Origin of the sequence: Janthinobacterium saanense (genome assembly GCF_014200675.1) — a bacterium.
Lineage (GTDB): Bacteria > Pseudomonadota > Gammaproteobacteria > Burkholderiales > Burkholderiaceae_D > Janthinobacterium.
The window spans coordinates 57,672-172,092 of record NZ_JACHCI010000013.1 but is presented as its reverse complement, the minus strand read 5'-3'; the positions used below and the strand labels follow the sequence as shown (position 1 = coordinate 172,092).

The window sequence follows — 114,421 nt, the reverse complement described above, 5'->3', positions numbered from 1 at the left end:
TGGCGCTGGACCTGCGCCTGGCGCGCGCCATGTTCGTACTGGAAGTACAGGATTTCGGCGAGCGCCTGGAGCAAGTGCTGGGCGAGCTGCAGCAAGTGCAGGCGGCGCTGGCGCAGCGCTGGCCCGAGCTGCTGACGGCCGTCGTCTCGCCCGGCGAACTGGTGATACTGGAAGCCTTTCCTGTTGCCGGCCCGCAGCAGGGGCGCGCGGCGCTGGCGCAAAAGCGCTTGTTGGAATTGCAGCAGGTGGCGCAATTGTCGCTGCAATCGCCGTGCACCCTGGCCATGGGCGTGGCCTTGCCGGGCCTCGATGGCGCCACCGCTTCGTATCAATCGGCCAAGCAAACGGGACGTGTGGGCCGCGCAAGAAACATCACCGGCGAACCGCGCGTGTTTTCTTATCTGGACCTGAGCTTGCCGGTGCTGCTGTCCGGCCTGCAAGACGGTTGGCAAGCCGAACAGTTGCGCCAGACGCTGTCCCGTTTGCTGCAGCACGACCGCAAATCCGGCGCCCTGATGCGCACCCTGGCGGCCTGGTTCCGCCACCACAGCCATGCTACGGCCACCGCCAAGGCCTTGCACATCCACAGGAATACGCTTGATTACCGGCTGCAAAAGATCGCCGAACTGACCGGGCTGGACCTGGACGAGACGGATGACCGCTTGCTCTTATATGTTGCCCTCCAGCTCAACTAAGCCAACTACAATAACGGTTTTATTTTTAACAACAGGAACACGATGTTAGCAAGCATAGAATGGACCAGTCTGGCCCGCACCTTCGGTCTCTTCACCGTCACGGCCGTGGCCGAACTGCTGGGCTGCTACCTGCCCATGCTGTGGCTCAGCAACAAGGGCAGCGCCTGGCTGCTGTTGCCAGCCGCCCTCAGCCTGCTGGTCTTCGTCTGGCTGCTGACCCTGCATCCAGCCGCCAGCGGCAGAGTCTACGCCACCTATGGCGCCATCTACATCGCCACCGCGCTGGGCTGGCTGTGGCTGGTCGACGGCATCACGCCAGCCTGGACCGATATCGCCGGCGTGGGCCTGGCCCTGGCTGGCTCGGCTGTGATTGCCATGGGCAGCAAGAGCGCCTGAGTATGCAATCTCATCGACTTTTAGCAATCACACCACCCATGTATTGATGCAAATCGCGAAAATCCTGCACCTTCCAGGCGTACGGCGCCAGCTTGACGCCATTCTCCCGCAAGGTGTTGGGTATCAAGTCTCCATTGGGTCGCAGTATGACCGATGACACAATCACGCCGGGATAATCATGCAGCCGTTTTTTGAAAGCGGAGGTCGTCAGGTCAGGGGTAGGAGGATTGCTTTTATTCGCCAATGGTCCTGTGCCCTTGATATCCACCCCGTGACAGATGGCGCATCTCTGCACATAGAGTTTTTTCCCATTGGCATTATCCGCAAAGGATGAGGATGCTTGAATCAGCGATAAGATTCCTAATGTGGCGATGAATACTATTTTCATTTTTATGTGGGCTGCTTGTATCAATCAGAGTTAAATCCAGAACAAACCCCTGGCACCCGCGAGAGGCTAGCTGGCTGGCATTGTCCCATTAATCGCGGTTTAACCTGGCTGCCGCACTTTCATGTGCGTGCGGCGCTGGCCGATGGCAGCCTGCGCGAAGTGCTGGCGCCATACGCCGTGTACGGCCATCCGGCCCACAGTTGCTGGCTGCTATGGCCCTCGGGACCGCATCTGGCGCCGAAAGTGCGGGCCTTGATCGACTTTTTCGCTGAAGCTGGAATCTTGTTGCGGGACACTGAAAATTAACGCCAGCAAAATACATTTGCCCAAATATAGGTTTATAATCGCAAGTCTCCCCGACGCCCAGCGCGCCTCCTTCAGGAATTGCCGCAATGAAACACCTGCACGATATCCCTTCTGCTTTCAAGCAAGAGTTTGCCAACCCGCGCCTGTGGTGGACGCGCGCCGTCGTGATCGGCATGGCGGCCATCGCCGGCCTGGTGGTGGTCGGCTTTACCTGGCTGGCGGAAAGTGCGCTGGACCTGTTTCTCCATTTCAATGCCAAAGCCTGGTGGCTGGTCCTGCTGTGGACGCCTGCCCTCGCCGCGCTGATCGTCTGGCTGACGCGCCGCTACGCGGTGGGCGCGGCCGGTTCCGGCATCCCGCAAGTGATGGCCACGCTGGACCCGGCCGTCAACCCGGCCGACCGCTCCCTGTTCGTCTCGCTGAAATTGAGCGCGGCCAAGATCGTGCTGACGGCGGGCGGCATGCTGGGCGGGCTGTCGCTGGGACGCGAAGGCCCGTCCGTGCAAATCGCTGCCGGCGTAATGCTGGCCGCGCGCCGCTTCTTGCCCCGTCACACGCAAATCAGCGCCCATTCGCTGCTGGTGGCGGGCGGCGCGGCCGGTATCGCGGCCGCCTTCAACACGCCGCTGGCTGGCGTCATGTTTGCCATCGAAGAACTGTCGCGCACGCCGGAACAGCGCAATAGCGGCCTGATCGTGGCCGGCATCGTGCTGGCGGGCTTGATGGCGGTGTCCATCTCCGGCAACGCCACGCATTTCGGCGTGATACACCCCGGCCCCATCGCCATGGCGCTGGCCCTGCCAGGCTTGCTGGTAACCCTGGTGGCAGGCGTGGCGGGTGGCTTGTTTTCACGTTTGCTGCTGGCCTCGGCACGCGGCAATCCGCTGGGACGCTTGTCCGGCTGGCGCAGCCGCTACCCCGTCTTGTTTGCCGCCGTCTGCGGTTTGCTGGTGGCCGCTATCGGCATCGCCAGCCACGGCGCCACGTTTGGCAGCGGCACGGGCGCCACGCGCGCCATGCTCGCTGGCGACAGCAGCATGCCAGCCGCTTTTGTCGGTTTTAAATATGTGGCCACCTGGCTGACCGTCTGGTCGGGCGTGCCGGCCGGCATCTTTGCGCCCTCGCTGGCCATCGGCGCCGGCATCGGCCATGACATCGCGCAACTGTTGCAGTACCCGTATGCGCCAGCCCTGATCGCGCTGGGCATGGTGGGTTTCCTGGCGGCCGCCACGCAGGCGCCGCTGACGGCCTTCATCATTGTGATGGAAATGGTCGATGGCCACAGCATGGTGCTCAGCCTGATGGCTTGCGCAGTGGTTGCCAGCACCGTTTCGCGCGTGCTCAGCCCACCGCTGTATGGTGCGCTGGCGCAACTGCAATTGCAGCGATTGCCTCAAGCACCTACATCGCAAACTACATCGTAAAAGTGAACGGCTGCATGCCGGCCTGGCGGTCATCAGGCGTGACCACGGCCAGCAAGGCCGTCAAGCCCTGATTCAGCTGCGCCAGGCTGGCGGCATCAAGCTGGGCCAGCGCACTGGGCAGTAAGCCACGGGCCGGCTGCGGCGCATCGGCAATCACGGCCTGGCCCTGCTCCGTCAAGGTCAAGGTCACCACGCGCTGGTCAGGCTGGTCGCGCGCCTTGCGCACATAGGTTTTTTTCACCAGCGCATCGACCAGATTGCTGGCCGTGGTCTGGTGCAGCGACATCTTCGTCGCCAGTTCCCCCATGCGCAGGCCGGGCTGGTCGTGCAGCTCCTGCATCACCCATAATTGCGCACCGGACACGCCACACTGCTTCTCGATCTGCGCCGAGTGCCGCTGCGCCGCGCGCATGACAACGCGCATGTTTTGCAAGGCCAGGCTGCGCGCCCGTTCCAGCTCACCTGGCGCTACATTGACCGTTGCCGACGCTTCGCGTTCCATCACCACTGTCTCCCGAGATTATGCCGGCCCTTGAGTCATCCTCGACCAAGCCGCAAACCCGCATGATACCTGCAATCGCCCATCAAAAGATCATGGATAGACTGGCACCGGCTGCCCATCCCGCCACAGCTGCTCCAGGGTCTGCCTGCCGTTCTTGTCCCAACGCCGCTCCAGACCCTGTTTCTGATCATGCTCATACGGCACGATCTGCTGCAAGCTGCCATCGCGGTACCAGACTTGCATCAAGCCCTGGCGCTGCCCATCGACAAAGGGAATCACGCTGGCGCGCACGCCGTTTTCATACCATTCCGTCACATCGCCCTGCTCGCGCCCCTGCACATCGCGCTGCCAGGCAATCACGGGCTTGCCGTCGGGCGCCCACTTCTGCATGCTGAGGATGTCGCCCCGGTGATACCGCACTTTTTGCGACACTTGCCCATTGTCATGGCTTTCAAACGACCAGCCTTCAGGCTGTCCATGCACGAACACGGTGCGGGCACGCAAGCTGCCGTCCGGTGCGTAATCGACAAACTCGCCTTCGCGCTTGTCATGCACGAAGCGCACGCGCTGATACAGTTGTCCATCCGTATGAAACACTTCCCACCAGCCATGCAGCTGGCCATCTTTCAAGTGGGTACGGCTGCTGACCTTGCCATTCGCCCCGTAAGACACAAGCTCGCCATCGACCATCTGCGTGCCGTGGTACACGATGCGGTTCATCAACTGGCCATTCTCGTGGAAACTCTCGACCAGGCGCCCACTCGGCAATGGTGTTTCGCGCTGTTTGAGCTGGCCACTCTCGTAAAACAGCTCGCCGCCGGCCAGTTCCTTGCCCTGGGCATCGAGCCTGGCTGTTTTAAACAACTGCCCATTCTCGTAATACCATTTGCGCAGGTGCACGAACTTCGCCTGGCTCAATTTCAGATCGGTGGTGTAAGTCTCCATGGCAATTTTGCCTGGCGTTTCGGGAAACTCCAGCAGCACATGCCAGGCGCCCAGCGCCTCGTCGCGCACAGGCGGCGTGCGCAGCGCATACGTGGCGTGCAAGGCGTCGCTGGGCTCAAAATCTTGCGTCAGGTACATGGATTGCGTCCCTTCTGGCACGGCTTCCTGCTGCGCATGCGCGGCCAACGGCAAAGCCAGCGCCAGGCACAAGGCCATGCGCATGGCTGCTGGATTTTTCATAGGTATACATACGGCTGTCGACGAAGGCGACATCATACCGGCAGGTGGCGTTTTGCAGCGTTACGCAAGACCAGGGAGGGGGCCGGATGCACCAACAAGCACATCCGGTACAGCAGAAACAGCGGAAGGTCAGGACTTTTGCGGCTGATAACGGCTCAGCAAATCCTGGAAGCGCTTATCTTTACGCAAGGTATCAAGATCGCGATCCTGGCCCATCTGATCGAAATACTGGAAGCCATCCTTGAAACTCGTTTCAAATTCTGCCAGGGCGTCATCCGTGCGGCTCTGCTTCAGGCGCAAGATGGCTACGTTGTAAGACACCAGCACATTGTGCGGATCGCGCAAGCGCGCTTCGCCCAATTCTTTCTCTGCCTCTTCAAGCTTGCCTTGCGCCATCTTGGAAATGGCTGCCTTCAGCATCTCATTCGCGGCAGCCTTGCTGCTGGCCGTTTCAGCACCGGCAGCGTCGCCACTGGCCAGCTTCTGATCACCTTCGATGCGCAAGGCTTTGGTCGCCTCGTCGCTAGGCGCCAAGGCGGCATCCTTGCTGTAGTCTGCAACCTTTTGCACGGCCTCGACCACGGCAGGAGCCGCTTCGATCATTGCCAACGCCGCCGTCACTGGCCGTTTCACATACCAGTAGCCGCCAGCGCCCGCCGCCAGCACCAGCGCGCCGGCCACGGCCACTATCACTGCGTTCTTTTTCGAGCCACCAGGACGCGCCTGACCACCTGCTTGCAATTCCATCGGCGTATCGCACTTTGGACACTTCACATCCTCGCCAGGCGAACGCTCGAACGCTACGCCGGAATTGGCATTATCGCAATCACCCAGGGTGGGACACTTATATTTCGCCATCGTATTACCTTTTATCGTGAAAACCGGCGCAGCCGTCTTGCACCGCCGCGCCGGAGTAAAACATCGTTAGCTCGCCTGCGGCATGCGGATCAGGGCACGCACGGGATCGCGCAAGGAGCGCAAGGCCAGGAATTCAGGGTCCTGGTCATCTTCGCCAGCGGCCTCGAAACGCTGTATCGCCAGGTCCGTGTACTGCTTGAACAGCGAGTTCTTTTGATCGATATGCTGGAATTCCGCCTCGATCTTGCGCGCCACCTCTTTTTCGATGGCTTTCTGCAGATCGATCGGATGCTCGGTCTCCATCACATCATGCAGACTCGCGCCAGCCAGCACCTTGGAGGATGGCAAGCCATCTTCCATGGCGATAAACACCCATTCCGGCATGCCCGACACACGGTTGGGGCGCTGCTTGATCATCTGCAGCAAATTAGCCACCAGCAAGGTTGGCTTGCGCATGCCGCGCGCCTGGGTTTCCGTTGCCGTACGGGCAAACAGCGGCGGCAATTTCTTGCCATTGCCTTCGCCGTGCAAGAGATACGATTCCTTATGGTCCGTCAACAAGCCGTCATAGTGGCGTTTCAGGTAGGTCAACGATTCCGTATAGCGCAGCGGCATCAATGCCGTCACCTTCATGATCACGATCTGATTCGGCATCTGGCCCACGCTGATGGTGGTGCTTGATGCCGAGTCGCGCTGCGACTTGAACTCGTTTTCCAGGTCGGCACGGAACACTTTCTGATGCTCGCAAGCAGGCAGGAATACACCCACCGTCTCGTACACGCCCGGCGAGGCATTGCCCACCTTGCGGTCGACCTCGGTCTTATTGAAGACCAGGGTACTGCCCGCCTCGTCATACAGGCTTTGTACGAATTGCTTCAAACCACTCTTGTTCGCATCGTATTGTTTTTGCAAGCGCTCGACGATATTGACATGCAGCACGGGCGGCAAGTTCTTGGCGATCTCGCCGTGCGCCAGTTCCACGATACGCGCCGATTCCTGCGACAGCGTGCCGATGATGCTGCCCAGGGAAATGCTGCGATTGAGCTTTTCAAACGAATCGACTTCGACGCCGCCCAGGTTGATCAGCGATTGACGCACACGCTGGGTGCGCGCGGCCTGGCTGACCTCATCGCTGATCATCGCCTTGAGGATGGTCGTGATGGCGCCCATGTCGAAGATGCGCTTCTGGTAAGCCGCATCGGCATCGCCCAGGCGGGCCGCTTTTTCGCGGTTGAATTGCTCGGTAGCGACCACCAGGTTTTGATGCAGCTCATCGATCTTGCCGCGCAAGGTCAACAGTTGCTCCTTGACGAAGGGCAACAAGGTGCTGGCAAAGCGCAAGCCTTCCAGCGTGGTGCGCGCCACATACAAGTCCTGATGCTGGGTAGCGATATCGGCAAACAGGCCGCCGCGCTTATCCGTCAGGTGCTTGCCAAGGAAGCCCACCTTGTTGAATTGTGCCGACAGTTCCGTATTGCGCTGCTGGACGCCCTGCAGCACGGCCGGCATCTTGGCGATGCGTTCCAGGATGACGTCCTGCTTTTCATCGAGCGCCAACACCAGCGCATCGGTGTAGTGGCGCAACTGCAGCAGCGATGCGGTGCCCGATTTCCAGCGGCCAAACAGTTCTTTTTCGATATGGCGACCGATATGGCGCGCCATGTCCAGCCGCGCATTACCCTTGATTTCATAGAATTTTCGCACACCGCCCATGGTACGGTAGGTATCGTCAAATACTTTGGCCAGGCGCGTATTGAGTACATCGATCCAGCTGGTTTCTTCGATCAGCTTGTCCGCCTTGATTTCCGGCGCCAGGCGATTGACGATCTGCTTCCAGTATTCCTGTGGCGGCTTCCAGTTACTGTTCTTGATATCATCGTCGAGTATGCCCGTCTCGAGCATCAGATGCGCGTCCGTCAGCAGCAGGCTTTGCAGCACCTCTGCCTTGCGCACTTCCGAACCCCAGTCTTTTTCCAGCGCCTCGTCAGCATAGCCTTCGCCCTGACGGAAGTTGTTGAACATCAATTGGCGGCTGGCTTGCTCAGCAAAGCCATAGGCGAGGAATTCCTTGATTTCCTGCTCCGGCACGACCACCCGCTTGATACCGAACGAGAGGAACAGCTTGGCGCGCGCCTTTTCAGGATCTTTGCCAGTGTCATCTTCGGTTTCGAAGTTGATGATGTCGTTCTCGCCTTTTTCGGCCCGGTGCAAACCTTCCCAGGCCTTGTTCAGGGTCTTCTGGTAAATGAACTCGGCAACGATGGTCGGCAGCTCCGATTCGACTTCAAACTGGATGCCATGTTCATTGATGTTGTTGATCAGGTAGCAGCCGTTGAAATACACATCGTGCGCCATCGGCGAGCCATCAAGCAAATTGATCGGATGGTATTTACCCACTGCCATCGCGTTCAGCTCGGCCAGGGCGGCATAGCCGTTGGCGTAATAGTTCGAGAAACCGGCCACGTCCTTGACGCGCTTGGAGTTTTTCTCTGGCAAGAAAGCATAAATCAGGATGCGGTATTTATCCTGCTCCGGCAATTGCTGACGAATTTGCGCCACGGCATCGACCACCGAACCACTGCCGGTGCCGCCGGCCAGGCCGCAAACCACATGGATGGTCACGCCCGTCTTGCCCTGCGACTGCAGATCATGCACGCGCTCTTCCACGGCCTTGACGAACTTCGGCGCATTTTGCGCGAACACCATGCGGCCCAATTTGCGCCGCTGCGCAGCGCCGGCGATACCGGGCTTGACGAAGTCAAAAATGGCGCGCGGCTCGATCCAGCCCTGCATGCCGGGGAAGGAACCGGGATCGTCCAGCACGGGACGGATATTGCTGGCGGTATTAATCGCGACCTGGCCACGGTCGAGCTCGATATCCTTGCCCAGCACTTTCCACTCATCGCGCTTGTCCAGCTCGTCGGTGGAGGTATCGATATAGAGGAAATCGAAGCGCGCGTCAGACATGCTGACACCGTCGGCATCCTTGTTGCGTTCGATGGTTTTCTTGATTTGGCGAATGATCTTGCCACCGGTGCCACCGAGGCCGACGATCAGATGATTATTTGACATAGCGTTTTATCGTTGAGGTGATCGGGAATCGGATTTATTGATGCGACAGCTGCAATTTCAGGTACAGGCCGTCGTCCTTGGAGGTCAGGGTCTTGACGATGTAGGCCGCCACGTGGCCGCCCGTATCGGGCTTGACGTCTTCACTGAAAACAATCGCTTTCGAGGCATAGCCCTGGCCAGCCTCCGGCGCGCCAGCACAGTCGCTGTCGGGTGTGAAGACCACGCTCTTGGCGCTGTAGCCGGCATCGGCCAGCAGCGTCGGCGCGGGACCGACGGTTTTCCATTCGGTAGCGCCGGTCACCACCGGAGCGGCCGTCTGGGCAATCGCCGCGGCCGGTTTGGCGCAGATCAGGGCCGATGCATTGCTGACGCCGCCATTGCTGGCCACCAGGTCAGGCTGCAAACTGTCGATCTTTGCCGTCACCGGCACGTCCAGCGGTTTCGGCGACAGGTACACCAGCAACTGCTCGGTGCCCGGCGGGCCTTCGAACTCAAAAGCGCCGCGGCCAGGCAGGAATACCGTGCCCATGGCGTCGATGAAATTATCCTTGCCCGGTTGCGGGTAGATCTGCGTGACCTTGCCATCCGGCGCCTGGTTCAGCACATACACATACGATGGACGGTTGACCTTCACGCCCAGCTGGAACTTTTCGCCGGTGGCAAATTTTTGGCTGGCCAATACATCGCGCGTGGAGCCGTCGCTATTCTTGATACGGATAAAGTAGCTCGTGCCGATCTGTGTATCCGGCCTGGCTTTCTTGGCAGCAGTCACCACCGCTTTGCGCGGCGCCGCCTTTTTGACAACCGCCTTGATCGGTTCCACCGGTGCCGGCGTGCCCGTGTTGGCCGTCGAAACGGCGCCGTCCTCGGCAAAAAACAGCGACTTGGCGCTGTAACCTTCTTGGGCGGCAGCGCCGTTCATCAACAGCGCGAGGGAGAGTGCAATGATTGTTTTTTGCATGATTCGCTTTCCAGAAGTCATGCGGGCAGCCGCCAGGCGGCTATCCGCTTGGTGGGTTTTACAGGTATAGATTGTCTTGCTTGGCAGGGAAAGTGGTGTACTTGCGCGGCGTTTGCTGTTCCTTGCCGCCGCTGACGCGCTGCGCAGTGGCCGAGGTAAAGTCGCGGGCATGTTCAAAGGCAGGCTCGATCTCGCCCTTGCTTTGTTCCAGATAAGCAAAGAATGCCTGCGTAAAGAAGGAACCGCGCAGTTTTTTCGTCGGCGCCAGCGGGCTCACGAATTCGCCCACCTCACGTACGGGGCCGAGCGCAATCTGTCCGGCGCTGGTGGCGGTAATGACCGTGTAGCCGCTACGGCTGCGGTCGATTTTCTGCGGCACACCCTGGCGCCGCGCCTTGTCACTGGCAGCCGTTTCCTCAGGGCTGTAGACGATCGCCTTGGCCGTATATTTCTCGCCCGTCCAGGCGCCCAGTGACACGCCTTCCCGTTCCGGCTGGCCATTATTGGCTTTCAGGATGAAGGCTGTCGACTCATCCTGCACATCATTGAGCATTTCACCGCTATAGCAGGTATCGATGAAAACGCGCGTCTCGCGGCTGGGCTTTTGCGCCAGTTGCTGCACCAGCGTGTCCGATACCGAGCTTTCCTGTATCTGCAGCGCGAAATCCTGGCGGTCGCCACCACGCGCATCGGCACTGCCGGAATCGTAGGCAACGATGGACATGCGGCGCTGGTCGAGACCATTGGGCGACGGTACCGGCGTAGTACCGTGGCTGGAAACATAGATGAACAAGCTGTCATTGGCTTGCAGGCTATTACCGACTTCGACAATCTTGGCCTCGATATTGGCCTTGGTCGCCTGCTCGCCAAACAGCGAGGTGACCTGATAGCCAGCACGGCCCAGCTGCCTGGCGACCTCACGCGCGTCGTCCTCCCCCTGGATTGCCGAGATCCTGGCGCCGTTACGGAATTCATTGATGCCCACCACCAGCGCACGTTTCTGCGGCGCGCCCAGCACCGCCGACTTGAGCGCCCTGCGCTGCTCAAAGAAAGCGGCACTGGCTTGCTGTGCATCCCGTTCCCAATGCCGTTCCTTGATATTGTCCGGATAAATCGGCGACGTGGTTTTCAGGCCCACGACGGATTGGGCGATCACAAAAGCGCGCTCGACTTCCAGTTCGTTCTGATAACTTCCCGCCAGACGCACACGCCCCACCTGATCGCGTACCACCGCAGCGTTGCTTAATCCATGCTGCTTGAATTTCACCGCAATTTTCTGCATGAGTTCCGGCGGCACTTCGTAGGAGTAATACACGGGCTGATAACCGGGCAATTGATTGGCGGCACAACCGCCAAGCAACAGCATGGCAAAGATGGCAAAGCTACGCCATAGCGATTTCATCATGGAATGCACTTATGAAGGAAGGGGAGAAGGGGAGAAATTCCGGCAAGCCGCCTTATCATTACGGCGGCCTGCGCACTACCAGGAATCCCGATAGGGAATTAAATAATGGTTACTGTCTTCGATTTGCTGACGACAGGGGTTTTTTCAGTTTTCATCTGAATTTCATAACGCAGTTTCATGCCAGGCTTAAAATCCGAAGATAATGGGAAATTAACCGTATCGGTATGCTGCGCCGGCTCGAAAGTCTTCACTTCCGTGCTCTTTCCTGCAGTAAATGGCATCGGATCTTCTTTGCCATTTTCGATAATGTAGATTTTGCGCGAAATTTCCACCGGGGTTTCGGCATCATCCGGCGTCAGCACCGTGAATTTGGTATTCATGGGAATACTGGCAGTACCGCTTTGCACGGATTCCGGCATGTCGATATCCATGATGCTTGTCTTGATACCCTCGCTAGGCTTGTACTTGGCAGCCTTCTTGGCTTGCGCCAAGGTCGCCGAACGCGTTATGTTCGATGCCGGCACCCAGCCTGGATTCTTGCTGTAGCAGGTATTGGTCGCTTCATAATACGCTTTCACGAAACCAATGCCGCCACCCGCCAAGGCGCCCAATGCGGTTGCCTTTATCGCATCATTTTTCTTCATGCCGCCGAACAATGACGCTCCCAGCCCTGTCAATGCCCCCACTGCGGCGCCCTTCGCCGTTGCCGTCACCTGTTCCGATTTCACACAAGAATCCAAATCGGCATAGGCCGATTCCTGGGCCGCCACGTTCGACGCGAGCAGCGTCAGTGCACACAGCACGGCAGTGGTCATTTTTGATGGAAAAAAACTCGGATTTATCATTGTAATGTTCGTTTCAGAATAAAGAGAACAGATTGAAGGCCGCATCAGACATGCCACTGCCAATGCCATGCCGCAGGAATATTCGCCGAACCAGGAATTCATCGACAATATCGCCAGAAATCATTCCAGCAATCTGCAAAAAATAGTCGCCTCTCCCGATCAATAAAATTATCAGGTCCTATCGTATTTTCCACATGAAGTACGCCTGAAAGCAAAAAAATAATTTCCGTACGGAATTTATTGTAACTGAAATTAAAAATAATGAAAAATAAAAATTACGATAGCGCCAACAACTATTGCAAATATTGAATTTACCAAACCTGATTGCCTGGATAAACATACTGAAAATCAAAATAAAATCAAATTGTTACTTTTCGATAGATTTTGAAATTTAATTTCATGTATAAGCAATTCGGGATACAAAGATAATGTGGTAAATAACAAGCCATATTGCGGCCGATTCCTTATGCGCTTTATCCCTTATGCACCACCCATTTTTCACTCCAGAAACAACAAGGGCGCCACATGGGCGCCCTTGTTATTTCTTGTTGCAGCGGCAACGCTTGCTTAGCGCACGCCCTCCTTGACCGGCGACAACTGGCTGGCATGCAGGCGTGCATAGGCGCCGTTGCGCTCCAGCAAGGCGGCATGGCTGCCCGATTCCACCAGCTGGCCGCCCTGCATCACGACGATGCGGTCGGCGCTTTCTATGGTCGACAAACGGTGGGCGATGACGATGGTGGTGCGGTCGCGCATCAGCACTTCCAGCGCTGCCTGCACTTGCCGTTCGGATTCGGTATCGAGCGCGCTGGTCGCTTCATCGAGCAGCAAGATAGGCGCATCCTTGTACAGCGCGCGGGCGATCGCCAGGCGCTGGCGTTGCCCACCGGACAGGCGCGAACCATTCTGGCCAGCTTGCGTCGCATAACCCTGCGGCAATTGCGCGATGAAATCATGGGCATAGGCGGCGCGCGCACACGACTCGATGCGGGCCTGGTCCGGCGCCGGATCGCCATAGGCGATATTGGCCGCCATCGTATCGTTGAACAGGATCACGTCCTGGCTGACCAGCGCGAACTGGCGCCGCAAGGCCAGCAATTCGTAATCGCGCACATCGAGGCCATCGAGCAGGATGCGACCGCTGCTGACGTCATAGAAGCGCGGTAGCAGACCCAGCAAGGTGGTCTTGCCGCCGCCGGAACCGCCCACCAGGGCCACCGTCTCGCCGGCCGCGATGTCGAGCACAATATTGTTGAGTGCAGTTGGCGCATCGGGATCGTCGCTGTAGCGGAAGTTCACGTTCTGCAGCGACAGATTACCCTGCACCGCCGCTGGCGCCAGTGTGCCAGGGTCCGGTTCGACCGGTGTATCGATCAGGGTGAACACGGATTCGGCCGCCGCCAGGCCACGCTGCAGCGGTTCGTTGATCTTGGTCAGGTTCTTGATCGGCGACTGCATGGCCATCAGCGCGCCCATGAAGGCGACGAAAGCGCCGGGCGTGATGGCGCCGCTTTGTGCGCGCAGCATGGCGAAATAAATCACCGACGACAAGGTAATGCCGACCAGCATCATGATGAAGCCGGAATTGACGGCCGAGGTGGCTGCATGCTTGACGGCCAGCTGGCGGTTCAGCTTGACGACGCGCAGGAAACGTTTCTTTTCATATTGCTGGCCGCCAAAGATTTTCACCACGCGCTGGCCGCCTATGCTTTCATCGAGCACGGACGTGAGCTCACCTACGGCTTGCTGGGCGCTCTTGCTCAAATGGCGCATGCGCCGCCCCGCCAAGGTGACTACCAGCGCGACGATAGGCAAGGACGCCATGCAAAAGATGGCCAGCTTGACGTCTATGCTGAACAGCAAGACCAGATAGCCGATGGTAGCCACCGAGTCGCGCACCATCACGTTGAGCACGTTCAAGCCCGCCTGCGATACCTGGCTGGCGTCGAAGGCCACGCGCGATTGCGTCACGCTGGTGGTGCTGGTGTCAAAAAAGCGGCTGGGAAGGCGCATGATGGTGGCAAACATCTGCTCGCGCAAATCGGCCTGCACCCGGCTCGACAGCCACACGGAACCGTAATCGCCGGCAAAACTCGACACCATGCGCATGACGGCCAGGCCCAGGATGGTGGCCGGGATCACCCACAGTTCCGCTTGCCCCGCATGTGCGGGCAGGACACGGTCTACCCAGCCTTGCAGCGTGGCCATCATGCCCGTCACCGGCGCAGCGTGCTCGGTGGCGGTGCTGCGCATGGCGTCCACCACGTTTTGCAACTGGCGTATCAGCAGCACATCGGTGGCAGAGGCCACGCCCACGGCCAGCAAGGTGGCGGCGACAATCGCGCCGTAACGGCGGAACTGGCTGACCAGGCGGAAAAATAATCGGCGGCTTTGCTGCATGTAGGTGACGAGAGTAAGAGGGAAAGCGTGATTTTAACGCGTGCCGGGGTTTCCCTAGAATAAACTCTCTAGCGTAGCCGGGGGAATCCGCCTTCCTCACAACACCATGCCTGCGGGAAAGATCAGGATTTCGCCACTTTCCAGTTTTCGCTACCTGATTTGCACAGTTTCAATTTCAGCGTCTGGTCCTGCCCCTTGGCCTGCAAAGCCACATGCAGGGTACGGCAGACCTGGGCCTCGGTCTTTACCGTCTCGCTGGCCGTGATATCGGCGTGGATGCGCACGGAATTGCGCAAGCCTTCGTTGCTCCACTGCGCCGTTTCGCCATCTTTCTGTTCATTGAGCGCATGGGTCGCCGCCTTGGTCAAAGCCGGGCTATCGTATTTATTCAGATAAGCCATGGGCGTTTCTGCCAGAAAACCCAGGCCCACGGCGGCGGCCGTGCCACTGCTGACAGCCAGCACCAGTGCAGCAGTAATTTTTTGAAAATTTTTCATGGACATGCGTGACCTCCTCGATTAAGCATCATCAGGCATTGAACTGCAAACGGCACGGGCCCAGCGTAGCGGACCACCTGTCAATTCTATATTTGTTTTCGTAAAGCAAGTGCACGCTTGACTCCGCTTACCGTGCGGCTTTCAATGAGCGCTCCAACACCTCGGCATAAGGGATGATCGCCATGGCACTCGCTCGCACTGCATTGACGACAGCGGAACAGACACTGGCCAGCGCCTGGCAGACGGGCGGACTCAAACCGCGCGCCTGCGATTGCGGCGGCACCGTCTTCAATATCCTGTACCAACGGGTCATGGCGGACATGCGGCGGCGCCAGTTTCTGGGCGGCACGGCCGCCATGCTGGCGCCCTTCCTGGGACTGTCTGCTAGCAATGCCATCGCCCAGCAGCCGCAGGCGCCCGTACGGCCATTGCTGCTGACCAATATGCGCCTGTTCGACGGCACGGGCAAGCCGCCACGCACGGGTGTCAATCTGCTGGTGACGGGGACCACCATCACCGCGCTGCCATCAGCCGGCGAGAAAGTCGAAGGCGCACAAATCATCGATTGCCAGGGCAAGCTGGTGATGCCAGGCCTGATCGACGCCCATTGGCATACCATGCTGGCCGGCATCAACCAGGCCACGGCCATGACGTCCGATGTCGGCTATTTATACCTGGTGGCGGCGCAGGAAGCGCAGCGCACCCTGCTGCGCGGTTTTACTTCCGTGCGCGACGCGGGCGGCCCGGCGTTTGCCCTCAAGCGCGCCATCGATGAAGGCATCGTGATGGGTCCGCGCATCTTTCCATCGGGCGCCATGATTTCGCAAACCTCGGGCCATGGCGACTTCCGCCTGCGCTCGGAAGTGCCGCGCGCGGCCAATGCGCCGTTGAGCGCGGTGGAATCGGTGGGCGTGGCCATGATCGCCGATGGCGAAACGGAAGTGCTGCGCCGGGTGCGCGAACAATTGATGCTGGGCGCTACGCAAGTCAAGATGCTGGCCGGCGGCGGCGTGGCCTCGCTATACGACCCGCTCGACAGCACGCAATACTCGGAACGCGAACTGCGCGCCGGCGTGGAGGCGGCCGCCGACTGGGGCACGTATGTGATGGCCCACGTCTACACGCCGAAAGGCATACAGCGCGCCATCCGCGCGGGCGTGCGCAGCATCGAGCATGGCCAGCTGGCCGACGAGGAGAGCGCGCGCAGGATGCGCGACGGCGGCGTGTGGTGGAGCTTGCAGCCGTTTCTGCAAGACGAAGACAGCAATGTGTATCCCGACGCGGCGCGCAGGGCCAGCCAGCGCATCGTTTCCGATGGCACGGTGCACGCCTACGCGCTGGCGCAAAAATACGGCATCAAGACGGGCTGGGGCACCGATATCCTGTTCAATGCCAAGATGACGTCCACGCAAGGACGGCAACTGGCCAAGCTGACGCGCTTTTACGACCCGCTGACCTTGCTGGCCCAGGCGACGGGCCAGAATGGCGAACTGCTGGCCCTGTCCGGCTTGCGCGCGCCCTATGCCGGCCCCTTGGGCAAACTGGCCGTGGGCGCGCTGGCCGACTTGCTGGTGGCCGATGGCGATCCGACGAAAAACCTCGATTTCCTGGCGCAACCGGAACAAAACCTGCTCTTGATCATGAAAAACGGCAGCATCTACAAGAACAGGCTGGCCGCGCAACCAGTTAGCGGATAGCCAAGTACCGCCGCCTGCTCCATAATATGCGGCATGTTCAAACTGACTTTTTTTGGCACATCCTCGGGCGTGCCCACCCGCTACCGCAACGTCACCTCGCTGGCCGTCCAGCCCTCCACCAGCCGCGACTGGTGGATGGTCGATTGCGGCGAAGCGACCCAGCACCGCTTGCAGCGCATGCCGCTGTCCGTGCATGACCTGGCCGGCATCTGCATCACCCACGTGCATGGCGACCATAGCTACGGCTTGCCGGGCTTGCTCGCCAGCGCTTCCATGACAGGCCGCAAGCGGCCCTTGATCCTGATCGCGCCGCCGGCCATCAAGGCCTGGATCGATGCCACCTTGCTGCACACGGAACTGTTTTTGACGTATCCGCTGATCCATATCGACGTCAACCGCAGCGACATCGTGCATCAGGAAACAGGCTTGACCATTACCCGCCACGCCCTGTCGCACCGCGCCGACAGCGTGGCTTTCCGTTTTGCGCTGGAAAGCAGCAAATGGAAACTGGACAAGGCCGCCCTGCAGGCGCGCGGTGTGCCGTCGGGTCCGGCCTGGGGTCAATTGCACGCAGGCAGTGATGTGCAACTGGACGACGGCAGCGTGCTGGCGGCTGCCGACTTCCGCATCACCAAGACCGACCAGGCCACCATCGTCATCGGCGGCGACAACGACACACCATCCCTGCTGGCAGACGCCTGCGCGGGCGCGCAATTGCTGGTGCATGAAGCCACCTACACCGAAGCCATGCTGCAAAAAGTCGGCCCCGGCCCCACCCACAGCTCGGTGCAGCGGGTGGCGCAATTTGCCGCCGCCAGCCAGTTGCCAAATCTGATACTCACGCATTTCAGCGCGCGCTACCACCACGCGGCCGGCATGGCGGAACTGGAGGCGGAAGCCCGGCTACACTACACGGGAAAATTATTCCTGGCGCGCGACTTTGATAGCTATGAACTCGATGCCGATGGGGTGTTGAGCAAATTACCGGCGCCCGCTCAAGAAAGAACCGCAGACTAAATGGAGGCCCAAGGCATGCCCAAGCTCAGTTTCAGCCCCGGCCGCGCCGAGCACACGCCAGCATATATCGACCTGCGCGGCAAGACCCGGCAAAACGCCATCGACCAGCAGCGCCTGGCCGAGCTCGGCATCACGGCAGCGTCGTGGGGAGAAATGATTGCATCGGGCAATCTGCCTGGGCAGGTTTGCCATCAGGATGGCAAGCTGATCGGCTATTGCTTTGGCGACCGGGAAAGCGGCGAGATCGTCGTGCTGGCACTGCTGCCGCAAGCCGAGGGACTCGGCATCGGCAAGGCTTTGCTGGAGCGGATGATGGCCGAATTGCAAGCAGCAGGCCACACGCGCCTGTTCCTCGGCTGCTCCAGCGTCCCACAATCGCGTTCCTACGGCTTTTATCGCCACCTGGGCTGGAAGCCTACCGGCGAAACAGACCAGTACGGCGATGAAGTACTGGAATACCTGTTCACATAATGCGCCTTGGCTGGACAGACCTTACAAGCCAGTAATACTGCTCAGTTAAGCAGTCCTGTCCATTTTTTTCACTCCAACGTCGAAAATGCCGGGGTCGGACCCTGCAGGGTCCGACCCCAGGGTTTGCTTTTGGGGTAAAAATGACGTTAACTGAACAGCATTACTTACAGGCCGGCAGCTTTTTCAATCAGCGCGGCAATTTCCTGTGGATGGGAAATCAGCGCCAGGTGGCTGCCCTTGACTTCGATGGTTTGCGCATGCATGCGCTGGGCCATGAAGCGCTCGAAGTCCGGGTTGATGGTGCGGTCTTCCGTCGAGACGGCGTAATAGCTGGGTTTGACTTTCCAGGCAGCCTGGGTGGTGCGGGCTGCAAAGATCGCTTGCGAGGCCTGGCCTTGCACCGCATACAGGGTGCGCGCCTTGACGCTATCGAGGTCACCAGCAAAGTCGTGCAGGAAAGCCTGTTCGCTCAACTGGGCATAACCGTCCGGCGTCTTGATCAGGCCAGCGCTGGCAGGCGCGGCCGGGAACTTGGCCGCCAGCGCGCCGTAATCTTCGCCGGCATCCGGACCGCGCGCCGCCACATACACCAGCGCCGACACTTTCGGGTCCACGCCCGCTTCGGAAATCACCATGCCGCCATACGAGTGCGCCACCAGCACGGTAGCACCATCCTGCAGCGCCAGCACGCGGCGCGTCGCTTCCGCATCGTCAGCCAGCGAGCGCAAGGGGTTTTGCACGGCCGTCACATGCAGGCCGGCTTTTTGCAGCAGCGGAATTACTTCCGACCAGCTCGACGCATCGGCATACAGGCCGTGCACCAGCACCACATTCTTGGCGACAACCGGATTGGCGGTCGGCGCGGCGGCAGTACCTTGCGCCATGGCGCTGGTGGAAGCGAAGAGAAAGGCAGCGCTGGCAACCGCAGCGGAAATAAAACGTGCTTGCATAATATGGTCCTTGGAGTGGATTGGGAAAACGGTAAGGACAGTATGCAAGCGCGCCGGCAACAGCAGCATGACAGGCTTATGACGAAATAATGACAAGAAGAACTCAAAGACCAGGATGAACCGTGCCTAGTATCGCGTGCTGCTCGCTGTCAGCCAAGGCAGCACCGTGGTTTGTCGCCCATCAACCTTGGCGCCCGCAAACGCCAGCATGGGCGCCAGGTGTTCGTTGACATCGGCCGGGAAGTTGAGCGCCGGTTTGGTGACCTGGTCCAGCCTGGCGACCTCCTCGACCGTGAGCTTGAGCGTCAATGAACTCAGGTTGTCCTGCAACTGCTCTAACCGGCGTGCGCCGATCAGGGTGGAAGCCACGCCGGCGCGGCCTTGCACCCAGGCCAGCGCCACGGCGGCCGGGGTGCTCTGGCGTTCGGCCGCGATGGCTTTGACGACATCGATTACCTGATATTCCTGTTCCGACGGCGAAGCGCCGACCAGCTTGGAACGCTCGGACTGGCTGACACCCGCATTCTCACGCGTATATTTGCCGGACAGCCAGCCGCCCTTGAGCGGACTCCAGGGCATGGCGCCCAGATGCAGTTCGCGCGCCATCGGCATCAATTCGCCTTCCACCGTGCGCTGCAGCAAGGAATATTCCAGCTGCAGCGCGATCAGCGGCGCCCAGCCGCGAAATTGGGCGATGGTTTGCGCCTGCGCCGTTTTCCAGGCGGGCGCATCGGAAATGCCGATGTAGCGGATCTTGCCGGCACGCACCAGATCGTCCAGAGTGCGCATGGTTTCTTCGATCGGCGTGCTCGGTTCCCAGTTATGTATCCAGTACAGGTCGATATAGTCTGTCTGCAGGCGGCGCAGCGACGCTTCGCACTGCTCGATGATGGCTTTGCGGCCATTGCCGCCGCCGTTCGGGTCGCCCGCATGCAGGTTGCCAAAGAACTTGGTGGCGATCACGCTGCGGTCGCGGCCTTTCCGCCGAGCAAAGAAGTCGCCGATGATTTTTTCCGAATGCCCATTCGTGTACAGATTGGCCGTATCGATAAAGTTGCCGCCCTGCTCAAGATAGGCGCTGAGGATGGCTTCCGACTCGGCCGGGCTGGAACCCCAGCCCCAATCTTCGCCGAAGGTCATGGTGCCCAGGCACAGCGGGCTGACATGCAGGCCGGAATGGCCGAGGGTGATGTAGGAATCGAGCGACATGGTGTACTCCTGAGGTGGTGATGAGGAAGCCTCCATCTAACCATCGCACAGCCTGCACACACTAGCCGATAAGGCGCAGAGTCTTGCACGATCCGCTCAATCGTGCGCCAGCAAGCTGTTTGCGCTTGCGAGCAGTCCCGGCCTGGGGCTACCATCAAAGCATGGAAAAAAGCATCGATAAACTGATGGAAATCTGCGCCCTGATACGGCGCCAGGCCCGGGACTGGCCGGCGCAACTGGCCATGGACGGCGTGTCCGTGTATACCTCGGACGGCGCCACGCCGCCAGCCCGGCATATCAGCGAGCCGGTGTTTGCGCTGGTGGCGCAAGGCGCCAAGCAAACCATCCTGGGCGAGCGCAGCTACGATTATCGCGCCGGGCAATACCTGGTGGTATCCGTCGATTTGCCCATCTGCGGCTGCATTACCGAAGCCAGCGCGGACACGCCCTTCCTTGCCGTCGGCCTGACCCTGAAACCGGCCATCATCGCCTCGCTGCTGCTGGACATGCCGCACAGCGCGGCGGCGCCCACGGCCAGCATGTCCGGCATCCATGTCAGCGACGCCAGACCTGAGCTGCTGGACGCCGTGCTGCGCTTGCTGCGCCTGCTCGATCAGCCTGGCGATATCGCCGTGCTGGCGCCGATGATCGAACGTGAAATCCATTGGCGTCTCTTGTCCGGCGAACAAGGTGTAGCAATACGGCAAATCGGCATGGCTGACAGCCGGCTGTCGCATATCGGCCGGGCCATACGCTGGATACGCGAGCACTATGCCGAATTGCTGCGCAGCGAAGATCTGGCGCAGCTGGCGGCAATGAGCGTGTCATCGTTCCACCGGCACTTTCGCGCCATCACCGCCATGAGCCCCTTGCAATACCAGAAACAGATACGCTTGCAGCAGGCGCGCGTGCGGCTGATGCAGGAGCCTGGCGACGTGGCCGCCATCGGCTACAGCGTCGGCTACGACAGCCCCTCGCAATTCAGCCGCGAATACAGCCGTTTATTTGGCGCGCCACCGGGCCGCGACAGCGTCCAGCTACGCACCAGCAGCACCTTGTAGCGGACAAGCAGCCAGATGTGATGCACGTGCGCTGCGCGACCAGCCCAGCGCCGCGAACGCCAGCACCACCATGGCGATCGACACCAGCGGCAAGGCGTCCAGGCCCCACAGCGGCGCCACCTTGCCGGCCGTCGAAGAACCCAGCGCCATGCCGATGAACAGGCAAGAAGAATTGAGTGCCAGCACCAGGCCGCGCCACTGCGGCGCCAGCTCCACCATGCGCCGCTGCTGGGCCGGCAAGAAAATATCGACCGCCAGCGCCCACAGCACCAGGGTGGCCAGCGCCACCACCAGCCAGCCTGGCGTGAGGGCCAGCACCACGAAAGCCAAGCCCATCATCAACAGCGACATCGTCAGCGAGCGTTCGGCCGACCACAGCATCGCCAGCTTGCGCGCCACCTGGTTGCCGGCGATGCCCGCCAGGCCATAAATCAGCAAGGCGATGGACACCATCTGCGGGCCGGCGCCGAATTTGTCGTGCAAGATGGGCGTGATCATGGTGTAGCTGCTGAACAGGCCGCCCAGGCCCAGCACCATCACCGCCAGCGCACTGGCCAGGTCGCGCCGGCGCAGCACGGTCAACAAATCGCGCAGCTGCACTTTCTGGCCTGCCGAACGGTCGTGCAGCAGCAGCGCCAGCAGCACGCCAGAGATCACCGACAGCAGCGATATCAAGCCAAACATCGCCCGCCAGCCCAGCGCATGCGCGACCCAGGCGGACAAGGGCACGCCGACCACCGACGCCACCGTCATGCCCGTAAACACGATGGCCAGCGCCTGGCCCTGGCGCTCGGGCGGCACCATGGTCGAACCGAGCGAAGAGCCGACCGGCGTCACGGCCGCCATGCCCAGTCCCGTCACGATGCGCGCCAGCACCAGCACCGTGTAATTGGGCGCCAGCGCGCAACCGGCCGCCCCCAGCGCCACGGTGGCCAGGCCGGCCAGCAGCAAGCTGCGGCGCGGCAAGTGACCGGCAAACACCTGGATCAGCGGCGCGCTGATGGCAAAGGTGACAGCGAACACGGCCACCAGCATCGCCACCGCGCTGCGCGGCATGGCCAGCGAGCTGGCGATTTCCTGCAAGGCGCCGACTACCGACAGCGAGGCCGTGCCGGTAGCGAAAAAGGAAAAGCTCAGCAATCTGAGGATGAGGCTGGTGGAACGGTCAGTCATGATGGTCTCGAAGGGAGTACGCGATAGCAGCATGATGTGGCCATCACTGGTATATTTGAAATCGATTGTTAATATTCGAGGTATAACCATGATCGATATGAGGGGCGCGGACCTGGCCTTGCTGGTGTCGCTCGACGTCTTGCTGGAAGAAGCTAATGTGACCAGGGCGGCCGTGCGCCTGAACATCAGCCAGCCCGCCCTGTCGGCGCAACTGGTCCGCCTGCGCGACTTGCTGGGCGACCCGCTGCTGCTGCCGTCCGAGACCGGGCGCGGCATGGTGGCCACCGAACGCGCCCTGCAATTGCGCGCGCCACTGCGCGAAGCGCTGCTGGCCTTGGAAAAAACCGTGCGCGAACCAGCCGTGTTTGATCCGGCCAGCGCCCAGCGCACGTTCACCGTGGCGGCCAACGACAATGCCACCGCGATACTGGGCCTGGGCCTGGCGCGCACGTTCGAGACACAGCATAACGCCGGCCTGCGCCTGGCTTTTCGCCATGCCGACCCGGAGCAAGTGGTCGGCCAGATGGAGCGAGGGGAAATCGACGTGCTGATCGCCGGCTCGCGCTTCCTGCCGCCCGCCTTGAAAAGCCGTGAACTGATCAGCGACGTTTTCATGATGGCGCAGCGCAAGGGCCATCCGCGCGGCACGACCCCGCCCGACCTGGCCAGCTATTGCGCCCTGCAGCATGTGATCGTCTCGAACAGCGGCGGCTTCCATGGCTTCATCGAAGAGCATCTGGCCGCCCTGGGCATGCAGCGCCAGGTGGTTTTATCCGTGCCCACCTACAATCTGGTGCCGCTGATGCTGGCCAGCACCGACTATGTCTGCGCCCTGCCCCTGTGCCTGCTGAACCGCTTCACCGACACGCTCGACATCTTTCCCCTGCCGCTGGCCAAGCTAGGCTTTACCCTGTCGATGGCCTGGCATCCGCGCAGCGAGAATGATGCGGGGCACCGGTGGTTGCGGGAGCGATTGATGGATGAGGCAAAGCAAGAGAGCGCCTATCGCGGCCGGTACATCTGAAACAGGGACTCGCTCATCACTTCGAAATAGTCGGCAGGCCCCCCGCCACGCAGGATAGGATGGGCGGCGGCCGTATCGTAGCTGCCGTTTTTCAGCAAAGCCTGGTCGATATGCACGCCGATCACTTCGCCCAGCACCAGCCAGGTGGCAATTTCATCGCCGTCAGCGCTGGCGAGCTGCAGTATCTGGCTACAGCGGCACTCGAATGCCACCGGGCTTTCTGCCACGCGCGGCACCTTGACCATACGCCCGGCTACAGGCGTGAGGCAGGCCAGTTCAAACTCGTTGATGTCGGGCGGGGCCGCCACCGAACTACGATTCATGGCCTCGGCCAGGGGGCGGGTTGCCAGATTCCAGACAAATTCACCGGTTTGCTCAATATTGTTCAAGCTGTCTTTACGGCCGACGCTGGCAAAGCCGATGATGGGTGGGGTGTAATTAAAAGCGTTAAAAAAACTGTAGGGCGCGAGATTGAGCACGCCGCTGGCCGAATGCGATGCGATCCAGCCGATCGGGCGCGGCCCCACGATGGCATTGAAAGGATCATGCGCCAATCCATGTCCTTTGGACGGCTCGTAAAAATGCTTGTTTTCTGTCATGTTTTTTCTACCCTATCGATTACATCATCAACTCAGCGCACCTGCGATGGCGAGCATCCGAAACGCTCGCGGAAACGCGCGGAGAAGCGTGCACTGGCGCGGTATCCGCACGCTTCAGAAATATGCTGAAGATTCCAGCCGGTGGTCTGCAGCAAGGTCATCGCGTGGTGCATGCGTATATCCAGTAGCAAAGTTTCAAAGCGTAAATTTTCGGCCGCCAACCGGCGCCTTAAGGTCGCTTCGCTCATGGCAAGCTCCCAGCCAGCCTTGGCCGTCGTCCAGGGATGCGCGGGTGCATCCGCAAGAATACGCTTGAGGCGGTCAGCAATATGTTGCGTCGATGGCCGCGAAAAATGGCAGCCGCGCTCTGCCAGCGCCAGCAGCAAACCGACCAGCCTGTGCATTTGCTCGCGCTCGCTGATGTTGCTTGAACAGATGCCGCGCACGCAATAATTCAAGGTATCGGCCAAATCGACATCGAGCACCATCTGGCGGCCGTGTGCGATGGCTGGCGATGTCGGCAGGTCGTCCGCATGGCGCCGGTGAAATTCCAGCATCACTTCCGGTGCAAATGCCAGCAGCAAAGATTGAAACGTCTGCTCTTCGCCACCGGGGATTTTCTGGATGTCCGCACACGCGTTTTGCGCCATTGCCACCAGCGTCAATGGGTCCTTCAAGGCCAGGGACTCTTCCCCATTGTCGATAATCATCTGGCCTGACTTCACCAGCAGCAAGGTGGCGTCAAAAAACCTGTAACCCCTGGCGTGCTGTGGTCGGCGCAAGCAGGGCTGGACCAGCGTGCACAAGCCCCGGCGAGCGACGAGATTGCCAGATGGCAAAGACAATATCGCTACTCCCTTGCCGCTATCTGCCATTGTTTTCATGTACCGGCAAGTATCTCAGTTCTTTTGCAAATGGGGATTCAGGGTGTAGGTGCCAGTGAGACTGGCTTGCGCAAGCACATGACCGGCGAGCGCGTCGCGCAGATTGACACCATTGAACGGGGCATTGACGGCGATGCGCGGCAGATCGAGCGCGTACAGCGTGAACACATAACGGTGCAACAGCGTATCGTTCCACGGCGGACATGGACCATCGTAGCCGTGATAGTCACCGGCCATGTGTTCATCGCCCGCAAACCAGCTCGTATAGTCATTGATGCCGTGACGCAGACCATCGGGTGCTGCAGGACCGGCTTTGCCGCGCGCTAGCACGCCATCACTATGGCTGCCGGCAGCGATCTCGCGCGCAGCAGCAGGAATATCGAGCAAAAGCCAGTGGAAGAAATCGACGCGCGGCAGCGATGCTGGCACTTCCCGTCCTTCCTGATTGACGTCCTCGCCACTGCTTGGTACGTCAGGGTCGTGACAAATCAAGGCGAACGATTGTGTACCGGCAGGCACATCGCTCCAGGCCAGGTGTGGATTGCGGTTGTTCGATAAGGCTACGTGGGTCGCTGGATCAATCACCGCAAAGGCAAATTCGCCTGGAATTGCAGCATGATCGGAAAAGCTCTGGCTAGTTAATTTCATGGATGCTGGTTCGCTATATTGTGAAAGGAGGAAGTAAAATTATAAGCAACGTCGATCAGACAGAAGCTGCCATTCCGATCAAAATAGTGATATTGACGATCAATTTGACTGGATTCGGCCTGCCTTCTACTAATATCGGAGTCTGCGCCAAACCCTGCATCAAGCCAGCGCCGGCACCTCCAGCACACGCGGCTCCAGCAGCAATTCCACAGCCTTGCAAAGTATATCGCTATCGCAAAAAAAAAGGCCGCGACGTCAACCACGTCGCGGCCTTCTCATTGTTGACTAGCGTTGTTTTGCTTGTCTACAACTCAGCTGGTGACTTACCAGCCTATGCCCAGCACCAGGTGTTCCGGTTTAGGGCCGATGACACTCGAGCTTTGGCCCGATACGTCGTCATAGGCAAAACCGTAAGCCTTGCCGCCGACACTATGGTCATGCCAGAACTTCGCATAGTAGTTCGCTGGCGACGCTGCATACCATGTAGCAGTCGGAGCGCCCCACACGGAGGTGTCTTCCATGATATGGCGGTTCAGGGCGGCGGCGATTTGTGCTTCCAGTGCCAATTCAATGGAAATCACCGTACCGTCGGTTTCGCCAGCCAGCGGACTGGCCAGCACGCCTTTGGCTTCGAGCATGTCCTGGGTGCTAGGCTTGCCTGGCACCGTGTACACGACGCTGCCAAGTACGCCATTACCCTTGTCGATTTCATGGAACACGACGGTATCATCGGCCGCGACCTGGCCGACAAAACGACGCGAATTGTCGTACATATCTACGACCAGTGGCTTGGTGCGGTACAGATTCCACATGTCGTTAATATATGTATCGAAATAAGCGGCGTTGACACGGCCGGAATCGAAGCTGCTCTTGCCTGGCGCCAGGATACGGCGAGGCTGCACTGCATCTACCAGAAACTCTTTCGGCATTTCTTTCTGGTAAGCCGCAAGGATGCTGTCGCGCGTTTCGGCAATACCGACTTGCTGGTGGAAATTATGGCTATCGCCATACACGTCCATCAACAGCGGGAAACCGAATTGGTCCACCTGGGTCGGGTTCATGTACAAGTTGTCGTTGAGCGTGAACTCGTACCAGTCAAAATAGATATCGATGTTCGGATCATTATGGTTATTCAGATCCGGACCGGCGAAACCAGTTTGATGATTAATATCCTCATTAATCTTGATGAACAGCGGCGACCCCATCGAAACAAAGATACGGCCCGAATCCATCTTCGGCAACTTCAAGTTCTTGGCTTGCGCCAGGGTGAAGAAGTAATTGCTGAAGTTCTCGCCGTTTTTCGTCAAATGACCAGGTGCATCATTGTCGGCCAACAACATTGGCAAGATCGTACCATCGGCCTGCAGGTAAGCGAAGTTGTCCTTGTTGCCAGGATCGCGGCCAATCACGGCCACGTAGATCTGATCATCAGTCCATTTACCATTGGTATTGTTTTTCAGATCGACCGTGACGAAACCCGGAATCACCGGATAGTCGGGATTGGCGCCACCGTTGTTGCCACCGTTACCGCCATTATTACCAGTGCCACCATTGCCGTTGTCGACCGGAGTCACGGTCAGCTTGGCGCCGGTCGATACTGCACCGATACCGCTGGCATTGGTGACGCTGACGCTAAATACGGCACCGTCGTCGCTGCTCTGCACCGCTGCGATATCGTAGCTGGCCGAGGTCGCGCCTGGGATCAGGTCGGTATTGCGGTTCCATTGATACGTCAATGCACCGTTGCCGGCAACGCTGGCCTCGAAGTGGGCGCTCTGGCCTGCGGTCACGGCAACAGCGGCTGGCTGAGCCGAGAACTGCGGTGCGGGGCCGGGATTAGCCGGACCGTACACTTCGAACTCGTACAGCGAATAGCCGTATTGCGTGGCGCGGACAAAGCCTTGCAGACGCACATAACGGGCAGAGACCGTCGGGAACGTAATCTGTTCCACGCCGCCCTTGCCGCCGGTGATGTGCTTGACTGGCAGCCAGGTATTTTTATCGTTCGATACCTGGATTTCATACTCGCTGCCATAGGCATTTTCCCATTGCAAAGTCACTTGCGAGATCAGGGTCGGCGCGTACAGATCAATCGCCATCCATGCCTTGTCGTCGAACGCCGACGACCAGCGGCTGTTGCCGCTGACGATACCGTCTATCGCCAGGTTGGCAGTGGTGCCTTGTGGATTTTCGACAGGGCTGGAAAACGCGGTCTTGCCGAGTGCCAGATTGCTGCCCAGTACCACATCGCTACCGCCGCCAACGCCATTAGCGGCGCCCGTGCCGTTGTTTGCGCCATTGGTGGTATTGGTATCGTTGCCGCTACCGGCGCTGATGGTTTGCGGTACGCCCACGGTCAACACTGCGCCATCGCTAGGCAGTTTGCTACCGTTCGAGCTTTCCACCACGACACTGTAAATCGCGCCGTTGTCATCGCTGCTCACTGCCGGCGTATCGTAGGACGGTACGTCGGTGCTTGCCACCAGCACGCCCTGCCTGAGCCATTGGTAAGTCAGCGTGCCCGGACCCACTGCGTCCACCGTGAAGTGGACCGACTGGCCGACCGCCACGGTTTGCGCCGCAGGCTGGGTACGGATGGTCAGTGCCGGTGCGTACACTTGCATTTCATACAGGGAATAACCATATTGCGTGCCGCGTTTCACACCGTGCATGCGCACATACTGTGCCTTGGTGATGGCAAACAAGAGATTTTCCACCCGGCCTTGCCCGCTGTTCTGGGTATAGACTGGCGTCCAGGTTTGATTGTCCAGCGAGGTCTCGATGATGTATTTCGAGCCAAACGCAGTTTGCCAATCGAGTACCACCTGGTTGATCTCTTGCACGGAGCCGAGATCGATGCTGACCCATTGGTTGTCCGACTGGGCGTCATCACCCTGGAATACAAACGATGCCCAACGGGTACCTTCCAGGCCATTGTCGGCGCGAACCCTGCCAAAACCATCATTGACATATTGCGGGCCAAAGTAGTCGGCACTCTCGGTGGAGCTCGAACTTGGTGTGCCTTTCAACGCCAGGTTGGCGGCATCGGACGGCACGCCGTCGATCACCAGCAAGTTGGCATCGTTGCTGCTGGTCACTGCACCGTTGGCCGGATTGGTGACATCGACCCGGAACCGTTCACCGTTGTCGGCCAGTGTCACTGGCGACGTGGCAAAGCTGCTGCCGGTGGCGCCAACGATCAGCTGATCGTTGCGGAACCATTGGTAAGTAAAGCTGTCGGCGCCGCTGGCGACAACGCTGAACTTGGCCGTCTGGCCTGGCACCAATGACTGGTTAAACGGCTGCGACACGATGGCGGGCGCTTGCTGCTGCGGTGGCTGATTGCCGCCACCGGTGCCATTGTCGTTTGCAGCGACGATGGTCAGCACAGCCGCATCGCTGCTGATGCTGTTGCCGCGGCTATTGCTGATGATCACCTTGTACTTGGCGCCATCGTCGCTTTTCGTCACGACCGGGCTATAGACCGGGTTGAGCGAAGAAGCTACTTGCACATCGTTACGGAACCAGGTGTAGGTCAGCGGACCGGTACCTTTGGCGACGGTGGCAAAATACGCTTGCTTGTCACCGCTGGCCGACAATTTGACCGACTGGGTCAAAGGCTGGGCAACGATGCTTGGCACCGCAAACTGCAGCGTACCACTGACGCACAGCACGTCGTTCGGGAAGTTGTTGAACAACTGGGTCGTGACATCGCCGTTGGACGACACCACGTAGGCACGGGTCGCATCGGTTTCCGCGATGTTCGAGGTCCAGGTGCTCCAGCCGCCCGGGAAGGCATCGACGTTAAAGCTGTCGCCAGCGATAGACAATGCTTCTTCTTTGGTCGGCAAACGGCTGCCGATGGTGGAGCAATACTGGCCCGCCAGCACTTGCGTGAACTGGGCGATGCCATTTTTGGTCGGTACCCGGCTCCACAGCAAACTGGTGCTGTTGTCGGTCACGACGTTGTTGTTGCCTGGCACCAAGGTATAACGCTCGGGAGCGCTGCCGTCCCTGGACAGATGGGCAACGTTATACACTTCGAGCTCATCGATCGAATAACCGTAGTCAGGGCTGCCGCGCAAGGTGCCGGTTATGCGCACATATTGGCCGTTGACGAGTGGGAAAGACGTATCTTCCACGCCGCCATTGCCTTTATCTTGCGAATAAGCCTTGGTCCAGGTTTTATTATCGTTCGATACTTCAACGATGTATTGCTTGGCATACGCCGGATCCCAGCGCAGGATCATGCGGTTCATGTCCATGGACGAACCCAGGTCGACCGTCAGTTCGGCTGTCGGTTTGAAATCCGAACCCCAGCGTGAATTGATGTCGCCATCGACAGCCTTGCCTGCTGCCAGGCCGATCGCATCCTGGGTGCTGTCTGCCGTCGCCGTACGCGCGCGCGCCAGATTAACGCCAGGAGCGGCTTGCAACAGCGAAACAGGATCGCTGGTCTGGTCGCCGGCGGCATTGTGCACCAGTACCGTGTAGCTGCCGAAATCACCCGCTTGCACCGCAGGGAAGTCCAGGGTGGCGCTGGTGCCGACGATGCGCTGGTTCTTGTCGAACCAGGTGTAAGTCATCGGTTGGGAACCGGTCGCTTGCACCACCAGGGTGGCATGGCTGTTCAGCGCGGCCACCTGATTGGCTGGCTGCGTGAAGTGCGGTCCGGTCGCGGCGCCTACGGTCAGGGTGACCGGTGTCGATTGCACGCTATTGACCAGATTGCTTGCCACTACGTAGAACGACGCATTGTTATCACCCAATACGACAGCAGGGATGGTATAGCTGCTCGAGGTGGCGCCATCGATCTTCTGATTGTCGCGATACCACTGGTAGCTCGGTGGCGGCGCACCATTTGCGGCGATCTGGAAGGTAGCGGTCTGGCCTTCTACCAGGCTGAGCGCCACAGGAGCACTGACGATGACTGGCGCTTGCGGCGCGACTACCGTCTCGACGGCGTCATTGCTGGTCTGGTCGCCAAAGCTGTTTTTCACCTTGACAGTGTAGACAGCGTTATTGTCGCCATTGACGGCCAGGGCAGTGTCATAGCTGCTGCCTTTGGCGCCAGCGATTTCAACGCCATTACGGTACCAGGTGAAGTCCAGCGGTGCAGCGCCCGACACGACAGCTTCGAAATGCGCCACCTGGCCTACGCTGACGGTCAGCGATTGCGGTTGCGCCACGAAGGCCGGCGGCAACTGGCTGGCGTCGGTCGGTTGCGGTACTGGCACGACTTCAAAGCTGGCAACGTTGCTTTGCAGCGTGCCATCGGAAGAAGCCGCCGTCACCGTCACGGTACCCGGGTCGAACTTGCTGCGCACCGCGATACGCACCAGGCCGCCTTCGGCTGCCAGTTCATGGTCGCCAGGCGAGTGGTAGCTGAGCGGTTTGTCTTGCGACACGGCATTATTCCAGCCACCACGATAATTGCCGTTGCTGCTGACCGTAAACGTGATGTTGGTGCTGTCCTCAGGCAACAGGATATTGTTCGCGTCGACCACTTTGGCGGTGATGAACGCGGCATCGCTGCCGTTGGCCGTGATCTGGAAGGTGCTGCCGTCAGGCTTTTTCAAGCCAGGCTCGGTACTCAGGATGATGTGGTCGGCCTTGCCGGCGGTGGTACGCTGGTCTTGCACTACCTGGCCATCGTATTGCACCAGATTGCCGATTTCGTCGAGACACTGGGCCGTGACAGTACCAGCTTGCCATTGAACATTGTCCCAGTGCGCCTGATGCGGCAAACCGGTGGTGTCCTGGCTCAAGTCGGAATTTTCAAAGTCCAGCGCATTCGGCGTCTGATCGTCGCCCTGCTTCACGCCATTGACCAGCAAACGTACTGCCGGGCAATTACTGAAGGTATTGACGCGCACAATGCCGGAACGGTTCCAGTGATGCGCCAGGTTGACGACCGGACGGGTCTTGTAATCAACCCAGGCGGCCTGATAGGCGTAATACATCAGTTTCGGGAAGCGGCTGCCGTCCATCATCGATGAGCCCAGCGAACGCACTTCCAGCTTGCGCAAATCAGGCGGATTGGGATTGTCGGCGGTCGGCACAGGCGCCGGACCGGTGGAGGACAGGAACACATTGTTTTCACCCGGTGTTTCAGCCAGATACCATTGCACCATGCCCATGGTTTTCGCTGCCACGCCACGGCGCCAGTTGTTCAGGAACTCGGCGGTCAGCTCGATCTCGTGATCGTATTTGTAGCGGTAATCGCCCTTGCCCCAGTACTCGGCGCCCCAGGCAGGCGAATTTGGAAACTGTGCCTTCACGCCCAGTTCGCAGCCGTTCAGGGTACATCCAAGCAGGGTACCGTTCTTGTCGTTCGGGGTACGGTCGGTAGCCACGCGGGTATTGAGCGGATCCCAGGTGTTGTTGACCGCTTTCAACACTTGCGCGTAATTGGTATCCATCGGACCGTTATTCGACTCCCACGACAGGATCGAAGGATTATTACGGTCGCGCACGATCATCTCGGTATGGATTTCCGTTTTCAAGGCAAACTTGTCGAGCTCGCTTTGGGTACAGCTATCGCTCAAGGCCGCGTTGTAGCACTTGTCGAAAGCGCCCTCGCCTTCGCCGCTAGGCTGGACGATGAAGATACCAAGCGCATCGGCGGCTTCGACGAATTCCTTGCTCGACGAGGAATGGCCCGGACGGTACAAGCTGCCGCCGGCATCGGCCAGCAGTTTCAGGTCGCGCCATTGCTGCTCTTCCGGCACGGCACTGCCCAGTGCCGGATAGTCGTAGCGGCCGGAAGCGCCCCACAGATGGTGAGGGAAACCGTTAATGACCGGGAAATCGTTATTCCAGGTAATGGTACGGATGCCGAGCGGGCTTTCGACCGTATCGACCACGGCGCCATCGACGCTGACGATATGCACCACGCGGTACATATAAGGCGTACCGTGGCTGCTATTGTTCGGGAACCACAGTATAGGTTTGTCGACCGTCAGGTTTTGAACAAACTTGTTGGTCGTCAAGCCCGGACCTGCGTTCGGCTGCAAGACGCGCGCGTCCTGCGTCTCGGCTACCTTGGTGCCGCTGGCATCGTATATGCGGGTCGTCAGCGTGACGTTTTTCTGTACGCTGTCTTCGTTCAGCACATTGGTCTCGACCTGGATCGAAGCCGACGAGTTGTCGCCTGCAATGCTGGCGGTGGACACATGCGTGCCCCAGGTCTTCAGGATGGCGTAGACGTTTTCAGGAATATGCACCTTGTCGCTGATGTGCATGTACACCGGACGGAACAGGCCTGAATCGCCCTGGCCGAAACGGGCGTCACCGGCGAAATGCGGATCTTCGAAACCGTTCTTGGTGATTTTCACCGCCAGCACGTTGTCACTGTTGAGGTTGACCATATTGGTCACGTCAACAATAAACGGCACAAAGCCGATGACATGGGTATAGGTCGGATTCAAGGCACTGGTGCCCTGCACCTGCACGCCATTGATGAACACCTGGGCGCCGGTATGCGCACCCTCGAATTCGATCAGTATCTTGCGGCCCGCATAGGCGCTCGACAAGGGCAGATGCTTGCGATACCAGACAGTACCGTAAGGCATGTTAGCCAGGCCCGACGTATTGTTGACGAACATATCCTGTTCGTTGACAGAGTGCGGTACGCCAACCGAAGTCCAGCCGCTATCGTCATAAGCGATATCGGTTACTTTCGGATCGCCTATAAAACGATCATCGTTGGTATATTTCCACGCAGTCGCCCCAAGATTGATCTTCAGGCGCTCCGATGGCGGCGCCAGGGAGGACAAGTCTGCCGCCCCGGCAATAGGTGGCCGGTACAAGCTGGCCAGCAGGCATAGTACAAGGAACAGCCAAAAACTTGGCCGTATTGCAGGTCTACTATTTTTCATTAGTCACCATAGAGAAAATGACCACGCCGCGTGCAGGGTTGCAGCGCGTGGCGTGGCACCAGGCACTTGCACATGGCGAATCTGCACTCACCAACATCGTCAGTGCAAAGCCGCCCCGTCAAGCATGTTTAACGCATTGAAGGCACGTTAAATGTTTCCACAGGGCATTATTATCTGAATAGTTTCCTAGTGCAACAAATTTCCATAAGACAACAAACGAATGCCAGATACAATAGTAAAAAACAATACTCAATTTATTATTTTTAATATAAAAGCAGGCGCATCATGCAAATGACAAAATTATCGACATTAATTTAAAAATACACCGTTATATAATATCTCAGATGGGATGTGTTGCGGCAGCGCAAGGTGCGGACTGGAAGCTATCGGCCCAGGCGTTTTGTTTGTCTTCGTTTAAGACGCTCACCACCAATCGGACTTACCTTGAGAGCCTTGCCCTTGACCTGAGGAGACCCGGCATGGCCTACATTTATTCCAAAGCTGCAGGATTGAAAAACCAGCCCGTCGTCGGCAACCACCATTGCGTGGCGCTGGTACAAGCATATGCGGGCGCTCCCGCCACCGCCCACTGGCGCCAGGGTGCAGCAGTGGCTGGCAATACCACGCTCAAGCCCGGCACGGCCATCGCCACCTTTGTCAGCGGGCGCCATCCCGGCCATGGCAGCCATGCCGCCTTTTATGTCAGGCAAGGCATCAACGGCATTATCATTGCAGACCAGTGGAAGGCGGCCAGCAAGAGCAAAATTTCCCTGCGCCTGATCCAGTCGCACGGCCAAGATCCGCGCGGTAATTACCTGCAAGCCAGGGATAATGCCGACGCTTTTTTTGTGATTGAGTGAGATCGCAGGAAAGATAGGGTGCGGGCATCCATGATACGGTAGCGCTGGTGTGGACCGGGGTGGCAATTCACGGCACGACTACCCCGGTCTGGCGTTTTCAGTGGCTTGCCTGCGCCTCGGCCTGTTGCTTGACCAGCGTGGTGCGCCCGGCAATCACCGGGGCGCCGCTGCTGCGGCGCGGCAGACCCTGGTAGACCACCTGGTATGGTCCAGGGGCCAGCTTGGCAGCCTCAAAATGACCTTCGCCATCGGCCACCACGCCGCTGATGGCGCCGGTTTTGTCATTGATGATGACAATTTGTTCCCTGGGCTTGGCCTGGCCTTCGATACGGCCAGTCTCTGCGGCGCTCGCCGTTTGGGCAGCCAGGGCAAAGCACAGCAAGCCAATGATTTTACGGAGTGTCATAAATAATCTGGAATGAGTGAGAAAACAAAAACATAGCATCGGCCTTGAACGGCGGCTAAACCCATGCGATGGACGGACATATGCGCCGATGGAACAGTGCATGCATGCGATGAGTGGATGCACTGCATTGCTCACTGAAACAAGACCACCCACTCCAGTCCATTCATCCACAACTTGCCATTAGCAATCACTTGTCCGCCATCGGCATTCGGGAATTGACGTTGCAGCAAGGTGAAGTAGGCGGCGTTGTTCACCCCATTCAGGTGGCCGCTATTGCTCTCAAAGTAGGGAAATGTTTCGGGGCGCAAGGTCCAGGCGGCCGCCTGCCGGTACGCGGCTGCCAGTTTATTGCCCTGCGGCGTATGCCAGACCGCCTGCCCCTGAAGGTAGAAAATGTGCGCAGCGGCGGTGCTTGGCAGCAAGGTGTAATGGGTATAGCTGAGCCCATTGATGCCTTTACGGTCGCCGCTGCAATAGGCGGTACTGTCGCTGCGGCAAATTTCCAGTGGCAGCGAGCCATCGGGCGCCACTTCGCTATCCATCAGTTCCAGCCAGCGGGTCCGGCTGCTGGCCAGCAATGCTGCATCGCCGGTATAGGCGGCGATCGATGCATTGAGGAAGACACCCCAGTTGGCGTGGTTGTTCTTGCGCTCGCTATGCGACAGCGGCAGGGCGATGCGCGTGATCAGGCGCCGGAACGACGCGTCATTCCAGCCATTCACATTGCGCACCATGGATGCGGCGATCACATACGAGGGCAAGTCGAAATTGATGTCCGACGCGCCCTGCTCGGAAGGCACGGACTGCAAGGTATCGGCCCAGGCGGAAATGATGGCTTGCGCATGCCGGGCGTAGCGTGTGTCTTGCGACACGACATAGCACAGCCCGGCACGGTAGGCGAGCTCGCCATCACTGGCAAAGCGCTTGCCCATCGCGTTTTCGACCACGCCCGTCTTGCTGTAATGCGCAGGCGGCGCAAACACGGCAACCGGCGCCGCTTGCGTATCGATTTCCTTGTCACAGCGCTGCATCAGCGCGGCCGTCCTGGCGGGCTCGCTGCGCAACAAGCCGATGTCGGCGTCGGTCAGCCATATATTGCTGGCGGCAATGGCGGCAGGCGCGCACATCAGCCCCGCTAGCGCCAGGGACCACACGGCGACCCTACTTGCGGCCAGATTCAAAGATCGGATAGTTGCCATTGCTCATTCCTTTATGCAGACATGATCGCGATATTAAACAACATGTCGGATTGCGTACGCATTACAAGACATCCATGTCGCTGGCAGCCCGACTCTATAAAATCCGGTACAGCGCCACCGGCCCCTGCTGGTACACCAGCGCGAACGATTTGTCGAAATCGGCCTGGGCCGTGATGGCCGGCCAGCGCCCTATATTGACCAGCATGCTGTCGTTGCCGCGCTCGCGCAAGGCGGTGGCCAGCGCCGCTGGCGCAAGCGCAAGGAAGTCGCGATAGCGTCCCGGTCCAAAATGGTCGCCGCTGGTGCCCGGAGGCGCGTAATACAGCGCACCTTCCAGGCCGAACTGGTAGGTTTGCCGCATCGGATGCTGGCGCAAGTAAGCCAGCACCGGATAACCAGTGATACGGCTTTCCAGGATCGCTGCACGCGCCTCTGGCGTCGGCGCGATCAAGGCCCAGTTCTCGGTCCATTTTTTGACGACATTCGGCGCCAGGGCCAGCACGGCCAGCAGCATCAGCGGCGCTTGCGCGCGGTGCAGCAGCCCCGCCTTGGCTGGTAGGCGCTGGACGATTTTCTCCAGCCCGGTCATGAACCAATAGCGGCACACGGCTGCGGAGAGCAAGGCAAGGATAGGAAAATACGGCATCAGATAACGCGCGTAATGCGACGTCAGATACCACACCACCATCGCGTAGGCACTGAGCAGCATGGCCGGGCGCGCCCCTGGAATCTGCCGCGCGCTGGCGATAAACGGCGCGAGCAACGCCGGCCAGAGGAGGATGCTCGGCCAGTTCGCCTGCGCCTTGAGGTCGGCGAATTGATCGCTATAATCGGCCAGGTTCCAATCCGTAAAGCCAAACAGCTTGCCGCCGATGGGCGCGAAAGGATCGCCGGTCATCAGGTAATTGCGGGCGTACCAATAGACACAGGGCAACAAAAGACTGACGCTGGCCAGCAGCCAGACGCCCGGCTTGCGGGTGCGCAGCAACAAGGCGATGGCCAGCGGCAGCAGCACCGTCAGCGACTGGTATTTGGCGCCCACCGCAATACCGAACAGGAATGCGGCGCTGGCCAGCCAGCCGAGGCGGTCTGGCTGTTCCATCCAGCGCAAAAAGCCCACGCAGCCGGCAAACATGAAGGCGGTAACGCTGAGGTCTATCATGGCGCTGTCATAGTCCCAGCGCGTCAGCAGCAGGAAGATGATGGTTGCCAGGCAGGCCAGGCCGACACCGCCATGGCGCTTGCCGGTCTGGTACAGCAGCAAAGTGGCCAGCCATCCGGCCAGCGCGTTGAACATGTGCGGCATGACATCGTCATACACCAGCATGCCGCCGGCAAACAGCAGATCGATATTGTAGGGAAACCAGGGATAGCGCAGCCAAGTGTTGACCGTGAGTTTGCCATTGAGCACCCACTGTTCGGCATGCGGCAGGTGGTACATCACTTCATCCCAGGCCAGTGGCGGAGCCAGCGGAGCAATCAGCGTCGGCAATAGCAGCAGCGCGATGATCAGGCCGGCGCCACGCAAGGGCCAGCCTGCGGCACGCCAGCGCTGGCCCCATGACGGCCAGGCGAACGGGCGCAGCGCATATATTTGCAGCCAGCCGATCAGCGCGCCCGGCGCCACGATGCCGATCACCGCAGCGAGACGCAATTGGCCGGCAATCGCCAGCCATTGCACGAAACAGATCAGGATACCGGTGCCCAGGATGGCGCTGTAAGCATGCAGGACGGGCGTGTCAGGGGAAGGCGATGCCGGCGCCAGGCGCCGCATCAGGAAATGGCCATAACCCCAGCTCGACAACAGGAAAATCAATAGCGTCAGGTAATGCAGCGCGGCATAGGCAATTTTATCCATCATTGAGGCGCCACAATAAGCTGGGTCATCGTATAGTTAGCAATGTTTTAAAATCGTCAACTACAATTATTGGTGATGCATAGCATCGCGTCAAGCGCGGCACAAGCTTCATCCCGCGCGGGCCGGCGCTACCACGATGCGACAAGGCTAATGGCTGTGCCAAAAGGAATATCTCAATGATCTCCCAGCAGCAAATCGCGGTACTCATTCCCTGCTACAACGAAGAAGTCGCCATCGGCGCAGTGATCCGTGATTTCCTGGCGGCACTGCCCTGCGCCACCGTGCATGTGTACGATAATAATTCCAGCGACCGCACCATCGCCATCGCCGAAGAACATGGCGCAGTGGTCCATCGGGTGCCGCTGCAAGGCAAAGGCAACGTGGTGCGGCGCATGTTTGCCGACATCGAGGCAGACGCTTATGTGCTGGTCGACGGCGACGACACCTATTGCGCCGCGAGCGCCCCCGCGATGCTGCACAGCCTGTTCGCCAATCAACTCGACATGGTGGTGGCGCGCCGCGTCACAGAAGAAGTCGCGGCCTATCGCGCCGGACACCGGCTCGGCAACTGGCTGCTGACCGAATGCGTGGCGCGCCTGTTCGGCCGCTCATTCAGCGATATTTTGTCTGGCTACCGAGTATTTTCGCGGCGCTATGTAAAATCGTTCCCCGCCCTCGCCAACGGTTTTGAAATCGAGACCGAGCTGACGGTGCATGCGCTCGAACTACGCATGTCGGTCGATGAAATCGCTTCTTCCTACAAATCGCGGCCGTCCGGTTCGCACAGCAAATTGAACACCTATCGCGACGGCGTGCGCATCCTGTTGATGATCGTCAAGCTATTCCGTACCGAGCGGCCACTGCTGTTCTTCGGCGGCATCGCCGCGCTGCTGGCGGTACTGGCGGCCTTGCTGGCCCTGCCCTTGTTCATCACCTACGCGGAAACAGGCCTGGTGCCGCGCTTCCCGACCGCCGTGCTGGTGACCGGCATGGGCATGACGGCGGCGCTGTCGGCCGCCTGCGGACTGATACTCGATACCGTCACCCGTGGACGCCAGGAAATCAAGCGCCTGGTCTACCTGCAAATTGCACCACCGCGTCAACAGCAATGAAGCAATTCCTGCGCTTTTGCCTGGTCGGTACGCTGGGCTTCGTCGTCGATGCCGGCGTGCTGCAATTGCTGCTGCTGACCGTTACCACAAACCCCTACACGGCCCGCATTTTCTCGTTTCTGGCAGCCGCCAGCGTCACCTGGATCTGCAACCGGAGCTTCACCTTCCGCAGCGCCATCCCTGCCAGCCGCGCCGAATGGCTGCGCTACGTGGGCCTGATGGCCCTGGGCGCACTGGTCAACTACACGGTGTATGCGCTGTGCATTGCCGCTTCAAGCTACGCGCGGGCCCAGCCATGGAGCGCGGTGGCGGCCGGTTCCGTGGCAGCCCTGGGGATTAATTTCCTGCTGTCCCGGCTGCTATTGCGGCCGGCACCGGCCAGCCGCTGAGACTGGGCGATGAAGTTCAGTGCAATCTGCGTCATGAGCATGACAGGGACAGGCGGGCGGCACCGCGCACGTCAAGCCATCCCCTTGCTTTTTCCTTAAAATACCAGCACCGCCAACCACGCGGTTTTTCAGGGACGCTCCAGACGCAATGTCGCTGCCAACTCACCGTTGAAAGGTCTTGCCATGCCCTTAGTCAGAATTAATCTCAGCCAGGACGCCACGCCGGAACAACTCAGCGCTATCAGCGACGTCATCTATGACGCCCTGGTCAGCGTTGCCAACGTGCCGGTGCACGACAAGTTCCAGATCATCACGCGCCATGCGGCCGATGAACTGGTGTACCCGCAGGCAGGCTATCTGGGCGTCGACTACACGCCCGGCATCGTGTTTATCCAGATCACCTGGAATCTGGGCCGCACCATCGAGGTCAAGCGGGCCTTGTACCAGGCGATTGCGCAAGGCATCCATGCCAAGGCGGGGCTGCGCATCCAGGATGTATGGATCAGCCTGGTTGAAGTGCCACGCGAAAACTGGTCTTTCGGCAATGGCGAGATGCAGTATGCGCCATTGCCCTGAGGGTGCGGCCGTGCACCCTGTCAAGACTGCTCTGGCCGTAACCCGCATACCGCGCTAGGCAGCAACAGATCTACGGGGTAAGGAAATGGTGAAAATGCAGCCCACTTCAGGAACATTGTGAACGCTGAGATTGCCACCGCTTGCCACCACACTTTGCTTTGCAATGGTGAGCCCCAGGCCGGCGCCAGTCCTATTTTTTCCGCTCTGGGAAAATGGCAAGAACATGGACTGCTCGGCTCCCGGCGGCAAGCCACCGCAATGATCCGTCACGTCTATCCGTATCCGATCAGCAGAAGCGTAGGCACTGAGCACAACCTCAGTATGGTCCTGGGTAAATTTGAACGCATTTTGTAAAATGTTCGCCAATGCAGCCAGCAGCAATGGCCGATTGCCGGAAATCTGCAGATCGGTATCGACGGCTTGCACTTTGAACTTGCAGCCTGATTTTTCAGCTGACAACTCTGCCGACGCCTGCGCTTCTGCAATAAATGCAGACAAGGAAAAAGAGAGTAGTTCGCCCTCCCTGCGCCCTATTTCCTTGATGTCGTCCAGGGAGGTATCGATCAACTTGCTTAGATTAAAAATACTTTTCTCAAGTATTGTTCCCGTCGCTCCCGACAAATTCAAGTTGCCGACTTTTGCCGCAGTAAATGCCAATGCCGTCGTACCAAGCAGATTGCGCAGTTCATGAACAAAGTATCCCAGGCGTTCATTATTGTCTTTTGCCAGCTTGGCCGCCGCCGCGGAGTCGCGCTGATAGCTGAATTCTGTCACGGCGTCCGCAATCGCATTGTCCAGGCAGCGATTCAAGGTCCGGAATTCATCAATTTGAAACGGTGCATCGCGCTCTATGGCCAGATCCGTAATTGCCTGGCATAGATCTCCATAATCATGGACCACCTGGTCGACGGTAAAGCCCAGCGCCAGCAACTCCCTGCCATGCTGTGCAGCGGAGATACCCATTTCAGACAGCGCCAAGCCTCCGCCCGCAGGGCCTGAAATGCTGCGGCTTTCCATCGGCGTCGACGTACGCTCGATTGCCAGCGTCCTGATCAATTGATCCAGGAACATCGGCACGCCATTCTGCAGTTGTGCCTCTGAGGCGATCCGCCCGGGACGAAGAGCCACTTTTTCCCGGCAACGCGCTGCTAAATCCGTGCGATTATTAATCAGGAACTCGTACATCATAATGTGATCCTATGGGCATCAGCTGATACCATCAGCCTGATGCTGGGGAAGCACCACAGCCCTGATTCATATTAGCATCCATTACAAAAAAGGCATTTTCAGTTACAAATTGGGGGATCTACGTCGTAAAGTGTCATGGCAAGCCAACACTTTCGCGGTCCCAAGATTTTCTGGATGAATCGAGAACAGAAGCGGATTCGATCACTGCCCCGCCAGAGTAGCGCCTTCGGTTTCCGCGACTTTATGGACGGCTGAACAAAAAATCCAGGAATAAGAAATGTTAGAAATGGATATCCCCGTTGTAATTTTTAAAGATAAAAACAGTGTCTACGGCGTGAAAGTCCCCAATATCAAAGGCGTGCACTCCTGGGGCGACATGCGGGAAGATGCCCTGAAGAACGTGCGGGAAGCCACTACCAACCACATCGAGACCTTGCTGGAGCTGGGCGAACCTGTAGAGATGCTCAAAGCAAGATCGCAGCCCTGCAGGAGCAGCCTGAATATGCCGGCGGTATTTGGGCATTGGCCGAAATCGACCTTGATAGGCTCGACAGCAAGCCCGAACGCATCAACATCAGCCTGCCGCGCTTTGTCCTGAACAAGATAGGCCGCTAGGCTTATCTCGCGCGCCACTCAGCAGCTCATGGCGAGTGAATCCAGGGCAGCCGAGACGGCTGGCGGACAAGTGCGGGGCTATGCTGAACAGCATGCGCCCCGCAGGATACCCCCCACCGTCCTGGCAATCTCCTAGACAGCCACTGCCGGATAATCGGTATAGCCATGTTCCCCGGCGGAATAAAAGGTCGCCGGATCGGCTGGCTGCAGTGCCGCGCCCAGCGCGAGTCTGCGCGGCAAGTCGGGGTTGGCGATAAACGGACGGCCAAACGCGATAGCGTCCACCTGCATATCGGCCAGCGCCGATGCCGCGCCTTCCCGGTCAAATTCACCGGCGGCGATAATCCTGCCGCTGAAGTGGCGCCGCAACTGACTCAGGGCGATGCCATCGCCGGCGCCTTGCTGCCGGTCTTCCGGGCTGACGCGGGTCAAATGAATATACGCCAGCGCGCGGCGGTCCAGCTCTTCCAGCAAGCGGCCAAAGGTGACCAGGCCCTCCGGATCGGCCGCGCCATTGACCGGCGCGCTCGGCGACAGGCGGATGCCGACCCTGCCCGGCCCCCACATGGCGACCGCCGCATCGACAATCTCCAAGGTCAGCCGCAAACGGTTCTCCAGCGAGCCGCCATACTGATCACTACGGGCATTGCTGCCTGGCCGTAGAAAACGGTCCAGCAGGAAGCCATTGCCGTTATGAATTTCGATACCATCAAAACCGCAGGCTTTTGCCGCTGCGGCTGCCGTCGCGAACGCGGTGACCATGGCAGCAATGTCTGACAGCTGCAAGTCTTGCGGCGTCAAAGGGTTCCCCATGGCCCAGCCAAAAGGCAAGTTGCCGGCCGTGTCGTACCGCGCCTTGCCGATGGTCGACAGTTGCGCCACGATACGGCCCTGCTCGGCATGCACGGCAGCCACCACACTGGACCAGCCTTGCTGCTGTTGCGGCGTCCAGATCGCAGGCAAGGCGGGATAACCGTCGCCATACGGCGCCACCATGATCGATTCACTGATGATCAGGCCGGCGCTGGCGCGCTGCGCGTAATAGCGGGCAGTCAACTCAGCCGGCGACAAATCCGCCCCCACGCGCAAGCGCGACATCGGCGCCATCACGATGCGGTTCGGCAGGCGCAACGCGCCCAGTTCCAGCGGATCAAACAAGGCCGGCGACTTGCTATTTGCTTCAGACATAGGTTTTTCCTTAAAGGTATCAATAAAAAATACATTATACTTTTAAATGATACTTTCATTGATACAATTATGACTGCCGCCACTGGCCGCCCCGAATACAGGTATCATCGCTGTTTTCGATAGGATAATGGCATGGTCGACCTCCGCTTTTCGAGCGCACTGCAAATCATGCTCAGCGTGGCGAATGCGGCACAGCTGGGGGTAGACATCGTCTCATCGGCCCAACTGGCGGTCGGCCTGAACTCGAATCCCTCGTTCGTGCGCAAATTGCTGGTGCCGCTGGCCCAGGCTGGCTTGCTCAGCTCCATCAAGGGCAAGTTTGGCGGCGTCACGCTGGGCAAAGCACCGGCGCAGATTACGCTGGCCGATATCTACGTGGCCATCAACCCCGCCAGGAAGCTGTTCGCCAGCCGCGAAGACATCCCCCACCGCTGCTTCGTCACCGCCAATATGGACCGCATTTTTGAAGACGTCAGCGCGCGCTCGCAGGCGGCGGTGCTGGGGGTGTTGGCAGAGCTGACCCTGGAGCGGTATTTGCGCGAGTGTGCGGTCAAGGCAGAGCAGTAAGACTTCCTGCTCCGCATGCCAGGTACCGATGAATCAGCTTACTTATCCCCACATTGCCGGCGCTATTTCAGCGCCGGCATCATCAAGCGCATCAGGCACGACCAGCAACAGGCGTTGTCACTCAATCGCTGCAGTGTCGTTGATCGCGACTTCGGCGCCATGCTGGAAGTAAAAATCGCCCAGCCGCAGCGATTCGGCGTAGGCATCGATTTCCTCTATCGATATGGCGTCTGCATCGGCTTCCAGCAGGGCTGCCAGCGTGGCCATTGCCGGTACGATATCGGGGGCGGAGTAGTCGGCCTTCCGGTACAGAAACCCGGGCACGCCGGCGACCGTCGTGACGTTGTTAACCTTGTTGATGCAATTTTGACCGCATGCAATGCCAGGGATCAACTGCGTCCATTTCGGCCCGCCCAGCATCACCGCCAGGTACATGGTTTTTGCCTTTGCCATGGAAACCCCTTGGTCGATGAGTCCCTCATAAAATACATAGTGCGTCTGGCGCCATGGCCGCACATGCCGGTCGCAATAGTGGTCGTGAATAATCGCCGCCTTGATAAAAGAAGGATCGAATGGCGCACCGATGATGGGCTGGAAGATGCCAGGTATCGACGCGCCATCGGTCACCAGCCCTGCCTTGGCTTCCCACTCCACGTTACTGGCATCCTTGAAATGTAATTTATTCTTCAATGTACATTGCCCGCTCGCTTCACATCCGGCAGGCAAGAGTTCCAGATGGCCGGTAAACTGCGCAAACGCATGCGCAGGAAGCGCGGAGATAATTACCAGGCACAGCATTATTAAATAACGATACATGATCGAATCCTAATAAGAGAGTGGGTAATGGAACGAAAGCGGGAGCGCAGTCACCGCAAAATCTGTCGGTTTCCTCCTGTTCACAAGAGCACGGTAGAAATTTTCAGCGAGGATGCTGAGTGATTATCTTTGCATTCGCTACAATAGCTAAAATTTCCTTGTCGATTTACGTAGATTGTCACTATTGATTTTTCGAGAGATGCGCTGTGTGCGCTGAACTTATCCCACGTACGGCCAGCATGCAATAAGCACAAGAGCAGAGCTTACTCCATTCGCTACCGCACTGGCGCCATCGGCCAGGACACGGTATCCGGGTCTATCATGGCGTGGGACTGTGAATCAGCCAGTTATTTCTTAAGGAAGAGCTTGTGTCGGAATGTCAGAGCGAACCCTGGCTAATAGGATGCAATCACAATTAAGCAGATAAGAGAGGCTACATTCAAAAAAGTTTATCTAATAAGCAACAATTCTGATCTTGCTGGCTATGTATCGGACGATATGGGGCTGATCGCGCAGGCATTCGAAAATAAAATTGATATCGGCTTCCTTAACAAACTTTGGAAAATCTATACGCAGGGAGAGTTTCCAATTCAGGTTTAGGCTGAAACATATCAATCGTAGCTGTTCCAAATAACTCATCTAAAATACCGCTGATCGCGTTTGATATCATTCTGATTCAAGACCATCTTGTGCACCATCATCGATAGCGTTCGCCAACCTCATGCAGCGCCCCGACCAGGTTAATTTGCCTATCCATGCAGTCGATATCTTCCAACAGATGGGTAGCGGCTGCAGCGACAGCATACTCACCTTTGCCCATGGATTTATCTTTACGCTTTTTCAGTTTGGCATTAATAGTCATTATTCTCCTGACGCGGGCGATACACCGCTCCTTGTAGTTGCTGGTGTCTTTCGGAATTGCAAAGCCTACCAGCAAAATGCCAGTTGCGATGCCAGCAATGCAATCTGACGCTCCCCCCATGTTGGCGAAGCATCAGAGGCGGTGGAAGCACACCGGGAGCGAGGCCAGTTCTGCATCACTGCATATCGGCCGGCCATTCTTGCCCATCATGAGAAAGCCAATTCCAGACCGAGCATCCTGACAAGGTCGTAGGTGACGAATCCCAGACCCACGAGCAATAGCACGAAGATGGCGACCGCCTTGCCGGCCGCGAGCAGCACCGCGCGCCGCTCTTCCACTTTCCCCTTCCTGCCTTGATCGTAATGCCATTTGATGGCAAAGAACATGCCCGTGCCGAGCACGAGAGCCTTGAACGTCACGAAGACTATCGGAATCCAATCCATTTTGAGTATTTCCAGTTTATTACTTGACACTATCTATCGTGAGGAACATTCCCTCAAAACGCTGCTTCAGCAGCGACATTTTTTGTTGCAGCCCCCCTCCAGGCATGCTGTTTGCATCTTTCATTATAGCCAGCCATGCAATCACCATGGCATCGGGCGCAGTGATGTGCAGAATGCAGATGAGCGAGGAGAAAACGTCAGCGACTGCCATGCAAGGATGGTGTTGCTGCACGCTCTGATGCATACTACTTTAAAACAATCTCCATACATTGAGACAAAATGTCCCAGTTGAAATCCATACAAGATGAAAATTTGCCCAGCTGGTTGCCACGCTTGGCCGGCAACAAAGGGCCACGTTTTTTGCAGATTGCCGATGCCTTGCAGGCGGCAGTGGCAGACGGATCGTTGACACCGGGTGAGCGTCTGCCTCCGCAGCGCCACCTGGCAGCTCAGCTTGACGTCGACCTGACGACGATCACGCGCGCCTACGACGAAGCCAGGCGCCGCAACTTGCTGGAGGGCCGCGGCGCCCGGGGCACGTATGTCGCGGCGCCGAAAGTCGAATTGAACGCTATCCTCGACCTGAGCATGAATACCCCGCCACCGCCCGATGGCGTGGACTTCAACGACATGCTGAAACAAGGTTTGTCGCAAGTATTGATGCGGGCAGATAATGAATTGCTGATGACTTACCACCTGGGCGGCGGCAGCGACTCCGACCGCAAGGCTGGCGCCACATGGCTGGCACCGATGTTTGGACCTCTGGATTCAGGGCAGCTGCTTGTCTGTCCCGGTGCGCAAGCGGCGATCGCCGCCTTGATCCTGGCGCTGACGCAGCCTGGCGATGTGATCCTGGCAGAGCCAATGACTTATCCCGGCTTGCGTACGGCCGCGGCCCAGTTCGGTCGACGCCTCATTGCGGTGGCAGCGGACCAGCACGGGATGCTGCCCGGGATGCTGGAGCAAGCCTGCCGCCAGCACCAGCCCGGGCTGATCTACCTCAATCCGACCTTGCAGAACCCAACCGCCATCACCATGCCGGAACGCCGGCGCAAAGAGCTCGCCAGCATCGCGCAGCGCTGCCATGTACGCATCGTCGAGGACGATCCCTACTGGCTGCTTGCCGACGCCCCGCCGCCACCGATAGCCACCTTTGCCCCGCAACAGGTGCTCTACATCTCCACCCTGTCGAAATGCCTGATACCTGGCCTGCGTGTCGCCTTCGTGCTGATACGCGATCCGCTTGAGCGCGAACGTTTCCTGGTCGCGCTCAGATCCTTTGCACTGATGGCCGCGCCCCTGACAGCCGCACTGGCCACGCAGTGGATACTCGACGGTTCGGCGGGCAAATTGATGGAAGGCATACGCAAGGAAGCGCGCCTGCGCCACCGCATGGCCCGCGATATCCTAGCGGGGCGCTACAGCGGCTCCGGGGACGGCCTGCATGTATGGCTAGCGTTGCCAGCGTATTGGAACTCCTCGCAGCTTGCGCATGCCGCCGCCAGCTACGGCATCGCCGTCACGCCGGCGGAGGCATTCGCCACTGGCAGCTCCTCAGTGAGTGCCATTCGGATTTCTTTGGGGTGTATCAAGGATAGGGGGCGCTTGCGGGCGGGGCTGCAACGGGTGTCGCAGTTGCTGGCTAGGAGGCCGGAGGGGGTTGGGGGGGCGGTGGTTTGATTGACCGGAAAGACTGTACCTCACCCTTAGGATGCCAGGATGAGTTCTGCTTTTAAGACACAGACTCAACTGGGAACGCCTTCCCTGTTGCGCCGAATAACTGTCTGCGTGGGTACATGAATGATAAGGTGAAGGAAGAACTTGTGTGTGAATGGCGGAATTGACGCTGGTGGTGATCTTCTTAAAATGACGAACATTGAGGAAACAGAACCTTGTTAAAATATTGGATAATATCTGTATCCCATATGAAACTGTCGAAAAAGACATTATTACCCTCAACAATGGACTGAGAGAGGGACGATATATTGAATTATTTTTATTGAAATTCAAAGTGAAAAATAAAAATCTCTTGAAAACACTGAACAATCTGTTTTTTTAAAATTTATAAAATAAATTTTTTGAATAATTAAAATAACCAATTCAAAAAGTTTTTAACGAATATTCAGGATAAAAAACCATTAAGGAGATTTTTTATAACTATCTACGCTGTCGTTATAGTTGTTATTTATTCGTTTCAGTAGAGTAGGATTGTTCTTGTATTTTTCTTTTAGAGTTCTGAACTGATTTTTCGCACCTCCGCAATACTTATCAATATCCTTTTTAATTTTCTCCTTTTCCTCTTTAGGAAGTTCTCCGTCGTATTCCCCGCCCAAGTGTTCGCATGCACCCGCGTTGTAAATAAATTTCCTTATATCTTGAGGTGAATTTTCGACAGAAAAAGCTAACGAGGAAGTAAAAAAAAGAGGTAAAAATAAGTATGAAATTCGCATATTGATTCCTTTTTCTTAACGACCATTGTTTGACCAGTGTGGAAAATCTCGCCCAGGTCCATTGTATTTTTTGACTCCGTAAGTAGCGGCGACAGCGATAAGTTGTTTGTTCATTCCTGTCCTCGGTAATGTATTTATCTTCACTACGTTACCGCTCGCATCCTCAATTTCGATTGTCTTCTCCCAAGTCAAGTTCATATCAATAGCAAGCCCCGTGTTGTGTTGAGAACGAAGAGCAGGCCTTGTCTGCAATGTTTGTATGTCTAAAGCCGAAGTCATGTCCCTTGCGGCTTTCACAGACTCCTCTTTTGTCCCGTGATCCCATTTAATATTTATTCCCTGCATACTTGGAACTTTTTTTGGATCGTAACCGTTCTTTGCTATTCTATAAGAATAGTGCATGAGATAAGAGCGTTTTTGGGGTCTTAAAGTAGCGTTGATTTTGACCTTAATTCCTGCCTCTTGCATTGCACAAATAAAATCATTTATAGCAAGACGAAAATTTCCTGACAAGTCTTTTGTGTCGGTGCTTCCGGGAAATTTCTTTGACCATTTTGCGCCACTCAATTCCAAGTCATTTTCCATTTTTACCCCCACCGCCTGTATAAATAATTACAAATTACAACAGACTGAGGAATGCTGTTTTGACAAATGCCAATGGTATGGCTTTTTTAAAAATTGGACATAATATATATTTTATTATACAAATTAAATTGCATAATAGTTATTTATATTTTCACTTGAATGGTATTTAATATACTATTTTGATCTATTTAAATAGGAGTCAATTTATGGAAGCGAGGGTCGGAAGCGAGGGGCAGTTCTGCTATTTAGACACGACCTCAACCAACTCCCACCTGTTGACTCGAATAACGTCTGCGCGAGTATACGAACGATAAAGTTAAGGAAGAGCTTGTGTGTGAATGGCAGAACTGAGCCTGCTGCCCTTTTTGGCGGGCTTGTCGGTTTCCCGGGCGGCCAATTCAAGCAGGCTGGAAACACCATGGCGACGCAGGCAGCGCCCCAGGGCAGCACGCGAAAGCGCTGGATTGACGGACTCGCGGGCCACCGCCAGCAGGTCGTCGGTGGGCAGCAGCAGCGTGGTGCGCAGCGCCACGACGATCAATTCCTGCGCAGGCGTGAGCGTGGTGTGCATGGTACGCGGCCGGTGCGAAAGATCCTCGGCGCTGTCGCGGTTCTGCCACTTGCGGATCGTCAGACGACTGACATTGTAGCGCTCAGCCAGTTCCCGTTGAGAGAGCGTCGAGTTGCGGATTTCGTCACGGATCAGATGAGTGGTGCGGGCTTGGCTGTGAAGGGCTTGGCTCATGGCGCTGGTAGTTGGGTGACAGGATTTAACAGTGTACTCAAAAGCAACCTGGCCCTGAAAAATGGCAGGCTGCGAGTTGGGATACGATCACCCATATCTAAACATCTAGCGTCTCAGTTACATTGTACGCATATTTCCGGACTTATTTAGTCCATACTGAATTTGCGGTAAAGAAGCCCAATTGAACTTTGCTAACCTCGGAGATTACATGAGCACCAACTTTAGTGGAACTTGGTATAACGAACTAGGCTCGTCAATGACTATTGAACAAAATGGAAATAATCTCTCCGGCAACTACTATACTGCGGTTGGAGAGGCAAGTGGGACGTATCCGCTCGTGGGTCTTGTCAATCCCTCTCAAGATACCAGTCAAACAGTGGCTTGGACGGTTACATGGCAAAACTCTACAGGCAACGCCTTGTCAACGACGGCTTGGTGCGGGCAAGTGCAAGTGATAAATAATGTCCCAACGATCACAGCGATGTGGTTGTTGACAGGTGAAACAACACCCGCAAACGACTGGGAGTCCACTCGAATTGGGCAGGATGTCTTTACTCCTCAGCCACCGAATTCAACTCAATCCAAGATAGCGTTGGCGCGCAAATCGTTTTCGCATCCCCGGAAACTATAAATCTAAAGGACGTTAAGAGTAAATTACTGAAATGACTCCTCGCCTTCGTAGTACTTGAGGAACTGCTGATTAACTCGGATTTCCCCTTAAAAATCACGCGCGAGTCTTTGATTTTAAAGCGGCGAATTTCGAGAGGTTGAATTAATCAGTACTTCCTTAAAGGATATCGGGCGAGAGGGTCAGGGCGCGAAGGCGCCCTGCTCGCTTCCGCCAGGCAATAAAAAACTGCCCGGAGGCGGTTTTTTATTGCCTGGCGGAAGCGGTGTATTACACAAAGCCTTTCCTAATGCGGCTTTCAAGATCAAACATGTACATCGTACCTACAAATATACCGTCTCAGGTAAATATTTTGCTTCGCCTCACAAAATTAAATTTCCATCCCATACGGAAATTTTCCAAGCCGATACTCCATAATAGAATTCTATGCAACCCTTTATGCTTTAGGGTCGCCCTTTCTGGAGGTAAGGATGGTGCAGTCACGCAAGCCCAAGGTATTCATCGCGTCGTCTAAAGAGGCCTTCGGATCGCCCACGCAATCCACTCAGTCCTAGACCATAATACCTCCCCGACAACTTGGCCCCATGGCACGTTCAGCCTGAGCAACCATACCATTGAGGACTTGGTCACGAAATCGTCGGATGTAGACTTCGCGGTCTTCATCTTCCATCCAGATGATGTTCTCGAATCCAGAGGCGAGTCGATGCCCGTTGTTAGAGATAATGTCATTTTCGAGCTGGGACTATTTATCGGGGCTATCGGTCGACAAAGATGCTACATCGTCAAGCCCCGTGCTGTAGAGCTTCATTTGCCATCTGACCTGCTTGGCATAAACCCAGCGGACTACGATCCTTCACGCATCGAAGACGATGCTGACTCGGCGGTGGTTCAAGCATGCACCAAAATCAGGGCTGAAATAAAGAAACATGGCCTCTTAGAGAAAAAAATACAGATGGCGGATGGAAGCATAAAACGACAACGTCCTAATCCGCCTGAAATCAAGCTCAACGAGGGCGATATTGAGTTTCTCGGCATCGCTGCTGCTACGCAAGTTTCTGCTGCAGGCGGCTTAAGCAGTTGGCATTTCGCTAATGGGACGCGAGGGTCAGTTCTGCCATTCAGACACGAGCTCATGCGTTGTGCGTCGTAGGACGCCAGCTCAGTCGAAACCTAATTAGAACCACTAAGCGCGCCGCAGGCGCGCAAGGCTGCCGCGCAGCGGCAGCGGTTGGAGGATTCGGGGCGGGCTGGGCCGGTAGGCCCAGCCCTTCGAATCTCACACGCAGGGCGCGCAGGCGCCCTGCTCGCTTCCGACAGGCAATAAAAAACCGCCCGAAGGCGGTTTCTTTATTTCCTGGCGGAAGCGGTGAGATTCGAACTCACGAACAGTGTAACCCGTCGCTAGTTTTCAAGTCTTCAAAATACCTCATATATTTCAACAATTTACGCACAATCTTATTCCGCACACAATGTTTTTCTAGCACCTTGCAACGTCGTGTTTTCGCCGCCGCTTACATACGATGCGGAAACGATTTTTCTGTCCAAAGGCAGGGGGTTTGGCAAGCGGATAGGCTATGAACTCATGCCGACAGGGCAGCAAGGGGAGCGAAGGGGCATTTTTTCTATGATTCTTGGCTAAGCCACTCCCCTGTTACCCCCTAAAATTCCCTAAGAAATCCCCAGCACCGAGCGCCATATGTCAACCAATAAACGATGCTCACCTAATTATAGGAAATTATAAACTATGCAATAAATTGAGGTTTCTCAATTTCATATTGCCAGGACTGCATAACAATCTCAGCACTCCCCAAACCAATCTCGGAGACATCATGGCACTCGACGTATACCTTCAAATGGATGGCATCAAGGGTGAATCGACTGACTCCGGGCATCCAGGATGGATTGAGATCACTTCTGCGCAGTGGGGTGTCACACAACCCAAAAGTGCAACCGCATCGACTGCTGGCGGCCATACCGCCGAGCGGTGTGAGCACCGAAGCCTTTCAATCACCAAGCTGGCAGATTTGTCTTCACCGCTCCTAATGCAGACCTGTTCTTCCGGCAGGACAATCCCCAAGGCTAAGCTCGAATTCATGCGCGCCGACGGCGAGGGGAGGCCGGTAAAGTATTACGAGGTAGCTTTAGAGAATGTACTGATTGGCAACATGGAGCAGCTTGTGTATGAAGGTAGTATCTTGCACGATGCTCTTGGCTTGAGGTTTTCAAAGGTGACTTGGAAGTACACACAGCAAAAGGTCGGTGGCGGCCCCTCCGGCAACACTGCGGGAGGCTGGAACCTTTCCACCAACCGTATCGCATAGGGCCTGGCCATGCTTGAAGTTCAGCTCAAGGATGCGCGCGGCTTGTTCATGCTGCCCCAGGCCCCGGAAGATGCGGGTTACTACGTGTACGGCACGCCGGGCGGCGGTGCTGGTCAATATGCACATCCCACCATGATGACAGCCATACTGCGCGTGGAGCGTGAATGGCAGGCAATCGACAAGCGCAAATTCGGAGTTGGAAACATCAGTCGGGCTGGAGGGCTGCCCTACAAGGGGCACGCCACGCATCTGACCGGACTCGAAGTGGACGTGCGTCCGGTACGTAAAGATGGACAAGAAACCGCAGTGTACTGGTACAACCACGAATACGACCAGGATGCCACAGCTAAGCTTATTGAACTATTCCGCACTTACGCGCCTGTCATTCTGGTCTACTTTAACGACAACAAAATCCCCTTCGTGACCCACATGCTGGATCACGATCACCACTTCCATGTGAAGCTGCGAGGCTGAAATGCGAAAAATCCTGGTGCTGGCTCTTGGGGCAAGCCTGCTATTCACGCTTGCCTACGCAAATGATCAGAGCGGATGGAGTTGGGAATACAAGCCGGTTGGCGGTACCTATCTTATCTACTCGGGAGAACTCGGCGACGAAAAAGCACCAACACAGGATGATCGTAAACTTGCCGTGGAAATTACAGGACAACCGGCGAAGGATATATTTGATTCGATGTATCCAGATTTCCAGCCAACTTGCAGCGGAGAAAAAGGAGATCGTGATCGACGCAAAGGCAATCTCTATTGCACCTTTCATCCGGGCAGCGGATATCGCTGCTTTATTGGTTTGAATCTGAGAAACGGGAAAAGCATTGCTGGAGCGATTTGCTGATGCTTCGTTTTTTGGAGGCCATTGGAATAAGCAAATGAAGCAAGAATCATCGCCCGCCTGGGTAGTTCCGCAAGCCTGCAAGGCACACGACACAGCCCCTACAGCGCAAATGCCGCCACTCGCACGTATGCTTGCACCAGCACCAGAGAAAACCCGCCAAACTGCGTCAAAATGCGTCAAATCGCACACCCCCTCTTCGCCCCGCCGCGCCAGTCCTCATGCGCCTTCGGCCATGGCGCAAATTTGAGTCAAAACAGCCCTATATAGCGGGCAGGTGTGGAGCGGGGACAACTGCGCGCGCCGGGCCGAAATCGTCGCCTTTATTATCTCAACGACAACATTATTCATCAGGGCGTGAAAAAGCCGCCTCATGGGCGGCTTGTGCGGTGGCTGGGGCAGTCTGGCACGACTGGGCTGTCGCGCCCTGCCTTGCCAGCTAACGCGGCGTGGCGGTCATCCTGGCCGGCCGGCGCGGGCCTTGGCCGCTTGCTCCTTGTCGTAATCGTCGCGGCAGTCCACGCCGCAAAACAGCATGGCCGGCGCCAGTGCTTCATCGCAGAAATAGCAGCAGCCGTAGGCTACCAGGGCGGGCCGGCTGCGCACGGCGGCCAGGCCGCGCGTGACCTCTGCAAAAATGATCTTGTCGGTGTTGTCTACGTGATCGCTCATAACGCGCCCTCCTTGGCCAGGCCCAGCTCATACGGCGCGAACTTCACCACTTCCACGCCGGCCCATTCATTGATGGCCAGGAACTGCGTTTGCAGGGGCACCAGCTCATTGCGGGCGAAGACGCGCGCGGCCGGCTCCACGGCACCGAAGCCGCCGGCATTGTTTGGCAAGATGCCCATCAACTGAGGCGGCACGCGGTGCGCGGCCAGCTGGTCGTCGCGCGTCACGCTCTTGATATTAAAAAACTCGTCCTTGGCGGCCACGTCCGACACCGGCAGGATCTGGATACCGTCCTTCTTGCCGTTCGGCGCGTACATGAACAGGTTGCGAAAGTTGCCCGGTCCCTTGCTGTCGCGCATGGCCTGGCGCAAGTTGTCCACGTCCTGCGCGTTGGCGGCGGCATCGGTCATGTAGAACAGGGAACGAGAACAGGGAACGAGGGTCAGTTCTGCAATTCAGACACAAGCTCATGCATTGGGGACGTAGAAGCAAGCTCAGTCGAAAACCTAATCAGAACCACTAAGCGCGCCGCAGGCGCGCAAGGCTGCCGCGCAGCGGCAGCGGTTGGAGGATTCGGGGATTCGAGGATTCGAGGGTCAGTTCTGCCATTCAGACACGAGGATTCGAGGGTCAGTTCTGCCATTCAGACACGAGCTCATGCGTTGTGCGTCGTAGGACGCCAGCTCAGTCGAAACCTAATTAGAACCACGAAGCGCGCCGCAGGCGCGCAAGGCTGCCGCGCAGCGGCAGCGGTTGGAGGATTCGGGGCGGGCTGGGCCGGTAGGCCCAGCCCTTCGAATCTCACACGCAGGGCGCGCAGGCGCCCTGCTCGCTTCCGACAGGCAATAAAAAACCGCCCGAAGGCGGTTTCTTTATTTCCTGGCGGAAGCGGTGAGATTCGAACTCACGAACAGTGTAACCCGTCGCTAGTTTTCAAGACTAGTGCCTTCAACCACTCGGCCACGCTTCCTGATGGCAGCATTATACATAAAGCGGGCGGGCTTACCAATGGTGGGGAAGCGGGTTGACCAAAATCTAAGCTAGATGCCCCAATTTTCCCGGAGCTCGCGTTCAAACTCGGCTGCTGGCAGGGGGCGGGAGAAGAGATAGCCTTGGACTTCGTCGCAGCCTGCGCTTTTCAGGAAGGCTAGCTGCTCGGCTGTTTCCACGCCTTCGGCGATGACTTTGTGGTGCAGTTGCTGGGCGATGCTGATGATGGTGCTGGCGATGGCGCAGTCGCTGGTGTCGGTGGGGATGCCGGTGGTGAAGGACCGGTCGATCTTTAAGGTGTCGATCGGGAAGCGTTTCAGGTACGACAGGCTGGAATAGCCGGTGCCGAAGTCGTCCAGCGACAAGGCCACGCCCAATGCCGTGATGCGGTCCATGATGCCGATCACGCGCTCGATGTTGTGCATCAGGGTGCTTTCGGTGATTTCCAGTTCCAGCCAGGCTGCTTCCAGGCCGTAGCGGGCCAGGGTTGCCGCGACCCTGGCGGGCAGGGCCGAGGTGAATTCGCGGGCGGAAACGTTGACCGCCAGGCGGATCGGTGGCAAGCCCGCCTGTTTCCAGGCTTGCGCCTGGGCGCAGGCTGCTTCCAGCACCCATTCGCCCACTTGCACCACCAGGCCGGTCGATTCGGCCAGGGGGATGAAATCGGCGGGCGGGATCATGCCGTGTTCGGGGTGGCACCAGCGGACCAGGGCTTCGGCGCCGATGATGCGTCCGCTGGCCAGCGCGTACTTCGGCTGGTAGTGCAGCAGCAATTGCTGTTCGGCCAAGGCGTGGCGCAAGCCGGTTTCCAGGCGCATGCGCGCTTGCATGCCCAGGTTCATGTCCTGGCTGTAGAAGGCCACGCTTTCTGTTTCGCTGCTGCTGTCCTGCTTGGCCCGGTACATGGCGATGTCGGCCAGGCGCAGCAGGGTTTCGGCGTCATGGCCGTCTTGCGGGTAGACGCTGATGCCGATGCTGGCGCCCACGCGCAAGTCGTGGCCTTCGATCAAAAACGGCTGCACCAGCGAGGCCAGCAGCTTTTGCGAGACGGTGCTCGCTTCATAATGCTGGCCGATGTCGAACAGGCCGACGGCGAATTCGTCGCCGCCCAGGCGGGCCACCAGGTCCTGGTCGCGCAGGACGCGGCGGAAGCGCTGGGCAACCTGGCGCAGCAGTTCGTCGCCGATGCGCCGGCCCAGGGTGTCGTTGATCAGTTTAAAACGGTTCAGGTCAATGAACAGCACGCAGCCCAGCATCTTGCTGCGCTGCGCCACGCTCAAGGCCTGGTCCACCAGCTTGGTCAGCAAGGTGCGGTTCGGCAGGCTGGTCAGTGGATCGTAATACGCCAGGTGGTGCAAGCGCTCTTCGGCCAGCTTGCGTTCCGTGATGTCGGTCAGATACGCGATCAGGGCGACCGGTTTTTCATCCATATCGCGCAGCGGCGACAGCGACAGGCTGGCCCAGAAGACGACACCGGACTTCTTGCGGCGGCGCACTTCCATCAAGCGCCCGCCCTGCTCCAGAAAGGCGTCGCGGAAACCGGTTTCTTCCTCGTCATATAAGAACAGGATGTTGCGCCCTACCGCTTCCACCGAGGAATAGCCGAACAGGCGTTCAGCGCCCTTGTTCCAGCTGGTGATATAGCCCTTCAAGTCCATCGTCAGCACCGATTCGTGCAACTGGTCGAGGATTTGCGTCTGTTGCGCCAGCAAGGCTTCGACTTGCGCGTAGGCATGTGTCGAGCGCTGCGCCAGCGAGTGTACCTGCAGCACGCCCGCCGTCAGCGAGGCCAGGCTGGCCAGCTGCTGGCGGTCAAGCTCGCTGTAGGGGCCGCGCCCGGAGACGGCAAAGTGGCCGAAGCACTGGCCATCGAAACTGATTTCCTGCAGCAAGCCTGGCCGGCCGCGTAGCCCTGCGGCGCTCTCGCCGCTGGATGATGGTGGCGCCGGCAGGAATTGGCCATGCGGGCTGGCCATGACGGCGCCGGCGATACGGCCCAGTTCGGCCACCAGTGCCGCACCACGCAAACGCACGACGGCGTCGCAGAGGGCGGCGCTGTCACTGAGGTTGTCCGACACCGTAAGCAAGGTCATGCTAGACGTTCCGGCTGACCTGGATGGCCCACTGGTAGGCTTGCAGCAAGCTGCGCCAGTAGGTTTCGCCATCGATACCCACACTGGCCAGCAAGGCCGCTGGCGGATGGGTGCCGCTTTCAGCCAGGGCCAGCAGGGCGCCCAGTTCGCCGCCACGGGCCAGCAAGGCCTCGTTCACGCTGTGGTCGAGATTCAGGGTGGCAACGATCTCGTGCATGCTCATGCCCAGCAGCACGTCCAGCAGGGAAAACACGCCCGCCATGAACGCCAGGTCCTGCTGATCGCGGTCGCCGCCGCGCAAGGCGCACAGCGCTTCCATCTGCGCCGCGCGCACGGCCGCCAGCGGCAGCAGCGCATTGAGCTTGCCATCGTCTTGCTGGCGCGCATACAGCAGCAATTGCAGCCAGCGCTGCAACTGGCGCCGGCCCAGCAAGGTGATCGCCTGGTGAAAACTGCTGATCGGCGCCGTGTAGCCGAAGGAGGCCGAATTGACCAGTTTCAGCAAATGGTAGCTGAGCGCCGGATCCTGTTTCAGCGGCACTTCCAGTTCATGCGCATCGGCATCGCGGGCCAGCAAGCCCAGCAGCGCCAGCAGGCGGCGGCGCGAGGTGCCTTCGTCGGCATCGTGCTGCTGGCGGGCGCTGCTCAACGCATAGTCGCCGGCAAACCAGCTCACGCCCAGCGCCGAGACGGCAGCCAGTTGTTCTGCGTCATCGATGTTGTAGGCCAGATGCGGCCCCGGCAACGGCAGCAGCTGATGCAGGCCCGGCAGTTCGCCGGCGGCATCGACACTCAACGCATGCGCATCGACGTGGATCGCCGTCACGGGGCCGGCGTCGGGGCCGTCGAGCAGGATGCGGTAGCCGGCGTCGCGCCATTGCAGGCATTTTTTCTGGATCGGTTTATCGGTCGCCAGCGCGGCCGGCAGGCGGAAGATGGTGCGTTGCGGCGTCAGTTGCGCCAGCAAGGCTTCGTCCAGCCCATGCGGGTCGCTCAGTGGAATGATGCAATCGAGGGGCGCCAGCAAGGCATACACGTCGGCAGCGGCGAAAGCGGCCGCCAGGGGGCTGCCAGCTTGCTGCGGCACATGCAGGGTGACAGCCACCCATTCATTATGCGCATTGGCAACTGCTTGTAATCCCACCAAAGGAAACAGGTTTGATTCAGACGCTGACATCGGTATCTCAGTGTGGGTAAGGCGCAATAGTCGATAAACGGGCGATCGACTGCACACTTGGACCAGGCAAGCATGCAATTTCGACAGCAAGAATCATTCTATCCGAAACCCACCAGAAAAACGGTTTAATATTGGCAATAAATGTTCAAAAAAAACATTCCAAAATAAAACTTTGTCACTGGGCGGCTTTTGCCGTACCGCCATCGAATTGCGCGTGTTCCACCGCATATTTGATCAGCTCCGCCTGACCTTCGATGCCCAGCTTGCGCTTGATGTTGAGACGGTGCGTTTCCACCGTGCGCACGCTCAGGTCCAGCACGCGGGCAATCTGCTTGTTCGACTGGCCGGCGGCGATATGCTGCAAGACTTGCTGCTCGCGCGTGGTGAGGAAGGAATCGTGCACTTGCGGCCGCGACAGTTGCCGCGCCAGCGCCGCGCTGTAATAGATGCCGCCCGACATCACGGTCTCGATGGCGAACACGATGTCTTTCCCTGGGGCATCCTTGAGCACATAGCCGCGCGCGCCCGCCTGCAGCGCTTGCGAGACATATTCCAGCTTGTCGTGCATGGACAGTATCAGCACGGCGATCTGCGGGAACGCCTGCTTGAACAGGGCTGTCGCTTCGATGCCATTCGTGCCGCGCATATTGATATCCATCAACACCAGGTCGATGGCGTGCGACCGCGCCTGGGCCAGCGCTTCGTCGGCGCCGCCCGCCTCGGCCACCACGTCGAAATGGGGCACGGCTTCAAGCCGCGCGCGCAAGCCATCGCGCACCAGCGGATGATCGTCCACCAGCAGTATCCGTATTGTGTCAGTCATGATTTTTTCAGGTGAGTGATCTGTTATGGTTGAAGGCCCAGCCGCGCCAGCACCACGGTGCCGGCTGGCGTGGAAGCGATGTGCAGGCTGCCGCCGATGGCTTCCATGCGCTCCGTCATGTTGCGCAGGCCGATGCCGCGCTGCGGATGCAGGGCGATGCCGTCGAAATCGAAACCGCCACCATTATCGGCGATACGCAGCTCCACCGCGCCCGAGACGCCCTCATCGCCATGCAGGCTGACCTCGATGCGGCTGGCGTTGGCATGGCGCTCGATATTGGTCAGCGCTTCCTGGGCAATGCGGAACAGCACCGTGTTGACCATGTCGGGCAAGCCTTCGCCAGCCGTGGCAGGGCTGGCCGCAAAACTGGCTTGGGCACTGCTGCTGTCATTGAATTCCTGCACCAGATGGTCGAGCGCGGCAGCCAGGCCCAGGTCGTCGAGGATGGCCGGGCGCAGATTGTGCGAGATGCGCCGCACTTCGCCCAGCACCTTGTTCAATTGTTCGGCCGCCCGCTCGAAGGTGGCCGGCGCCTTGGCTTGCTGCTCGGCATTGCCGCACAGGCGCGCGATGCCCGCCTCGATCTGCAGCTTGATCGATACCAGCCACTGGCTGATGCCGTCATGCAAGTCGCGCGACAGCCGCGCCCGCTCCTCTTCCTGCGATTCGACCACCCTCTGGGCCAGCACTTTCAGTTTTGCATCGGCCACCCGCAATTCGCTGATATTGAGCACCAGGCCCGAACCGGCCACCAGCAGCGCGCCGAGGATGGCGATAGCGGCGATCCACAGCATGGTCGAGCGGATATTGCCCGACTGCTGGGCATCGACCTTGTCCAGCGCCTGGTCCACATCGTCCATATAAATACCGGTGCCCATCATCCAGCCCCATTCCGGCATCAGGATCACAAACCCAAGCTTGGGCGCCGATTGATGGGTCGATGGCTTGATCCAGTTATAGCGCTCGAAACCGCCGCCATTTTTGGCCCGCTGCATCAGGCGCTGGATGGTCAGGTTGCCGTTGGCATCGCGCAATTCCCACAGGTTTTGCCCCACCAGTTCGGGCTGGCGCGGATGCATCAGGGAATTGCCCTGCAAATCGTAGATAAAGAAATAACCATCGTCGCCATAGCTGAGGGCCCCCAGCACGCGCTTGGCTTCCTCTTGCGCGGCAGCATCCTTGCGCCCCGACTGGTAGAGATAGGCAATCGAGTGGCTGGCCAGGGTCACGTAATGTTTCAATTCCGCTTCCTTGCTGGCCAGATACGCTTGCCCGATAGTGGCGCGCTGCTGCTCGGCCAGGGTGATGGCCTGGTGCCGCACGGCATAGGCGATCGCGCACATGGCCAGGATCAAAGGCGTAATGGCCAGGAAGATGACTTTCTGTCTGAGTTTCATGGCGGCGCTGCGATCGCTAAAGAATGCAAGGGAGGGAATGCGACGAAGCTGCCATTTTACGTGGCGGTGTAATAAATGATCTGCGTAGTAATACTTAGCGTTACTGCGTAGTGATGCGCTTGTGATCATTATGCGATTCGTGAATACTGACCATAAGCTGCGCGCACGCCATCGGCACGAATTGGCAACTCCTTTGGCAACATCCTGGGCAAGATCAATAACAGTACCCGGAATCGCGACGCAGCACCCGTCAAATCTTTGGAGGAAGCATGAACCGCATATTGAAACAGCTCGGTTGGGCAGCGCTTGCGCTGGCCGGCGCCGGCTCACTGGGCGTGGTCGCCCTGCAACGCGGCGAACCAATCAGCGCCATCTGGATCGTCATCGCCGCCGTCTGCGTCTACCTGATCGCCTACCGCTTCTACAGCCTGTTCATCGCCGACAAGGTGCTGAGCCTCAATCCCAAGCGTATGACGCCGGCCTACAAGCACAACGATGGCCTCGATCACGTACCGACCAATAAATATGTGCTGTTCGGCCACCATTTCGCCGCGATTGCCGGCGCCGGTCCGCTGGTCGGCCCCGTACTGGCCGCGCAAATGGGCTATTTGCCCGGCATGCTGTGGATTTTGGCGGGCGTGGTGTTTGCCGGCGCCGTGCAGGATTTTATCGTCCTGTTCATTTCCATGCGCCGCGACGGCCGCTCGCTGGGCGACCTGATCAAGGCTGAACTGGGCGAGATACCCGGCATGATCGCCTTGCTGGGCTGCTTCATGATCATGGTCATCATCCTGGCCGTGCTGGCCCTGATCGTCGTCAAGGCGCTGACCGGTTCGCCATGGGGCAGCTTCACCGTGATGGCGACCATCCCTATCGCGCTGTTCATGGGCGTGTACTCGCGCTATATCCGCGTGGGCCGCATCGGCGAAATTTCCATCATCGGCTTCGTGCTGCTGATGCTGGCCATTATCGGCGGTCAATATGTGCAGGAATCCGCCGTGCTGGGCCCGATGTTCACCTTTACGGGCACCGAACTGACCTGGATGCTGATCGGCTACGGCTTCATCGCTTCCGTGCTGCCCGTGTGGCTGCTGCTGGCGCCGCGCGATTATTTGTCTACTTTTCTCAAAATCGGCACTATTTTAGGCCTGGCCATCGGCATCATCGTCGTCGCGCCTTACCTGAAAATGCCGGCCATGACCAAGTTCATCGATGGCTCCGGCCCGGTCTGGTCGGGCAATCTGTTCCCCTTCCTGTTCATCACGATTGCCTGCGGCGCTGTTTCCGGCTTCCACGCATTGATTGCCTCGGGCACCACGCCAAAGATGATAGAAAACGAAAGCCATGCCCGCTTCATCGGTTATGGCGCGATGCTGATGGAATCGTTCGTCGCCATCATGGCCCTGGTAGCCGCCTCGACCATCGAGCCTGGGATTTATTTCGCCATGAACAGCCCGGCCGCCCTGATCGGCAACACGGCGGAGTCGGCAGCCCATGTGATTTCGCAATGGGGCTTTTATGTGACGCCTGAAATGCTGACGCAAACGGCCAAGGACGTGGGCGAACACAGCATCATTTCCCGCGCCGGTGGCGCACCGACCCTGGCCGTGGGCATGGCGCACATCCTGTCGGGCGTGATGGGCGGCAAAACCATGATGGCCTTCTGGTACCACTTCGCCATCCTGTTCGAAGCGCTGTTCATCCTGACCGCCGTCGATGCGGGCACGCGTGCCGGCCGCTTCATGCTGCAAGACTTGCTGGGCAGCTTCGTGCCCAAGCTGAAACAGACGGAAAACGTGTATGCCAATTTGCTGGCGACGGGCTTGTGCGTGGCCGCCTGGGGCTATTTCCTGTACCAGGGCGTGGTCGATCCATTGGGCGGCATCAACACCCTGTGGCCGCTGTTCGGCATCGCCAACCAGATGCTGGCCGCCATCGCGCTGATCCTCGGCACCTGCGTGCTGTTCAAGATGAAACGTGGCCAGTATGCCTGGGTCACCATCGTGCCGACCATCTGGCTGCTGCTGTGCACCCTGACGGCTGGCTGGCAAAAGATTTTCGACGCCAACCCGCGCGTCGGCTTCCTGGCGCATGCCCAGAAATATTCGGCGGCGCTCAATGAAGGCACCTTGCTGGCGCCAGCCAAATCGGTGGCGCAGATGCAGCAGATCATCTTCAACGATTACCTGGACGCCGGCCTGGCCGCCTTCTTCGTGATCGTGGTCGTCAGCGTGCTGGTGTTTGGCATCCGCACCGTCATGAAGGCGCGCGCAGACAACCAGCCGAGCACCCAGGAATCGCCGTTCCAGGCCATGCCAGCGGTGCAATGATGTTTGACGAAATCGTCAAGGCAGGACGTTATCTCGGACAAAGCATGCGGCTGATGTGCGGCCTGCCCGAGTACGACACCTACGTGGCCCACCGGGAAGTGACGCATCCCGGCGAGCCGATGATGACGTATGAAGAGTTTTTCCGCGAACGCCAGGAAGCACGCTACGGTGGCGCCGGCAAGCGTGGCGGGTGTTGCTGACTGCGGCTGCTGACTGCGGGGTCCGACCCTTCGGGTCGTACCCCAGCCTTTCCCGGGTTAAAGGTAACGCCCACCCCAATAGCAACAGCTGGGGTCGGACCCGGCAGGGTCCGACCCCTCCATTTAGTTCCCCTCCCCTTTCCTGCCTTAGACCCATATCAACATCATGGTGTTTCTTCACGCTTATATTTTTCCAATGGGAATTAATTAAAAAACAGCAATCCGTCTAACCGGAGCATCGCCATTTCATGTTCAATTTTCACCGCTCCAGTATCAGCCAGAAACTGACCATGATTTCGGTGCTGTCTTCGGGCTGCGCCTTGTTGCTGGTGTTCGTGGCCTTTGTGGCCACTTCGGTGATCAGCCACAAGGATGACGAAAGCCGGCAATTGCTGGCGCTGGCCGGCGTGATTGCGGCCGCCAGCGTAGCGCCCATGCAAGCTGGCAAGCCTGCCCAGGCGGAACAGGTGCTCGCTGCCCTGCAGGTGCGCGAGGAAGTCGCCCAGGCAGCGCTGTTCGACCGTGGCGGACGCCTGTTTGCCATCTACCGCTCTGCCACGCAGCCGCCGGAACGTGCCACGCCGGAAGACATGGACCCGGCCCTGCTGGCCGACATGGCGCAAGAACCGGTAACGCAAGGTGCGGGCGGCGCCTTGTCGCCATCGATGCGCCTGTATCGCCCCGTGTTCGATGGCCCCACCATCATCGGCGCCGTGATGATCGAGGCGGACCTGAACCATATGTGGCGCGATATCGCCCGCCATCTGGGCTCCATCAGCGGCGCCACCCTGCTCTCCTTTCTGGTGGCCGTGTTCCTGGCCGGACGCTTCAAGGGCGTGATTGCGGAACCGATTACCAAGCTGATCAATACAGCAAAAAAAGTTTCCAGCAGCCAGACCTACAGCCACCGCATCACCCACCATCGCAGCGACGAGCTTGGCGTGCTGATCGACAGTTTCAATGACATGCTGGCGCAGATCGATGGCCGCGACGCCACCCTGGCCAATTACCGCGACCAGCTGGAACGGCAAGTCAGTGTGCGCACGGAACAGCTGGAAAAAGCCAAGGATGCGGCCGAAGCGGCCAGCCAGGCGAAAAGCGCCTTTCTCGCCACCATGAGCCATGAAATCCGCACGCCCATGAATGGCGTGCTGGGCATGACGGAATTGCTGCTGGCCAGCAATCTCACGCCGCAGCAGCGCCATTACACCAGCATGGTGCAGCGCTCGGGGCAGAATTTGCTGGTGATCATCAACGATATCCTGGATTTTTCCAAGATCGAGGCAGGCAAACTCAGCGTCGAATACATACGCTTCAATTTCCGCGAATTGCTCGACGATATAGAACACGTGTTTGCGCCACAGGCCGCGGCGAAAGATATCTGCCTGGAATTCGATATCGCCAACGATATCCCGATTGCCATTTGCGGCGACCCGAACCGCTTGCGCCAGATCATCGTCAATCTGCTGGGCAACGCCATCAAATTCACGGAAACAGGCAAGGTAACGGTGAAGGTGACCGTGTGCCGCGAAGACGGCCCCAGCGTGGGCTTGCGCTTCGAAGTGCAGGATACGGGCATCGGCGTGTCCAGCGAGGCGCAGACGCGCATCTTCGAGTCGTTCTCGCAGGCAGACGGTTCGACCACGCGCAAGCATGGCGGCACCGGCCTGGGCTTGACGATTTCCAAGCAGCTGGTCGAACTGATGGGCGGGAAAATCGGCGTTGACAATGCTTTAACGCAAGGTTCCATCTTCTGGTTCACAGTAAATTTCGATAAGCGGAGAGTCGACAGCGACGACCCGTCTTTCAATCTGAAAACCACGCGAGGGTTACGCGCCTTGATTGTCGACCACACACCCGCCACCCGCGCCGAGCTGGAACGGCAGCTGGCCAGCTGGCACATCGTCAGCGACAGCGCCGTCTCGGCCAGCGACTGCCTGGGCAAGCTGCGTGCCGCTGCCGTGGCGGGCACGCCGTATTCGGTCGCCCTGCTCGATATGGACTTGCCGCGCACCAGCGGGCTGGCCTTGTCGGCCACCATCAAGAGCGATCCGCTGCTGGCCGACCTCAAGCTGCTGTTGCTGAGCACCGAACAGGCGGCCGCCGATCCGGTGCAGCGGCGTGAAGCGGGCGTGGCCTACCAGCTGATCAAGCCTGCCCGCGATTGCGATCTGTTCGATTGCCTGGTCACGCCGCAGCGCCTCAGCGAGAGCATACGTCCCCATGCGCCCCATGCGCCGCGCCAGGTGGCCAGGCGCCAGCGCCGCCGCGTGCTGCTGGCCGAAGACAACCCAGTCAACGTGGAAGTGGCGCGCGCCATGCTCGATAACCTGGGCCTGGACGTGGTCTGCGCCAGCAATGGCAAGGAAGCGCTGCATGCGGCCCAAGCCGAGGATTTCGACCTGGTGCTGATGGATTGCCAGATGCCCGTGATGGATGGCTTTGCCGCCACCACGGAAATCCGCCGCCACGAACAGCAATGCGGCCACGCCCGCGTGCTGCCCATCGTGGCCATTACGGCCAACGCCTTGCAGGGCGACCGCGAATCGTGCCTGGCGGCCGGCATGGATGATTATTTGAGCAAACCGTTCACGCAGCAGGACCTGGGCCACACCATCGCCCGCTGGATCACCCTGCCGCGTGCGGCCACCGTGCATCACACGGAAACGGCAGAAATCCTGCCGCCACCGCCCCCCAGCATGGTGGCAGCCCCATTGAACCGGCTTGCACTGGACAATATCCGCGCGCTGTCGAGTACCGATGGGGATGCTTTGCTCGAGCGCGTGATCCTGGCCTTCGAGGGCGACACGCCGCGTCAGTTGCAGCTCATGCGCACCGCCATCGCCGTGCCGAACCCGGAAGCCATCCGCAAGGCGGCGCACAGCCTGAAGTCGAGCAGCGCCAATGTGGGCGCCGACGCGCTGGCGCAATTATGCAAGGAGATGGAAAAACTGGGCCGCGCCGGCAGCACCCAAGGCGCAGCCGGCATGCTGCAGGACATGGAACAGGAATTCCTCGCCGTGTGCGAATCGCTGAGCGCCATACTGGTAAAGGAACACTGACATGACAGCGCCCTCCTCATCCAAACGCGGCCTGGTGCTGGTGGCCGATGACGATCCCGTGATGCGTTTGCTGATGCGGCAAATGCTGACCCAGGTGGGCCTGGACGTGATCGAAGCGGAAGATGGCGTGCAGGCGCTGGCTTGCTACAAGCACAGCGGGCCGGACCTGGTCATGCTCGACGTTGACATGCCGGCCCTGGACGGCTTTGCCGTGTGCCGCGAAATCCGCCGCCAGGAATCGCAGGCCAGTGGCAGCGTGCCCATCATCATGGTCACCGGCGGCGATGAACTGGCCTCCGTCACGCGCGCCTACGAAGTGGGCGCCACCGATTTCATTTCCAAGCCGATCAACTGGCCGCTACTTGGCCACCGCGTGCTGTACGTGCTGCGCGCCAGCGACGCCATCGCCCGCCTGCGCATCGCCGACGCCCACAACCGCGCCGTGCTGGCGGCCATCCCCGACACGTTTTTCCGCTTGAACCGCGATGGCTTTTATCTCGATTACGAACAGGGTCCGGACGCCAGCGCCGGCTTTTCAATCGACGATTGCGTGGGCTCGCATATCAGCGAAGTGCTGCCGCCCGAGATCGCCGCGCGCCTGCTCGAGCAGATGCGCGCCGTGCTGTCCACCCAGCATATCGCCTCGCTCGACTACACGCTCACGCACGAGAACACCACGCGCCACTTCGAGGCGCGCCTGGTCAGCACGGGCGCCGATGAAGTGCTGGGCCTGGTGCGCGATATCAGCGAACGCAAGCGTACCGAAGAACAGATACGCCGCCTGGCCTACTGCGACAGCCTGACGGGCATCCCGAACCGCCAGGCCTTTTTGGAAACCCTGGAACGCGAACTGGCCCACTCGCGCGAACACGGCAAGAAATTTGCCGTGCTGTTCATGGACCTGGACGCCTTCAAGCGCGTCAACGACACCCTGGGCCATGACGTGGGCGACCATTTACTCAAGATGGTATCGGAGCGTCTGCGCGACACCGTGCGTCCCAGCGACGTGGTGCTGCGCGCCGAACATGCACTCGACACTACCCAGACAGCCAGCAACCTGGCGCGCCTGGGCGGCGACGAATTCACCATCCTGATCCCCGACCTGGAACGGGTGGAAGACGCGCTCAATGTGGCGCACCGGGTGAAGGAAGCCATGCGCCGCCCGTTCATGATCGACGCGCACGAGATTTTCGTCACGGCCAGCATCGGCATCTCGCTGTATCCGGAAGATGGCGAGGATTGCAATTCGCTGCTGAAATACGCGGACACGGCCATGTACCACGCCAAGAATTGCGGCAAGAATAACGCCAAGCTGTACAGCTCATCCTTGACGATGGAAATCATGAGCCACGTCAAGATGGAAGTGGGTTTGCGCAAGGCGCTGCAAAACAATGAGCTGTATTTGCTGTACCAGCCGCAGATCGACGTGCCCAGCGCGCAGATCGTGGGGGTGGAAGCGCTGGTGCGCTGGCGCCATCCGGAACGGGGCATTATTTCCCCTACCGAATTCATTCCGCTGGCCGAGGAAACCGGGCTGATCGTGCCCATCGGCGAATGGGTGCTGCGCACGGCCTGCAAGCAGGCCAGGGCCTGGCAAAGCGAAGGCGGCCAGACCATCCGCATGGCCGTCAATCTGTCGGCCAAGCAATTCAAGGATGAAAACCTGACGCAAATCGTGCTATCGGTACTGGCCGATACGGGCCTGGACGCGCGCCTGCTGGAACTGGAATTGACGGAAGGCACTTTGATGGACGATGCGCGCGCCACCATGGTGACCCTGGAGCAATTGCGCAGCATCGGCGTCTATCTGTCCATCGACGACTTCGGCACGGGCTATTCGTCGATGAATTATTTAAAACGTTTTGATGTGCGGGCCTTGAAGATCGACAAGAGTTTTATTGCCGGCTTACCGCAGGATACGGAAAACGCCGCCATCACGCGCGCCATCATCGCCATGGCGCATGGTTTGAAGATGGTGGTGGTGGCCGAGGGCGTGGAAACAGCAGAACAGTTGCTGATGCTGCAAGAATATGGCTGCGACATGGCCCAGGGTTATTTCCTGGGCCACCCTTCACCGCACGATACGATCACGGCCATGCTGGCCAGACAGGCTAGCCTGCTACACAACGCCATCGGCTTTTAACTGCGCAATCGCCGCCGCATCAAAGCCCAGCGAGGCCAATACTTCATCATTATGCTGGCCCAGCTCCGGGCCCAGCCACTGGGTCTTGCCCGGCGTGGCCGACAGTTTCGGGCTGATGGCCGGCAATTTCACGGGCGTGCCATCGGCAAACTGGTGCTGTTCAAACATCTCCCTGGCGAGAAACTGCGGGTCGCTCATCATGTCGCGCACCGAGTAAATTTTACCGGCAGGAACGTCGGCCGCCTTCAGCACGGCCAGGGCGCTATCGATAGTGTGCGTGGCGCACCAGGCGCCGATAGCATCATCGATCTCTTGCGTGCGGGCCACCCGGCCATCGTTGCGGGCCAGTTGCGGGTCGCCGGCCATGTCGATGCGGCCCATGGCCAGCATCAAACGCTTGAAGATGGCGTCGCCATTACCGGCGATCACGATGTTTTCGCCATCGCCGGTGGTGTAGGTATTCGAGGGCACGATGCCGGGCAGGGAACCGCCCGTGCGCTCGCGCACCACGCCCGCCTGGTCGTATTCGGGCACCAGCGACTCCATCAGGTTGAACACGGATTCATACAGGGCCACGTCGACCATCTGCCCTACCCCGGAGGCCACCCCGCCGGTCACATCGCGGTGGCGCAAGGCCATCATGGCGCCGATCACGCCGTGCAACGCCGCCACCGAGTCGCCGATGGACACGCCCACGCGCACCGGTGGACGGTCGGCAAAGCCGGACACATAACGCAAGCCGCCCATCGACTCGCCGATGGCGCCAAAGCCCGGCAAGTCTTTCATCGGGCCCGTCTGGCCAAAGCCGGACAGGCGCACCATGATCAGCGAAGGTTTGATCTGCTTCAGCTGTTCATAGCCGAGATCCCACTTTTCCAGCACGCCGGGGCGGTAGTTCTCGATGATGATGTCTGCTTCCAGCGCCAGCTGGCGGGCGATGGCCCGGCCCTGCCCGGACTTCAGGTTCAGGGTCAGGCTCTTCTTGTTGCGCGCCTGCACCGACCACCATAGCGAGGTGCCATCTTTCAGCACGCGCCAGGTGCGGATGGGGTCGCCGCCATCGGGCGACTCGATCTTGATCACGTCGGCGCCGAATTCGGCCAGCATGCGGGCGCAGAACGGCCCCGCGATCAGGGTGCCCAGTTCCAGGACTTTGATGCCCGTCAAGGGACCAGCGTTCGCGGAGGATTCTGTCATGTTGTGCTCAGGTTGCCCTGCGGTCGAGCATGGCGCGGGCTATCGTGCCTGCGTCCACGTATTCCAGTTCGCCGCCCACCGGCACGCCGCGCGCCAGGCGGCTCACGCGCAAGCCGCGCGCCTTGAGCATTTCGCTGATGTAATGGGCGGTCGCTTCGCCTTCATTGGTAAAGTTGGTGGCCAGCACCACTTCGCCGACCACGCCATCGTTGGCGCGGTTGAGTAATTTTTCGAGGTGGATATCTTTCGGACCGATGCCGTCGAGTGGCGACAAGCGCCCCATCAGCACGAAATACAGGCCCTTGTAGGTCAGCGTCTGCTCTATCATCAGCTGGTCGGCCGGGGTTTCCACCACGCATAGCAAGCGCTTGTCGCGCTCTTCGTCGAGACAGGTCTCGCACACTTCGTGTTCGGTAAAGGTGTTGCACAGGCCGCAGTGATGCACGGCATCAACGGCCTGGAACAGGGCGCGCGACAGCATGGCCGCGCCTTCCCGGTCGTGCTGCAACAAATGAAATGCCATGCGCTGCGCCGACTTGGGGCCGACGCCGGGCAGGCGCCGCAGCGCCTCGGTCAAGAATTCAAGCGACTTGGACATGGATCAAGCGGCTCCAGTCGCGCTGAACGGACGCATGCGCTCTATCATCAGAATGGCATTTTGAAGCCAGCTGGCAAATTCATGCCACCGGTCAAGCCTGCCATTTTTTCGGCAGAGGTGGCTTCAGCCTTGCGCACGGCGTCGTTGAAGGCGGCGGCGACCAGGTCTTCCAGCATGTCCTTGTCATCAGCCAGCAAGGATGGATCGATGGAAACGCGTTTCACATCGTTTTTGCAGGTCATGACGATTTTCACCAGGCCGGCGCCGGACTGGCCTTCCACTTCCACCTGCGCCAGTTGGTCCTGGGCTTTTTTCATATTGTCTTGCATTGCTTGCGCCTGCTTCATCAGGCCAGCCAGTTGATTTTTCATCATAAGAAGTACTCCATATCAGTTCAAAAAGAATGTAATAAATTAATGCAGGGTTGGTGCCACAGCGCCCGCCGGCGCTGGCGTAATCGTGCCCGGCACCACGAAGGCGTCGAATGCCCGCTTCATATCGAGTACAAAGGGGTCGCTGGCGATGGTCTCCTCGGCCTGCAGCTGGCAAGCTTCGCGGTGGGCCTGCGCTTCGGCGCTGGCCGTGTACCAGACGGCGCCCAGTTCCGTATCGACGCCGACCTTGCGACCGAAACGCTCGGTGAGCGCCGTCGCCAGTTTTTCCACATTGGCCGGGCTGCGCCAGGTGTCGATCGGCACGCGCAAGCGGAAAGTGGTGCTGTGGCCATCGTGCAGGCATTCGATCAGCTCGGCCTGCACGGCCAGTTGCTGGGCCACCCCGCGCAGGGGCAGCACGGCCGCCACTGCGGGCCAGTTGCCGTCCCAGTCCAGGCCGGGCACGGGCGTGATCACATACGGTGCGCTGGGCGCAGCCTGCTTGGCGGCGCGCTGCGGCATCACCACGGCAGGCTGTTCGGCCGGTGCATGGTGTTGCGGTGCATGGCTTTGCACGGCGCTTGATGCGCTATCGTCGGAAAATTCGGTGACCCAGGGCGGCAAGTCGTCGTCAGGTTCCGCTGGCTTGGGTGGCGGCGCCTGGCGCTGCGGTGCAGGTGCAGCCACTGCTGGCGTTTGCGTCGGTGCATCGTCCCACGGCGCTGGCGCCTTGGCGGCGACCGGTGGCGGCGCAACGGGTGCCGCCGGTGCTGCAGCAAGCGCTGCGGCAGGTGCTACCGGCTCGGGCGCAGCCGCCTTCGGTGCGGACGATGGCGCCGATGGGGCGCTGCCAGGACGGCCTTTCGAGGCGGCACGGGCCGCTTCCAGCGCCGCATTGATGGCAGCACGGGCAGAACTGAGAGGCGCGGCTGGAGTTGCAGGCGCTGCCGCTGGCGGCGGCGCTTCAGCGCGGACCACGCTGGCAGCTGCAGCCACCACCGGCTGTGGAATCACAGCGGCATGGCTGGCGGCCTGATTCACGGCGGCGCGCGCTGGCGGCGGCGCACTGGCGGCACGCGCGGCAGCGGCGGCAGGACGGTTGCCCGGTGCAGGGGTGGATGAAAAAGCCGGCGCGGCGGCCGGCACACCCTCGGCGCCGCCTATGCCGGGCCGAAAGGCCAGCATGCGCAGCAAGGTCATGGAAAAGCCCGCGTATTCGTCGGGCGCCAGGCCCAGTTCATTGCGGCCGTGCACGGCGATCTGGTAAAACAACTGTACTTCTTCCGCATCGAAAGCAGCGGCCAGGCGCACGATGTCGGCGTATTCCGGCAAGTCCTGCGGCACGGCGGCGGGCACGGTTTGCGCCAGCGCAATACGGTGCAGCAAGGTGCCCAGGTCTTGCAGGGCGCCGTTGTACGACAGGCTGCGCGAGGCCATTTCATCGGCCACGGCCAGCAGATCGGCGCCATCCTGTTTCGCCAGTGCATCGAGCAGACGCACCAGATACGATTGATCGAGCGCGCCGAGCATGCCTTGCACGGCATCGAGCGTCACTTCACCGGCCGCATAGGCAATCGCCTGGTCCGTCAAGGATAAGGCGTCGCGCATGGAACCGTGGGCGCCCTGGGCCAGCAGGCGCAAGGCCGGCTGTTCAAAGGTAATCCCCTCTTGGCCCAGGATATTGTCCAGGTGGCTGATGATGTGGCCAGGCGGCATCTGCTTGAGGTTGAACTGCAGGCAGCGCGACAGCACGGTGACGGGAATCTTTTGCGGGTCCGTCGTCGCCAAAATGAATTTCACGTGCTCGGGCGGCTCTTCCAGCGTCTTCAGCATGGAGTTGAAGGCGTGGTTGGTCAGCATGTGCACCTCATCGATCATATAGACCTTGAAGCGCGCATTGCTCGGTGCATACACGGCCTGTTCCAGCAACTGCGCCATTTCATCGACGCCGCGGTTCGAGGCCGCATCCATCTCGATATAGTCGACAAAGCGTCCCGCATCGATGGCCGTGCACGCTTCGCACACGCCGCAAGGCTGGGCCGTGATGCCGCCCGTGCCGTCGGGACCGATGCAATTGAGCGATTTGGCCAGGATGCGCGACAAGGTCGTCTTGCCGACGCCGCGCGTCCCCGTGAACAGATAGGCGTGGTGCAAACGGCCGCTATGCAGCGCATGCGTGAGCGCGCGCACGACGTGCTCCTGGCCGACGAGGGTCTCGAAGTTCTTGGGGCGGTATTTACGGGCGAGGACTTGATAGGACATGCTGAGATTTTACCGTAGATAACAGGTGCGAAGGGCCTCGGCTGCACCAGCCCGCGAGAACAAGGCCAGATGCAAAAAAGAGACAGCCAGGAGGCGACCGGGAGATTCCAAAAGGAGAATTGTAACAAGCTGCGCGGGGATTAGCTAAAACGATAGGCATGGCTAGCAATTTTGCCTTTCACTGAATGAACAAAAATGAAAAAACTCGTCCTTTCCTACCCTATGTTTTCCCTGTTATTCCGACCCGCGGCCGAGCGCGACAGGCTGACGCTGTATGTGACTGCCCAACCATGCAACAAGAGTATGCAAGTATGAAGCGGAATCAGCGATGAGTGACGTAAAGGGGAATGGAAAAACGGCGCAGAAAAAACAAAAGCTGCCAATGGCAGCTTTTTTATTGTTTCCCGAAGGAGGCGAGCCTGATCTGCGGCACTCATGGTTAATAGCCGTGGCTGCTTCGTTCCCGACCTGACCAGGTTAGCCATGCCACGATGCGCAGGGGCCCGCCGGGAGTAATTATAACCGATTCAGGCTAGCCTGTGGGCTTAGAATGTTTCCCATTCACTCAGCCCCGTCACAGCCGCCTTCACTGGCAGCGCCCGAGCCAGCGGCTGCGGCTGCGGCTGCGGCTGCGGCTGCGTTATCCGCTGCCGCGCCTGCACACCACCCAGCCTGAACACGCTGACCACCTGCGCCAGCTGGTCCGCCTGCGTTTGCATCGCCTCGGCCGCCGCCGACGCTTCTTCCACCAGCGCCGCATTTTGCTGGGTCACTTGATCCATCTCATGGATCGCTTGATTGACTTGTTCGATGCCCGCGCTTTGTTCTTCGCTGGCATCGTTAATTTCACCCATGATATCGGTAACGAAAGTAATGCTCTGCACGATGTCTTGCATCGTAGAGCCCGCCTTGTTGACCAGGATGGAACCGGCATCGACCCGCGCCACCGAGTCATCGATCAAGCCCTTGATTTCCTTGGCGGCCGCCGACGAGCGTTGCGCCAGGCTGCGCACTTCGGTGGCGACCACGGCAAAGCCGCGCCCCTGCTCACCGGCGCGCGCCGCCTCGACCGCCGCATTCAAAGCCAGGATATTGGTCTGGAAGGCCAGGCCATCGATCACGCCGATGATGTCGACGATCTTGCGCGAGGAATCATTGATCGAATTCATGGTCGCTATCACTTGCGCCGAGATCGCACCGCCCTGGCTGGCGATCTGGGCCGCGTCGCCCGCCAGCTTCCTAGCCTTGCGCGCATTGTCGACGTTTTGCCGTACGGTCGAGGTCAGCTCTTCCATGGACGAAGCCGTCTCTTCCAGCGAACTGGCTTGCTGTTCCGTGCGCGCAGACAAATCCTGGTTACCAGCGGCAATTTCGCCGGAAGCGGTAGCGATATTGTCCGTGCCCACCCGCACTTCGCCCACGATATTGGCCAGGCTATCGTTCATGACTTTCAGCGCGTGCATCAATTGCCCGGTTTCATCGCGGCTATCGACATCTATCTGGCTGCTCAAGTCACCCGACGACACCGTTTCCGCCACCTTGACGGCGCGCGCCAGCGGCCCGGTAATCGAACGCGTGATCCAGATGGCAAAGGCGATGCCCATGGCCAGGGCCAGCAAGCCCAGCGCCAGCAAGGTGAAACGCGTGCCCTGATATGAGGCCAGCACGCCATCGGCAACCTCATCGGCCGCATGAATTTGCACTTCAGATAACTTTTTGATGGAGTCCAGATACACGAGTGCGCTCGGCATGAAGCTGCCATCAAAAATCTGCCGCCCCAGCTCACGGTCACCGGCATGCACGGTCTTGGTCAAGGCCTCGCGCGCGGCCGTAAAAGCGCTGCGGCGGCTGACCACCTCGGCGTAGGCGGCCCGCGCATCGAGATGGATCAGGTCGGCGCCTATCTGCTCTTGCAATTGCGCCAGGCGCGGCAAGGCTTGCTCGATCTGTTGCGCGAACTTTTGCTGGTCGGCAGGATCGGCGGCTTTCCACATCGCTTCCGTGCGCGTCACATTGACCTGTATCAGCTGCGCCCATTCCGCCACCAGACGCTGGTTCCTGACCGTGCCATGCACCATGTTTGAGGTCATATCGCTGGCCGCTTGCAAACGCATGAGGCCAATCACGACCAGCGCCGCCAGCAATAACAAGACCACAGCGTAGCCCACGGCAAGCCGGGTACCGATTTTCAAATTTTTCATGCGTACAATTCCATTCAACGACAGATCATGAGGGCGTGCACATGCCTCAGGGCCGCTCCAGCGACGCTGACATGTCAAGACTAGGCACGCCAGTTGGCATGCAGTAGTAGCCTGCTCAATAGGGAAAAGGCAGCGCCCGCAGGCCCATCGCATGGGCCAGTCCTGGGCAGCTTGCTTGCTGGTGGAAGGTTTTTATCCACCCGACGGCAAAAAATATTGCCGTAGGGCATGATTTTGGCAGGAATTTAATTAAAAACCAATACGGGAAGTCCGCATATGCGCGAGACGACAAGCCCTGCTACAAGCCCAGCTCTTGCCAGATGGTATCGACCCGCGCCTTCACTTCCGGCGTCATGGCAATCGTCGTGCCCCACTCGCGCGTGGTTTCGCCCGGCCATTTATTGGTGGCGTCGATACCCATCTTGCTGCCCAGGCCGCTGATCGGCGAAGCAAAGTCCAGGTAATCGATCGGCGTGTTATCGACCAGGGTGGTATCGCGGATCGGGTCGACTCGCGTGGTGATGGCCCAGATGACTTCTTTCCAGTCGCGGATATTGACGTCTTCATCGACCACCACGATGAACTTGGTATACATGAACTGGCGCAAGAAACTCCACACACCGAACATCACGCGCTTGGCGTGGCCCGCGTACTGCTTCTTGATCTGCACCACGGCCATGCGGTAGCTGCAGCCTTCGGGTGGCAGATAAAAATCCGTAATCTCGCTGAACTGCTTTTGCAGCAGCGGCACGAACACTTCGTTCAGCGCCAGGCCCAGCACGGCCGGCTCATCGGGCGGTTTGCCTGTATACGTAGAGTGGTAAATCGGATCGCGGCGCATGGTGATGCGGTCGATGGTAAATACCGGGAAGCTGTCCTGCTCATTGTAATAGCCGGTATGGTCGCCGTACGGGCCTTCAAGCGCATGTTCATAGCCGCTAGGATGGTTTTCGTCAGGATAGATATGGCCTTCGAGCACGATTTCAGCGGACGCGGGCACGCGCAGCTCGCTGCCGATGGCCTTCACCAGCTCGGTGCGGCTGCCGCGCAGCAAGCCGGCGAACTGGTATTCGGACAGGCTGTCCGGCACCGGCGTGACGGCCCCTAATATAGTAGCGGGATCGGCGCCCAGCGCAACGGCGATCGGATACGGCTTGCCCTTGTTCTGGATCGCGTGCTCGCGGAAGTCCAGCGCCCCGCCCCGGTGCGCCAGCCAGCGCATGATGACCTTGTTGCGGCCCAATACTTGTTGACGATAAATGCCCAGGTTCTGGCGCTTCTTGTTCGGGCCCTTGGTAATTACCAGGCCCCAGGTAATCAGTGGGGCGATATCACCCGGCCAGCAATGCTGGATAGGCAGGCGCGCCAGGTCCACATCATTGCCTTCCCAGACGATTTCCTGGCATTTGGCGCCGCGCAGTTCCTTGGGCGACATATCCCAGACGGCTTTGACCAGCGAACCCAGGCCCAGCAAATCCTTGAAATCCTTGGGCGGCTCCGGCTCCTTCAGGCGCGCCAGCACGTGACCGATCTTGCGCAGCTCGCTGACATCTTCGGCGCCCATGCCCAGCGCGACCCTGCGCGTCGTGCCGAACAGATTGCCCAGCACGGGGATGTTGTGGCCGGTCGGATTCTGGAACAGCAAGGCCGGTCCGCCAGCCCGCAAAGTGCGGTCGCAGACCTCCGTCATCTCCAAATAGGGTGAAATAGGGGTGGAAATGGTCTTAAGTTCACCCATTTCTTGCAGTTGAGAAATAAAATCTCGCAAATCTGAATATTTCATGTGTTTTTAATTTTTTTTGACGTCGGACGCCGTTGCTGAAGGATCTATGCCAAGTAATTGATTTTATTGGCTTTTGGCACAATGCAAGAGAAAAAGTAAGACATAAAAGTAATAAAGAATCGATTCGTTAGTATTGACTTGATATAAAACGGCTTCTACAATTCGCCCAACTTGAAGAGGACGCCGGCCCAGGGCTTGATTTTAGCGTCTCTCATTCATTCACGGAGTCGGGGCTCCACATGACATTTTAAGGAGTGTTTTCAAAAGGCGTCTGCCTTACCCCCGGTAAGAAGTTGTATTGCAACTGATCCAATACCACAGGGACCGATCAGCTCAAGCAAACAATGACGGCGTCTCTCGCGCGCACCCTACACGCGGCGACAGACGGTGATATTTCTGATGCACGGCATTGGCAGTACCGTACCGCGAGACCGCGGAGGGACTGCCTGTTGACGCGACATTTCAGGGGAACTCTATGACTCATCGCAGCACCGAAGCGTCGTTTGATGCTTCAACCGTGGCGGGCCAGCCAGCGTTAGCGCAATTGCTTGCGCGCGCAAAGGCCATTTCAGCGCGTGGCGTATTAGCCACGGCACAACATACATTGACAGTTTTCGGTATTTCCGCACTTGCACTGATCGCCCTGCTGATGTTCCGCCCTGACCTGGGTAAGCAACTGACGCACAGCCTGTTTCCGCTGCCGATGGCAGAAGCACAGGCCGTTGAAGCGCCGCATTTGTCGGCACTGATGGAAGCGCCTGCTTCCGTCCAGACCGCCGCCAACGAAGCGCCGCTGAGCAAGGAAGAAAAAGCCTTGCTGGGCACGCAACGCCAACAGCAATGGGTCACGACCTGGTTGTCGAAACGTTACCGTGTCGCCAACGACGCCACCAATATGCTGGTCTCGACGGCCTATCTGACGGCGCGTGAAATCAAACTCGACCCGCTGCTGATCCTGGCCGTGATGGCCATCGAATCGGGCTTGAATCCGTTCGCGGAAAGCCCGGTCGGCGCACAAGGCCTGATGCAGGTGATGTCGAAAATACACCACGAAAAATTCCAGGACATGGGCGGCGTACAAGCAGCCTTGAATCCAGTGGCCAACATCCGTGTGGGCTCGCTGATCCTGAAAGACTATGTGACGCGTGGCGGTTCGGTGGAAGCCGGCCTGAAAACCTATGTGGGCGCAGCAGGCTTTGCCACCGATTCGGGCTACGGCTCGCGCGTGCTGGCTGAATACCGCCGCCTGAAACAGGTCTCGACTGGCCAGCGCGTGCCGACCAATGGTTCGGTGATGGCGGCGAACGCGCCAGCGCCGGTCATCATGCCAGCCAAGGACACCGGCTCGCTGACCATCAAAGTTATGCCTAGTAACAGTATCGCCGGCCTGTGACCCTTTAAAAGCCCTCACAGGGGCGTTCAGTAAAAAAGCCACCGGGCACTTGCGTGCCGGTGGCTTTTTTCTCGCCTGCGCGATGAGCAGCGCAGGCGTATTTACTTCTGCTTACTTGCGCTTGTTGGCGCTGACTTCTTCTTCGCGGAACGTCACGGCCAGCTTGTCCAGTACGCCGTTCACATATTTGTGACCGTCGATACCGCCAAACGATTTGGCCAGTTCGACCGCTTCGTTGATGACGACGCGGTAAGGAATTTCCACGTTGTTTTTCAGCTCGTAAGCGCCGATCAGCAAGATGCCGTGTTCGATCGGCGACAGTTCAGCGATATCGCGGTCGATCAATGGGGCCACGCTGGCACGCAGCGCCAGCGAATCCTTGATGGCGCCGTACAGCAGCACCGTGAAATGATCGCCGTCCGCCTTGTCGAAGCCATGTGCGGCGCGGATATGATTGACGACCGTGGTCGCGTCCTCATTGTTCAGCAGCCACTGGTACAGCCCCTGCAGCGCAAACTCGCGCGCGCGGTGACGCGGCGTGCGGTTCTTGCTGGGGTTGGCGAGCAAATTTTTCTCAGTCATGTTGTTACCTGTTCTTAATTACTTGTTCACTACATATGCCGACGAGATTGGCCACGATATTGTTAAAACTTACCCGTCGCCAACAACTCAAGCGGGCGTGAGAAGCATGTCAGGGCAAGGCGCAAGGTCGAAGACAGTACGATTGTACGGCGAGACCTTGCAACGCAGCCATGGCGTGCTTATCACACGCGCTTAATCTTCGTCGACGTCTTGCAACTCTTCTAGCGCTTGCGCCAGATTGGCCATTTCCACTGCCACGCGGGCTGCTTCCGCACCCTTGACCAGCATGCGCACTTCCGCTTGCTCGTCGTTTTCGGTCGTCAACACGGCGTTGGCGATCGGGATGCCGTAATCGAGGCCGACACGGGTAATGCCCGCACCGGATTCATTCGATACCAGCTCAAAGTGGTAGGTTTCACCGCGAATCACGGCGCCCAGTGCGATCAGGGCGTCGAATTGCTCGGTTTCTGCCATTTTTTGCAGAATCAGTGGGATTTCAAGGGCGCCCGGCACGGTCACGTGCAGGATATCTTCATCGGCCACGCCCAGCTTGCTCAACTCACCCAGGCATGCCGACAGCAAGCCACCACCGACGATTTCATTGAATCGTGCCTGGACGATACCGACGCGCAAACCTTCGCCGGCAAAATTGGTTTCATATGTTCCTACAGTCATGATGATCCTCTTATCTGGTGATCAGCGCCGGCTGTGCCTGGCACTGTATTGCATCAATTGTATTCGTTACTACTATTGTTTACTGCTGGCCCGGATGGCACTGAAAACCCGTCACTTCCAGGTCAAAACCGACCATCGACGGCATCTTGCGCGGGCTGGCCAGCAATTGCATCTTGCTCACGCCCAGGTCGCGCAGGATTTGCGCGCCGATGCCGTAGCTGCGCAGGTCCATGCTGGCCGCGCGGCCTTTCGGCTTGGCTTGCGGCGTATCGAGTGCGGTGAACTGGGCAAACAGCTCGCCCGACGTTTCGCCGCAGTTCAACAGCACCATCACGCCGCGCTCGGCTTTTTTGATCGCTGCCAGCGAGGCTGCCACCGTCCACGAGTGGGTGGTCGCTTCGCTTTCCAGCACGTCCAGCAGGGAAACCGGCTGATGCACGCGCACCAGCGCTTCCAGGCCAGGGGCCAGATCGCCATGCACCAGCGCCAGATGGGCCGAGGCGCTAGGCTTGTCGCGGAAGGCGATCAAACGGAAATCGCCATGGGCCGTGCGCAAGGTGCGCTCGGCAACACGCTCGACCAGCGACTCGGTCTGGCTGCGGTAATGGATCAGGTCGGCAATCGTGCCGATCTTCAAGCCATGTTGCTCGGCAAACACCAGCAAGTCTGGCAGGCGCGCCATGGTGCCGTCGTCCTTCATGATTTCGCAAATCACGGAAGCGGGCGTCAGGCCGGCCATGGCCGTCAGGTCGCAACCGGCTTCGGTATGGCCTGCGCGCATCAGCACGCCGCCCTTTTGCGCTTTCAAAGGGAAGATATGGCCAGGCTGGACGATATCGCTAGGCTGCGTGCCCTTGGCAACGGCCACTTCGATGGTCTTGGCGCGGTCGGCGGCGGAAATACCGGTCGTCACGCCTTCGGCTGCCTCGATGGAGACGGTGAAGTTGGTGCCATAGGCGGTGCCATTGCGCGAGGTCATCATCGACAGATTCAGCTCGTCGCAACGCTCTTCCGTCAGGGTCAGGCAGACCAGGCCACGCGCGTGGGTGATCATGAAATTGATTGCTTCAGGCGTCACGAAATCGGCGGCAAGCACCAGATCGCCCTCATTTTCCCGGTCTTCTTCATCGACCAGTATCACCATGCGGCCGGCGCGCAATTCGGCGACGATCTCTTCGGTGCTGGAAATAGACATCTTTGATCCTCTTAGTGAAACGGACATTGAAACTGGAACAGCATCTGCGAAACTTCCGCGCATTTCCGGGAATTTTCTTATAACCTGCTATTTTAAAGGATTTAGCGATTGCAAACCTGAAATAGACCGCACCTCCGCAAACATCGTGCCGGCCCGGCAACATGCTACTGCTGCGATCTTGCGCCAGCCAGCCGCGCGGCGCAGTCTGCTCAAATGGCCTAAGATTGGCCTGCCAGACAGCATCGGCGCTTCCCCGCACTCTCCCGCATCTCCCTCTGTTCTTCCACCCCACACACAGGAGCGGCAGCATGAAAACTAATGGATCGGCCATCTGGTCAGGCGGCATCAAGGATGGCAAGGGCGCCATCAGCACCCGCAGCGGCGCATTGCAAGACTATCCCTACGGCTTTGCCAGCCGCTTCGAAGGCAAGCCCGGCACCAATCCCGAAGAATTGATCGGCGCGGCCCACGCGGGCTGCTTCACCATGGCCTTGTCGCTGATCCTCGGCGAAGCGGGCCTGACGGCAGAAAAAATGGACACCACGGCGGAAGTCACGCTCGACAAGGCCGACGACGGTTTTGCCATCACGGCCGTGCACCTGGTGCTGAAAGCCAAGATTCCAGGCGCCGACCAGGCAAAATTTGCGGAATTGACAGCCAAGGCCAAGGCCGGCTGCCCCGTATCGAAACTGCTGAAAGCCAATATCACCCTGGACGCGACCCTGCTGCCTTAAATCTTCGGCACCGGCTTGACCGGTTCTACAGGCGCAACGGGCGCCACCAGCGGCTTTTGCGACTCGCTGGCTGGCAGGGACCGGTTCATCAAGCCGGGATTCAAGGCAACATTGTTCAGGTTATAAGCAGCAATGGCCGCTGCCACGGACGGATCTTGCGATGAGGGCAAAGGCACGGCCTGGCCCGCGTTCTGGGCGGCGAGCTGCTGCGCCTGCGCATTTTGCTGCGCCTGCTCCGCCTGCGCAGTCGTCGCCCATCCCTGATCGGCCTGCAATTGCAACTGGCTGGCCAGCGCTTGCGCACGGTCGGCCGCCGCTTGGGCAGCGATTTGCGCATCGCTGGCCGCCAGCTGCGCCCGCGCCGCCTCGTCGGCCGCCACTTGCGCCTGCTGTTGCAGCTGCGACTGCTGCAACTGGGTTTGCCGCACATCGTCCAGCCGTGCCTCGTCCATTCTTGCCGATACCTGCTGCTGGTCCTGGCGCTCGGTATCGAGACGCTGGGTATCGATACGCTGACTGTCGATACGCTGCGCCTGCAACTGATCTTGCTGCTGGCCCTGCGGTTGAGTCTGCGCAATGCCGGCCTGCTGCAACTGCTGCCGCTGGGCTTCCTGCAAGCCCTGGGTCAGCTCTTCCGTTTCCAGTTGCTGCTGCACTTCCAGTTGCCGCTGTGTAATAGCGTCCACCTGCTGCAAGGCTTGCTCATCGTTCAAAATCCGGCTATCGGTCTGGGCTTGCACTTGTGCCTGCAATTGCGCTGCCGACAAGGGTACTGCCGGCACGGCCTCGCCGCTCAAGTCCGCTTCGACGGCCGCCGTGGTGGCCGCCAGCCCGCCCTGCTGCTGGGCCAGCACGGCGCCCACCTGGGCCAGCACATCCGTTCCCTGCTGCAAGGCGTCCAAGGTGGCGCCACTGTCGGCCGCATACGCCGCCTGCAGTATTGGCGCGTCGACTTGTTCATTGCGCAGATCGATACCGATGCCGGCCAGGTCCGCCTGCGTCAGCAAGGAACCATCCTGGGCCAGCGCAGCCGCCGTATCCGTGCTGCCGTCGCCAGCCAGCAAATCGTAACGTTGGGCAAGGTTGTTTTGCGGATCGCCCGTCAATAACTGGCTGGCGTCGATACCGCTGGTTTGCAGCTGGGCAAACGATTGCGTCAATTGCTGGGCCAGCGCCACCAGATCGGCATCGCGGTTGACGGGCGCCGCGCCCTGGCTGGCCTCATCGGTGGCGCCCTGCAGGGCCAGCAACTGCCGGCGCGACAAGGCTACGCCAGACAAAAACTGTCCCAACGGCGAAATATCGACCAGGGTAGAAGAAACCAGGGGGATTGCTATATTTGCAGCCGCAGTGGGAGACACTGGCGCCAGCGCACCGGCCTGCCCCACCTTGGGTGTGGCCGGGATGATATTAGGCAAGGTCGCGCGCGAAATCGGATCCATGACAGCCCTCCACTGCGGAAAGCTTCATAGTATGCGTCTCTGAAGAAAAAGCAACGCACGCCTGACAGTGGTCAGGGGTTTTAGCGTACTAGCATGCTCACCCTGATGAAGCTCGGCAAGCACCATTGACAACTAACCATGTTGGCTCAACACGGGTTGTTATTATGCATCCCTATTTAAGGGCTGCAAATGCACGATCAGTGGCCTCCCTAGTCCGATCAAATTCATCTTTAATCAACTGTTCAGCTATCAATACTGCCTTGTTGTTGCCATCAAAAAACAACATTAACATTTTCTCCATTGAGTGACGAGACAACTTTAACCGCTCAATGCTCTCGCAGCTACTTCTGGTGAAATAAATTTCACTTTTGGTCACGACATCACCAAACTCATCGTTATGATCTTTTGCCGCCTTTGTATCTTGCCACTGATAAGAATTAAAAAAGCTATTAAACAGTTTGAGATGCTTCCAAAACTCATCGTCCGTATAAAACGAATGGTCAGTCATCGTTGGCCTCAGATATCATATTTTAAATATTCCGTCCAAATCAGAAGCTACTGTTTTATCCAGCTGCTCAGATATTGAATTGAAATCAAACGCATAGACACCGAACAAAACCGTAGCGAGCGGAAGGTAGAGGTGGCTAAGAAGCGCAACCGTACTTTAGTACGGTGAGCATCGCAGGCCGCCTATACCGACGCGCAGTAGGTTTTGTCGGTGTTCTACGCCGCGGACTTTTCCAAAGACAACATGCGCTCGACATAACGGGCGATCAAGTCGATTTCCAGGTTCACTTTCGCCTCGACCTTTACATGTTTCAAGGTCGTCATGGCGATGGTGTGGGGAATCAGGTTGATCGAGAAACGGCAGCCGTTGACGGCGCCCGGACCCAGGTCTTCCACGCGGTTGACGGTCAGCGACACGCCGTTGACGACCACGGAACCCTTGAGGGCCAGGTATTTCGCCAGGTCCTGCTGCGCTTCGATGACCAGTTCCCACGATTCGCCCACGGCTTCGAACTTGCGCACGATGCCCAGGCCATCGACGTGGCCAGAGACCAGATGGCCGCCCAGGCGCTCGGCCAGGGTGAGCGCTTTTTCCAGGTTCACTTCGGTGGTGGTGTCGAGGCCCACGGTGCAATTGAGGCTTTCGCGCGACACGTCGACGGTAAAGTTGGTGTCCGACTTTTCCACCACCGTCATGCATGCGCCATTGATGGCGATCGAATCGCCCAGCGCCACGTCGGCCAGCGGCAAGCCGCCTGCGTGGATAGACAGGCGCACGCCTGCATCGAGGCCGCCTTCGAGCGGCAATACGGTTTCAATCTTGCCGACTGCGGCAACAATTCCTGTAAACATGGTCAACCTGTAAAAAGTAAGAGTGATTAATTGCGTTCGGTGAATCTTGCAAGGATACGCACATCTGCGCCGACCTGCTGAACCTGGTGAAATTGCAAGGCGTATTTTCCGCTCAAATCCGTCAGCGCGGGCAAGCTGAACATGCCTTGGGCGTCGCCGATCACGGTGGGCGCCAGGTAGACCAGCAACTCGTCGACGCAGCCTTCGCGTATCAGCGAACCGTTCAGCTTGGCGCCTGCCTCGACATGGACTTCATTGATCTGGCGCCGGCCCAGTTCCAGCATCAGTTCGGGCAAATCCACCTTGCCGGCCGCATTCGGCAGCAGGATGATTTCCGCGCCCAGGGCGCTCAATTGCGCTTGCTTTTCAGCATTAGCCACGGCCGCCACGATCCAGGTGCCGCCCCCTTGCAGGATGCGCGCATCGAGGCTGATCTCGAGCCGGCTGTCGATCACGATGCGGCGCGGCTGGCGCGGCGTTTCCACGGCGCGCACATTCAATTGCGGATCGTCGGCCTTGACCGTGCCGATGCCCGTCAGGATGGCGCAGGCGCGCGCGCGCCAGGCATGGCCATCGGCGCGCGCTTCCGGCCCTGTGATCCATTGACTCTGGCCATTGTGCAAGGCCGTCATGCCGTCGAGGCTGGCCGCCGTTTTCATGCGCACCCAGGGTTTGCCGCGCAACATGCGCGAGAAAAAGCCGATATTCATTTCATACGCTTCGTCTGCCAGCACACCCGTGGTGACGGCGATGCCGGCCGCTTCCAGCTTGGCCAGGCCCTGCCCTGCCACTAGCGGGTTCGGATCCGTCATGGCGGCCACGACACGGCCCAGCCCGGCGCGCACCAGCGCATCCGAACATGGCGGCGTGCGGCCATGGTGGTTGCACGGCTCCAGGGTGACATAGGCCGTGGCGCCACGCACGTCGTTGCCGCGCGCCCTGGCGTTAGCCAGCGCTTGCACTTCGGCATGATCATGCCCGGCCGCCTGCGTCACGCCGGCGCCGATCACCAGGCCATCCTTGACAATCACGCAGCCGATACGGGGGTTGGGCGAGGTCGTGTACAAACCGCGCGCCGCCCATGCCAACGCCAGGCGCATGCCATCTACATCATTGAGTATTTCCACAGGCTACTTTGCTTGAAGGTTGCTGAAAAGGTTACTGATAACAACTGGACCGGTACTGCACAGCTAGCTTTCCGCCACGCCGCTGCAATTGACCGCCTGCTGCGGGTCGCAGATGCGCACCCTGCCCAGCATATTGATTTTAATATGTCGTCGCTGTTTTCCTGAAATCAAGGACATCGTACCCCAGCGCGCCGCCAGGCTATTGCTGGCGCTACAACTGCGGCCTGCTCCATTATAGGCAATATAAAACGGCGCCGTGCCCGATGTAAAAGCAAACTGGACGCTGATGCCCGCTGCCAGCGGCCCCTGGCGTAACAGCAGCTCGTCGCCCTCATCGAACACCAGGTTGCTATTACGGTCGATAAACACCAGCCAGCCCGTGCGCCAATCCGTGCCGCCAGGCCCGGCCGGCATCAGCAACACGCGCCGGCCACGCGCCATCGCTAGCGCCCGCGTCAATTCGATGGCGGAAAACAAGTCCGTGGACGCGGCCCGCAGCCGCTGGCGCTCCAGCATCTGCTGCAGGCTGGGCAAGGCAGCGGCCGCCAGCAAGCCGGTGATCGACAACACGGCCAGCAATTCCAGCATGGTGTGACCAACCGGCCCGCGCGAGCGTAAATATCCTGACATCAGTCACCTCCATCAACCCTGGCTAGGGCCAGCAATGGGCGGCCGGCCCGCTGCTGCCGCGCACACCGGCGCTGTTCAAGCTCAGCACACCGCAATCGGCATCATGGAATTGCTGGTCCACCCTGGGCGTGCCCGGCAAGGCGCGCAGCAAGACGCATAGCTTTATCTGCATGCCAGGGCAGGCCACGGCCTCGATTTCATAGGCGCTGCGGCCTGCATTGCCTTCAGGACCATCGCCAGACCACCACTGGAATTGCTTGGCAGACGGCTCCGTCGAAGCTGCCGAAAAGAGCAGATAGCTATTATTTTGCGAGTAGTAACGTTCCTGCTGCTGCATCAATTGCAGCAAGCTTGCCTGCCCCTGCACCCGTTTGGCCCGCACGACATGGCCGTAGTAGGCGGGCAAGGCCAGCGCCAGCAACAGCGACAGAATCACCAGCACGGCCATCATTTCGACCAGGCTGAACCCCTGCCTGAGCGCAGAAAAAAACAGTGTGCGTGACATGGCCCGCCCTTTCAATAGTGACAACTACTTCTTGGCAGCCTCATGCAATTCGCGCCAGTTCGCCACTTCGCGCCAACTCAGGCGTTTGGCCGGCAGCGGCGCGCTGGCCACCTTGACGGCAACCCCCGGCACGCCGGGCTGCACCACGGCAAATTGCTTGCGCCCCTCGGCCCGCCCGGCCGCTGCCGCCGCCCCGACGCTGCTCTTGATTTCCAGCACCAGCGGCGGCGCACGCGCCAAACCGTCCAGCAGGCGTCCCGTGATCGCGCCCGCCTGTGTCAAGCCCACGCTATCGGCCGCAAAGCCACTGAGCACATCGAGTACATACAATCTTGTGGCCGGCCTGGCGCAGGCATCGCGTCCCGGCAAGACGGTATTGAAAAACACCTGGCCGGCAGCCAGCACGGGGCTATGCACGCTGCGCTCGCCCGTCTGCGCCGTGCCGTTAAAATCCAGATACCAGCCATGCCTGACGCCCGCATCGTCCGTGGCCGCATCGGCGTAACGCAGCTCGGCGCCAGTGACGGCATAAGCATCCGTCGCTACGCCCAGGCTGCGCTGCTGCAGGCTGGCACGGCTGCGCGTGGGCGCCAGTTCACTCAAATCATCGTGGACGGCATATAACGATTGCGGCGACAGGGCAGCGGGCCAGGTGTCGGCGACTTCGACCAGCTTGCCCGTACCGAACAGCAGCAGATAGCCGGCGCCCGGCCCATAAGCCACTTTCACTTGCTGGGTGATAGGCTGGCGCACTCCTTTCGCATCGCGCGCGACAAAGATGAGTTTGCGCGCCCCGCCATCGCTCCACGGCGGCCCGCCAGTAAAATCGATGCGCCAGAGATTGCCTTGCAAATCGCCCGCATAGGCGTAAGCCAGCGCGCCATCGTTGCCAGCCACCAAGGCGGGCGGCGCCAGGGCTTGCGCCGCCACGCCAGCGTCGTCACCCTCTGCTTGCACCAGCGGCACTTTCAAGCGATAGTAATTACTGCCCAATTGCCATGAGGCACTGGGCGGCTTGTCCAGCGCCAGCAAAAAGATGGCGGCGGCCGGCTTGACTAGTGCATGAGCATCGTCCAGCGTATTGTTATAGCCGCTGGAGACAACCACAAAATCACGGTAGACGGGCAGGCCATCCTTGCCACTCACCCTCAGCCGGGCAAAACTAGGCGCCGCACGCAGATTACCCATGGTGCTGTCATCGCGGTCGGTAAATTCCCATAAGGCACCCGTTTGCGCGAAACGTTCCGGGTCCGTCACATCGAGGGCGAACAGACCTTGGGCGCCACCGCCCATGCCGGACACCAGCACCGTTTTCCAGCGCCCCAGCACCAGTACTTCCGCGCTGGCGGCGGCGCCATCGAGCAGCGGGCCAGCGTCGTAGTGGGTGCTTGCACTGGCGGCCGCGCCGTGCAGCAGGGCTTGTGGCAAATAAGCAAACAGCTCGCTACCGGTCTGCGCATCGACACCGTGCAGCAAGCCATCGTTGGCGCCCAGATACAGCATCTTGCGCCGCGTTTGCAGCAATGTGCGGTGCAGCGCGTAATCCGCGCCCGACACACCCAAGGATGGCGTGCCCACGTACACCAGGTTGCCATACGGTGCTGCGCCCAGGGTACCCGTGCGTCGGCGCAGCACGCCACCGGGCTGGCCTACTTCGCGCGTCCGCTCCCCCTGCAGATACTGGATGCGCGCGACACCCAGGCCATCCTGGCCATCGAAGATACTGCGCTGGCTGGCATCGAGCCGGGACCATTGCAGCGGAATCAATATACCCGCCGCGCCTGGCGTATAAATGGGCCGCATGGCCTGGCCAGCCACCCACAACGGTTTGCCGGCAATCACGGCGCCATCGGCGCCCAGCGTAAACGGCAGGCGCGACAGGGTCATGCTGTTCTCAGCCAAGCGCAGCTGCGACTGAAAAAGATAGGCGTTTTCTGCGCCGCTGGCCAGCGCCATCAAGGATGGACCGGCCATCGCGTCAGACACGCCATGGTCGGCCGCCACGAAAGCAGCGCGCACGCCAGCGATCAGGGCAACGGGGTCGCTGCCCTGCAAATAATGGCTGGGCAGGCCGCCATCCGCATCATGATCACCGCCATATCTGGCGGCCAATAATAGCGGCGTGGTAGCGGTGGCAGCGTTATTACTAGGTAGCAAGTCCCCCGCATAATGGGTCAGCAAGCCCGGCGTGCCGCCGGGACGTAGCGCCGACACATGCGACCAGTAGGCCAGGCCCGCCGCATGAAAACTGGCGCCGCCCATGCCGTCCGCCAGCCATTCCAAGCCCGCCAGATTACCTTCCAGCGCCCCCACCGCCCGCGTCCAGGCCATCACGTCCAGCGGTGGCGCGACAAAACCATCGACACCGCGCGCGCGGTCGCCCGGATCGTCCCTTTTATTGGGCAAATTGCCCGGCACAAAACGGTCGCCCGCCATACCTGCGTCGCCGAGACTCATAACAATATGGCGCTGGCAACTGGCCACTTGCGGGTCAGTCCATGGCGTAAGGACAGGCAAGCCATCATCGACGGCTTGCGCCACTGCAGCGCTGGCTTGGCGTCCCTGCAGATAACGCAAGGATTCATATAGCAGTTCAGCCAGCGGCGCCGCCCTGGCATAACTGCCCGGCAGTTGCGCATTACTGCGGCCCACGGTATTGATGTAAGTGGTCACCCCGCCGCCACGGCCCGTGTACACGCCGGTCAGCGCAGACCATTCGGCGTCCGAATAGTCTTGCGGCAGGAAGTCGGGCAATAAAAAACGCTGCGCTCCCAGCTGCGCCAACGGTGCGCGCAATACGCCACCGTACAGATGGGTGTCCGTCGATGGCATCGTATTCAAGTGGCCAAAAACGCCGATGCGCAGCCTGCCGCCATGGCGCTGCACGGCGCCCACCGGCTTGTAATTCTTGCGGTAAGCCATGCACAAGTCTGGCCGCAGCGGGCCTTCCACGGCATCGCAGACGCGCACGCGGGCCAGGAAGGCGCCCAAGCCAGCTGCCGTGCCGGGCGACTCGCAACTGCCAGCCTGCGCCAGCGCGCCAGCGCCAAACAGCAAGCGGTTACGGCAAGAGACGATGGCCAATTGCGCCACCGAAAATGGCGTGGCCGTTTGCACGCCCTGGTGCAAAAGCTTGCGAGGGAAATAGGCGGCATGGGCGTAAAAGTCCATGCCGGCCTGGCCGTCGGGAAGATAGGCCCGCTGCAATACCGTCTTGCGCACTTCATCAATCACCCGGTCGCCACCCGTGACGGCGTAGCGCACGATGTCGAGCATGCTGGCGCCGGCCCAGTTCAAAAAGTTGCCGCTGAAGCTGTCGCCGCCACAGCCATGCTGGGTATTGGCCGGCTTGAGCACGGAGAAGTAAGCGGTCGCTACGCGCAAATCCGGCACGCTGGCGCCACCCTGGCTGCGGTAAGGATAAACATAGCAGGAGCGCGCATCGAAATAGCCCACATACTCGCGTGTAGGCGCGTACTCATCAACATAGGCCGCAGCCGCAGCCGCATGGGTGAACGACAGGTTGAGCAGCACATTGGGCGGCACCCTCGCCCCTTGCAGGCCGACATCGGCCCGGTTCAAATCCACCGTCGGCGTGGCGCCCCGTGCGCCGGCAACGATGAAGAAAAACAAGCCCACCAGCACCAGCCAGCGCAACGCTTTCATGGCGCCGCCTCCGCCATCTGCTTGCGGTAATAGGTTTGCAGCACCACCTGCGTATCCTCGCTGGCGCCAAAACCGATGGCGGTTACGCGATAGAGATAACTGGCGGGCGCAGCAGCACCGGCCGGCGCGCCCGCCTCTTCACCCGGTGCGTGAAACGGCAGCAATTCAATCAGGTAGCGGGGGCGCCGGAATGGCAAAAAGCCCTGCCCCGTCTGCATGGGAGCGCCCGTAAAACGGCCATACGCGACTGTCGCCCCCTCATCGTCAGCATCGAGCTCATTAACTAGCCATACCGGCGGCGCCGGTTCGGCTGCTGGCAAGCACAGGCCCGGTTGTTCGCCACAGCTTGCCGCAAAGCCAGCCGCGCTGTCTGGCGCGAACAGGCCGCTGCGGCCTGGCGCGCCCGGCTGGCCTTCGATGTCGCGTTCCGCATCCATCAGCGCCTCCTCTGCGGCGTGAAAAGCAATATGCCGGTCGCGCTCGCCGCGCGCAGCTTTTTCTCCCAGCAAAGCCATTTGCGCCGCCGACACGCCCAGCAACAGTATGAGCAGCAGCAAACACAGCGTAAACACCAGCGCCATGCCGCGCTGCACGGAAGTCCTCAGGATTTTCTTTTGACGGCCCGACATCAGGGTTCCCGTGCGCCGCTCAGGCCGGCATATTGCGCAGCATGATAGTCAGCTGCACCAAATGGTAGTTGCGTCCCTGCTGGACCAGCGGCAAAGTGGCACGCACAATGCGCACGCCATGGTCGCTGGCACCATAGGCGTCGGCATAGGCGGCGCCGAACAAATCGAATTGCGCCGGTCCCGGCTGCGCAGCCGATATCGTTCCCGCTTCACCATGCAGCAGCAAAGCCACCCTCACGCTGGCCACCCTTTTCCAGTGCGTGCGTTGATTCAGGTCACGCTGCTGCGCCGCTGCGTCCACGCCCACCAGCACCAGGGCCGCGTCGCGCGCGGCCAGTTCGCTGGCGTTCACATACTGGTTGGGTACGCCGTCCGGTGGACTATCCGTATCGAGTCCATACAAGACCTGAAAACTGTCGACGCCACGGATGATGGCGTCGGCGCCCCAGCCGCCACCTGCCGAACGGTATTTGCAGCGCAGCTCGGCTTCGCCCGAGTCGTCGCGGGCCACATAAAAAATGCTCCAGCCCCGCTGCGCCTGCGTGTGTGCGGCGCCCACGCCAAAACCGGCGCAATTGAGTACGGAACCGTCACCGCCCGCATCCTTGCCGGCGCCGTCATAACGCAGGGCCAGCACGTCGCTGCCATTCACCGCCACCGTCAAGGGCAGCGATATGCCGTCACTGTTTTTAGCCAGGCTGCGTGCATCGAGCCCGGCGATATTGGCGCTGTCATACGGGGAGTGGATCAAAGCTGCGGCGCTGGCATCCCAGTTCACGTACGCCGTCTGGTGCACGGCGCGGGCGATGGTATCGAGCGCATAACGGCCGTTGTCGCTCAAACGCGCGTTCGCGGCCTGGTCTGCGTAACTGCTGCTGGCGGCCAGCAACATGGCGCTGGCCGCCAGTATCAGCATCGCGCCCAGGCCCAGCGCCACCAGCAGCTCGACCAGGCTGATGCCTCTTTGGTGAAGAGTCTTCATGAACTCCCCCCGCCCAGTTGCATGGCCAGCCTGGGCAAGGCCTCGGCAGTTTGTCCAGTGGCTTGCACGCCCATTTGCCGGCCACGCCAGCCCAGTTTGATGACGATGGGCGCGCCGCTGCCGCCGCTGCAGGTCCAGTGCAAGCCATGGACCGCCGTATCCCAGGCTTGCAGGTCGCGGCAGATCAAGAGCCGTCCACCGGGCAGCGCCGAGCTTAATTGCTGCTTCCATTCGGCGATATCGAATTGCGCCAGTTGCGTGCGGGTACAAGCTGCCGCGCCGAAACAGGCGGACTGGCCACCATCACCGGCGCCAGCGCCAGCGCCAGCGTCGAGCAAGGCATCGTAATCGAGATCAAGATAGGGATTGTCGGCGTCGGCCAGCCCGCTGTTGGCGCGCATGCGCTCAGCCATGCCAGCCGCCAGTTGCGCCGCCGTCGACAGCAAGGCCGATTCGTGGCGCGCACGCAAGGACGCCAGGTGCAAGACACTGCCGCCCAGAATGCCGAGTGCCAGCAGCAATAGCGCCACCAGCACTTCGACCAGGCTACTGCCATGACTGCCGCCACCCATGGTCCACTCCTCCTGACAGAGAAAGAAGGGCCGCAAATACGCCCGGCCCAGCTAAACGATAGGCGCGCGATGGAACTCAGGCATGAGGCAGCGCAAACAGCGTGTCGATCAGCCAGAAAAGAAGGGAGATACCGAGGTTTGAATTGACCAGTCCGCTTGTCATGCGGACTAAAAACATGCGTTGAAAATACTTAGGGTTTGCGTGGATGCCCTACTTCGGCAATCGCATCCTGGAATTCAGCCAGGTCTTCAAAATTCTTGTACACGGAAGCGAAACGGATGTAGGCAATCTTGTCGAGCAGCTTGAGTTCCTGCATCACCAGTTCACCGATGTAACCGGAATCGACTTCACGCAAGCCGCTGGTGAGCAGCTTTTCCTGGATGGAGGCGATGGCCGTATCCACAGAGGCGGCCGCGACGGGGCGCTTGCGCAAGGCCAGCATCAGACTGCCGCGCAGCTTATCCGCAGCGAACTCCGTCCGGCTGCCATTCTTTTTGACGACGGCCGGCATGATAAGTTCAATCCGTTCGTAAGTCGTGAAACGCTTGTCGCATTTGCCGCAGCGGCGGCGGCGCCGTATGGCATCGCCCTCCTCCGATACGCGCGTATCGAGGACCTGGGTGTCGCCGTGCTGGCAAAATGGACATTTCATGGGGCAGATACAACTTTATAGTAGTTTTATATACAGGACGCCTCAAAAACAGCGGGCGCCAGGAATCACTCCGGGCGCCCGCAGGCAGAACAGGAATGTGTCATGCAGAATCTTACTCTGTATGACACATTCTGGACAAACAATTATGCTGCGTACACAGGGTGCGCATCGGCCAGCACTTTGACGGCCGCTTTGACGCGCTCGATGGTAGCGGCGTCATGCGGATTGTCCAGCACGTCGGCGACCAGGTTACCCACTTGCTCGGCTTGCGCTTCCTTGAAACCGCGCGTGGTCATCGCCGGGCTGCCCAGGCGGATGCCCGAGGTGACGAATGGTTTTTGCGGGTCGTTCGGGATGCCGTTCTTGTTGCAGGTGATGTGTGCGGAACCGAGGATGGCTTCGGCTTCCTTGCCCGTCAGGTTCTTGGCGCGCAGGTCGACCAGCATGACGTGCGATTCGGTGCCGCCCGAAACGATGCGCAGGCCGCGCTTGATCAGCGTTTTTGCCAGCACGTCGGCGTTCTTGACGACTTGTTTCTGGTATTCGACGAATTCCGGGCTCAGCGCTTCCTTGAAGGCAACGGCTTTGCCGGCGATCACGTGCATCAGCGGGCCGCCCTGGATACCCGGGAAGATGGCCGAGTTGATGGCTTTTTCGTGCTCGGCCTTCATCAGGATGATGCCGCCGCGTGGGCCGCGCAGCGATTTGTGCGTGGTCGAGGTCACGAAGTCGGCGAACGGCACCGGATTAGGGTACAGGCCAGCGGCGATCAGGCCGGCGTAGTGGGCCATGTCGACCATGAAGTAGGCGCCGACTTCCTTGGCGATTTTCGAGAAACGCTCGAAGTCGATCTTTTTCGAGAAGGCCGATGCGCCAGCAATAATCAGCTTGGGCTTGCGTTCGCGCGCCAGGCGCTCCATGGCTTCGTAGTCGATGTCTTCTTCGGCCGTCAAGCCGTAGGACACCACGTCGAACCATTTGCCCGACATATTGAGTGGCATGCCGTGGGTCAAATGACCGCCTTCGGCCAGCGACATACCCATGATCAGGTCGCCCGGTTTCAGCATGGCGAAGAACACGCCCTGGTTCGCTTGCGAACCCGAGTTCGGCTGCACGTTGGCCGCTTCGGCGCCAAACAGTTGCTTGACACGGTCGATCGCCAGTTGCTCGGCAACATCGACGAATTCGCAACCGCCGTAGTAGCGCTTGCCTGGGTAGCCTTCGGCATACTTGTTGGTCAGTTGCGAGCCTTGTGCTTCCATGACGGCTGGCGACGTATAGTTTTCCGACGCGATCAACTCGATGTGATCGTGCTGGCGCACGTTTTCTTTCTGGATAACGGCGAACAATTCAGGATCGACGTTGGCGAGGGTGTGATCTTTTGCAAACATGTAAAAACTCCAAGTATGAGGGTGCTTGTACTGGCAGATTGGATCGAATGAGGGGAGCTGGTGTTGAGTGAAAAACAACATCGAGCAGGCAGCCTCTTCGTGCATTTCCATAGTGGCTGCCCAGGCGAACGGCTGATGAGATCTCACGTTTCCCGGTGGATGCCCACCTTTCGCCGGAAACCGACCGCCATAGTATGGAGAGGATTTCGACTTTTCGCCAGTCACGTGAGACGTAATGGAAGCCAAATTGTAAGTTAAGTGCTCAAATTGAGCAAGGAATGCAACGGTACGGCTATAATCGCCGCGCGCCCGGAAAGGCAGGCAGAAATACAGGAAACTCCGGCGTCAAGGGGTCGCATCTTAAGCTGGACTTAAACTTGAAAATGGCTTGTAAGCGTATGTTACGAGACTTGTCATCGCAGTCTGTGTCATTTCACAATGCTGCGGTGCAACTTGTGGCCGCTTTAAGCATGGTATTTCGGCAAGCGCCTTTCCTTACAACAAGAAAAATCGCGTAAAATGTTGCTCAATCTCATTAATATGGCGTAATAAACATGCCTTCAGTCTTTACCTGGAATGTACGTGTCTACTACGAAGACACCGACGCCGGCGGCATTGTCTATCACGCCAACTACTTGAAATTCTTTGAGCGCGCGCGCACGGAATGGTTGCGCGCGACCGGTGTCGACCATCAGGCATTGAAGCAGCAGCACGACGCAGCGCTGGTCGTCAAAAGCATCAGCACTGACTATCATGCGCCAGCGAAGCTCGATGACACGTTAAAATTAACATTAAGCATAGAAAAATTGGGGCGCGCTTCCATCGTTTTCCTGCAACAAGCCTGGTGCGGCGGCACGCTGCTCAATACAGCCCGTGTCAAGATCGGCTGTGTCGACGCGGCATTGCGCCCGCGCGCCTTGCCTGACGACTTGGCCGCCCGCATGCGCGACGCCTGAACCACCCACCACCTCCGGACAATTCACCAACAGACTGACAGCCAATGAACGTTTCACAAGATCTTTCTTTCCTCGCGCTCATCACCAATGCCCACCTGATCGTGCAACTGATCATGGCCCTGCTGTTGCTGATCTCCCTGACCAGCTGGACCTATATTTTCCGCAAGGTGTTTGCGGTGCGCCAGGCGCGCCGCCAGACCATCGAATTTGAACGCAGCTTCTGGGCCGGCGGCAACCTGCATGCACTGCACCAGAGCGCCAGCGGCAACCGCGACAAGAGCGGCGCGCTGGCCCGCATCTTCGACGCCGGCATGGGCGAATTCATCAAGGGCAAGGCTTCGTATAGCCCACGCGAAACGCTGGACGTCGGCGCCGTGCTCGACGGCGCCCGCCGCGCCATGCGCGCTGCTTTCCAGCGTGAAATGGATGCACTGGAATCGCACCTGGCCTTCCTCGCGTCGGTCGGTTCCGTCTCGCCCTACATCGGCCTGCTCGGCACCGTGTGGGGCATCATGAACGCCTTCCGCGGCCTGGCCAACGTACAGCAAGCCACTTTGGCCGCCGTCGCGCCCGGCATTGCCGAAGCGCTGATCGCCACCGCCATCGGCCTGTTCGCCGCGATTCCAGCGGTGGTGGCCTACAACCGTTTTTCGCACGATATCGACCGCCTGGCGATCCGCTTCGAGAGCTTCGTCGAGGAATTCTCCAACATCTTGCAGCGCCAGTCGCGCTAAGAGGAGGCACTGCTGATGGGTTCTTCCTTCAATAGCGGCGGCATGCGCGGCGGCCGTGGCCGCAAGTTCAAGTCGGAAATCAACGTCGTGCCGTATATCGACGTGATGCTGGTGCTGCTGATTATTTTCATGGTCATGCCGTCGTCCAACAATCCCAGCGTGGTCAATCTGCCCAACGCGGAAAAAACCGCGAAACCGCCCGATGACTATATCCAGATCGTCTTGAAGCCTAATGGCTCGCTGTCGATCGGCGTGATCGGCAAGGAACAACTGGCGCCGGAAACGGAACCGAACCGTGACGCCCTGCTGCGCAATCTGCGCGGCTTGCATGAAGCCAATCCGGACTATCCGGTGCTGATCGCAGGCGACAAGGAAAGCAAGTACGACGACGTGATCCAGCTCATTTCGGAAGCCAAGAAGATCGGCATCAACCGGGTAGGCCTGGCGACCAAATAAGTGAATCAGTGGCTCAATAAGTAAGCGCACACGTGTACATAACCAGACTTCACCGTTTTTAGATAGACTTGACCTTGCAGAACAAACAAATCGACCATGTACACGGCGTGCCCTACAGCGTGCCGCGCGAACGCAGCCGCTGGCCCTCGCTGGGCCTGGCGCTGGCGATGCATCTTGGCCTGCTGTTTTTCCTGTGGATAGGCGTACAGTGGCAAAGTACGGAGCCGGTCGCGGTGGAAGCGGAAGTGTGGGATTTGAAGGTACAGACGGCTGCGCCGCCACCTGAAGTGGCGACCGAGCCGGAACCACAGCCGGCGCCGCCACCAACACCGGCGGTGGCAGAACCTGCACCGCCACCACCACCGCCGCCACCGGTAGCGGCTCCTGAGCCCAAAGTCGATCTGCGCGAGGCAGAGATTGCGCTCGAACGCAAAAAGGCCAAGCTGAAAGAAGAAAAAGCGGCGGAAGACGCGCGCAAAAAACAGGAACAGCAGGATCGCGAAGAGACCAAGCGCGAGCAGGACAAGCAGAAACAGAAAGAAAAAGAGAAGGCTGACAAGCTGGAAAAGGAAAAAGCCGACAAGCTTGAAAAAGCCAAGCAGGCCAAGGACAAAGAACTGGCGCAAGAAAAGGCGGAAGCCCAGGCCCAGAAAGACCAGGAACAGAAGGAACAGGCCGAGAAAAAAGCCGCGGCTGAAAAAGCCGCCAAGGCGAAAAAAGCGGCAGAGCAAAAGGCTGCCGACAAGGCACGCGCCGACGAAATGAGCCGCATCACGGGCGCAGTCGGCACAGGCACCACCGGCACCGCAGCGAAAGCGACGGCGCCACGCATGGATAGCGGCTATGTCGCAGCCATTACGACCAAGATCAAGAGCAATATCGCGTATAGCGGCAGCACTGACGTTCCAGGCGCGCCGCGCGCCGTGTACAAGATCGAGCAATTGCCAACTGGGGAAATTATTTCAGTCCGGAAGATCAAAAGCAGCGGCCTGCCCGCGTATGACAACGCGGTAGAAAACGCCATTAAGAAATCGTCGCCACTGCCGAAGAAAAAAGACGGCACCGTGGAACGCGAGATTGAAGCAGTATTTGATATGAAGGATTTGCCTAAATGATGATCATGAAAAAAATGAGCTACGTCGTGCTCTGCGCGGGACTGATGCTGGGAGCCACCGGCGCCCAGGCCCAGTTGCGCGTCGAGATTACTGGCGTGGGCAGCAACCAGATTCCGGTGGCGATCGCCAACTTTGACCAGGAATCGGTAGCGCCGCAACCGCTGTCGTCCATCATCAAGGCCGACCTGGCCCGCAGCGGCGCGTTCAAGCTGATCGATGCCGATACAGCCGTCGCGGAAACCGCCAACATCAATTTCGACCAATGGAAAGGCCGTGGCGCCGATGCGCTGGCCGCCGGCAGCGTGCAGCAACTGGCCGATGGCCGCCTGGACGTGCGCTACAAATTGTTCGATACCATCAAGGGCGTACAACTGTCGAGCATGAACAACGCCGCCGCACCGCAGTTCAACCGCTTGCTGGCGCACAAGATTGCCGATGATATCTATGAAAAGCTGACCGGCGTCAAAGGTGCGTTCTCCACCCGTATCGCCTACGTCACGCAAACGGGCCGCGAATACCGCCTGGAAGTGGCCGACGCCGATGGCGAAGGCATACAGGTTGCCTTGCGCTCGAACGAACCGATCATTTCGCCAGCCTGGTCGCCGGACGGCACCAAGGTGGCCTATGTGTCGTTTGAAAAGAAAAAGCCTATCGTCTACGTGCAGAACCTGGTGACGCGCCAGCGCACCATCGTCTCGAATGAAAAAGGCAGCAATTCAGCGCCAAACTGGAGCCCTGACGGTTCCCGCTTGGCGGTCGCCCTGTCGCGCGACGGCCACACGCAAATCTACGTCGTCAATGCCGACGGCAGCGGTCTGCGCCGCCTCAGCAACAGTAGCGGCATTGACACCGAACCACAATTCTCGGCCGATGGACAAAGCATTTACTTCACCAGCGACCGTAGCGGCGGACCACAAATTTACCGCATGCCGGCCAGCGGCGGCGAAGCCAAGCGCGTGACGTTTGGCGGCCCCTACAACACCAGCCCGCGGATTTCATCCGATGGCAAGACACTCGCTTATATTTCCCGTCGCGACGGCAACTTCCAGCTCTACGCGCTCGACCTGGCCAGCGGCCAGGACTTGCGCCTGTCGGACACCGCCAACGACGAATCACCGAGCTTTTCGCCCAACGGGAAATATATCATGTACGCGACCGAATCCGGACGACGCAAGTCGCTGGCAGTGGTATCGGTGGATGGCCGCGTCAAACAGCGTTTGACTACGCAAGCTGGCAATATCAAGGAGCCCACCTGGGGTCCTTTTATGAAGTAAAGCAGTATAGTTTCACCTTTAACCATGACCCGGAGAATAAAAATGAGTAATATCAAAAGCTTGGCCTTCATCGCCGCTACCGCCGCCCTGTTGTCGGCTTGCAGCACCCCAGTGAAACTGGCAGAAACCCCAGTCGTTGAGCGCGCACCAGAAGTGGTTGCTCCTCCTCCAGTTGACAACCGTCAAGTTCAGCCAGTAACGACCGCATCGGTCGATCCACTGGACGATCCAAAAGGCGTGCTGGCTAACCGCAGCGTCTACTTCGACTTCGACAAATACGTCGTGCGCGAAGCTGACACCGCAGTGGTGCAAAACCACGCTGGCTACCTGGTGAAAACCCCTAGCCGCAAGATCCTGATCCAAGGCAACACCGATGATCGCGGCGGCGCTGAGTACAACCTGGCCCTGGGCCAAAAGCGTGCTGAAGCAGTGCGTAAATCCCTGTCGGCTCTGGGCGTACCAGACGGCCAAATGGAAGCCGTATCGCTGGGCAAAGAAAAGCCTAAAGCACAAGGCAGCAACGAAGCAGCATGGGCTGAAAACCGCCGCGCTGACATCGTTTATTGATATCTTGGGCTAAGCGCGATTTTCGCGCTTACCTAAGCAGCCAGTCATAGGCATAATAATGGGGCGGTGCGCGGCAAATAGTCGTCACCGCCCCGTTTGCATGTTTGCGTAACTTTTGAAAGCCCGACCCATGATGACATTCTCGAAAGCCAGCCTCGCCGCCGCCCTGATGGCCGCATTCGCCTACCTGCCCCTGCACGCCAATGCAGCCCTGTTCGACGACGACGAAGCCCGCAAGGCCATCCTGGAGTTGCGCGCCAAGGTAGACGCACTGGCGCAGGACGTCAACAACCGCATCGACACCAAGGCCGACAAGACCAGCACCTTGAGCCTGATCAACCAGCACGACCAGACCATGCAAGAGATCGCCCGCCTGCGCGGCCAGATCGAAGTACTGGGCAATGACCTGGCCAACACGCAAAAACGCCAGAAAGATTTCTACACCGACCTCGACGCGCGCCTGCGCAAGCTCGAACCGCGCCAGGTCACCATCGACGGCCAGGAAGCGGCCGTAGGCGTATCCGAACAAGGTTCCTACGACGCCGCCCTGGGCCTGTTCAAATCGGGCGACTACAAAGGCGCGGCCACCTCGCTGGATGCCTTCGTGAAACGCTATCCGGAATCGGCCTATGCGGCCAACGCCCAATACTGGCTGGGCAACGCCTATTACGCCCAGCGCGACTGCAAGAGCGCCATCACGGCCCAGCAAGCCGTCGTGAAGAACTACCCGGACAGCCCGAAAGCGGCCGACGCCATGCTGAACATCGCCAGCTGCTACACGGAACTGAAAGACAAGCCAAACGCCACCAAGACGCTGAACGCGCTGATCTCCCGTTATCCCGACTCGAGCGCGGCGCAGACAGCCAAGGAACGCGGCGGCAAAAAGTAAACGCCGGACCAAACCTGCTGCGCGTCGGCATAGGCGGCCTCGATGCTCACTGTGCTGAAGCACAGTTCCGCGTCTCGGCCACCTCTTCCTTCCGCTCGCGACGGTTTTGTCCAGCGTTGTGAAGTAGACAGCCTACTGTAGGGAAAAAGTTGCCCGTCCTGTTTGACAGAATCACGGGCACCCCCTATAATCTTTCTTCTTCGGGTCGTTAGCTCAGCTGGTAGAGCAGCGGACTTTTAATCCGTTGGTCGCAGGTTCGAATCCCGCACGGCCTACCACGAATACGCAGTAATGATCTGCTTGCCAGTTGTTATAGCAAGCATTTTTTTAGTGCACAGTGTTACCGAAGTTGTTGTAAAGTTTTTGGGTCGTTAGCTCAGCTGGTAGAGCAGCGGACTTTTAATCCGTTGGTCGCAGGTTCGAATCCCGCACGGCCTACCAAATACTTAAGAAAGCCCACGAATTTAGGTTCGTGGGCTTTTTTTTGGTTTTTTCTCACCCGGTGCCAAGCCTTACACCACTTAAGATAAGGTAGCCTCTCGGAGAAACTTCTGCCTTTTATAAAACTAGGAAGTGCTATTTAGTAAAAGCAACTGTAGAATTGCATTAATTAATATATACATTGGAATTAACTATGCCACCTACTGCTTGGTTACACGATTCACGTACCGATTGCTGGTCTGTCCTAACTACTATTACAATAAAAAATTATCTTAAACTTATAGAAGCCGCACATGCCAGTCAAGGTAGTATCAACGGTCAGCGAGACGTTCTTCAAACTACAACGGCAAAGCGAATACGGGAGCGAATGGTGCGAGATATCACTCAAGGGGCTGTGTTGCCACCTGTTGTTATCGGAGCCGTCGTAAGCAAACAGAAGTTCAAGACTTATCCAATGGAAGAAGTCACAGCTCCGAATGGTTTTCTAACCAAAAATTCTCTTGCCAATTTATCCATTATTGATGGTATGCAACGGACTGCGTCGTATATCGAGGCGAGCAAGCTGGCGCCAGAAATATTAGAATGGGAAATTCGAGTCGAGTTTTGGCTGGCAAGATCAGTACGTGCCTTAGTATATCGCATGTTAGTGCTAAACACTGGGCAAGTTCCATGGACACTAAGCCGACAATTATCGGTTGTTTATAAACCGTTACTAGAAGAGATCAAGGAAAGCGTTCCTCAAATTGATCGCATTTTCACGCCAGACGAGCCAGGAAAACGGATAGGTTCTGCACAATTTTCTTCGGATGCCTTAGTCGAATTATATATTGCTTTTTCACTACGAAAAACAACCGTTGATACAAAAGAAGCGCTTTCAGAGGAGTTCTCACGACTCGACTTCGTAGAAAATCTTTCCGACCAAGCATTCCAAGAGCAATTCTACGAAGCACTTAAAATGATGACCAATCTGGACATCGCTTTCGAGAAATATTCTACGGGGCCAGCTCGTTATCAAAAGGGACGTCATGTATTTGATGGGCAGCCTGCGCGAATTGGTTTTATTGTAGCAATAGCACTCCATGCTCTAGGACGTCCAGGACTAGACAAAAATCCGGTCGACCGAGATAAGATAATTAAAGAACTCGCTAAATATTGCGCCGCATTAGTTTCCAAAATATCAAAGTATTCCGTCACAAAAATGGGGGATTTTTTAAAACTGGATATTTTAGCAGAGGTACTTGCTCGACGTTCTACACAAGTAGGTCGATTTGAACGGAACGTATTTTTTGAAGCTTTTAAGGTTCTCATTGACGAGAAATTCGATTTGCCAAACTTGGAGCCTTGCTGGAGAGCTGCCTAATGTCTCGAAATATGACGGCGACAAATACTGAAATTTTTCACTTTTTGGACAATTATTGTATTGGGAGAAGCAACCCAATACGAAATGCCAATACCCCTCGATGGATTGCAGGCCCCACCGCAAACGAAAAAGCATTTTTAGCAGATGCAAAAATTGTTTTCACCTTAAACTTCACATTAACGCGACGCGCAGCCATTTTTGAGCATTTAGGGAGAGCCTACTTCTGCCTTGTCGGATTTGACGAAGCCGAAATATTTGGACAGTTAACTGAAGTGGAAGTAACCGGAGGAATTTTTACAACTATCATTGGAGAACTTCTTCCAAAACCTATCAAGTCTACAGATGAAATTCGAAATATAGTTGAAGCTCAAGATCGTTCTAATAGTGGCCACATCTACAAAGGCCATTCGCTTGATCTAATGAAAAATTTATTTCCAAGCGTATCAGTTTTCACAATGGGCGAAGTATCTGAAACTGAAGCTTACCGAATATTTTTTCGATTTTGCGCAATGGAATGTGAAAATGGTGACTTTTGGATAAAAAAAATCCTTTCCTCATCGCTAACTAATTTATGCGATTTGGACTCTCTACATATACCTTATCAGACATTATGCCGCTCTGTTTTTGATGCCGACCCTGCCGGCCTATTTTTAGCTCTTTATAGGTGCATTGAGGCTCTATATTCATACAAGAGTGCAGGAAAGATTGCAACCGAATTCAACCTAACAAAGGATTGGAATGAAATATCCATTATCCTGGAGGCAACTCTAGGCTGGCGAGCAACCGAGGCAAGCAGTTTAAACTCATTACTTACTTTATGTGATGAAACAGTGTTCCCGGATCTATTCACAGCGCTAGGTATAACCATTGACCAAACAATACTTAACATCAAAGATCTAGCCGGCAAGCAAATATATAAATTACGCAATGCGTTAGTTCATTTCCGCCCGATTCATCATCGGAAAGAATATGAAAAAATTGACTGGAACTTAATCTGCGTCGTTATGACAGAAATAGTCAGGTGCATTTATGAAAAAATTTTCTCAATAACTATAGAGGAGCCAGGGTCAGCTCTGCCATTCAGACACGCCCCCAGCCTTCGCTTGCCCGAACCAAGCCATTAAGCCCGCCGCGCCCGCAACCACTCTTTCAGCGCATCATTCATGCGCGTTTGCCAGCCTTCACCGGTGGCCCTGAAGGCGTCCAGCACCTCGATGTCGAAACGTATGGTCGTGCTGACCTTGCCTCCACTGCCAGCAGGCCGGCCACGGCGGCGGGTCATTTCTTGCTGCGCTTCGGGACGGGAGATCGGTTTGTCGCCGACTTGCCAAACGCCTTGCTCAAAGAAATCGTCCGTCAGTTCAGGCGCATCGTCCGGGTCAAGCCAGACTTTGGCTGTATTTTGCGATTTCACGTTCATTTGCTTTCCTCATGCTGATAATTCTGCGTGCCAGTCCACGTTGCGTCCAGACCAGGACGACAAGGCGCTCGTCAAGCCAGCCCACGGTAATGAAGCGCTGCTCACCATACACCATAGTCCTGGCGCTGGTCTGGCAGCGTGATCGTGAGCCCTTCAAACACCTCTGTCGCGCGCGCAAAGTCCAAGCCGCGCTCGATGAGCGTCTTTTCACGCTTGACAGCATCAAAGGTGATCCTCATCATTTATTGTAGTAACAAATAATAAGAACAGCCAGTCCTCCTTCAAGCCGGGACAAAACTCAGCAATACTCCGCCAAGCCCGCCAGCCGTTTTGCCTCATCAATAAAATGCGCCACTACCGGCATCATGTTGTCTTCACGCACCACCAGGGTCAAGGGCGCGTGCAGGCCAGCGGCGCTGTCGGCGATGCGGCAATAGCGGACGGCGTGGGCATGGAAGCCCACCATGGAGGCGGGCGCCACGGAGATGCCGACGCCGGCGGCGACCAGGCTGATGTTGGTCAGCATGTTGTCGACCTCGGCGGCGATGCGCGGCGTGTAGCCGGCTGCCAGGCAGGCGTCGATCAGGGCGGCATACATGCCGGGCGCGCCGGGTTTGCGCACCAGGATGAATTTTTCATCGCGCAAGGCTGACAGCCTGATCCCAGGCATCTGCTCCTGTCCGGCTGCCGGCGCCAGCAGGACATGCCAGGCGGGCAGCACCAGCAGCATGGTTTCGTCGAGCAGGCGGTGGAACACCAGTCCGGGCGGGCGCTCGACCGGCATGCGCAAGAATGCCAGGTCGATGCGGCCATTGGCGACGGCGGTGGTCAGGGTTGCGGCATTGCCTTCGCTAAAGCGGATGTCTACCTGGGGGCGCTGCTCGCGATGGGTGTGCAATAGTTGCGGAATCAGCGGGTGCGCCACGGCGGAACTGGTAAAACCGACCGACACCAGGCCTTCCATGCCCGAGGCCGTCAGCGCTGCGCGCAGCCCTGCCCGTTTCACCTTGTCGAGGATGGCGCGTGCTTCCTGCAGATAAACCTTGCCGGCCGGACTCAGGTCCACCCCTTTCGGATGGCGCAGGAACAGCGCGAATCCCAGCTCTTCTTCAAGCGCGCGGATTTGCTGGCTCAGCGGCGGCTGCTGCATGTGCAGGCGCAGTGCGGCGCGGGTGAAGTTCCCCTCCTCGGCCACCGTGACGAAATAACGCAAATGCCGAAGTTCCATGGGCTGGCTATATATAGGAAGTATGGTGAGGGCGACTTTATTGTATTTTACAGCCGGGCGAGACCGCCCTATGATCCGGGCATATGACCGATTGTGACTATTTGTTGCAAAACCCGGTCACCATCTCATCATAGGCAGAGGCTAGTATGCGTAGAATGACTGTTTTATTGTCCATGTTGGCGCTGACTATCGGTCAGCAAGCAATCGCGCGGCCACACCACTCCACCGCCAGCACGACGGCGGAAAATTGCTACGACAGCGCCGACGCCGGCGAAATCCGCCTGTGGGATGGCCGCGCGCCCGGCGCCGCCGGCGATGACGCCTGCCAGGACATTCCCTATCTGCGGGTATTCCCGGCTGCTAATGGTGATACGGCCGCGCCAGCCATGCTGCTGCTGGCCGGCGGCGGATACGACCACCTGAAGAACCAGAAGGAACAAACGCCGGTGGCCGAGTATTTTTCGCGGCGCCTGAATATCACCACCTTCGTGTTGTATTACCGCCTGGTGCGCCCTGACGGCACGTATCGCTATCCGGTGCCGATGTGGGATGGCCAGCGCGCGCTCAAGCTGATGCGCCATCGCGCCCGCGAACTGCACATCGACCCGAAACGCATCGGTGTGTTCGGCTTTTCCGCAGGCGGCCATCTGGCCACCACCCTGGCCTTGCATCCGGACGATGATTTCGGCTTGCCTGTGCACGACGCGGTCGATGCCAGTTCCGCCAAGGTCGATACCCTCGGTCTCGGTTATCCCGTCATATCCATGGACCCGGCCGTGTATGGCAGCTCGAATACGCGCAGCAATCTGCTGAAGGATTATCACGGCGCACAGCTGCGCCAGCTGGAAACACGTTTGTCAGGCCAGGACCATGTCGGCCCGCACACGCCGCCGGTGTTCCTCTTCGTCAGCATGGATGACCAGCGCATCGATCCGCACAACAGCGTGATCTTCGGCGATGCGCTGAAAGCGGCCGGCATCCCTGCCGATATCCATCTGTTCCCGCACGGCGCCCATGGCGTCGGTCTGGCGACTGATATGCCCGAAGAGCAAGCCTGGCCCGAACTGTTCCGGCTATGGCTGACCCGCCAGCACTTCATCAACTGATTTTAATCAGAAAGAAATCTTCTCATGCACCGATTTTCCCGTTTGTTTGTGGCGTTCGCTTGCGCGGCCACCCTGAGCGCCTGCGGCGGCGGCAGCAGCAATACGGCATTGCCGCAACAGTCCCATTTGGCACAATCCTCATCCGTGGTTGGCATCAGTGGCACGGTAACTTTGGCAGGCGCCAATACACCACTGGCCGGCGTGACCTTGACCCTTGCCAACGGCGTTTCCACGGTATCGGGCGCCGACGGCAGTTATGCCTTTAGCGGCCTGGCCGCTGGCAGCTATGCCGTCACGCCCAGCATGCAAGGCATCAGCGCGTTTTCGCCAGCCAGCCTGAATATCAAGCTGGGCAGTGCAACGCTAGCCGGGCAAAGTTTTGCCGCCACCTCGACAGCACCCGTTGCGCTGGGCGCCTACCATGCCGACCCGGCCGGCGTGACCGTGGCCGGCATTTCTTCCGGTGGCGCGATGGCGGTGCAACTGCAGATCGCCAATTCGGCCAGTTTCCATGGCGCGGCAATCTTTGCCGGCGATCCTTATTATTGCAACCAGGATGCGCTGTCCAGCTGGAAAGCCGCCTGCGCCAACGGCGGCATCCCGCTGGCCTCACTGACCGCCTATACCGACAGCATGGCCAACAGCGGCTTGATCGATCCGACCAGCAATATCGGCGGCAAACCGATTTATATGTTCAGCGGCACCAGGGATACGGTGGTGTCCCAGCAAGTGATGGACCAGCTGCAAACCTATTACCAAAACTACAGCAGCGCCAGCAATATCGTCTACAACAATACGACGCCCGCGCAGCACTCCTGGATTACGCCGGACGCCGCCAGCGACTGTGGCCACCTGGGGGCGCCATTCATGAACAATTGTGGCGTGAATGCCGAGCAAACCTTTTTGACCATGTTCTATGGCAATCTGCATGCGCCGACAACGATGCCACAAGGCAGTTATGCCCAGATCAATCAGAACGCTTTTTGTTCAGGCAATAATTGCGCCGCCATCAGCATGGATAGCACGGCGTGGCTGTATGTACCCGGCAATTGCGCCACGCAATCGTGCAAGGTGGTGGTCGCCTTGCATGGCTGCAAGCAAGGGCAAACGTATATCGGCAACACCTTCGTGCAGCAGGCTGGCATCAACGAATGGGCCGACACCAACAATATTCTGGTGCTGTATCCGCAAGCGATCGCCTCCCCAGCACAGCCGCGCAACCCTGAGGGATGCTGGGACTGGTGGGGTTATACGGGCGCGAACTATGCCTTGAAGTCAGCGCCGCAGATGACGGCCATCATGGCGATGGTGCATCAGATCACTGCCGCGCCATAAGGCCAGTTTCTACACAAACACCGGCCGCATCATGAAATGCTCCACGGCAAGGTGAACCGCGCGGCCCAGCGGCACTTCCACCCAGCGGTGGAAGGCCGCGCCGCAAACCAGGCTGGCGCCCCAGGCGGTCAGCATGCCCAGCGCCTGCCATGACGGCTCCAGCGGCGCAAGATGGATAAAGGCGGCGTTGACCAGCAGGCAGACGGGGAAGTGGATCAGGAAGACTGAATACGATATCTGGCCCAGGCGATTGACCACCGACCAGCCCTGTCCCTGCGCCGGGGTGCGCGAGCGGCCGAACAGGAACAGGGCGCAGGCGACGACCAGTGCCAGCGCGATGCGGCTGCGGAAATTGATGGCCAGCGCCAGCACAGTCGGCACGGCGAGCATGATCAGCAAGGCCGTCGTGGCGCCCGCCTTGCGACGCACGTCGCTGGCCCACCAGGCCAGCATGCCCAAGCCATAGCTGCCAAAGAAATAAGGCGCCCAGTTGTCCCAGCTGGCGTCCAGGTTGAAGTGCAACAGCGAAACAGTTATGCCCAGGGTCACCACCAGCGGCATCAGCCAGGGCGCGCTGCGCTTGCCTGCCACATGGCCACCCAGCCATAGCAGCAATGCCGTCAGTGCATACAGCTGGAAATCGATGGCTACATACCAGGCGCCGGCCGACAGCGATTCATAGCCGAGCACGCCATGCAGCAAGAGCGCGTGGGCGCCCAGCTGGTCCAGGGTGGCCGGGGCGGAAATCGAATCGTGCGTCATCCAGTTGGCTGCCAGGATGGACGCGGCGGCGGCCAGCAAGGTGGCCGCCATGAATGGCGGCGCCAGCTTGGCGTAGCGCCGGCCGATGGCGCGCAGCGGTGACGTCAATCCCGGCAAGCCGGCCGGTGACAGGGATTTGGCGACCAGGAAACCGCTGATGACGAGAAAGACTTGCACGGCGATGCGGGCGCTGCCGCCCAGCCAGTCGAGCAAGGCGGGCAGCATGCGCCGCACGTGATCGGACATGGGGCCGTAGAAGGCCAGATGATGCAGTACGATCAGCTGCGCCGCGCCTGCCTTCAAGACATTAATCCAGCCAAACTGCGCGCGGACTGCCTCGTCCGCCACTCCCCTTGCCACTACCTTCATGCCCAACCTTTGCTACACAGCTATATTTCAACAACACAATCCCGAGCAAGCGACTTGCTGATGATTTTGCCGACCGGCCGATATGATAGCCGAGGTTAAAGGATGGGGTCGCCGCGCAGCCTAGTTGCTGGCGGCAGCAGCCGCAAATACCGATACCGGATGCTGCGCCAGGATGGCGTCGAGCAAGCCGGGAAAGCGCGCGTCGATGTCGAGCCGGCGCAGCGAATTCATGTGAATGGTGCCGCTATTTTCCGTAAACACCAGGCCAGATTCGCGCAACACCTTGAAGTGGTGCGAGACGGTGGACTTGGGCCGGCCGCCGTCAAGCTCGCCACAAGTGGCCGCTGCCACGCCGGCCAGGCGCCGCACGATGTCGAGACGGATGGAATCGCTCAAGGCGTAGAGCACACGTTCAAGGACGAAATCGCTGGCGGGAGGGTGTTTATGGGGGCGCATGTGCAGAATCATACACCATCAGCTATACTCCATCCATTGTTCGAATACATTCGAACAATGGAAATTTATCCTACTCCTCCCTTTCACGAACCAAGGCCACCATGTCCGCCCTCTTCCAGCCCTTCACACTCAAAGATATTACCCTGCGCAACCGTATCGCCGTGCCACCCATGTGCCAGTACATGGCCGCCGATGGCAAGGCCAACGACTGGCATCTGTCGCACTACGCCACCCTGGCGCGCGGCGGCGCAGGCCTGGTGATCGTCGAAGCGACGGCCGTGTCGCCTGAAGGCCGTATCACGCCGGGCTGTACCGGTATCTGGAATGATGATCTGGCGCAAGCGTTTGGCCCTGTCGTCAAGGCCATCAAGGCAGCCGGTTCGGTGCCTGGCATCCAGATCGGCCATGCTGGCCGCAAAGCCAGCTCCAACCGCCCATGGGAAGGCGACGACCATATTGCCGAAGGCGATGCGCGTGGCTGGAACACCATCGCGCCATCGGCCATCGCCTTTGGCGCCGGCCTGCCGAAAACGCCGCGCGCCATGAGCCTGGACGATATCGCCCGCGTGCGCCAGGACTTCGTCGACGCCGCCCTGCGCGCGCGTGAAATCGGCTTCGAATGGCTGGAACTGCATTTTGCCCACGGCTACCTGGGACAAAGTTTCTTTTCCGCCCACTCGAACCAGCGCGACGATATCTATGGCGGCAGCGTGGAAAACCGCGCCCGCTTCCTGCTGGAAACATTAAAAGCCGTGCGTGAGGTATGGCCGGAAAGCCTGCCGCTGACCGTGCGTTTCGGCGTGATCGAATACGATGGCCGCGATGAAGCCACTTTGCTGGAATCGATAGGCCTGGTGCGCGGCTTCAAGGCGGCCGGCCTGGATATGCTCAGCGTCAGCGTGGGCTTTTCGATACCTGGCGCGGCCATTCCCTGGGGCACGCCTTTCCTGGCGCCCATCGCTGAACGCATCCGCCGCGAAGCAGGCATACCCGTCTCATCGGCCTGGGGTTTCGGCACGCCGGCCATCGCCGAACAGGCAGTCAAGGATGGCCAGCTCGATCTGGTAATGGTGGGCCGCTCGCACCTGGCCAACCCGCACTGGCCATACGCCGCCGCCAAGGAATTGGGTGTCGAGCGCCCTTCGTGGACCTTGCCGGCGCAATACGCGCACTGGCTGGAACGCTACTGATAGCACAAGAAAGAGCCTGCCGGGCTCTTCCTCTCATGCATCAGCCCGGCAAGGCTTGCAAGGTCCACACGCTATGTGGGTCGCCATGCAAGCCACGGCGCAACACCGCGCGCGCCATGGACCAGTAGATCCAGGCAAACAGCAGCGCCATCAGGTCGACCACCACGATGACCGTCTCGCCGCGCCAGGCCGACAGCAAGGGATTGACGCCGCCCGCATACCACTGGGCAAACGGCAACAATAGCGACAATACCGCGCACAGCATCAGCAACTCATGCGCGGCGCGCGCCGGCGGGCGGATAAAGGCCCAGATAACAGCGGCAAAAAAGACCGCATAATACGTGCGCTCTTCCCACGCCACCAGGCCGTCCGGGCCGGCTGGCGCCAGTTTATTGACCAGGAACAAGGCCGCGATACCGGCCACGCAGCCCAGGCAGATGCCCAAGGTGCCTTGCGCCATCCAGCGCGTGTTGCGCGGCTGTTCGCGCAAGCGGTGCTTGCGGCGCGATTCTATCCACAACAAATTGCCGCTGTAGAACAAAAAGGCGCCCGCCATGCCCAGCACAAAATACATCCACAGCACGGCAGCATGGCCAAAATCGCCGTAATGCAAACTCGTCAAGCCGCGCAAGAACATGGTGCCAGGACTGAAACCACTAGGCGCCAGCACCCTCTCGACCTTGCCATCACTGGTGCCCAGCACCACGGCCGCGTTGCCGGTCAAGGTGCGCTGGGCCACATCGCCATACACTTCGACCACGCCATGCGCATCGCCGGCATGCTTGTAGCGCAGATAGGTCATCTGCATGCCTGGCACCTGGCGCACGGCGACATCGAGCAAGTCTTGCACCGGCAATAGCGGCGCTTGCACGCCAGCGGCCGCGACAGGCTTGCTGATAAAGATGTCGGGCTGCACCAGCTTGAGCAGCTTGCCATCGAACACCAGGAACTGGAACGGCGCCATCAGCAAAAGCCCCAAAGTCAGGATCGCGCTGCTCCAGGCAAACATGATGTGGAAGGGCAAGGACAAAATACCGACGGCATTGTGCGCATCTTGCCATAGCCGCTTGAGGTTCTTGCCTATGCGCAGCGCAAACAAATCCTTGAAGAACGATGGCGCATAAATCACCACGCCGCTGACCAGCGCCAGCCCGTACAGCACGCACACCAGGCCCAGCAGATAGGTACCCAGCTGGGTCGGCAGCCCGGCCGTGTAATGCAGGCGCACCAGGAAGTGCGACAGCTCCGATTCGGGCTTGACGTCGATCAGGCGGCCATCGGGCGCCAGCTTGAAATTGTGCTCGATGACACTGCCATCGGGCTTGCGCTCATCCCAGTCCAGCAACAGCCGGGGTTCGTACTCGCTGGGCAGCTTGACGGAAAAACCGTCCCGGGCTTGCGGGTGCGCAGCCAGCACCGCGTCGATCAGCGGCTGGGCCTGGGCCAGCGATTGCGGTGTTTCTTTCTTGGCGCTATGGCTTTCCCAGACATGCAATTGCTTGTTGAATACCGTGATGGCGCCCGCATAAAAGGCGATAAACAGGGCGAAGCCGGCGATCAGGCCGACCCAGGTGTGGACGGCGACAAAACTGCGCAAGGTCGATGATTTCATGCCGCCACCGTCACCAGGCCACTCGCCTTCAAGCCATACAGCACGGCGTAAGCCAGCAGACAGGCGCTGCCCAGCCACAGCCAGGCGCGCGCGCCGCTGCGGAACAAAAAGGCGACGCTCATCACGCCTATCCATACGGGGAAAAACACCAGTAGCCACGGCAAGGTGTGGCGGGCCTGATCGCTGCTCAGCAAGGCGGCAAGGCCGACCAGGGCGACAGCCAGTGGCAGGCCCAGCAAAATGGCTGCAAAAGATTTACCGCGCATGAGACACCTTGCGCCAGGCAGCCAGGTATGGCAACGCGACCAGGGCCAGCATGAAGGCCGACAGGACGATGAAAAAGGCGCACGCCACACCGCACTCTTGCGACGCCAGCCAGACCGAAGCGACGGCGGCCACGGTGGCGCTGGCGCGCAGCAGGCGCCGCCGCAGCTGCAGCTGCGCCTGCGCCTGGGTGGGCGCGGCAGTCCATAGCGATTGATGCGGGGAAGCAAGATACAAACACACGGCGGCCAGCCAGGCGACAGCAATACCAATCAGCATCATGCGCACGCTCCCAGCGCAGGACACTCAGCACCCACATCAGATTTCATAAAAGCCTTTATTTGAACGGCCAGACAACCGGGCGAAGAGCCCGGTCCTGACATATTCGACAGCTTAAATGAGAATCGTTAACATTTGCAAGTTACCGTTAGATTAACTCTGCATCTGCAGGAGCCGCCGCCTTTTTCACATTGGCCGGATGGCCCTCCAATGGCAGTTCCGGCAAGAACAGCAGTACCAGCAAGCCCAGCAGCAAGAGCACGGCGCCGGCGCCAAACACGCTGGCAATCGCGTGGCGATACACTTCCACCGTTTGCGCCTGCGCCGCATGCGCGCCCAGGGTGGACACGGCTTGCACGCCGTGCGCATGCAACTGGTGCGCGAGGATGGCGCCGGAACCCGTCACGCCCAGCAAGCCGCCCAGCGAACGGAAGAAAGCCAGCAAAGCTGTCCCCACGCCGCGCCGCGCCAGCGGCAAGGCATTCTGCACGGCAATCGTCATATTCGGCATCACCAGGCCCAGGCCCGTGCCCAGGAAAAAGATGGCCGGCTCGATCACCCAATAACCCTGCGCCGTTTCCATGGCCCAGGCCAGCACGGCAAACGCCAGCACCGCCACGCTCAGGCCCGCCACCTGCACCATTTTGTATTTGCCCGAGCGCGACAGCACCCGGCCATTGACCATCGACGACACCACCAGGCCTACCATCATGGCCACCGTCATCACGCCCGATTCGGCCGGACTGGTGCCCATCACCAACTGAAAGAACAGCGGAAAGAACACGCTGGCGCCCATCAGGCCCATGAAGGTCATCGCCATCACCAGGCTGGCGATATTGAAAGTGCGGTTCTCGAACAAATCCGGTGGCAGCACCGGCTCATCGACACAGCCCACATGCACGGCCAGCCAGCCGCCCATCACCAGCGCAATCGCGACGCACACCTTGATCGCCATCGCATCCCACGGCCACTCGGTGCCGCCCAGCGCCAGTACCAGCAGCGCCGAAGTGATGGCGCCTACCAATAAAAACGAACCCAGGTAATCGATCTTGTGCGCATGCATGCGTACCGGCTTGCGCATGGCGCGCGCGATGATGAAAAAGGCCACCGCGCCTATCGGCAGGTTCACATAAAAGATCCAGTGCCACGACAGGGCGTCGGTGATCACGCCGCCCAGCACCGGCCCCAGCACGCTGGTGACGGCAAACACGATGGGTACCATGCCCTGGCGCTTGCCCCGCTCGCCGGGCGGCACCATGTCGCCGATGATGATTTGCGCCAGCGGCATGAAGCCGCCCGCACCCAGGCCCTGGATGGCGCGGAAAATAATCAGTTCCGTCATGTTCTGCGCCAGCCCGCACAGGGCCGAACCGAGCAAAAAGGTCAGCAAGGCGGTATAAATCATGGGGCGGCGGCCATATTGATCGGCCAGCTTGCCATACAGCGGCATGGTGGCGGTCGAGGCCAGCACATAGGCCGTGACCACCCACGACAAATGCGCCATGCCGCCCAGGTCGCTGACGATGCGCGGCAAGGCCGTGGCTACGATGCTCTGGTCCAGGGCGCCCAGGCCCATCACGACCATCAAGCCAAAAAAGACGGCGCGCACTTCGCGCGGTGTAACGGGCTCTTCCGAACCCACATGTGCTTGCTTGCTCATGACTGTCCGATCTCAAGCAGGGGTTGCATGGCGGCGGCCAGCGCATCCATCTGTGCCGGCGACAAGCGGGCAATGCGCCGCGCCAGCGCATCGCGGCGCCGCGCACGCAAGGACTCGATCACGCGCAAGCCTTCAGCAGATATTTGCAAGCCAGAACGGCGGCGGTCTTGCGGATCGGGCGCACTGCGCTCGACCAGACCCGCCTCTTCCAACGACTTGACCTGCGCACTGACGGTAGGCCCGCGCACATTCTGCACGCGCGCCAGGGCCGCCACGCCGATGCCGGGCGTTTCATGGATCAGGGCCAGCAGCATGTATTGCATCATCGATACATTGGAAGCCATCTCGCCCCCTTCGCGCTGCATGGAACGCAGCAAGCCCTTGAAGGCCAGCCGCAGCTCATCGGACAGCGCCAGCGCGCGTTCCGGGATGGGTGTATCGGCGGTATTGGATATTCGATTGTCGGACATGGGATCACTTATATAGGTAGGCTACCTACCTATATTAGGCCCAGTCCGGCGCATAAGCAAGGAAAATTTCAGCCACAATTCCGCCCAGCCCTTCCCAAAACGCCCGCCAACCTGCATAATGCGCCCCCTTGGGTCGTTAGCTCAGCTGGTAGAGCAGCGGACTTTTAATCCGTTGGTCGCAGGTTCGAATCCCGCACGGCCTACCAAGAATTTGCAGTAAAAAAAAAGCCCACGAATTTCGCTTCGTGGGCTTTTTGCTTTCAGGACTGAGCTTCAGTCCGTGCCTATCAGCAACTCAGATTAGGACCGGTGGGTACGCCCAGGTTCTGGGTGAAGGTCGTGTAGTAATTCACGCGGGTCTGCATCTGGGCCGGCCCCTGATACGCAGTGCCGCCTACGCATTCGCGATTGCCGTTAATGGCATTGATGGTCTGGCCGA

Annotated in this window: 104 protein-coding genes, 4 tRNA genes, 1 other RNA gene, 3 pseudogenes and 1 riboswitch (2 of these 113 only partly in view); of the genes and pseudogenes, 42 read left to right on the top strand and 70 right to left on the bottom strand. The window is 58.9% G+C overall.

Annotation, left to right across the window (positions count from 1 at the left end):
- Window positions 1-695 carry the 3' portion of a sugar diacid recognition domain-containing protein gene (locus tag HDE72_RS18060; RefSeq protein ID WP_183743435.1) on the top strand. Its footprint begins 463 nt before the window's first position, so only the last 695 of its 1,158 coding nucleotides appear in the window; its start codon lies off the left edge, out of view; its stop codon occupies window positions 693-695.
- Window positions 696-737: 42 nt separating this feature from the next.
- Window positions 738-1,091, top strand: a complete 354-nt coding sequence (locus HDE72_RS18055) for a YnfA family protein (RefSeq protein WP_183743433.1) — start codon at window positions 738-740, stop codon at window positions 1,089-1,091.
- 10 nt (window positions 1,092-1,101) lie between these two features.
- Here HDE72_RS18055 and HDE72_RS18050 read toward each other — a convergent pair whose 3' ends face one another.
- Entirely contained in the window at window positions 1,102-1,479 is a 378-nt protein-coding gene (locus HDE72_RS18050; RefSeq protein ID WP_183743431.1) for a c-type cytochrome, read from the bottom strand.
- Between the two features lie 6 nt (window positions 1,480-1,485).
- Between HDE72_RS18050 and HDE72_RS28090 the strand changes: the two genes are divergently transcribed.
- A complete protein-coding gene (locus HDE72_RS28090) occupies window positions 1,486-1,785 on the top strand; it encodes a LysR substrate-binding domain-containing protein (protein WP_311735246.1) in 300 nt (99 codons plus the stop codon).
- Window positions 1,786-1,871: 86 nt separating this feature from the next.
- Window positions 1,872-3,209: a chloride channel protein gene (locus HDE72_RS18040; protein ID WP_183743427.1), complete on the top strand. Its 1,338-nt coding sequence runs from the start codon at window positions 1,872-1,874 to the stop codon at window positions 3,207-3,209.
- Here the strand turns inward: HDE72_RS18040 and HDE72_RS18035 are convergent.
- The 9 genes from HDE72_RS18035 to HDE72_RS17995 form a co-directional block, all read right to left on the bottom strand.
- Window positions 3,199-3,711 carry a MarR family winged helix-turn-helix transcriptional regulator gene (locus HDE72_RS18035; protein WP_183743481.1) on the bottom strand — a complete coding sequence of 171 codons (513 nt, stop codon included), beginning with the start codon at window positions 3,709-3,711 and terminating at the stop codon, window positions 3,199-3,201. The genes HDE72_RS18040 and HDE72_RS18035 overlap by 11 nt on opposite strands.
- A gap of 90 nt (window positions 3,712-3,801) precedes the next feature.
- A complete protein-coding gene (locus HDE72_RS18030; protein WP_183743425.1) occupies window positions 3,802-4,896 on the bottom strand; it encodes a toxin-antitoxin system YwqK family antitoxin in 1,095 nt (364 codons plus the stop codon).
- 129 nt (window positions 4,897-5,025) lie between these two features.
- Window positions 5,026-5,754, bottom strand: coding sequence for a TPR end-of-group domain-containing protein (locus HDE72_RS18025; protein ID WP_183743423.1), 729 nt, complete (start codon window positions 5,752-5,754; stop codon window positions 5,026-5,028).
- Window positions 5,755-5,820: 66 nt separating this feature from the next.
- Window positions 5,821-8,826, bottom strand: a complete 3,006-nt coding sequence (locus tag HDE72_RS18020; protein WP_183743421.1) for a tubulin-like doman-containing protein — start codon at window positions 8,824-8,826, stop codon at window positions 5,821-5,823.
- A gap of 34 nt (window positions 8,827-8,860) precedes the next feature.
- Window positions 8,861-9,787 carry a DUF4384 domain-containing protein gene (locus tag HDE72_RS18015; protein ID WP_183743419.1) on the bottom strand — a complete coding sequence of 309 codons (927 nt, stop codon included), beginning with the start codon at window positions 9,785-9,787 and terminating at the stop codon, window positions 8,861-8,863.
- Window positions 9,788-9,845: 58 nt separating this feature from the next.
- Window positions 9,846-11,192, bottom strand: a complete 1,347-nt coding sequence (locus HDE72_RS18010; protein ID WP_183743417.1) for a caspase family protein — start codon at window positions 11,190-11,192, stop codon at window positions 9,846-9,848.
- 98 nt (window positions 11,193-11,290) lie between these two features.
- Entirely contained in the window at window positions 11,291-12,139 is an 849-nt protein-coding gene (locus HDE72_RS18005) for a hypothetical protein (RefSeq protein WP_183743415.1), read from the bottom strand.
- 465 nt (window positions 12,140-12,604) lie between these two features.
- A complete protein-coding gene (msbA, locus tag HDE72_RS18000; RefSeq protein ID WP_183743413.1) occupies window positions 12,605-14,437 on the bottom strand; it encodes a lipid A export permease/ATP-binding protein MsbA in 1,833 nt (610 codons plus the stop codon).
- Between the two features lie 122 nt (window positions 14,438-14,559).
- On the bottom strand, window positions 14,560-14,940 hold the full coding sequence (locus HDE72_RS17995) for a hypothetical protein (RefSeq protein ID WP_183759319.1): 381 nt from the start codon (window positions 14,938-14,940) through the stop codon (window positions 14,560-14,562).
- 176 nt (window positions 14,941-15,116) lie between these two features.
- Here HDE72_RS17995 and HDE72_RS17990 point away from each other — a divergent pair, with 176 nt between their 5' ends.
- The 3 genes from HDE72_RS17990 to HDE72_RS17980 are packed head-to-tail and all read left to right on the top strand — an operon-like array spanning window position 15,117 to window position 18,119.
- Window positions 15,117-16,631, top strand: a complete 1,515-nt coding sequence (locus HDE72_RS17990; protein WP_221291309.1) for a metal-dependent hydrolase family protein — start codon at window positions 15,117-15,119, stop codon at window positions 16,629-16,631.
- Between the two features lie 33 nt (window positions 16,632-16,664).
- Window positions 16,665-17,648 carry a ribonuclease Z gene (locus HDE72_RS17985; protein ID WP_183743409.1) on the top strand — a complete coding sequence of 328 codons (984 nt, stop codon included), beginning with the start codon at window positions 16,665-16,667 and terminating at the stop codon, window positions 17,646-17,648.
- Window positions 17,649-17,663: 15 nt separating this feature from the next.
- Window positions 17,664-18,119 carry a GNAT family N-acetyltransferase gene (locus HDE72_RS17980; RefSeq protein WP_183743407.1) on the top strand — a complete coding sequence of 152 codons (456 nt, stop codon included), beginning with the start codon at window positions 17,664-17,666 and terminating at the stop codon, window positions 18,117-18,119.
- A gap of 164 nt (window positions 18,120-18,283) precedes the next feature.
- Here the strand turns inward: HDE72_RS17980 and HDE72_RS17975 are convergent, their stop codons facing one another.
- Both HDE72_RS17975 and HDE72_RS17970 read right to left on the bottom strand, forming a co-directional pair.
- Entirely contained in the window at window positions 18,284-19,069 is a 786-nt protein-coding gene (locus HDE72_RS17975) for an alpha/beta fold hydrolase (protein ID WP_183743405.1), read from the bottom strand.
- Window positions 19,070-19,195: 126 nt separating this feature from the next.
- A complete protein-coding gene (locus tag HDE72_RS17970; protein WP_183743403.1) occupies window positions 19,196-20,278 on the bottom strand; it encodes an aldo/keto reductase in 1,083 nt (360 codons plus the stop codon).
- 161 nt (window positions 20,279-20,439) lie between these two features.
- Here HDE72_RS17970 and HDE72_RS17965 point away from each other — a divergent pair, with 161 nt between their 5' ends.
- Window positions 20,440-21,339, top strand: a complete 900-nt coding sequence (locus HDE72_RS17965) for an AraC family transcriptional regulator (protein WP_183743401.1) — start codon at window positions 20,440-20,442, stop codon at window positions 21,337-21,339.
- Here the strand turns inward: HDE72_RS17965 and HDE72_RS17960 are convergent.
- The gene (locus HDE72_RS17960) at window positions 21,316-22,512 is read right to left on the bottom strand and encodes an MFS transporter (protein WP_183743400.1); all 1,197 of its coding nucleotides are present in this window, start codon (window positions 22,510-22,512) and stop codon (window positions 21,316-21,318) included. The two genes, HDE72_RS17965 and HDE72_RS17960, sit on opposite strands and share 24 nt — an antisense overlap.
- Window positions 22,513-22,600: 88 nt before the next feature.
- On the opposite strand from HDE72_RS17960, the gene HDE72_RS17955 reads away from it, so the two are divergent.
- On the top strand, window positions 22,601-23,536 hold the full coding sequence (locus HDE72_RS17955; protein ID WP_183743398.1) for a LysR family transcriptional regulator: 936 nt from the start codon (window positions 22,601-22,603) through the stop codon (window positions 23,534-23,536).
- On the opposite strand, the gene HDE72_RS17950 is transcribed toward HDE72_RS17955, so the two are convergent.
- The 4 genes from HDE72_RS17950 to HDE72_RS17935 form a co-directional block, all read right to left on the bottom strand.
- On the bottom strand, window positions 23,515-24,135 hold the full coding sequence (locus HDE72_RS17950) for a flavin reductase family protein (RefSeq protein ID WP_183743396.1): 621 nt from the start codon (window positions 24,133-24,135) through the stop codon (window positions 23,515-23,517). The genes HDE72_RS17955 and HDE72_RS17950 overlap by 22 nt on opposite strands.
- 32 nt (window positions 24,136-24,167) lie before the next feature.
- Window positions 24,168-25,019: a helix-turn-helix transcriptional regulator gene (locus HDE72_RS17945; RefSeq protein ID WP_183743394.1), complete on the bottom strand. Its 852-nt coding sequence runs from the start codon at window positions 25,017-25,019 to the stop codon at window positions 24,168-24,170.
- Window positions 25,020-25,034: 15 nt separating this feature from the next.
- Window positions 25,035-25,667, bottom strand: coding sequence for a YbhB/YbcL family Raf kinase inhibitor-like protein (locus tag HDE72_RS17940; protein WP_183743392.1), 633 nt, complete (start codon window positions 25,665-25,667; stop codon window positions 25,035-25,037).
- A 323-nt stretch (window positions 25,668-25,990) separates the two neighbouring features.
- The gene (locus HDE72_RS17935; RefSeq protein ID WP_183743390.1) at window positions 25,991-33,445 is read right to left on the bottom strand and encodes a beta-1,3-glucanase family protein; all 7,455 of its coding nucleotides are present in this window, start codon (window positions 33,443-33,445) and stop codon (window positions 25,991-25,993) included.
- A gap of 581 nt (window positions 33,446-34,026) precedes the next feature.
- Here HDE72_RS17935 and HDE72_RS17930 point away from each other — a divergent pair.
- Window positions 34,027-34,407, top strand: a complete 381-nt coding sequence (locus tag HDE72_RS17930; protein ID WP_183743388.1) for a BPSL0067 family protein — start codon at window positions 34,027-34,029, stop codon at window positions 34,405-34,407.
- 97 nt (window positions 34,408-34,504) lie between these two features.
- On the opposite strand, the gene HDE72_RS17925 is transcribed toward HDE72_RS17930, so the two are convergent.
- The 3 genes from HDE72_RS17925 to HDE72_RS17915 all read right to left on the bottom strand — a co-directional run bounded on the left by HDE72_RS17925 (window position 34,505) and on the right by HDE72_RS17915 (window position 37,873).
- Window positions 34,505-34,813: a carboxypeptidase-like regulatory domain-containing protein gene (locus HDE72_RS17925; RefSeq protein ID WP_183743386.1), complete on the bottom strand. Its 309-nt coding sequence runs from the start codon at window positions 34,811-34,813 to the stop codon at window positions 34,505-34,507.
- Between the two features lie 131 nt (window positions 34,814-34,944).
- A complete protein-coding gene (locus HDE72_RS17920; protein ID WP_183743384.1) occupies window positions 34,945-36,012 on the bottom strand; it encodes an alginate lyase family protein in 1,068 nt (355 codons plus the stop codon).
- Window positions 36,013-36,106: 94 nt separating this feature from the next.
- Complete coding sequence (locus HDE72_RS17915; protein ID WP_183743382.1) at window positions 36,107-37,873, bottom strand: ArnT family glycosyltransferase; 1,767 nt, start codon at window positions 37,871-37,873, stop codon at window positions 36,107-36,109.
- 173 nt (window positions 37,874-38,046) lie between these two features.
- On the opposite strand from HDE72_RS17915, the gene HDE72_RS17910 reads away from it, so the two are divergent.
- The 3 genes from HDE72_RS17910 to HDE72_RS17900 all read left to right on the top strand — a co-directional run bounded on the left by HDE72_RS17910 (window position 38,047) and on the right by HDE72_RS17900 (window position 39,947).
- Window positions 38,047-38,982, top strand: a complete 936-nt coding sequence (locus HDE72_RS17910; RefSeq protein ID WP_183743380.1) for a glycosyltransferase family 2 protein — start codon at window positions 38,047-38,049, stop codon at window positions 38,980-38,982.
- Entirely contained in the window at window positions 38,979-39,371 is a 393-nt protein-coding gene (locus tag HDE72_RS17905; protein ID WP_183743378.1) for a GtrA family protein, read from the top strand. The genes HDE72_RS17910 and HDE72_RS17905 overlap by 4 nt, the downstream gene beginning before the upstream one ends.
- Before the next feature lie 183 nt (window positions 39,372-39,554).
- A complete protein-coding gene (locus HDE72_RS17900) occupies window positions 39,555-39,947 on the top strand; it encodes a tautomerase family protein (RefSeq protein ID WP_183743376.1) in 393 nt (130 codons plus the stop codon).
- A gap of 54 nt (window positions 39,948-40,001) precedes the next feature.
- Here the strand turns inward: HDE72_RS17900 and HDE72_RS17895 are convergent, their stop codons facing one another.
- A complete protein-coding gene (locus tag HDE72_RS17895; protein WP_183743374.1) occupies window positions 40,002-41,135 on the bottom strand; it encodes a sensor histidine kinase in 1,134 nt (377 codons plus the stop codon).
- Between the two features lie 277 nt (window positions 41,136-41,412).
- On the opposite strand from HDE72_RS17895, the pseudogene HDE72_RS28085 reads away from it, so the two are divergent.
- A pseudogene (locus HDE72_RS28085) lies at window positions 41,413-41,750 on the top strand (type II toxin-antitoxin system HicB family antitoxin).
- 132 nt (window positions 41,751-41,882) lie between these two features.
- On the opposite strand, the gene HDE72_RS17885 reads toward HDE72_RS28085, so the two are convergent.
- Window positions 41,883-42,938, bottom strand: a complete 1,056-nt coding sequence (locus HDE72_RS17885; protein WP_183743372.1) for an oxidoreductase — start codon at window positions 42,936-42,938, stop codon at window positions 41,883-41,885.
- A 132-nt stretch (window positions 42,939-43,070) separates the two neighbouring features.
- Between HDE72_RS17885 and HDE72_RS17880 the strand changes: the two genes are divergently transcribed.
- Complete coding sequence (locus tag HDE72_RS17880; protein ID WP_183743370.1) at window positions 43,071-43,505, top strand: RrF2 family transcriptional regulator; 435 nt, start codon at window positions 43,071-43,073, stop codon at window positions 43,503-43,505.
- Window positions 43,506-43,622: 117 nt separating this feature from the next.
- Here the strand turns inward: HDE72_RS17880 and HDE72_RS17875 are convergent, their stop codons facing one another.
- The 4 genes from HDE72_RS17875 to HDE72_RS17860 form a co-directional block, all read right to left on the bottom strand.
- Window positions 43,623-44,321: a DUF1353 domain-containing protein gene (locus HDE72_RS17875; protein ID WP_183743368.1), complete on the bottom strand. Its 699-nt coding sequence runs from the start codon at window positions 44,319-44,321 to the stop codon at window positions 43,623-43,625.
- Window positions 44,322-45,018: 697 nt separating this feature from the next.
- Window positions 45,019-45,183 (bottom strand): hypothetical protein, encoded by a 165-nt coding sequence (locus HDE72_RS17870; protein WP_183743366.1) that lies wholly within the window; start codon window positions 45,181-45,183, stop codon window positions 45,019-45,021.
- Window positions 45,184-45,389: 206 nt separating this feature from the next.
- Window positions 45,390-45,626 (bottom strand): hypothetical protein, encoded by a 237-nt coding sequence (locus tag HDE72_RS17865; protein ID WP_183743364.1) that lies wholly within the window; start codon window positions 45,624-45,626, stop codon window positions 45,390-45,392.
- A gap of 19 nt (window positions 45,627-45,645) precedes the next feature.
- Complete coding sequence (locus HDE72_RS17860) at window positions 45,646-45,837, bottom strand: hypothetical protein (RefSeq protein ID WP_183743362.1); 192 nt, start codon at window positions 45,835-45,837, stop codon at window positions 45,646-45,648.
- A gap of 68 nt (window positions 45,838-45,905) precedes the next feature.
- Between HDE72_RS17860 and HDE72_RS17855 the strand changes: the two genes are divergently transcribed.
- Window positions 45,906-47,306 carry an aminotransferase-like domain-containing protein gene (locus HDE72_RS17855; RefSeq protein WP_183743360.1) on the top strand — a complete coding sequence of 467 codons (1,401 nt, stop codon included), beginning with the start codon at window positions 45,906-45,908 and terminating at the stop codon, window positions 47,304-47,306.
- Window positions 47,307-47,764: 458 nt separating this feature from the next.
- Here the strand turns inward: HDE72_RS17855 and HDE72_RS17850 are convergent, their stop codons facing one another.
- From HDE72_RS17850 to HDE72_RS17840, 3 genes and pseudogenes are all read right to left on the bottom strand, one after another.
- The gene (locus HDE72_RS17850; protein WP_183743358.1) at window positions 47,765-48,076 is read right to left on the bottom strand and encodes a hypothetical protein; all 312 of its coding nucleotides are present in this window, start codon (window positions 48,074-48,076) and stop codon (window positions 47,765-47,767) included.
- Window positions 48,077-48,091: 15 nt separating this feature from the next.
- The gene (locus HDE72_RS17845; protein WP_183743356.1) at window positions 48,092-48,661 is read right to left on the bottom strand and encodes a peptidoglycan-binding domain-containing protein; all 570 of its coding nucleotides are present in this window, start codon (window positions 48,659-48,661) and stop codon (window positions 48,092-48,094) included.
- A gap of 361 nt (window positions 48,662-49,022) precedes the next feature.
- Window positions 49,023-49,406: pseudogene (locus HDE72_RS17840) on the bottom strand (IS481 family transposase); the annotation flags it as partial.
- Window positions 49,407-49,614: 208 nt separating this feature from the next.
- Between HDE72_RS17840 and HDE72_RS17835 the strand changes: the two are divergent.
- From HDE72_RS17835 to HDE72_RS17815, 5 genes are all read left to right on the top strand, one after another.
- Window positions 49,615-50,037 (top strand): avidin/streptavidin family protein, encoded by a 423-nt coding sequence (locus HDE72_RS17835; RefSeq protein WP_183743354.1) that lies wholly within the window; start codon window positions 49,615-49,617, stop codon window positions 50,035-50,037.
- A gap of 523 nt (window positions 50,038-50,560) precedes the next feature.
- Window positions 50,561-51,184, top strand: coding sequence for a TIR domain-containing protein (locus tag HDE72_RS17830; RefSeq protein ID WP_183743477.1), 624 nt, complete (start codon window positions 50,561-50,563; stop codon window positions 51,182-51,184).
- Window positions 51,185-51,863: 679 nt separating this feature from the next.
- On the top strand, window positions 51,864-52,355 hold the full coding sequence (locus HDE72_RS17825) for an Hcp family type VI secretion system effector (RefSeq protein ID WP_183743352.1): 492 nt from the start codon (window positions 51,864-51,866) through the stop codon (window positions 52,353-52,355).
- A gap of 9 nt (window positions 52,356-52,364) precedes the next feature.
- Window positions 52,365-52,829, top strand: a complete 465-nt coding sequence (locus HDE72_RS17820; RefSeq protein ID WP_183743349.1) for a penicillin-insensitive murein endopeptidase — start codon at window positions 52,365-52,367, stop codon at window positions 52,827-52,829.
- 1 nt (window position 52,830) lies between these two features.
- On the top strand, window positions 52,831-53,205 hold the full coding sequence (locus HDE72_RS17815) for a hypothetical protein (protein WP_183743347.1): 375 nt from the start codon (window positions 52,831-52,833) through the stop codon (window positions 53,203-53,205).
- A 453-nt stretch (window positions 53,206-53,658) separates the two neighbouring features.
- Here the strand turns inward: HDE72_RS17815 and HDE72_RS17810 are convergent, their stop codons facing one another.
- The 7 genes and pseudogenes from HDE72_RS17810 to HDE72_RS17780 form a co-directional block, all read right to left on the bottom strand.
- Window positions 53,659-53,874 (bottom strand): hypothetical protein, encoded by a 216-nt coding sequence (locus tag HDE72_RS17810; RefSeq protein WP_183743345.1) that lies wholly within the window; start codon window positions 53,872-53,874, stop codon window positions 53,659-53,661.
- A pseudogene (locus HDE72_RS17805) lies at window positions 53,871-54,293 on the bottom strand (phage portal protein); the annotation flags it as partial. The gene HDE72_RS17810 and the pseudogene HDE72_RS17805, both read right to left, overlap by 4 nt.
- A gap of 461 nt (window positions 54,294-54,754) precedes the next feature.
- Window positions 54,755-54,844: transfer RNA gene (locus tag HDE72_RS17800), tRNA-Ser, on the bottom strand.
- A 70-nt stretch (window positions 54,845-54,914) separates the two neighbouring features.
- Window positions 54,915-56,957, bottom strand: a complete 2,043-nt coding sequence (locus tag HDE72_RS17795; protein WP_183743342.1) for a putative bifunctional diguanylate cyclase/phosphodiesterase — start codon at window positions 56,955-56,957, stop codon at window positions 54,915-54,917.
- A 1-nt stretch (window position 56,958) separates the two neighbouring features.
- The gene (locus HDE72_RS17790) at window positions 56,959-58,134 is read right to left on the bottom strand and encodes an EAL and HDOD domain-containing protein (protein WP_183743340.1); all 1,176 of its coding nucleotides are present in this window, start codon (window positions 58,132-58,134) and stop codon (window positions 56,959-56,961) included.
- Between the two features lie 175 nt (window positions 58,135-58,309).
- The gene (locus HDE72_RS17785; protein WP_183743338.1) at window positions 58,310-58,957 is read right to left on the bottom strand and encodes a response regulator transcription factor; all 648 of its coding nucleotides are present in this window, start codon (window positions 58,955-58,957) and stop codon (window positions 58,310-58,312) included.
- 23 nt (window positions 58,958-58,980) lie between these two features.
- A complete protein-coding gene (locus tag HDE72_RS17780) occupies window positions 58,981-60,354 on the bottom strand; it encodes a cache domain-containing protein (protein WP_183743336.1) in 1,374 nt (457 codons plus the stop codon).
- A gap of 269 nt (window positions 60,355-60,623) precedes the next feature.
- Between HDE72_RS17780 and HDE72_RS17775 the strand changes: the two genes are divergently transcribed.
- The 4 genes from HDE72_RS17775 (at window position 60,624) to HDE72_RS17760 (ending at window position 68,089) form a co-directional block, all read left to right on the top strand.
- Window positions 60,624-62,684: a carbon starvation CstA family protein gene (locus HDE72_RS17775; RefSeq protein WP_183743334.1), complete on the top strand. Its 2,061-nt coding sequence runs from the start codon at window positions 60,624-60,626 to the stop codon at window positions 62,682-62,684.
- Window positions 62,684-62,884, top strand: coding sequence for a YbdD/YjiX family protein (locus tag HDE72_RS17770; RefSeq protein ID WP_183676791.1), 201 nt, complete (start codon window positions 62,684-62,686; stop codon window positions 62,882-62,884). Before HDE72_RS17775 ends, HDE72_RS17770 begins: the two co-directional genes overlap by 1 nt.
- Window positions 62,885-63,132: 248 nt before the next feature.
- Entirely contained in the window at window positions 63,133-65,946 is a 2,814-nt protein-coding gene (locus tag HDE72_RS17765) for a response regulator (protein WP_183743331.1), read from the top strand.
- 1 nt (window position 65,947) lies between these two features.
- The gene (locus HDE72_RS17760) at window positions 65,948-68,089 is read left to right on the top strand and encodes a putative bifunctional diguanylate cyclase/phosphodiesterase (protein WP_183743329.1); all 2,142 of its coding nucleotides are present in this window, start codon (window positions 65,948-65,950) and stop codon (window positions 68,087-68,089) included.
- On the opposite strand, the gene HDE72_RS17755 is transcribed toward HDE72_RS17760, so the two are convergent.
- The 7 genes from HDE72_RS17755 to ubiD all read right to left on the bottom strand — a co-directional run bounded on the left by HDE72_RS17755 (window position 68,066) and on the right by ubiD (window position 76,504).
- The gene (locus tag HDE72_RS17755; RefSeq protein ID WP_183743327.1) at window positions 68,066-69,286 is read right to left on the bottom strand and encodes a CaiB/BaiF CoA transferase family protein; all 1,221 of its coding nucleotides are present in this window, start codon (window positions 69,284-69,286) and stop codon (window positions 68,066-68,068) included. The genes HDE72_RS17760 and HDE72_RS17755 overlap by 24 nt on opposite strands.
- Window positions 69,287-69,293: 7 nt before the next feature.
- Complete coding sequence (gene recR / locus HDE72_RS17750; RefSeq protein WP_034786598.1) at window positions 69,294-69,884, bottom strand: recombination mediator RecR; 591 nt, start codon at window positions 69,882-69,884, stop codon at window positions 69,294-69,296.
- A gap of 47 nt (window positions 69,885-69,931) precedes the next feature.
- Window positions 69,932-70,258, bottom strand: a complete 327-nt coding sequence (locus HDE72_RS17745) for a YbaB/EbfC family nucleoid-associated protein (protein ID WP_183743325.1) — start codon at window positions 70,256-70,258, stop codon at window positions 69,932-69,934.
- Between the two features lie 39 nt (window positions 70,259-70,297).
- Entirely contained in the window at window positions 70,298-72,520 is a 2,223-nt protein-coding gene (locus HDE72_RS17740; RefSeq protein ID WP_183743323.1) for a DNA polymerase III subunit gamma/tau, read from the bottom strand.
- Between the two features lie 409 nt (window positions 72,521-72,929).
- Window positions 72,930-73,028: signal recognition particle sRNA small type (ffs, locus tag HDE72_RS17735), an RNA gene on the bottom strand.
- 37 nt (window positions 73,029-73,065) lie between these two features.
- Window positions 73,066-74,721, bottom strand: a complete 1,656-nt coding sequence (locus HDE72_RS17730; RefSeq protein WP_183743321.1) for a methyl-accepting chemotaxis protein — start codon at window positions 74,719-74,721, stop codon at window positions 73,066-73,068.
- 298 nt (window positions 74,722-75,019) lie between these two features.
- Complete coding sequence (ubiD, locus tag HDE72_RS17725) at window positions 75,020-76,504, bottom strand: 4-hydroxy-3-polyprenylbenzoate decarboxylase (RefSeq protein WP_183743319.1); 1,485 nt, start codon at window positions 76,502-76,504, stop codon at window positions 75,020-75,022.
- 475 nt (window positions 76,505-76,979) lie between these two features.
- On the opposite strand from ubiD, the gene HDE72_RS17720 reads away from it, so the two are divergent.
- Window positions 76,980-77,897 carry a lytic transglycosylase domain-containing protein gene (locus tag HDE72_RS17720; protein WP_183743317.1) on the top strand — a complete coding sequence of 306 codons (918 nt, stop codon included), beginning with the start codon at window positions 76,980-76,982 and terminating at the stop codon, window positions 77,895-77,897.
- 111 nt (window positions 77,898-78,008) lie between these two features.
- On the opposite strand, the gene nusB is transcribed toward HDE72_RS17720, so the two are convergent.
- From nusB to ribBA, 3 genes are all read right to left on the bottom strand, one after another.
- The gene (nusB, locus tag HDE72_RS17715; RefSeq protein WP_183743315.1) at window positions 78,009-78,479 is read right to left on the bottom strand and encodes a transcription antitermination factor NusB; all 471 of its coding nucleotides are present in this window, start codon (window positions 78,477-78,479) and stop codon (window positions 78,009-78,011) included.
- A gap of 192 nt (window positions 78,480-78,671) precedes the next feature.
- Window positions 78,672-79,154, bottom strand: coding sequence for a 6,7-dimethyl-8-ribityllumazine synthase (gene ribH, locus HDE72_RS17710; RefSeq protein WP_183743313.1), 483 nt, complete (start codon window positions 79,152-79,154; stop codon window positions 78,672-78,674).
- Between the two features lie 79 nt (window positions 79,155-79,233).
- Entirely contained in the window at window positions 79,234-80,349 is a 1,116-nt protein-coding gene (gene ribBA / locus HDE72_RS17705; protein ID WP_183743311.1) for a bifunctional 3,4-dihydroxy-2-butanone-4-phosphate synthase/GTP cyclohydrolase II, read from the bottom strand.
- Between the two features lie 308 nt (window positions 80,350-80,657).
- Between ribBA and HDE72_RS17700 the strand changes: the two genes are divergently transcribed.
- On the top strand, window positions 80,658-81,083 hold the full coding sequence (locus HDE72_RS17700) for an OsmC family protein (protein ID WP_183743309.1): 426 nt from the start codon (window positions 80,658-80,660) through the stop codon (window positions 81,081-81,083).
- On the opposite strand, the gene HDE72_RS17695 is transcribed toward HDE72_RS17700, so the two are convergent.
- The 12 genes from HDE72_RS17695 to glyA all read right to left on the bottom strand — a co-directional run bounded on the left by HDE72_RS17695 (window position 81,080) and on the right by glyA (window position 94,039).
- Window positions 81,080-82,525, bottom strand: a complete 1,446-nt coding sequence (locus HDE72_RS17695) for a hypothetical protein (RefSeq protein WP_183743306.1) — start codon at window positions 82,523-82,525, stop codon at window positions 81,080-81,082. The two genes, HDE72_RS17700 and HDE72_RS17695, sit on opposite strands and share 4 nt — an antisense overlap.
- 172 nt (window positions 82,526-82,697) lie before the next feature.
- Window positions 82,698-83,033, bottom strand: a complete 336-nt coding sequence (locus HDE72_RS17690; protein WP_183743304.1) for a hypothetical protein — start codon at window positions 83,031-83,033, stop codon at window positions 82,698-82,700.
- Window positions 83,034-83,248: 215 nt separating this feature from the next.
- Window positions 83,249-83,884, bottom strand: a complete 636-nt coding sequence (locus tag HDE72_RS17685) for a riboflavin synthase (protein ID WP_183743302.1) — start codon at window positions 83,882-83,884, stop codon at window positions 83,249-83,251.
- Window positions 83,885-83,910: 26 nt separating this feature from the next.
- Window positions 83,911-85,011 (bottom strand): bifunctional diaminohydroxyphosphoribosylaminopyrimidine deaminase/5-amino-6-(5-phosphoribosylamino)uracil reductase RibD, encoded by a 1,101-nt coding sequence (gene ribD / locus HDE72_RS17680; RefSeq protein ID WP_311735247.1) that lies wholly within the window; start codon window positions 85,009-85,011, stop codon window positions 83,911-83,913.
- Between the two features lie 63 nt (window positions 85,012-85,074).
- Window positions 85,075-85,641 carry a GspH/FimT family pseudopilin gene (locus HDE72_RS17675; protein WP_260176775.1) on the bottom strand — a complete coding sequence of 189 codons (567 nt, stop codon included), beginning with the start codon at window positions 85,639-85,641 and terminating at the stop codon, window positions 85,075-85,077.
- Between the two features lie 22 nt (window positions 85,642-85,663).
- A complete protein-coding gene (locus tag HDE72_RS17670) occupies window positions 85,664-86,146 on the bottom strand; it encodes a type IV pilin protein (RefSeq protein WP_183743299.1) in 483 nt (160 codons plus the stop codon).
- 24 nt (window positions 86,147-86,170) lie between these two features.
- Complete coding sequence (locus HDE72_RS17665) at window positions 86,171-89,812, bottom strand: pilus assembly protein (RefSeq protein ID WP_183743296.1); 3,642 nt, start codon at window positions 89,810-89,812, stop codon at window positions 86,171-86,173.
- The gene (locus HDE72_RS17660; protein ID WP_260176774.1) at window positions 89,809-90,441 is read right to left on the bottom strand and encodes a pilus assembly PilX family protein; all 633 of its coding nucleotides are present in this window, start codon (window positions 90,439-90,441) and stop codon (window positions 89,809-89,811) included. The genes HDE72_RS17665 and HDE72_RS17660 overlap by 4 nt, the downstream gene beginning before the upstream one ends.
- Window positions 90,442-90,460: 19 nt before the next feature.
- Window positions 90,461-91,423, bottom strand: a complete 963-nt coding sequence (locus HDE72_RS17655) for a PilW family protein (RefSeq protein ID WP_183743294.1) — start codon at window positions 91,421-91,423, stop codon at window positions 90,461-90,463.
- Complete coding sequence (gene pilV, locus HDE72_RS17650; protein ID WP_183743292.1) at window positions 91,420-91,995, bottom strand: type IV pilus modification protein PilV; 576 nt, start codon at window positions 91,993-91,995, stop codon at window positions 91,420-91,422. Before pilV ends, HDE72_RS17655 begins: the two co-directional genes overlap by 4 nt.
- A gap of 191 nt (window positions 91,996-92,186) precedes the next feature.
- Window positions 92,187-92,648, bottom strand: coding sequence for a transcriptional regulator NrdR (gene nrdR / locus HDE72_RS17645; protein ID WP_183743290.1), 462 nt, complete (start codon window positions 92,646-92,648; stop codon window positions 92,187-92,189).
- 143 nt (window positions 92,649-92,791) lie between these two features.
- Complete coding sequence (glyA, locus tag HDE72_RS17640) at window positions 92,792-94,039, bottom strand: serine hydroxymethyltransferase (RefSeq protein WP_183743288.1); 1,248 nt, start codon at window positions 94,037-94,039, stop codon at window positions 92,792-92,794.
- Between the two features lie 111 nt (window positions 94,040-94,150).
- Window positions 94,151-94,274, bottom strand: a riboswitch (ZMP/ZTP riboswitch).
- Window positions 94,275-94,593: 319 nt separating this feature from the next.
- Between glyA and ybgC the strand changes: the two genes are divergently transcribed.
- The 11 genes from ybgC (at window position 94,594) to HDE72_RS17585 (ending at window position 102,955) form a co-directional block, all read left to right on the top strand.
- The gene (gene ybgC, locus HDE72_RS17635; RefSeq protein WP_183743286.1) at window positions 94,594-94,995 is read left to right on the top strand and encodes a tol-pal system-associated acyl-CoA thioesterase; all 402 of its coding nucleotides are present in this window, start codon (window positions 94,594-94,596) and stop codon (window positions 94,993-94,995) included.
- 44 nt (window positions 94,996-95,039) lie between these two features.
- Window positions 95,040-95,729 (top strand): protein TolQ, encoded by a 690-nt coding sequence (gene tolQ / locus HDE72_RS17630; RefSeq protein WP_183743284.1) that lies wholly within the window; start codon window positions 95,040-95,042, stop codon window positions 95,727-95,729.
- A gap of 15 nt (window positions 95,730-95,744) precedes the next feature.
- Window positions 95,745-96,185 (top strand): ExbD/TolR family protein, encoded by a 441-nt coding sequence (locus tag HDE72_RS17625; RefSeq protein ID WP_260176773.1) that lies wholly within the window; start codon window positions 95,745-95,747, stop codon window positions 96,183-96,185.
- Window positions 96,186-96,259: 74 nt separating this feature from the next.
- Window positions 96,260-97,300: a cell envelope integrity protein TolA gene (gene tolA, locus HDE72_RS17620; protein ID WP_221291308.1), complete on the top strand. Its 1,041-nt coding sequence runs from the start codon at window positions 96,260-96,262 to the stop codon at window positions 97,298-97,300.
- Complete coding sequence (gene tolB / locus HDE72_RS17615; RefSeq protein ID WP_183743282.1) at window positions 97,297-98,574, top strand: Tol-Pal system beta propeller repeat protein TolB; 1,278 nt, start codon at window positions 97,297-97,299, stop codon at window positions 98,572-98,574. Before tolA ends, tolB begins: the two co-directional genes overlap by 4 nt.
- A gap of 42 nt (window positions 98,575-98,616) precedes the next feature.
- A complete protein-coding gene (pal, locus tag HDE72_RS17610) occupies window positions 98,617-99,141 on the top strand; it encodes a peptidoglycan-associated lipoprotein Pal (protein WP_183743280.1) in 525 nt (174 codons plus the stop codon).
- A 130-nt stretch (window positions 99,142-99,271) separates the two neighbouring features.
- Window positions 99,272-100,030, top strand: a complete 759-nt coding sequence (ybgF, locus tag HDE72_RS17605; protein WP_183743277.1) for a tol-pal system protein YbgF — start codon at window positions 99,272-99,274, stop codon at window positions 100,028-100,030.
- A gap of 202 nt (window positions 100,031-100,232) precedes the next feature.
- Window positions 100,233-100,308: transfer RNA gene (locus HDE72_RS17600), tRNA-Lys, on the top strand.
- A gap of 87 nt (window positions 100,309-100,395) precedes the next feature.
- Window positions 100,396-100,471: transfer RNA gene (locus HDE72_RS17595), tRNA-Lys, on the top strand.
- A gap of 193 nt (window positions 100,472-100,664) precedes the next feature.
- Window positions 100,665-101,831, top strand: a complete 1,167-nt coding sequence (locus HDE72_RS27595; RefSeq protein ID WP_221291307.1) for a regulator of G-protein signaling domain-containing protein — start codon at window positions 100,665-100,667, stop codon at window positions 101,829-101,831.
- Window positions 101,831-102,955, top strand: coding sequence for a hypothetical protein (locus tag HDE72_RS17585; protein ID WP_183759320.1), 1,125 nt, complete (start codon window positions 101,831-101,833; stop codon window positions 102,953-102,955). Before HDE72_RS27595 ends, HDE72_RS17585 begins: the two co-directional genes overlap by 1 nt.
- Here the strand turns inward: HDE72_RS17585 and HDE72_RS17580 are convergent.
- The 4 genes from HDE72_RS17580 to HDE72_RS17570 are packed head-to-tail and all read right to left on the bottom strand — an operon-like array spanning window position 102,952 to window position 104,479.
- The gene (locus tag HDE72_RS17580; protein WP_183743273.1) at window positions 102,952-103,251 is read right to left on the bottom strand and encodes a BrnA antitoxin family protein; all 300 of its coding nucleotides are present in this window, start codon (window positions 103,249-103,251) and stop codon (window positions 102,952-102,954) included. The genes HDE72_RS17585 and HDE72_RS17580 overlap by 4 nt on opposite strands.
- The gene (locus HDE72_RS28005; protein WP_311735248.1) at window positions 103,211-103,366 is read right to left on the bottom strand and encodes a BrnT family toxin; all 156 of its coding nucleotides are present in this window, start codon (window positions 103,364-103,366) and stop codon (window positions 103,211-103,213) included. The genes HDE72_RS17580 and HDE72_RS28005 overlap by 41 nt, the downstream gene beginning before the upstream one ends.
- The gene (locus HDE72_RS28000) at window positions 103,353-103,493 is read right to left on the bottom strand and encodes a BrnT family toxin (protein ID WP_311735253.1); all 141 of its coding nucleotides are present in this window, start codon (window positions 103,491-103,493) and stop codon (window positions 103,353-103,355) included. The genes HDE72_RS28005 and HDE72_RS28000 overlap by 14 nt, the downstream gene beginning before the upstream one ends.
- A gap of 56 nt (window positions 103,494-103,549) precedes the next feature.
- Window positions 103,550-104,479: a LysR family transcriptional regulator gene (locus tag HDE72_RS17570; RefSeq protein ID WP_183743271.1), complete on the bottom strand. Its 930-nt coding sequence runs from the start codon at window positions 104,477-104,479 to the stop codon at window positions 103,550-103,552.
- A 146-nt stretch (window positions 104,480-104,625) separates the two neighbouring features.
- Here HDE72_RS17570 and HDE72_RS17565 point away from each other — a divergent pair, with 146 nt between their 5' ends.
- Both HDE72_RS17565 and HDE72_RS17560 read left to right on the top strand, forming a co-directional pair.
- Entirely contained in the window at window positions 104,626-105,585 is a 960-nt protein-coding gene (locus HDE72_RS17565) for an alpha/beta hydrolase (protein WP_183743269.1), read from the top strand.
- Between the two features lie 24 nt (window positions 105,586-105,609).
- Window positions 105,610-106,920, top strand: coding sequence for an extracellular catalytic domain type 2 short-chain-length polyhydroxyalkanoate depolymerase (locus HDE72_RS17560; RefSeq protein WP_183743267.1), 1,311 nt, complete (start codon window positions 105,610-105,612; stop codon window positions 106,918-106,920).
- A 9-nt stretch (window positions 106,921-106,929) separates the two neighbouring features.
- On the opposite strand, the gene HDE72_RS17555 is transcribed toward HDE72_RS17560, so the two are convergent.
- Window positions 106,930-108,051, bottom strand: coding sequence for an acyltransferase family protein (locus tag HDE72_RS17555; protein WP_183743265.1), 1,122 nt, complete (start codon window positions 108,049-108,051; stop codon window positions 106,930-106,932).
- Between the two features lie 120 nt (window positions 108,052-108,171).
- Window positions 108,172-108,507: an ArsR/SmtB family transcription factor gene (locus HDE72_RS17550; RefSeq protein ID WP_183743263.1), complete on the bottom strand. Its 336-nt coding sequence runs from the start codon at window positions 108,505-108,507 to the stop codon at window positions 108,172-108,174.
- 101 nt (window positions 108,508-108,608) lie between these two features.
- On the opposite strand from HDE72_RS17550, the gene HDE72_RS17545 reads away from it, so the two are divergent.
- Window positions 108,609-109,697: an NADH:flavin oxidoreductase/NADH oxidase gene (locus HDE72_RS17545; RefSeq protein WP_183743261.1), complete on the top strand. Its 1,089-nt coding sequence runs from the start codon at window positions 108,609-108,611 to the stop codon at window positions 109,695-109,697.
- Between the two features lie 40 nt (window positions 109,698-109,737).
- On the opposite strand, the gene HDE72_RS17540 is transcribed toward HDE72_RS17545, so the two are convergent.
- The 5 genes from HDE72_RS17540 to HDE72_RS17520 all read right to left on the bottom strand — a co-directional run bounded on the left by HDE72_RS17540 (window position 109,738) and on the right by HDE72_RS17520 (window position 113,982).
- Window positions 109,738-111,309, bottom strand: coding sequence for a PepSY-associated TM helix domain-containing protein (locus HDE72_RS17540; RefSeq protein ID WP_183743259.1), 1,572 nt, complete (start codon window positions 111,307-111,309; stop codon window positions 109,738-109,740).
- Complete coding sequence (locus HDE72_RS17535) at window positions 111,306-111,575, bottom strand: hypothetical protein (protein WP_183743257.1); 270 nt, start codon at window positions 111,573-111,575, stop codon at window positions 111,306-111,308. Before HDE72_RS17535 ends, HDE72_RS17540 begins: the two co-directional genes overlap by 4 nt.
- On the bottom strand, window positions 111,565-111,855 hold the full coding sequence (locus HDE72_RS17530) for a hypothetical protein (protein ID WP_183743255.1): 291 nt from the start codon (window positions 111,853-111,855) through the stop codon (window positions 111,565-111,567). The genes HDE72_RS17535 and HDE72_RS17530 overlap by 11 nt, the downstream gene beginning before the upstream one ends.
- A 145-nt stretch (window positions 111,856-112,000) precedes the next feature.
- Window positions 112,001-113,512 (bottom strand): MDR family MFS transporter, encoded by a 1,512-nt coding sequence (locus HDE72_RS17525; protein ID WP_260176770.1) that lies wholly within the window; start codon window positions 113,510-113,512, stop codon window positions 112,001-112,003.
- The gene (locus HDE72_RS17520; RefSeq protein WP_183743253.1) at window positions 113,509-113,982 is read right to left on the bottom strand and encodes a MarR family winged helix-turn-helix transcriptional regulator; all 474 of its coding nucleotides are present in this window, start codon (window positions 113,980-113,982) and stop codon (window positions 113,509-113,511) included. The genes HDE72_RS17525 and HDE72_RS17520 overlap by 4 nt, the downstream gene beginning before the upstream one ends.
- A gap of 130 nt (window positions 113,983-114,112) precedes the next feature.
- Here HDE72_RS17520 and HDE72_RS17515 point away from each other — a divergent pair.
- A tRNA-Lys gene (locus HDE72_RS17515) sits at window positions 114,113-114,188 on the top strand.
- Between the two features lie 81 nt (window positions 114,189-114,269).
- Here HDE72_RS17515 and HDE72_RS27805 read toward each other — a convergent pair.
- On the bottom strand, window positions 114,270-114,421 hold the end of the coding sequence (locus HDE72_RS27805) for a glycoside hydrolase family 19 protein (protein ID WP_183759321.1). The gene runs 727 nt beyond the window's last position; the window shows 152 of its 879 coding nt (coding positions 728-879); the start codon falls outside the window, past its right edge — the gene reads right to left on this strand; it ends in the stop codon at window positions 114,270-114,272.

Bases quoted from the DNA above. Each gene is read 5' to 3' on its own strand.
- HDE72_RS17820 (WP_183743349.1), top strand. From the start codon at position 52,365: ATGCTTGAAGTTCAGCTCAAGGATGCGCGCGGCTTGTTCATGCTGCCC.
- HDE72_RS17925 (WP_183743386.1), bottom strand. From the start codon at position 34,813: ATGACACTCCGTAAAATCATTGGCTTGCTGTGCTTTGCCCTGGCTGCC.
- HDE72_RS17985 (WP_183743409.1), top strand. From the start codon at position 16,665: ATGTTCAAACTGACTTTTTTTGGCACATCCTCGGGCGTGCCCACCCGC.
- HDE72_RS17665 (WP_183743296.1), bottom strand. From the start codon at position 89,812: ATGAAAGCGTTGCGCTGGCTGGTGCTGGTGGGCTTGTTTTTCTTCATC.
- HDE72_RS17700 (WP_183743309.1), top strand. From the start codon at position 80,658: ATGAAAACTAATGGATCGGCCATCTGGTCAGGCGGCATCAAGGATGGC.
- HDE72_RS17990 (WP_221291309.1), top strand. From the start codon at position 15,117: ATGGCACTCGCTCGCACTGCATTGACGACAGCGGAACAGACACTGGCC.
- tolQ (WP_183743284.1), top strand. From the start codon at position 95,040: ATGAACGTTTCACAAGATCTTTCTTTCCTCGCGCTCATCACCAATGCC.
- HDE72_RS17755 (WP_183743327.1), bottom strand. From the start codon at position 69,286: ATGACAGAATCCTCCGCGAACGCTGGTCCCTTGACGGGCATCAAAGTC.
- HDE72_RS28000 (WP_311735253.1), bottom strand. From the start codon at position 103,493: ATGATGAGGATCACCTTTGATGCTGTCAAGCGTGAAAAGACGCTCATC.
- HDE72_RS17760 (WP_183743329.1), top strand. From the start codon at position 65,948: ATGACAGCGCCCTCCTCATCCAAACGCGGCCTGGTGCTGGTGGCCGAT.
- ribBA (WP_183743311.1), bottom strand. From the start codon at position 80,349: ATGTCTATTTCCAGCACCGAAGAGATCGTCGCCGAATTGCGCGCCGGC.
- HDE72_RS17915 (WP_183743382.1), bottom strand. From the start codon at position 37,873: ATGATGGATAAAATTGCCTATGCCGCGCTGCATTACCTGACGCTATTG.
- HDE72_RS17585 (WP_183759320.1), top strand. From the start codon at position 101,831: ATGTCTCGAAATATGACGGCGACAAATACTGAAATTTTTCACTTTTTG.
- HDE72_RS17545 (WP_183743261.1), top strand. From the start codon at position 108,609: ATGTCCGCCCTCTTCCAGCCCTTCACACTCAAAGATATTACCCTGCGC.
- HDE72_RS18050 (WP_183743431.1), bottom strand. From the start codon at position 1,479: ATGAAAATAGTATTCATCGCCACATTAGGAATCTTATCGCTGATTCAA.
- HDE72_RS17550 (WP_183743263.1), bottom strand. From the start codon at position 108,507: ATGCGCCCCCATAAACACCCTCCCGCCAGCGATTTCGTCCTTGAACGT.
- HDE72_RS28005 (WP_311735248.1), bottom strand. From the start codon at position 103,366: ATGGTGTATGGTGAGCAGCGCTTCATTACCGTGGGCTGGCTTGACGAG.
- nusB (WP_183743315.1), bottom strand. From the start codon at position 78,479: ATGACTGAGAAAAATTTGCTCGCCAACCCCAGCAAGAACCGCACGCCG.
- HDE72_RS17780 (WP_183743336.1), bottom strand. From the start codon at position 60,354: ATGAAACTCAGACAGAAAGTCATCTTCCTGGCCATTACGCCTTTGATC.
- HDE72_RS17975 (WP_183743405.1), bottom strand. From the start codon at position 19,069: ATGCAAGCACGTTTTATTTCCGCTGCGGTTGCCAGCGCTGCCTTTCTC.
- HDE72_RS17770 (WP_183676791.1), top strand. From the start codon at position 62,684: ATGTTTGACGAAATCGTCAAGGCAGGACGTTATCTCGGACAAAGCATG.
- HDE72_RS18010 (WP_183743417.1), bottom strand. From the start codon at position 11,192: ATGATGAAATCGCTATGGCGTAGCTTTGCCATCTTTGCCATGCTGTTG.
- HDE72_RS18015 (WP_183743419.1), bottom strand. From the start codon at position 9,787: ATGCAAAAAACAATCATTGCACTCTCCCTCGCGCTGTTGATGAACGGC.
- HDE72_RS18025 (WP_183743423.1), bottom strand. From the start codon at position 5,754: ATGGCGAAATATAAGTGTCCCACCCTGGGTGATTGCGATAATGCCAAT.
- HDE72_RS17745 (WP_183743325.1), bottom strand. From the start codon at position 70,258: ATGATGAAAAATCAACTGGCTGGCCTGATGAAGCAGGCGCAAGCAATG.
- HDE72_RS17625 (WP_260176773.1), top strand. From the start codon at position 95,745: ATGGGTTCTTCCTTCAATAGCGGCGGCATGCGCGGCGGCCGTGGCCGC.
- HDE72_RS17655 (WP_183743294.1), bottom strand. From the start codon at position 91,423: ATGAAGACTCTTCACCAAAGAGGCATCAGCCTGGTCGAGCTGCTGGTG.
- HDE72_RS17565 (WP_183743269.1), top strand. From the start codon at position 104,626: ATGCGTAGAATGACTGTTTTATTGTCCATGTTGGCGCTGACTATCGGT.
- HDE72_RS17570 (WP_183743271.1), bottom strand. From the start codon at position 104,479: ATGGAACTTCGGCATTTGCGTTATTTCGTCACGGTGGCCGAGGAGGGG.
- HDE72_RS18035 (WP_183743481.1), bottom strand. From the start codon at position 3,711: ATGGAACGCGAAGCGTCGGCAACGGTCAATGTAGCGCCAGGTGAGCTG.
- HDE72_RS18040 (WP_183743427.1), top strand. From the start codon at position 1,872: ATGAAACACCTGCACGATATCCCTTCTGCTTTCAAGCAAGAGTTTGCC.
- ybgF (WP_183743277.1), top strand. From the start codon at position 99,272: ATGATGACATTCTCGAAAGCCAGCCTCGCCGCCGCCCTGATGGCCGCA.
- HDE72_RS17895 (WP_183743374.1), bottom strand. From the start codon at position 41,135: ATGATGTACGAGTTCCTGATTAATAATCGCACGGATTTAGCAGCGCGT.
- msbA (WP_183743413.1), bottom strand. From the start codon at position 14,437: ATGCAGCAAAGCCGCCGATTATTTTTCCGCCTGGTCAGCCAGTTCCGC.
- HDE72_RS17945 (WP_183743394.1), bottom strand. From the start codon at position 25,019: ATGAAAACAATGGCAGATAGCGGCAAGGGAGTAGCGATATTGTCTTTG.
- HDE72_RS18005 (WP_183743415.1), bottom strand. From the start codon at position 12,139: ATGAATTCCTGGTTCGGCGAATATTCCTGCGGCATGGCATTGGCAGTG.
- HDE72_RS17950 (WP_183743396.1), bottom strand. From the start codon at position 24,135: ATGACAGAAAACAAGCATTTTTACGAGCCGTCCAAAGGACATGGATTG.
- HDE72_RS17980 (WP_183743407.1), top strand. From the start codon at position 17,664: ATGCCCAAGCTCAGTTTCAGCCCCGGCCGCGCCGAGCACACGCCAGCA.
- HDE72_RS17920 (WP_183743384.1), bottom strand. From the start codon at position 36,012: ATGGCAACTATCCGATCTTTGAATCTGGCCGCAAGTAGGGTCGCCGTG.
- HDE72_RS17670 (WP_183743299.1), bottom strand. From the start codon at position 86,146: ATGTCACGCACACTGTTTTTTTCTGCGCTCAGGCAGGGGTTCAGCCTG.
- HDE72_RS17940 (WP_183743392.1), bottom strand. From the start codon at position 25,667: ATGAAATTAACTAGCCAGAGCTTTTCCGATCATGCTGCAATTCCAGGC.
- HDE72_RS17690 (WP_183743304.1), bottom strand. From the start codon at position 83,033: ATGACTGACCATTCGTTTTATACGGACGATGAGTTTTGGAAGCATCTC.
- HDE72_RS17520 (WP_183743253.1), bottom strand. From the start codon at position 113,982: ATGTCCGACAATCGAATATCCAATACCGCCGATACACCCATCCCGGAA.
- HDE72_RS17790 (WP_183743340.1), bottom strand. From the start codon at position 58,134: ATGTCAGCGTCTGAATCAAACCTGTTTCCTTTGGTGGGATTACAAGCA.
- HDE72_RS17555 (WP_183743265.1), bottom strand. From the start codon at position 108,051: ATGAAGGTAGTGGCAAGGGGAGTGGCGGACGAGGCAGTCCGCGCGCAG.
- HDE72_RS17685 (WP_183743302.1), bottom strand. From the start codon at position 83,884: ATGTTTACAGGAATTGTTGCCGCAGTCGGCAAGATTGAAACCGTATTG.
- HDE72_RS17675 (WP_260176775.1), bottom strand. From the start codon at position 85,641: ATGTCAGGATATTTACGCTCGCGCGGGCCGGTTGGTCACACCATGCTG.
- HDE72_RS17960 (WP_183743400.1), bottom strand. From the start codon at position 22,512: ATGACTGACCGTTCCACCAGCCTCATCCTCAGATTGCTGAGCTTTTCC.
- pilV (WP_183743292.1), bottom strand. From the start codon at position 91,995: ATGGGTGGCGGCAGTCATGGCAGTAGCCTGGTCGAAGTGCTGGTGGCG.
- HDE72_RS18030 (WP_183743425.1), bottom strand. From the start codon at position 4,896: ATGAAAAATCCAGCAGCCATGCGCATGGCCTTGTGCCTGGCGCTGGCT.
- HDE72_RS17810 (WP_183743345.1), bottom strand. From the start codon at position 53,874: ATGAGCGATCACGTAGACAACACCGACAAGATCATTTTTGCAGAGGTC.
- HDE72_RS17535 (WP_183743257.1), bottom strand. From the start codon at position 111,575: ATGCGCGGTAAATCTTTTGCAGCCATTTTGCTGGGCCTGCCACTGGCT.
- HDE72_RS17845 (WP_183743356.1), bottom strand. From the start codon at position 48,661: ATGGAAAATGACTTGGAATTGAGTGGCGCAAAATGGTCAAAGAAATTT.
- HDE72_RS17695 (WP_183743306.1), bottom strand. From the start codon at position 82,525: ATGGATCCGATTTCGCGCGCGACCTTGCCTAATATCATCCCGGCCACA.
- HDE72_RS17525 (WP_260176770.1), bottom strand. From the start codon at position 113,512: ATGAGCAAGCAAGCACATGTGGGTTCGGAAGAGCCCGTTACACCGCGC.
- HDE72_RS17765 (WP_183743331.1), top strand. From the start codon at position 63,133: ATGTTCAATTTTCACCGCTCCAGTATCAGCCAGAAACTGACCATGATT.
- HDE72_RS17530 (WP_183743255.1), bottom strand. From the start codon at position 111,855: ATGATGCTGATTGGTATTGCTGTCGCCTGGCTGGCCGCCGTGTGTTTG.
- nrdR (WP_183743290.1), bottom strand. From the start codon at position 92,648: ATGAAATGTCCATTTTGCCAGCACGGCGACACCCAGGTCCTCGATACG.
- HDE72_RS18055 (WP_183743433.1), top strand. From the start codon at position 738: ATGTTAGCAAGCATAGAATGGACCAGTCTGGCCCGCACCTTCGGTCTC.
- HDE72_RS17965 (WP_183743401.1), top strand. From the start codon at position 20,440: ATGGAAAAAAGCATCGATAAACTGATGGAAATCTGCGCCCTGATACGG.
- HDE72_RS18020 (WP_183743421.1), bottom strand. From the start codon at position 8,826: ATGTCAAATAATCATCTGATCGTCGGCCTCGGTGGCACCGGTGGCAAG.
- HDE72_RS17860 (WP_183743362.1), bottom strand. From the start codon at position 45,837: ATGGCAGTCGCTGACGTTTTCTCCTCGCTCATCTGCATTCTGCACATC.
- HDE72_RS17900 (WP_183743376.1), top strand. From the start codon at position 39,555: ATGCCCTTAGTCAGAATTAATCTCAGCCAGGACGCCACGCCGGAACAA.
- HDE72_RS17815 (WP_183743347.1), top strand. From the start codon at position 52,831: ATGCGAAAAATCCTGGTGCTGGCTCTTGGGGCAAGCCTGCTATTCACG.
- HDE72_RS17955 (WP_183743398.1), top strand. From the start codon at position 22,601: ATGATCGATATGAGGGGCGCGGACCTGGCCTTGCTGGTGTCGCTCGAC.
- HDE72_RS17885 (WP_183743372.1), bottom strand. From the start codon at position 42,938: ATGTCTGAAGCAAATAGCAAGTCGCCGGCCTTGTTTGATCCGCTGGAA.
- ubiD (WP_183743319.1), bottom strand. From the start codon at position 76,504: ATGAAATATTCAGATTTGCGAGATTTTATTTCTCAACTGCAAGAAATG.
- ribH (WP_183743313.1), bottom strand. From the start codon at position 79,154: ATGACTGTAGGAACATATGAAACCAATTTTGCCGGCGAAGGTTTGCGC.
- HDE72_RS17740 (WP_183743323.1), bottom strand. From the start codon at position 72,520: ATGTCCTATCAAGTCCTCGCCCGTAAATACCGCCCCAAGAACTTCGAG.
- HDE72_RS17560 (WP_183743267.1), top strand. From the start codon at position 105,610: ATGCACCGATTTTCCCGTTTGTTTGTGGCGTTCGCTTGCGCGGCCACC.
- glyA (WP_183743288.1), bottom strand. From the start codon at position 94,039: ATGTTTGCAAAAGATCACACCCTCGCCAACGTCGATCCTGAATTGTTC.
- HDE72_RS17835 (WP_183743354.1), top strand. From the start codon at position 49,615: ATGAGCACCAACTTTAGTGGAACTTGGTATAACGAACTAGGCTCGTCA.
- HDE72_RS17580 (WP_183743273.1), bottom strand. From the start codon at position 103,251: ATGAACGTGAAATCGCAAAATACAGCCAAAGTCTGGCTTGACCCGGAC.
- pal (WP_183743280.1), top strand. From the start codon at position 98,617: ATGAGTAATATCAAAAGCTTGGCCTTCATCGCCGCTACCGCCGCCCTG.
- HDE72_RS17865 (WP_183743364.1), bottom strand. From the start codon at position 45,626: ATGGATTGGATTCCGATAGTCTTCGTGACGTTCAAGGCTCTCGTGCTC.
- HDE72_RS17995 (WP_183759319.1), bottom strand. From the start codon at position 14,940: ATGTCCATGAAAAATTTTCAAAAAATTACTGCTGCACTGGTGCTGGCT.
- HDE72_RS17795 (WP_183743342.1), bottom strand. From the start codon at position 56,957: ATGACCTTGCTTACGGTGTCGGACAACCTCAGTGACAGCGCCGCCCTC.
- HDE72_RS27595 (WP_221291307.1), top strand. From the start codon at position 100,665: ATGCCACCTACTGCTTGGTTACACGATTCACGTACCGATTGCTGGTCT.
- HDE72_RS17930 (WP_183743388.1), top strand. From the start codon at position 34,027: ATGGCCTACATTTATTCCAAAGCTGCAGGATTGAAAAACCAGCCCGTC.
- HDE72_RS17720 (WP_183743317.1), top strand. From the start codon at position 76,980: ATGACTCATCGCAGCACCGAAGCGTCGTTTGATGCTTCAACCGTGGCG.
- HDE72_RS17850 (WP_183743358.1), bottom strand. From the start codon at position 48,076: ATGCGAATTTCATACTTATTTTTACCTCTTTTTTTTACTTCCTCGTTA.
- HDE72_RS17880 (WP_183743370.1), top strand. From the start codon at position 43,071: ATGGTCGACCTCCGCTTTTCGAGCGCACTGCAAATCATGCTCAGCGTG.
- HDE72_RS17870 (WP_183743366.1), bottom strand. From the start codon at position 45,183: ATGACTATTAATGCCAAACTGAAAAAGCGTAAAGATAAATCCATGGGC.
- recR (WP_034786598.1), bottom strand. From the start codon at position 69,884: ATGTCCAAGTCGCTTGAATTCTTGACCGAGGCGCTGCGGCGCCTGCCC.
- HDE72_RS17875 (WP_183743368.1), bottom strand. From the start codon at position 44,321: ATGTATCGTTATTTAATAATGCTGTGCCTGGTAATTATCTCCGCGCTT.
- HDE72_RS17785 (WP_183743338.1), bottom strand. From the start codon at position 58,957: ATGACTGACACAATACGGATACTGCTGGTGGACGATCATCCGCTGGTG.
- HDE72_RS17910 (WP_183743380.1), top strand. From the start codon at position 38,047: ATGATCTCCCAGCAGCAAATCGCGGTACTCATTCCCTGCTACAACGAA.
- ybgC (WP_183743286.1), top strand. From the start codon at position 94,594: ATGCCTTCAGTCTTTACCTGGAATGTACGTGTCTACTACGAAGACACC.
- HDE72_RS17855 (WP_183743360.1), top strand. From the start codon at position 45,906: ATGTCCCAGTTGAAATCCATACAAGATGAAAATTTGCCCAGCTGGTTG.
- HDE72_RS17660 (WP_260176774.1), bottom strand. From the start codon at position 90,441: ATGTCGGGCCGTCAAAAGAAAATCCTGAGGACTTCCGTGCAGCGCGGC.
- HDE72_RS17730 (WP_183743321.1), bottom strand. From the start codon at position 74,721: ATGAAAAATTTGAAAATCGGTACCCGGCTTGCCGTGGGCTACGCTGTG.
- HDE72_RS17905 (WP_183743378.1), top strand. From the start codon at position 38,979: ATGAAGCAATTCCTGCGCTTTTGCCTGGTCGGTACGCTGGGCTTCGTC.
- HDE72_RS17775 (WP_183743334.1), top strand. From the start codon at position 60,624: ATGAACCGCATATTGAAACAGCTCGGTTGGGCAGCGCTTGCGCTGGCC.
- HDE72_RS17970 (WP_183743403.1), bottom strand. From the start codon at position 20,278: ATGTCGCTCGATTCCTACATCACCCTCGGCCATTCCGGCCTGCATGTC.
- HDE72_RS17540 (WP_183743259.1), bottom strand. From the start codon at position 111,309: ATGAAATCATCGACCTTGCGCAGTTTTGTCGCCGTCCACACCTGGGTC.
- HDE72_RS17825 (WP_183743352.1), top strand. From the start codon at position 51,864: ATGGCACTCGACGTATACCTTCAAATGGATGGCATCAAGGGTGAATCG.
- tolB (WP_183743282.1), top strand. From the start codon at position 97,297: ATGATGATCATGAAAAAAATGAGCTACGTCGTGCTCTGCGCGGGACTG.